Here is a 109,917-nt window from a genome sequence, read left to right as displayed (position 1 = left end):
CTGACTCGAACGGGACGAACAGGGGTACGAGGCCACCGTAACGGCCGCCCACAGGCTCCATGTCGGCGCTGATTTCGAAGGTGTCGATGAGATCGGTCAGAGGGATGGTATCGATGCGGGGCATGATCTGGGGGACGTCGGTAGGTCCGGGCGGTCCTGGCCGATAGTCGAATCCGATCTCGCTGATCGCTGTCAATCGGTTGCGCCGCACGCGCTTCCGATTTCGGGTGATCGACCCGACACCCGCACGACGGCGCGCGTCGGGGGACTGGGCACTGCGGGGGATCACCGACTGAGGCGCACGACGCCCTTCCCAGTTGAAAGAATCACGGCGTCAATGTATCCAGCGCTCGCCCATCCTGCAACGGTGGAGGCTTTCTGTGACGCCGCCCAGACGGACGCTCATCGGCATGAGAGTCCGTCGGGCCGCTAGCATCACGAGCGTGGGCGACCAGGACCGGCCGAGCGAGCGGATTGTCGAGCAGCGACTGCGAAACCGCGCGATAGAGGCACTGGAGACACTCGTCGAGGGGGACGAGGGTGTTCGTACATGGGGGTACGGGGACTACATCAACGAGTTCTTCGACACGATCGACGACGAAAGCGCGTGGCTATGGCGCGAATGGTCGACGTTCACACCGGCAGAGGTGACCGCGCTCGACAGGGTGCAGCGAGCACTCCTTGATGCCTGCGCTGCGACGCCTCGGATTTCGTCCGATGAGGAGTTCGTCGCTTCGGGGTGGCCTAGGCGTATCAAGCCGCTCGCGGCTGCGGCACTCGAACTGATGCAGTCGAGAGGTCGTTTTCGAGAGGATCGCGAGGAAGATGCGCCTTCGCGTACGAGCTGAAACCCACACCACCGATCGCACGGGAATCGGCAGATCAGTATGTCAGTGCGTTCAGAACCGCATGGCCGCGCTGGTCAAGTGGGCAGGCCAGCTCGAGGATGGGCACGTCTTCGAGTAACTGCATGTCGTCGACGTAAACCAGTTCCAGCAGAGCGTCATTCACGCTGCGCCGGAGCCCGGTCAGTTCCGGTGTGGGTAGTACATGTTCGGTCTCAGCAGTGATGGGAACGATCACCAGCAGATCGAGGGAAGCCAGTGCGGTGCGTAGGGCGGTTTCGTCGATCCCGGCTTCCGCGTCGACGCCGATGGCTGCCAGATATGCGAGGAAGTCGAGGGGTGTCCTGTCGTATACCGCAGCGGGTGCGGGATCACCGAGTAGGCGCATCGCGTAGCGCAACTGTGCCCAATAGTCTGCGGCCACGGGCGGATACGCGAATTCGTATCCTTCCTCTTCGAGTAGTATGTACGGTTCCTGGATTGCTGTGTGCCCGCGCTTTAGTCGTGCACAGAGCTCTTCGACCAAACTTGTCTTGCCGGTTCCATGCGGTCCGGAAACCCCGATGCGCAACTCTGCCCCTTCCAATGTCTGTCCACTAGTCTGTGTCCTGCAGGGAATTGTGCGGAAATCAGGTGTGGAGTCCAGGGTGTCAGGATGCCCAGGCTGGAGACCGCTGCCCCCTCCTTCGAGGCGATCGCGCCGAAATTCATGGGAGGAGCCCGAGTAACACGGCCACCGCCTCGTCGTCGGTCAGCGTCAGCGGTGGCGTTCGGTTTCCGGGAGCAAGCCGGTATGCGCCGGAGCGGCCCCGCACCGATCGGACGGGGATGTCCAGTGGCTGGTCAGTTTCTATCAGCACGTGACCGACGTCGAAGCCAACTGGGCTACATTGGATTTCGTCGAAGCCGGGGAGTCGGCGACACCAAATATCGAGGTCGGTCCGCTTATACGACGGGAACCCATGCACGTCCCCATCGCGGACGAACTCATATGTCAACCCGTCCACGCGCCGCACGAACCTCACACCCGACATCGGGCCATTCTCACCAAAGACCTCGACACGAACAACCAGGTCCCCGCTCAGGTTGACGAGAACCAAGGGACACCCCGCCGTACCACCCACGTGCCATGAGCCAGAGTCAGCAGGGGTTGAATTCGAGTACCCACGCGCAGCCGGCAGTGGAGATCAGGCCGTTATTCCCACCTGTTCGCCTGCTGCACAAGCTGTCTGACCCGCGCGCAGGCTATTCGTACAACGGCATCTCATACCTGCTGACAACCGTGACTGATCCACCTTCGAGCCGCTGACCCGGAGCCCCACCGACTGGAGCATCGCCGCGATGGACGAACCCTGCCCGCTCGTAGTAGGCACGCAACTGGTCGTTGGTGGCCACACAGTCCAACCGCAGCAAGCCCCGGCTGTGGTCCCGCGTCGTATCTGCTGCCCACCCGAGGATCTGGCCGCCGATGCCTGCCGCCCACCGCCGGACCGCCATTCGGTGCACATACCCGGCGCAGTCAATGTCCTTGGCCCACAGCGGATCAGACCAGTCGAGAGTCACCGTCGCTGCTAGTTTCTCCTCGACCGTGACCAGCCACGTCTCACCGCGAGAGACCGCGGGCTCCACCCAGGCCGGATCGAATCGCGTCGGCCACTGTCGCACACCACGCGATGCCAGCCACTGTGCCGCCTCATCCAGCACTTCGAGCACGTCACCGATCTGACCAGCCTCCGCCCGCCGGAATTCCACCAGGCCGCACTCCCGCAGTTTCGTCACCCGCCAATACTCTCTGCCGTCTCGATCGCATGCACTGGTGAAACCGAGGTCGGTGCTCCCGCGACCCCGGGTCGTCGCGTGGCCCTGTTTTGAGTTCGCCTGTGATCCCGCGCCCCTCACACCTCGAGGGCGCCGGTGGCGTCGGCTCCGCTGGGTGTGAGCAGCCCTTGACCTGTGGAGCATATGCGCGTGAACGGCAGGCTGTATCGAGCAGGCAGTGAGCTAGCCCCAATACCTGCACCCAACCCAGAGCACGGTCAAATGCCGGTCACCCGAGGGTGTGAGCGCGCGTTCGCCGGCGGCTCGAACCCCGTAGGGTCTGTTTCGATGACGGCATCGACACACGCTCATTGCTTCCACGCTGGCACTGACGGCAGATCACCGCTCGTCCTGCTTCACGGCTCACACGGCAGCGAATCCGACCTCATACCTGTAGCCGACGAAATTGACCCAGAGGCACCAAAACTGAGTATCCGCGGCACAGTCAGCATGGATGAGGGGTATGCCTTCTTCCATCGCTTGGCGGACCGTCGCGTAGACCCGGGCGACATCATCGCCAGGATGCCGATGCTGGCAGGTTTCATCGCAACCGCCTGCGCTGACTACAACCTCACCACATGCCCCGTCGCAATCGGTTTCTCCAACGGCGCCATCATGGGTGCAGCTCTGCTCATGACCTATCCGGAACTGCTGGCCGGAGCGATCCTTTTCCGTCCCCTGGCCCCGTTCGTCCCTGATCTAGCCGACCGCGTCGACAACACTCCAGTTCTGATAGTCGACGGTGCTCACGACAACCGCCGGTCACCCGCGGACGGTCTTCAGCTGGCTGAACAGCTGCGTCGTGCGGGAGCCCGGGTAACCCATCAGGTGCTATCGGTCGGCCATGCGATCACCGCCGAGGACAAAATCGTTGCGCGCGAATGGCTTCTGGCGCAGAGGCGCTGAGTTCAAGGGCGACTCCTGCTCCAAGTTCAGGTTCAGCCTGGCGGTGCGATTGCCAGCTGGCCCAGCTGATCTCGACGATGCTCAGTCATCGGCGTTACCGGACGGTGGGTTCTGGTCGGATGTCGTGGCGGCGGTGAGGCGCTGGCCCAGGGCGCGCACGGCGTCGTTGAGGGCGTCGGGGTGCTCGATGACGAAAGGGTGGTCCAGGGCGGCGAGGACGGGGGGAATCCAGTCGAGGTGTTCGGCGCGGATGAGGACTCGGACCCAGGGGGTGGGATCGGTGGGTGGGGAGTCTATTTCGTGCAGCGTTGCGATGGTCGCGGGGAGTAGTGGGCGGATTTGGGTGGGTGTGCCTTGGACGCGGATCGATACCTCGTGTCGGTAGGGGGCAGTGGCGAGTGCGGACACGAGGTGGGTGGTCGGGTCGAATTCGCTCGGTGGAGTGAAGGTTTCGGGGAGGGTGGTTGTCTCGGTGATGCGGTCCAGTCGGAACTGGCGTAGGTCGTCGCTGTTGTTGTCCATCGCCGTCAGGTACCAGCGGCCGGAGTGGGCGACGAGGCCGTAGGGGTGCACGGTTCGCTGCGAGTGTTGTCCGTTGCGGTCGGTGTAAACGATGGCGATCGGTCGGTGTTCGCGGGTGGCCGCGGCGATGTCGAGGAGGACGGCGGTTTCGACCGGGACTTCGGGGCGGGCGTCGGCGGTGAATTCGGCGGTGTTCATCAGTGCGTCGAGACGAGCACCCAGGCGTGCGGGCAGGACGCGGCGGAGTTTGGCGGTCGCGCTGTCGGCGGCGTGGGCTGATGTCGTCGGATGGCTGGTGAGGAGTCCGAGCAGCACGGCTACCGCCTCGTCATCGGTCAGCATCAGCGGAGGCATCCGGTAGCCGGGAGCGAGTCGGTACCCGCCGTAGCGGCCGCGGACCGAGCGGACCGGGATATCCAGGTCGGTGAGATGGGTGACGTATCGCCTGACGGTGCGTTCGTCCACGCCCAGCCGCCCAGCGAGGTCGCCGACGGTATGGGTACCGCCCGCCTGCAACATCTCGAGCAGGGCCAGTACTCGGGCAGTGGGGCGCGTCATCCGGCAATTCTCCCATCGATACCGGGCGGAAACTGTCCGGTATCGCCTCTACCGTGGGATTCGGCGGTGGAACTTCCGCCCTTCCCGACAGCAGGAGTACGCAATGAACCTCGTCTCGATCCGCCTGATCACCGACGACATCGAACGGCTGGTTGGCTTCTATCAGCGAGTGACCGGTGTCGAAGCCCGGTGGGCTACACCGGATTTCGCCGAGATCGTCACGCCGGCCGGCACACTCGCGATCGGAAGCGTGCGTACGGTGGCATTGTTCGGGGCCGGCAGCGCGCGCCCCGCCGACAATCACACCGCGATCATCGAGTTCATGGTCCGCGACGTCGACGCCGACTACCGCAGGTTGCGCGACTCCGTCGAGGACTTCGTCAACGAGCCGACGACGATGCCGTGGGGCAACCGGTCGCTCCTGCTCCGAGACCCCGACGGCAACCTGATCAACCTGTTCACCCCGGTCGCCGCGCAGGCTGTCGGGTAGGCCCACAGAAATCCAGGATCGGAGCGAAACATGCTGTCGGAGAACATGTCTGATGGGATGAATGCGATGCCGATCGGCGCAATTCTGCCTGTGCCCTTCTTGGATCAGATAGCGGCGCGGATCTCCCAGGCTGATGCACTCTGCCGTTGACCGTTTGCCTAACGACGTTCATAATAACTAACTATGGACGCTATGCCGAGGCGTGATCGGAAAGCGGAACGGCGTGAGGCGACGCGGCAGGAAATTGTCGAGGCCGCGTGGGAGATCGCACGTGAGCGGGGACTGGCGCAGCTGACACTGCGCGAAGTCGGCGAGCGGATCGGAATGCGGGCGCCGTCGCTGTATTCGCACTACGGATCGAAGAACGCGATCTACGATGCGATGTTCGAGCAGGCTTGGAGTGAGTGCGAGCGCGTCTCGCTCGACGCGCTACGCTCGGCACCCGCGGACCCTCGCGGCCTCGTGCGCGTCATGGCACTGGCGTACTTCGATTTCGCGGTTGCCGATCTCGCCCGCTATCAGCTGATGAACCAGCGCACGATCCCGGGATTCGAACCCTCGCCCGATGCGTACGCGTCGGCGGTCCGCGCGCTCGACGAGGTCATCGCGGTGTTCGCCACGATCGGCGTGACCGACCGCGACGACGTGGAGATCTGGATCGCGGTCCTGTCCGGCCTGGTCGATCAGCAGCTCGCCAACGATCCGGGCGGGCACAGTCGGCGCAAGCTGCTGGACCGCGCCGTGGACATGTGGGCCGACAGTGTCGGCCTTCCGCCGACGAAGGAGCCGCAGAAATGACGGCTGTCGAGCAGACGGCGGTGACTGCGCGGCGCGCGACGCTCACCCATGCCGACGCGATGCGGCTCGCCCGCGACGAGTACTTGCGCTTCGCCGACGCGGTCGCCTCGCTCGACGGTGACGACTGGACCACACCAACCGAGTGCGCCGGGTGGACCGTGCACGACCTCGTCGCCCACGTGGTCGGTATGTCCACGATGGCATCCTCCCCATTGGAGAATGTCCGCCAGACCCGGGCTGCCCGCAAGCGGTTGCGGCCCGGCCGACAGCTCGTCGACGCCGTGACCGCGTATCAGGTCGAACGATTCGGACAGCAGACGACGGATCAGCTGGTCCGGTCGATGGCGGCCATCGCACCCAAGGCCGCGGCAGCGCGCGGACGTACCCCGAGGTTGCTGCGCAATCGAACAATCCCCGAGCAGCAACTGGTCAACGGCGCCGCCGAACGGTGGACCATCGGGTACGCCATCGACACGATCCTCACCCGTGACCCGTGGATGCATCGGATCGACCTGGCCCGGGCCACCGGGCACGCTCTCGTGCTGACCGAGGAGCACGACGGGGCGATCGTGGCAGATGTGGTCCAGGAATGGGCCGCCCGTCACGGCATGCCCTACAACCTGCGCCTGACAGGCGCGGCCGGAGGCCGATGGCATTGCGGCACAACGGATGAACGCCTAGACCTCGACGCAGTCGAATTCTGTCGCATCCTCGCCGGCCGCGCCGAAGGCGCCGGACTACTGACCATCCAAGTGCCGTTCTGACACTGCACCGAATCGAGCCGACCATGACCACCACCATCGATGAGATCGCCCCCGACATCTACCGCATCTCGACGTTCGTGCCCGACATCGGCGAACAGGGGCTGACGTTCAACCAGTTCCTGCTCGCCGATGATCAGCCGCTGCTGTTCCACACCGGGCATCGCGCGATGTTCGCCGATGTCGCGGCGGCGATAGCACGGATCACACCGGTGAACCGGCTGCGGTGGATCACCTTCGGGCACGTCGAATCCGACGAATGCGGGTCGATGAACCAGTTCCTCGCCGCTGCCCCCGAATCGCAGGTCGCCCACGGTGCTGTCGGCTGCATGGTGTCGCTGGACCACATGGCCGACCGGCCACCGAGACCGCTTGCCAATGGTGAAACCATCGAACTCGGCCGGATGCGAGTGCGCCACATCGACACCCCACACACCCCGCACGGCTGGGAAGCGCGGGTGTTGTTCGAGGAAACCACGCAGACTCTGCTGTGTGGGGATCTGTTCACCCACCTCGGTGCGGGTGCGGCCCTCACCACAGACGACATCGTCGGCCCCGCCGTTCACACTGAGGACCTGTTCGCCTACTCGTCGCTCGCACCGGCGACCCCGATGATCGTCGACGGACTCGCCGAGCTCGCACCGAAAACGCTGGCGCTGATGCACGGTTCGTCGTTCACCGGCGACGGCGGCGCCGCGCTGCGCGCGTTGGCCGACAGCTACCGCCACCGCATCGGCGACGCCACGGCGTGATGGCTTGCCGCAGGCGATAGATGCCGAGCGGAAGGGGATGTTCTGCTGACCGCTTCGAGCGCGGATCAGCCCGGGGCTTGTGATGCTGCCGCCACGGGTGCGTCCGGGGTGGGCCGTGCGCGCGGCACGGTGAAGGTCGCCAGGACCGAAGCGATCGCGACGGCGAAGCAGGCTGCTGTGTACCAAAGGTTTCCGATGGGGTCGCCGTTGGTTGTTTCGCCGTTGACGGCGGCGAAGAAGTCGGGGAGCGACGCTATCCAGAGAGCGGCGAAGACGACCAGGTAGAGAGTGGCGAATCGTTGGACGAAGGGGTCTTCGTACTGCGGGGGTGTGGCGGTTCCCCGCCGTAGTTCGGTCCATTGGCGGACCATGACGATCCCGGCGACCACCGCGAGGACGGCGAGTTCCAGTGCGTAGACGATGCCGCGCACGGTGGTGCCGCTCATGCCGATGACAGTGGCGGGCAGGGGGAGCAGGAAGGTGCCGACCGAGGCCAGCAGGCCGATGACGATGGTGCGCCAGGTCAATTCGACGCCGGAGAAGTGTCGGCCGTCGTCGACGTGACGGCCGACGAAATACTGCACGCAGAAGGCCAGCGACATCGGCCACAGGGCCGCGAACACGACGACGCTGCCCATCGGGACCGAATCGAACATCGGCTGGTTGATCGGGTTGTCGATCGACCATTCCCACCAGCGCAATTGGGGCCCGAGGTGGTCGAAGATCTCGTAGAAGGCGTGGTGGACGAAGCCGACGCAGGTGGCGCCGATCAGGGTGCCGAAGCGGCGGAAGATGCCGAGCATCCGGACGATACCGAACGCCATCGTCGCCATCAGCGGGTAGATCGCGATGATGTAGATGGGTAGTCGGCCCCAGAGGAAGTCCACGGTGAAGACGTTGTGCGCGAACATCGTGTCGACGTGTTCTTCGATGCCGAACGCCGCCGGGAAGTACAGCGGCGGTTCGATGACGAACAGGTAGGCGGTGGCACCGAACCACAACACGAGATTGGTCGGGTCGCCGTGGCGGCGCAGGCGCACGATCGCATACCAGAGCGCGAGAACCGCGCCGACGACGATGGTGAGCTCGAGGACCGGCAGGGTCCAGTTCTCGAGGGCGAACGGGTTGCGGAACTCGACGAGTCCGCCCGCCTCCTCGCAGGAGAAGCCGAGTTCGTGAGCGAGTTCGGCGAAGGTGGGGGAGCAGTGTTCGGCCATCGGGCTACCTTCTACGAGCTGACGGAATCGGCTGTGTACCAACGGGTTACGTCGTAACCTTCGTCATAGCGGCGGAACCACTCGTCGGCGAGTGCGGGCAGCTTCTCGTGCGCCGGATTGTGCCCGGGCGTCTGACTGCGGATGATGCCGCCCAGCGCGACGAGCTGTTCGCGCAGACCGAGATCGTCGAACGCGCGCGGCATCGTGCCGTTGTCGGCCGGCTGGAGGAACGGCAGCCACCGGCGCAGGGTCTGACCGCGGCGGTAGTTGGCGAACATCGACAGCGCGTCGACCTGCCGATCTTCCAGCGGCACATGCTCGTTGAAGCCCTCGCACGCCACCCGGATCACCTGCAACACGTGCCGGAAGATCGAGGCCGCCACCCGCATCCGGTACAGCTCGCTGTCGACCACCGAATTGAAGATGATCAGCGCCGAACTGCGGTGCTCGACTTCCTCGACGAAATGCCAGATGAACAGCGAGGCGACGCGGTCGTCGCCGGGGGCGAACAGATTCTTGTCGTTGTCGAGCATCAGCTTGAACACCGGCGTGAACGTCGCCTCGAGGTCGGCGGTGTAGGCGAGGCGGTACTTCACCGAGGTCTCGGCGGTGAGCTTGTCGAACTCGCCGATCACCGCGTCGAGGGTCTGCTGCAAGCCGGGATAGCGGCGGATCAGCGCCTTGACATGCTGGCGATGCGCCGTCGAATGCTGCCCTTCCTGGCGCATGAAGGCGTCGGCCTCCGACGCCACCTCGGGGTCGGTGATCTGCGGTTTCGCCTGCGTGATCAGCTGCACGATCATCTTCTCGAAGCCGATAGCCAGGAACGAAACGGCATTGGCCATCGACGAGAACGCCGGGTTCTGTGGATTCCACAGAAACGGCACGTCGTAGTCGGAGAACGCGAAATCCATTTTGCGGACGTGAAGGTCGGTCACGGTGAGTTACCTCGTTGTTCGGCCACGGTTGATAAAGCAATCATACGAATGAGCCTTCGAGTGTATGATCGCTTTCGCGGAATTCGCTCTGACCTGGGGTTGTGCTAGCGTCCACGTGGTGGCGCGTAGACGTGGGTGGGGCGGCAGTCCGCCGGGTGACGATGCGGAGGCGACGCGCCGGATCATCGCTGCCGCGGTCGAACTCATCGGCCGGACCGGTGCGGAGATCAGCATCGCCGACGTGGCGGAGTCCCTCGGTGTCATCCGGCAGACGGTGTACCGGTATTTCCCCAGTGCCGACGCGCTCATGACCGCTTCGGCCATCGCCTCGGTCGACGATTTCCTCGATCGACTCACCCGTCAGGTCAGCGGCCTGGGCGACCCGGTCGAAGCGATGACAGAGGCCGTCGTCTTCACCCTCACCGATGTTCGCCGGACCCCCCACCTGGGAATTCTGCTGTCGAGCTCGTATTCCAACGCCCACCCGGAAGGCATGACCTCCGACGAGGCCCAAGCCTTCGGTATGACCATGATCCGCCGCTTCGATGTCGACTGGGCCGCCCACGGCTACGACGAGCCCGCGCTGCGCGAACTCGTCGAATACGTGCTGCGCACCATGCAGTCGTTCTTCTTGTCGCCGGGCAACCCGGCACGCTCCGACGACGAACTGCGCCGATACCTGCGGCGATGGATGGGATCGGCGATCGGCGCGCAACAGAGGGGCTGAACGGCGAACGCGCCCGCCCGGAATTCCGGGCGGGCACGTGACCGATGTTCAGCGCGCGGCGGCGATCCTGCGTGGCTCGAGCGCGGCGGCGAGCAGATAGCTGCCGCCGCCGGCCAGTGCCAGCGCCCAGTACAGGTACGCGCCGTCGAGAAACAGTGCGGCCGTAGAGCTCACGGCCAGCCAGGCGCCGAGCGTGTATTGCAGGACGTCGCGGTACGCGACACCGCCGGCGAGGTAGAGCAGTCCGACGATCAACCCGGACCCGGTCGGCCAGAGAGTCGCTGCGGTGTCGGGGCTCAGCGTCGAACCGAGCGCGGTGATCAGGAAGAACAGCGCGGCGAAACCGACCAGCCACGATGCGCCGAGCAGGTTGCCCACGACCGCTTCCTGTCCGGTCGCGCCGCGTTGGGCTCGGAGGGAGACGACGGTGGTCACGATCATGGCCGCCAGCAGGCCGACACCCAGCAGCGCGGTCGGCACGAATCCGGGGAGGTCGAGCAAGGGGTTCGGGCCATGGCTGAGGGCGAAGGTGCCGTGGCCGACCAGCCAGGCGAGGCCGAAGCTCAGGTAGATGGGGCGATTGTCGAGGACGGTGCGGACGGGCTGGGAAACGTACATGACTGATCTCCAGGGTGTGGGCGGGTCAGGCGCTGACGAGGACGACTTTGCCGGTGACGGTGCCGGATTCGGCGAGCTCCAGAGCTCGGGCGGCATCGGTGAGAGTGATGCGGGCCGCGACCTGGGCGGTGACGGTGCCGGCGGCGGCGAGTGCGAAGACCTGCGACAGATCTTCGGCGATCCGAGCACGGAAGCGGGTGATGTTGCGCTTGCCTGCCCACAGGTTGTAGAAGTGCGCGTTTCGCTTGTTGGGCAGCATGTTCCACCACAGCAGGCGGGCGAACAGTTTCAGCACGGGCAACCGGGAGTCGCCCTCGTCGTTCTTGGTAGCTGCCGTTCCGTAGGAAACGAGGGTGCCGCCGTCGGCGAGCAGGCCGAACGAATCGCTGATGCCGGGCCCGCCGATATGATCGAACACCGCGTCGACACCGTGCGGTGCGATGGCCCGAACCTGGTGTGGCACATCGGCGCGGTAGTCGATCCAGGTGGCGCCCAGCGCGGTGACCGCGTCGGCATGGCGAGCGGACGCGGTGCCGATCACGTGAATGCCCACGGCACGGGCCAATTGGACCAGGGTCGAGCCGACGCCGCCGTTGGCGCCGTGGACGAGGATCGTCGCGCCCGGCTGAACATCGGCGACGCGGTGCAGCATCTGCCAGGCGGTGATGCCGTTCACGACAAAGGTTTCCGCATCGGCGGCGTCCAGGGTGTCCGGCACGGGGATCAGATCGGCGGCGTCGAGGTCGACGTGGCTGCTCCAGCCGCCGGTCTTGGTCAACGCGGCTACCCGCTTGCCCACCAGCGTCGCGTCGTGGGCCTCGACCACCGTGCCGACCAGGTCGTAGCCGGGCACGAAGGGGAACGGCGGCTGGTCGTAGTACTTGCCGCGGCGCATCTGCTGCTCGGCGAAGGACACCCCGGAGGCATCGACTCGAACCAGTGCGCGACCCGGTGCGGGTGCGGGGAGTTCGCGTCGGGTGACGAGCAGGCCGCTGGGGTCGACGCGACCGGGCAGGACGATTTCGGTGGCGGTGGTGGTGTTCATCAGGGGCTACCTTCCGTGGTGTGTGACTGGTCAATCACTCTTGCTGCAAAAGAAAGCTCCACCCTGAAAAGGCTGGAGCGAAGGGTCAGTGGGCTTTCGGGTGGCGCATTCCGGTGGTGAGAGCGGTGGCCCACGCGCTGTCGTTGCCGTCGAGTCCGAGGGTGGTGACGAGGTGGCAGAGCTGGCCGTAGGCGATGAAGTACTGGATCTGTTCGGGGGTGCCGCCGGAGCGGCGCTGCACGAACGTGGTCACCTTGGCCAGGCCGCGGCGCAACGCGTCGGCGATTTCGGGGATGTCGGTGGCGGACTGGGCGTGCACCTGCAACATGAGCAGGCTCTTGTCGGCGATGAGTTCGGCGTAGGCGCCGCCCATGTCGTGCAGGATGGCGGCCGGGTCGGTCGCGGTGGAATTGGCCGCGCCCGTGGACATCGCGCGTTCGACGAGCTCGAAGCAGTGATCGAGCGCGGCGACGAACAGGGCGACCTTGCCGGGGAAGAGTTTGAAGACGTAGGCGGGGGAGATGTCGGCGCGCGCGGCGACGGTGTTGATCGGGGTGCCGTGGTAGCCGGTCTTGGCGAACTCGATGATCGCCGCGTCGACGACCGCGTCACGCCGGACGTCCGAGGTGGAGAGGGTGGCGCCGCGCTTGGTCATGTGAGTGACTGTACACTCACTCTCTGACGGGCGTCAACGGGTGACCGGAGATTCAGTGCAGATCGGCGAGGGCGGTGTCCACGTCCGGGCCGGTCAGGCTGTGCCGATTACTGCGCATGACCAGGCGCAATGGCCGTGGGCAGTCCTGGACAGCGGAGAAGCGGTCGGTTGCCACGACGCGCGCCGGTGCGCCGAGATGGTCGCGGACCCGGGTCATGAGGTCGTAGCGGCTGAGAGTTTCCGCGCCCGCGAGGTGCACGACGCCCGCCTCGTCGACGAGCTGCCCGAGTGCGGGCGCCAGGCTGGGTAAGTACAGCGGATTGCAGACGATATCGGTGCGCGCGTGGATCTCGGGTGCGGCGAAGCGGGCCAGGAACTTGTTCGACAGTGGACTGCGCCCGTAGACGAGCGGCAGGCGCACGACCAAGTGCCGGTCGCGTTCGAGGACCAGATCCTCGGCGGCCACCTTGGTCTCGCCGTAGACGTTGATCGGTGTGCGCGTTGCGCTTTCGTCGTAGTGCTCGGCGGTGCCGTCGAAGACATTGTCGGTCGACAGGTAGACGAGCTTCGCGCCCGTGTCGCCGATGGCGTCGAGCAGCGGGACCATCGGCGCCACGTTCGCGGCATGGGCCGCGGCGGGATCACGCTGCGCGGCACCGAGATCCACGACACCGGCGGTGTGGACGACGACATCGAAACCTCGTGCGACGAGTGCGCGCACCGCGCCGGTGTCGGCGAGATCCACCGGGGCGAGCCCGTGCCCGCCCCGGCTGGTCCCGACGACCTCATGGTTCGCGGCGAACTGCGCGTGCAGCGCGCTGCCGACGAAACCGGAGGCGCCGAGGATCAGGATCCGCACCGTGTCAGCGCGCCTGCCAGTTCGGCTTGCGCTTCTGCGCGAAAGCCATGGCGCCCTCGCGCATGTCCTCGGTCTGGGCGACCCCCACGATCTCGCGGTTGGTCTGGTCCCAGGCGGCGTCGTCGGCGAGCTTTCCGTCGATCATGCCCAGTGCGACCCGCTTGCTCGCCTGCACCGCCAGCGGCGCGTTCTCGGCGATCCGACCGGCCAGGGCCAGCGCGGCATCGAGGACCCCACCGGCGGGCACGACACGGTTGATCAGGCCCAGCTCCAGCGCGCGGGCCGCGGTGATCGGCTCACCGGTGAGGATCATCTCCATCGCGACCTTGCGGGGGACCTGCTCGGGCAGGCGGAACGCGCCGCCCGCCGCGGCGAACAGGCCGCGGGCGACCTCGGGCAGGCCGAAGGTGGCGGTCTCGGCGGCGACCGCGAGATCGCTGGCCAGGACGAGTTCGGTGCCGCCGCCGAGGGCGAAACCGTTCACCGCGGCGATGGTCGGCTTGCTGATCGGATGCCGGACGTACCCGGCCAGGTTCCAATCCTCATGTCCCGGGGCGAGAATCGACTCACCGCGGCTCAGCGCCTTGAGATCCGCGCCCGCACAGAACGCCCGCTCGCCCGCGCCGGTGAGGACCACCGCGCGGATCTGCGGGTCGGTCTCGGCTCGCTCGAGCGCCTCGCCGACCCCCGTGCTCACTTCGGCGTTGACCGAGTTCATGGCCTCGGGCCGATTCAGCACGATGACGAGCACATGCTCGCGTTGCTCGACGAGAACTGCGCTCACGAGTGACTCCTTCGCTAGGTGGCTGTCAGCATGACAAACCTCTTCGATCTGTATCACGCCGGACGATCTTGAATACCCGAATCGGGGATTCGTGTCCGTCGTCGTCGCGCGCACCCGGCACTCGTCGTAGGCTGCCGAACACTCGCGAAAAGAATTTTCGGCCGGGTGTCGATCCGCAGCGGTGCCCGTTCGACCTAGGGATGAACACAGGGCCCGGCAGGCGGGTCCACACCGATCCGAGGAGACGAAATCATGAAGTTCATGCTGATCATGCGCGCCACCGACGAAGCCTGGGCCGCGGCGGCCGACATCGACTTCAACGAGATGCTCGAGACGATGGGCAAGTTCAACGACGAGTTGATCAGCGCCGGGGTGCTGGTCGCCGCCGAGGGGCTCGACGACGCGGCGCAGGGCGTAGTCGTCGACTACTCGTCGGAGACCCCGGTGGTCACCGACGGGCCCTACGGGGAGACGAAGGAACTGTTCGGCGGGTTCTACATTCTCAACGTGGCCTCCCAAGAGGAGGCGATCGAGTGGGCCAAGCGCATGCCGGTCGTCGTGCCGGGCACCAAGACCGAGATCCGACGGGTGCCGAGTATCGATGAATTCCCGCAGGACAATGTCTGGGTCGCGAGGGAGCGCGCGTGGCGTGAGGCCACCGGCCAGCTCTGAGACACGATGAGCGACCACACCGGCCGCGAGGCCGTCGCCGCCGTGTGGCGGATCGAATCGGCCCGGATCGTCGGCGCCCTCGCGCGCTACACCCGCGACTTCGCGATGGCCGAGGATCTCGCCCAGGAGGCGTTCGCGGAGGCACTGGTGACCTGGCCGCGCGAAGGCGTGCCACGTCAGCCGGCCGGGTGGTTGCTCACCGTCGGCAGACGCCGGGCCATCGACGCGTTCCGTCGCCGGGCCGCCCTCGACGACCGCTACACCGCCCTCGCCGCCGACCTCGGCGAGGGCGACGCGCTCACCGGCGGGGACCCTGTGCGTGCTGGGCACGACGTGCTGTGGGATCCCGATCAGATCGACGACGATGTGCTCGCGCTGATGTTCATCTCGTGTCACCCGGTGCTCTCGCGGGAGGCCCGGCTGGCCTTGACGCTGCGCGTCGTCGGCGGTCTGACCAGCGACGAGATCGCCAAGGCGTGCCTGGTCCCGACCGCGACGGTGCAGGCAAGGATCACCAGGGCGAAGAAGACCCTCGGCGCCGCCGAAGTCCCGTTCGAGGTGCCGCCCGTCGCCGAGCGCCGAGCCCGGCTGGGTTCGGTGCTCGGGGTCATCTATCTGATCTTCACCGAGGGGTCGTCGGCCAGCACCGGCGACGACCTCATCCGCTTCGATCTCGCGGGGGAAGCGCAGCGGCTGGCCCGCGTGCTGTCGCGGCTGATACCCGACGAACCCGAGGTCTACGGACTGCTGGCGCTGCTCGAACTGACCGCGGCGCGATTCCCCGCCCGCACCGGTCCCGACGGTGAGCCGATCCTGCTCGAACAGCAGGACCGCCGCCGCTGGGACCGCTCGGCGATCCGGCGCGGTCGTGCGGCGCTGGTGAAAGCCGGTGCGGTCGGGCGTGGGCTGGGCGCCTACGGGCTGCAGGCCGCGATCGCCGAATGTCACGCCGTCGCACCGTCGGTCGAGCGGACCGACTGGGAGCGGGTGGTGGTGCTGTACGAGGCACTGGGCAGGCTCGCACCGTCGCCGGTGGTGGATCTCAACCGGGCGGTCGCGGTGTCGATGGCTGACGGGCCCGCCGCGGCCCTGCCGATCGTCGACGAGATCACCGCATCCGGCGCCCTGTCCACCTCGCACCTGCTGCCCAGCGTGCGCGGTGAACTACTCACCCGGCTCGGCCGCACCACCGAAGCTCGTGCGGAGCTCGCCGAAGCCCTCCGCCGGTGCGGCAACGAACGTGAGAAGACCGTCCTCGCAAACAAACTCGCCGGACTCGCCTGATCGTCGAGCACCGCGATCCGCGCGGTGTGGTGAACCGCTCGGCCATGGCCGAGCTGCCCTGTTCGCTCGGTGCTCGATCCAGCTCAGTCGGGGCCTCGGCGAACGCGGGTGATCGCCGCCGCCTTCGTGCACAGCATCGGCAGTTCGGCCAACCACCAAGTCGCGCCTGCCTTTTCGTAGGCCGCACGGTCGCGGTCGGTGGAGGCGGCCACCGCGACCGCGAAATCGTTCAGATCGCCGCGGTGTTCGGCGATGATCGCCAGCATGTCGACGAGTTCATCCGGACTCGCCTCGGGGCAGAGCCCGTCGTAGCGTGCCGCCCGCCGCAGCGGGGCCCGGTGGACGGATTGGGCGGCGACCCAGATCGGGATGCGCGGCCGCTGGAGGGGGCGTGGCAGGAATTGCAGCCCGTCCACCCGATAGGCGGGTCCGTCGTGGTGGACGACCTCGCCCGACCACAGTTCGGTGATCACCGTCAGCGCCTCGTCGAGTCGCTGCGCGCGGTCCCGTGGGGCGCTCACCTCGCCGAGCCGGGAGAACTCGCCGGTCGCCTCGGACCCGAGGCCGACGCCGAGGGCGAGCCTGCCGTTGCTGAGCAGATCGAGAGCCACGGTTTCGCGGGCCACGTCCTGGGGGCGCCTGCGTGACAAGGGGGTCACACGTGGACCGAACACCACCCGGCTCGTCGCGGCGGCGATCGCGGCCAGTCCGATCCAGGCGTCGCCGACAGCGAGACCCTCGTCATGGGGACGGGCCACGTGGTCCCAGACGAAGACGCCGTCGAAGCCCGCGGTCTCGGCTTCGACCGCGATCTCGGCCAGCACTCGCGGGTCGGCCAGTTCGCCGAACGGCGGCAGATATACCCCGTGTCGCAGGACCATATTCGCAGTATAGAGGCCATAAATGCCGGTCTTCGCGCGCTCGTAACGTTTGCTCGCAAAGAGGTCGGGTATTCGTGAAAGGCGACGACGAGAGGGTGTTGTGGATGTCAAGGGAATCGAAAACGGTGCTGCACCGGGCAATCGGTGCGTCGGCGATCGGTAATGCGGTCGAATGGTTCGACTATGGTGTCTACGCCTATCTGGCGACGTATATCGCGAGATCGTTGTTCCCCGGTGACGGCGAGTCCGGGATGGTCTACACGCTGCTCGGCTTCGCCGTATCGTTCCTGATCCGGCCGGTCGGCGGCATGATCTGGGGTCCGCTCGGCGACCGTATCGGGCGCAAGCGCGTGCTCGCCACCACGATTATTCTGATGGCCGGATCCACTCTCGCCGTCGGCCTTATCCCGAGCTTCGACATGATCGGCATCGGCGCCCCGATTCTGCTGTACGCGCTGCGCATGATCCAGGGACTTTCCGCCGGTGGTGAATACGGTGGCGCCGCGACATTCATGGCCGAATACGCACCCGATCGCAAGCGCGGATTCTATGGCAGTTTCCTCGAGGTCGGCACGCTCGCCGGCTTCACGCTCGGCAATCTGGTCGCCCTGCTGCTGGTGAATGTCCTCGACGACGCGTCGATGAATTCGTGGGGCTGGCGCATCCCGTTCATGATCGCCGGTCCGCTCGGCCTGATCGGCATGTACCTGCGCAGCCGGGTGGAGGACACCCCGGTGTTCCGCGAGGTCGACAGCAAGGACGAGACCGAGGAAGTCTCCGGCGTCTATCGCGATCTGGTGACGAAGTACCTGCGCCCGGTGCTGACTCTGTTCGGCCTGGTGATCGCGCTGAACGTCGTCAACTACTCGCTGCTCAGCTACACCCCGACCTACCTCGGCTCCACGATCGGCATGGAGGAATCCGATGCCTTGCTCGTGCCGCTGATCGGCCAGGTCGCGATGCTGTGCACCTTGCCGTTCCTCGGTGCTCTCTCGGACCGGATCGGGCGCAAACCGATGTGGATGTTCTCGTGCGCGGCGATGATGATCGCGGTGATCCCGGTGTACCACCTGATCGGTTCCTCGCTCACCGGCGCGATCGCCGGCTTCGCGATCCTGGGCCTGCTCTACGCTCCCCAGCTGGCGACGATCTCGGCCACGTTCCCCGCGATGTTCCCCACGATCGTGCGTTTCGCCGGTGTGGCGATCGGCTACAACGTCGCCACCTCGATGTTCGGTGGCACCGCTCCGGTGGTCAACGAGGCGATCATCAGCGCGACCGGCAACAACATGGTGCCGGCGTATTACATGTTCGGTGCGTGCGCGGTCGGCCTCATCGCGTCCTTCTTCCTCATCGAGACCAAGGGTGTCTCGCTGCGCGGCACCCAGGTGCCGGGCACGCCCGAGGCGATCGAGGAACAGCGTGAACTGGGCGAGCCCGCCGAGGTCGTCGCGGTGAAATAGTTCGTGCACCGAGGGCGCGGCGTCGATGCGGCGCCGCGCCCTCGGTGTGTTCGGGCTAGTTCTTCGCGGCCGCGCGGAACACGGCGAGAGCTTCCTCGCCCAGGTGTGGTCCGCTGACCTCGATCGACACGTTCGAGCTCGCGACGACCTCGGCGCAGGTGAGTCCGAAACTGGTGCTCGGGGGCATGATCGGCCCGAATTCGGCTGCGGCCGCGGCGAAGACGATGCGACCGACCCCGGCCCACACCATCGCGGCGGCGCACATCGGGCACGGTTCGCCGCTGGCGTAGACGGTGGCGCCACGCAGTTTCGCCGCGTGGCCCGCGGCGGTCGCGAGGGTGATCGCGACCAGTTCGGCGTGGGTGGTGACATCGCCGGTGGTGTTCACCGCGTTCACGCCCTCGGCCAGAACCGCGCCGTCGTGGCCGAGGGCGACCGCGCCGAAGGGGCGGTCGCCGAGCGCAGCGGCGTGCCCGGCGAGGTCGATGGCGCGGCGCAGATGGGTGATGTCGATATCGGTCAGCTCGCTCATGAGGTGAGATCCACTTCCGTTCCGATGCCGTTGGCGCGGGCCTTGTCGATGAGCAGGCGGGCCGCGGCCAGATCCTGCAAGCCGATGCCCACCGAATTGAACAGGGTGATGTCGCGGTCGCCGCGACGGCCGACTGCCCGGCCCGCGATCACCTCGCCCAGCTCGGTGCCCACCGCGTCCTGGGTGATCGCGCCTTCGGCGATGGCCATCAGCGTGTCGCCGGACTTGGTGAGCGTGGTGCCGATCGAGTCTACGACGACCCTGGACCGCCGCATGGCCTCGCCGTCCACCTCCCGGTGATCCGCCCTCGGCGGTGCGCCCACAGCGTTGACGTGCAGGCCCTCGCCGAACCAGGCGCCGTGGACGATCGGCTCGCGTGAGGGCGTGAGGGTGCACAGCACGTCGGCGGCACGGGTGACCGCCTCCGGGCTGTCGAGGACACGTACCTCGAGTCCGAGATCGGCTACCGCACTGCGGAATCGGTCGACGGTGGCGGCGGTGCGCGACCAGACCAGCACGGTCTCGAGCTCGCGCACGGTCGCTATCGCGCGGGTGTGCTCGACGGCCAGATTGCCCGCGCCGATCACACCGAGTGCCGAACTCGATTGTCGGGAAAGGTATTTCGTCGCCACCGCGCTGGCGGCGGCGGTGCGGACGGCGGTGACGAGGCGTCCGTCGATCAGGGCCTCGCACGAACCGTCGGCCGCCGAGGTCACCACGATCACCGACCGCTGCACCGGCAGACCGCGCGCGCGATTGGCGGGCAGGTCGGCGAGCAGCTTGACGGCGGCGGCACCGGCGGATTCGGCGGCGGCGACCATGGGCACGAAGGCGGCGCCGCCCAGTGCCATCGCCGGTGGGGCGGGGGCGAACGCGGTGCCCAGTGCCAGATCGGCGTGCGCGCGCTCGACGGCGGCGAGCACCTCGCCGCGATCGAGGACGGCGGTCACATCGGAGTGCGACAGGATCAGAGTCAACGGTGGCTCCTACGAAAGTGGTGGCGGGTCAGGAAGTTCGGGCGAAGGCGACGGTGAGGTCGCGCGGCGAGCGGCTGTTGCCGACCAAGCCGCTGACGGCGACGATCGCGATCAGATAGGGCAGCATCACCAGCAGCGCGAACGGCACATCGACACCGAGGGCGGGCAGTGCGAACTGCAGGGCCTGGGCGAGGCCGAAGAACACCGATGCCCAGATCACCCCGAGCGCACGCCAGCGGCCCGCGATCACCGCGACCACGGCGAGATAGCCGATGCCGCCGGTCATGTTGTCGCTGAACGAATGCACCTCCGACAGCGCCAATTGCGCGCCGCCGAGGCCGGCGGCGAACGCGGCGAGCAGCACACAGCCGTAGCGGACGGCCTTCACGGGCAGACCGGTGCGGTCGGCCGCGACGGCGTCCTCGCCGATCGCGTCGATCACCAGACCCAGCTTGGTGCGGCGGGAGAACATGAACGCCAGGACGGCGACGATCGCGATGCACAGATAGCCGAGGGCGGTCTGCCCGAACAGAGCGGGACCCAGCACCGGGATATGGTGCAGCACAGGTACTGGTAGCGCGTCGAAGCCGGGAACGCTGTGGCCCTTGCCGTCGTCGAGCAGCAGACGCGCACCGTAGGTGGTGGCACCGAGCGCCAGGGCGTTGCTCGCGATGCCGACGACGATCTGATCGGCGCGCAAGCCGATACTCCAGATCGCCTGCAACACACCGAAGATCAGGGCAGCGAGCACCGCGGTGGCCGCGCCGAGTACCGGCGAACCGGTGGTGACGGCGCCGAGCACACCGGCGAACGCGCCGGTCAGCATCATCGCCTCGAGGCTCAGATTGAGCACACCCGCGCGCTCGCTGACCAGCTCACCGCTCGCGGCGACGAGGATGGGCAGGGTGAAACCGATTCCGCTGGTGGCGATATCGGTGACGGTGTCGAGGCTCATCGCGGCGCTCCTGCCAGATCGGCGGTGCCCACCGAGGGAACCGGTTGTGGTGCGGCGGGTTCGGACTTGCGTCTGCGATAGGTCCAGATGGCGGCGCCGGCGATGAACACGATCATCAGCGACTCCACGACCGAGATGGTCGACGCGGGCACATTCGCGGCCAGCTGCAGGTTGATCCCGCCGGAGACGAGGAACCCGAGCAGCAGCGACACCGCGACCACCGCGGCCAGTGAGCCACGTGCCAGTAGACCGACGACCAGACCGGAGAATCCGTATCCGGAGGAGAACCCTTCGGCGAGGACGAACGGCGCTGTCGCCACCAGCAGCCCGCCCGCGACACCGGAGAACGCGCCCGCCGCCGAGAGGCTCAGGAAACGCAGCCGCCGCACCGGCAGCCCGAGCCGCGCCGCCGCGTCGGGATTGAGCCCGACCGCCCGCAATCGGGTACCGAGTGCGGTGCGGCGCACCAGGATCGCGGTGCCGAACGCGGCCACCACGGCGATCCACAGGGCAATGGTCGCGGGGGAGCGTTCGATGCCCAGCAGCGGCAGATGCGCGGCCGCGGTGAGCTGTTCGGACTGCGGCAGCGTCTCCGAGGACGTCACCGGCTGGCGCAGCAGCGCGGGCTCGTGCACGACGAGCAGCACCAGCGCAAGGCCGACGAAGTTGAGCAGCAGCGTGGTGATGATCTCGCTGGTGCCGCGCGCGACCCGCAGGTACGCCGCGATGGCGGCCCACGACCAGCCCGCGGCTGCCGCCCCGATCAGCACGGCGGGCAGGGTGATCGCGGCGGGCGCACCGGTGAGCGTGGTGCCGATCGCGGTGGCGGCGATGCCACCGGCGCAGATCTGGCCCTCGCCACCGACATTGATCAGCCCGGCGCGGTGGGCGATGGTGAAGCCGACAGCCACCAGCATCAGCGTGGCCGCGACATTGAGCGAGGCGCCGATCGCGTAGTCGCTGCCGAACATGCCCTCCCACAGTGCTGTCATCGTGGCGCCGGGTGCGGCGCCGGCGACCGCGGCCAGGATCAGCCCGATCACCCCCGCCGCGAGCATCGCCGCGACGGCGACGACGATCGGGTGGTGTGCCCACTGGCGCAAGCCTGCCGGGTGCTGCTTCGAGGAAGGCTTGCCGAGCCCGCGCAGCACGCCCAGCGACGTTCGCCGAGGTGGGGGCGCGGTGGCCGCGGTCGTGGTCCGACTCGGTGCGCTCATGCCGCGACTCCCATCATCAATTCGCTGATCTGTTGTGCCGCTGCGGGATCGGAGGTCTCGATCGGTCCGGCGAGTGTGCCGCGATACGCGACGAACACCCGGTCGCACAGCGCGAGCAACTCGGGTACCTCGCTCGACACCACCAGCACCCCACAGCCGTCGGCGGCCGCATGGCGCAGCTGGGTCAGCACGAAATCGACTGCGCCGATGTCCAATCCGCGCGTCGGCTGGGCGGCGACCAGGCAGCGCAGGTTCGCGGCGGACAGCTCGCGGGCCAGCACCACCTTCTGCTGATTGCCACCCGAGAGCGAGCCCATCGGCACCCACGGCCCGGCAGCGCGCACGTCGAAGCGGTCGAGTTCGGCCTGGGCGGCGCGGCCCATGGCCTGCTTGTCGAGCAGTCCGAAGCGCCGGAAGCGGCCGAGTCGGCCGAGGAAGAGGTTCTCCGCCAGGGTCATCTCGGCGACCATCGCGTCGCGGTGGCGGTCCTCGGGCACGACGCCGAGTCCGAGCCCGGTCCGGGTGGCGGGGGTGGCGGTAGTGATCTCGGTGTCGGCGAGCGTGACCGTGCCGGCGCTCACCGGGGTAGCCCCGGCGAGAACCGCGACGAGCTCGCTCTGCCCGTTGCCCTCGACGCCCGCGATCCCGACGATCTCGCCGGGCTGCACGACCAGACACGCCTCGTCGAGCGCCGCGCTGCCGTCGGCGCGATGCACAGTCACTCGATCGATGGTGAGAACCGGTGCGGGGGAATCGGATTCGGCAGACGACACGAGACCGGCGCTGGACGGGGTCGATTCGGTGGCAGGGCCGACCGGGAGAGCCGTTGCGGGTGAATCTGCTGTCTTCGCCGAATCGGCGGGATCCAGGCCGATGGTAGCGGCGACGGTCGGGTCGAGGTCGGCAGCGGTGCGGCCCACCATCGCGGTGAGCAGCTGGGCGATGGTGGTGTTCGACATCCGCCCGCCACCGGCGACCGTGCCGCGGCGCAGCACGGTCGCGGCATCGGCGACCCTGGCCACCTCACCGAGTTTGTGCGTCACCAGGACCACCGCTTTGCCGTCGGCGGCGATGGCGCGGCAGGTGTCGATCAACGCGTCGATCTCGGCCGGATCGAGCACTCCCGTCGGTTCGTCGAGCAGGATCAGCGCCGGATCACGCAGCAACGCCTTGACGATCTCGACTTTCTGCCTGGCGCCGACCGGCATGGTCGCGACCTGCTGGTCGAGGTCGACGCGCAGGCGGTAACGCTGCGCGATCTCATCGAGCCGGTCGGTCAGTTCCTTGCGGCGCGACCGGAGTCCGGGCTGGGTGAGCAGCAGGTTCTCCGCGACGGTCATGGTGGTGACCAGACTGAAGTGCTGGTGCACCATGGCGACACCGGAAGCCATTGCGGCGGCGGGGGAGTCGGGCCGGAAGTCCTTGCCGCCCAGCTGCATACGTCCGGTGTCCGGGTGGTAGCCGCCGAAGACGACATTGCACAGCGTGGACTTGCCCGCGCCGTTCTCGCCGAGAATGCAATGGACAGTGCCGGATTCGACGGTGACGTCCACATCGTGCAGCGCCTGCACATCACCGAAGCGCTTGCCGACCCCGTGCAGGGTCAATGCGGGAGTGTTCATCGTGGATCAGTACGGCTTGACCGCGCCGGTGGACAGGGCCGTTTTCGCCTTCGCGAGTGCGTCGGCGACCCCGGAGTCCTTGCTGCACAACACGAAATCGGTGCCGTCGTTGGGCGAGGTCAGCCCGAAGCGCACGTTCTCGGCCTTCCACGAGTTGTCCAGAACGGCCTTCACCGCGAACTCGACCTCGGCGCCGATATCGGTGTGTACGTAGCCTAGGTACGCCGGGTTGGTGCAGTCGCCGGGGATCGGGCCGCCGACCATCGTGGCGTTGGACTGGGTGGCGGCCTGCTCCATGCCCGCCTTGCCCAGGTTGACGATCTGGCCGAGCGTGCCCGCGCCGGCGCCGTAGTCGGCCAGTGCGGCCTGCTTGGCCTTGGCGGGGTCGTTGAAGTCGCCGACGTACTGCGGGGTGAGCACCTTCGCGTCCGGCTTAGCGAACCGGGCGCCGTTGCCGAAGGCGTTGGCGGCGTTGACGATCGCGGGCAGTTCGACGCCGCCGACGAAGGCCACCGTGCCCGACTTCGACCCCGCCGCCGATACCGCGCCGCTGAGGAATTCGGCCTCGGCCTGCTGCGGGTCGTAGTAGGCGAGGTTGGCGAGTGGCTTGGCGTCGGCCGGTCCGCCGATCTCGACGAACTTCACGTTCGGGAACTGCGGCGCCACCTTGCGCACGTCGGCGTCGGTCTGGCCGCCGAGGGAGATCACCAGGTCGTTGGTCGAGGCGAAGCGGACCAGGGCCTGCTGGTAGTCGCTGGCGGCGACCTGTTCGACCTTGCTGAGTTCCACCTTGTCGCCCAGCGCGTCGGCGATGCGCTGGTAGCCGAGATACCCGGACTGCATGAAGCCGGTGTCCGACAGCGAGCCGGGAAAGAACACGCCGACCTTCAGCTTGCCGCCCGACGCCGTGGAGTCGGCGGAACCGCAGGCCGACAGGAGGGCAGCGGCGGCGAGGGCGGCCGAGCCGAAGGCGATCGCGCGCCGAGTGGACTTGTGCACGGGGTACTCCTTGATCGAACGAACCGCTCAATTAGCGGTATACCGTTAAGTGTCAGCCTGGGGCCCGGAGATGACGGGCGGATTACCGAAAAGTAAGAAACGGTCGCATGCCGCGAGCGGACTACCGTGGTGGCGTGCAGGAGCAGAAGGATGGTGCGGTGGCAGACGAACCGGCGAAGAAGTCGCTGCGGGATCAGGCTTACGAGGAATTGCGTGACCGGATCATCGATCTGCGCTTGAGCCCTGGTCAGCGGCTCGTGGAACGCGACCTCGCCACCGAGCTGGCCATCTCGCGGATCCCGCTGCGTGAGGCGCTGCAGATGCTCGAACGAGAAGGTCTGGTCGTCATCGTGCCGCGGCAGGGCGCGATCGTCGCCCCGTTCACGGTGACCGACGTGCGTGACCTCTTCGACGTTCGCGAAAGCCTCGAGGTCCTCGCGGCGCGCCTGGCCGCCGAACGCGCCGGGCCGGCCGACCTCACCGCCCTGCGCGCGCAGCTCACCGCGGCCCGCCAGGCCACCGCCCGTGGCGACCAAGCCGCGATCGCCGCCGCGAACGCGGGCTTTCACGCCGTGATCGTCGAAGTGTCCGGCAACCCGCTGTTGCAGTCGTTGTTGCGCCCCTTGGAATCCCGAGTCCGCTGGTTGTTCCACCTGACCAAGGAACGCGACCCCGGCACCCAATGCGACGAACACGAAGCCCTCTACGCCGCCATCGCCGCGCACGACTGCGACGCGGCCGCCGAAATCGCCTACCGCCACGTCGCTTCCGGCCGTGAGCCCAGCCTGGCCCTGTCCGCCCAATGGTCCATGCCCGACATCGACCCCGTCTCGGCCACCCGCACCCGCCAGCGCGGCTCCCACCGCGAGAAGACCGCGTAGATCGCGGCGTTTCAGGTCTAGTCGGTCAGTAGCTTGAGGACGAGTGGGCGGGACATGGTTCCGGCGACTCGGCGGGCGAGCTGATTCGCCCCGGCCCCGGCGGCGTGGGCGGTGCGCAGGGCGGTTGCGAGTTCCGCGCGGGCGACATCGGCGGCGGCCTGGGCTTCGCGAAGGCGGCGGGCGGCGTCGTCCACCGAACCGGTCAATGCATTGACCGGTTCGGGGAGGGTGGCGTCCGGCTGTGGCGCGACGGGTTGTGGCGTGGCCGCGAGGTTGCGCAGTGCGGACCGGGCGAATTCCTTCACGAACTCGCGGGTGGCGTCGGTGTCGGAGGCGGCGTCGCCGAGTAACAGGCGGGTGGTCTGGGGGACGGCGTGGGTCCAGTTGGCGAGACCGCACAGGGCCAGCAGGAGGCGGCCCGCCTGCTTCTCGTCGACGCCGAATTGTTCTTGGGCACGGTCGAATTTCTGTCCGTAGTGGTCAGCGCGCCAACCGTCGACATCGTGCGCGTCGGCGCCGCGGTGCAAACCCTCCCAGAGCAGCAGGCGCAGCAGCTGCGGATGGTCGCGGTGGTAGTCGAAGAGCTTGCCGACGTAGTCGCCGGGCTCGGTCTCGGCGAGTGGCTGGACGACCTCCATGAATTCGCGCATGGTGTCGACGATGATGACGTCGAACAGCCTGTCCTTGCTGCCGAACAGGCCGTAGATGCGTTCCTTGTTGACACCGGCGGCCTCGGCGATGCGATCGACGCGGGCTCCGGCCAGACCGTACTGCGCGAATTCGGCTCGCGCCGCACGCAAGAGGGCCTGTCTGGTCGCGTCGCTGCGTTTGATGGTGCTCGCCGTCATGGGGCCGACTTTACCAGGTCTTTAAACCAACTATTTGGTTGACTCTGTCTCTGGGCGAGCCTAGTGTCGTCGACATGGCATCACCGACAGTCCAGCTTCCGGTCGGAAGTCCGGCCCCTGCCCGCGTTCGCGACACGTCGCCCCGTACGCACACCGGGCGCACCCTCCCCGTTTTCGTGCTGTCGGCCCTGTTGGCCACCGGCCAGATGTACACGCCGATTCCCCTGTTCGAAGCCATGAAAGCAGAGTGGAGTGTGGGTTCGGGGGCGATGACGTGGGTCATCAGCGCCTTCGCCTTCGGGTACGCGGGCGGCTTCGTGCTGTTCGGCCCGCTGTCGGATCGATACGGCCATCGCCGGGTCCTGGTCACCGGCATGCTCGTGGCCGCGGTGGTTACCCTGTTGACCGGCCTGGCGTTCAGTGCGCCCGTGGCCGTCGCGCTCCGGATCGTGCAGGGCCTCGTCGTCGGCTCCATTCCGCCCGCGATCATGGCCTACGTCGGCACACGCATCGCGCCGGGGCACCGGGCCGTGGTCACCATGTCGGTGGCCACCTCCTTCCTGGCCGCCACCGTCATCGCCCAGATCGTCTCGCAGGCCGTGGTCGCATCGTTCCCGTGGCGCACCGTATTCCTCGGCTCCGCAGTCGTTTTCGCGGCCTTGGCCTTCGCGCTGCGGGCAGTCATGCTCGATGACGCCCCCACCGGCCGTGACCTCCCGCTGCGCTACAGCTACGCCGCCATTCCCGCGGTGCTGCGCATCAAGCCGCTGCTCCCGATGCTCGTGGCGGGCGCCCTGAGCATGGCCGTCATGGTCGGCATCTACACCGGGATCGAGCTCACCGGCCTGGTCACCGGCTCCGGCGAACTGCTGACCCTGCGGGCGGGCGCCCTGCCGGTGATGGTGGCGCTGCCACTGCTCGCCATTCCGCTGGCGCGCCTGTCGCGGCCCACCCAGATGGTGCTCGGCGTGCTGATCGCGGCCACCGCGATGGTCGCGGCGACCTTCGAAGGCTCGCACCTGGCGGTCCTCACTGTGCTGCTGGCGGTCCTGGTCGGTGGCCTCGGCGTCATCGCCCCCGCGGTCTTGCAGAGCGCGGGCGAACTCGGCGGCGCTGCCCGCGCGGCAGCCTCTTCGGTCGCCATGTTCAGCTTCTACGTCGGCGCGACCCTGGGACCGATCGTCGCGGCAGCGACTGCGCCACACGGCTTTTCGACCCTGGCGTGGACCCTGGCGCTGCTCCTGGTCCTTGCCCTCTGCCTGACTCTGCTCGGCGCTCGCCTGCAGCGCTCGGCGCGTCTGGCGGCCGCTACCGAATGAACGTCGCCTGGATCAGGGAACGCCGCGGTGTCACAACCGGCGGATTCCGCGTGCGACCTCGGCAAACGATGACCCGGTCCGGAGTCCTGTCCGCAGTTTCGGATGACACGCGCCGAGGTCGACCATCACGGCGTAGGTCAACCCGTGGTCGCGCCGTTCGGCGATCTGGTCGAGCACCTCTGCCGGTGTGCCGACCTGGAAGACATCTCTGATCAACGACAGCGGTGCGCGTCGACCGTATTCCAGCGCGGTGGCCTCGTCGATGGTCTGCGGGAGGATGTCCTGGGCGCCGGAGAACGTGGGACCCAACGGATGCTCGACACCATGGCGCGCCCAGGCCTGCGCGGACGCGGCGAGCATGTAGGCGCGGATCACCGCCGAGTCGAGGATCTCGTCGACAATCGTCTGCGACTTCGCGGTGATGATCCACTGCCACCCGGCCGCTTGGACCGCAGACGGGTCGCGCCCGGCATTCGAGGCCGCGGTCCTGATCGTGTCGAGCTTGTCGCGGTATTCGGCCGGGCTGCTCGGAAAGGCGGGCAGCCACGCGTCGGCGAATCGACCGGCCACCCTGAGCATGCGCGGTCCGTGCGCTCCCATCCAGAGCTCCGGTCGGGTACCGCGGTGCGGCGGCAGCGCGAAGACCGCGTCGCGCAAAGGGAAGAATTCGGAATCCCGGGAGATCGGCTCACCGTTGGACTCCCACAGTGCCCGAATCGTCGCGACAGCCTCCTCGAAGCGCGCCACCGGGCGTTGCCAATCGACACCGTAGGGCTCGTTGTTCTCGCGTTCTCCCGGACCGATCCCGAGAATCGCTCGCCCGCCGCTGAGCAGATGCAAGGTCGCGGCGGCCTGTGCGGTCACCGCCGGATGCCTGCGACCGGCGTCGGTGACTCCCACCCCGAGCCGAAGCCGACTCCACCGATTCCGCGCCGCCGCGCGCCCGAGCAGGGTCCACGGTTCGTAGTACGCGTCCGCGGCGGGCACGACCCGCGCACCGCCCGCATGGCTCGGCTTCCACACCGACGAGGGAAACAATCCGATCAGATGGTCGACGACCCACAGGGAGTCGGCACCGGTCGTCGCGGCGACGAACTTCGCCGTGCGGTGGGTGAAGTCCGGCGCATAGCGGGAATGAAGACCCGGATCGACTATTCCGGTCCTGACTCGTGCCATGGGCTACTCCCACTACTCGATGTCATTACTGCGGTCTCCGTGTCGACCGGCTCGATTATCCCACCGATCAGCGGTAAGCCGGACGTTCCTATCCCGCGGCGTGCAGGGCGAGCCGGGCGGTGTGGATCGCCGGATGCAGGCCGGTGCCGTTGCGGTATACGAGCTGGGTGTGGCGGCGGATGGGCAGGGGAGTGAGGGTGATTTGTTCCGGAGGTGCGTAGAGGGCGAGGGCGGGGACTATGGCGGTGCCCGCGCCTGCGGCGACGAGGGTCAGGACGGTGTCGAAGTCGTCGGCGTGGTGGCGGATGTGAGGGGTGAATCCTGTTGCCTGGCAGGCTCGGATCGTCAGGGTATGGCACAGGGTGCCGGGGGTGCCCGCGATCCAGGGCGATCGGCGGTGTGCTGCCAGGGAGTCCTCGGTGGGCACCGGGGCCAGCGTGGCCAGGTAGACGGTTTCGGTGTGGAGGGGCTCGCTGTGCAGGGAGGGGTCCGTGTCGGCGGGGACCAGGTCGTAGTCGTGGGTGAGCGCGATATCCAGGGTCCCCGCGCGCAGGGCGTTCGGGATGTCGGCGGGGTCGATTTCGGTGACGGTGAGTTCCAGGCGCGGATGATCGGTACTCAGGGTGACGAGGGCGGGCGACAGCAGGGTGCGCGCCGCGGTCGGAAAGGTGCCGATGCGGAGGGTGCCTGCCAGCTCGTCCCTGGTACAGGACAATTCGGCGTCGGCGTGTTCGAGGGCGGCCAGGATCGTCTCTGTGTGCCCGACGAGGAGTTGCGCGGCGGGGGTGAGAGTGACGCGACGGCCCGAGCGTTCCAGCAGCGGGACGCCCGCTTCGCGTTCGAGAGCGGTGAGCTGCTGGGATACCGCCGAGGGCGTATAGCTGAGCGCCTCGGCGACCGCGGCGATGGTGCCGCGATGGGCGAGTTCGCGGAGCAGGCGAAGTTTGCGGACATCGAGCATCAGTTCAGCTTACGGTCGTCATCATGAATGTGAACTAGACCTGATGGTGGATCTGGCTCGACGATAGAGTCATGACATCGCTACACGGCCTCTTCGTCCCTCTGATCACGCCGTTCACCGCCGACGGGGCCGTCGAGCCCGCGGCACTGGAACGACACGCGCACGCTGTCCTCGACGCGGGCGCGACCGGACTCGTCGCGCTCGGCACCACGGCGGAGCCGTCCGCGCTCACCGCGGCCGAGCGCGCGCGAGTCCTGGATATCTGCGCCGGCGTCTGCGCCGACCGCGGCGCACCGCTGATCGCCTGCGCGGGAGGCAACGCCACCGCGGAATCGGTGCGAGCGATCGCCGAACTCGCGCGGCCCGTCGCGGCCGTGCTGGCGGTGGTGCCCTACTACGTGCGACCGAGCGAAGAAGGGGTGATCGCGCACTTCACGCAGTTGGCGGCGATCAGCCCTGCTCCGCTGCTCGTCTATGACGTGCCGCACCGCACGGGGCGCCCGCTCAGCGGCAGCACATTGATTCGTCTCGCGAATACACCGAACATCGCCGGCTTCAAGCACGCCGTGGGCGGAATCGACGCGGCCAGCGTCGAATTGATGGCCGCTCATACCCCGGCGACCGTGCTCAGCGGCGACGACCGTTTCGCCTCCGCGCTGCTCGCTCTCGGCGCGCACGGCGCGATCCTGGCCGCGGCCAATATCGCACCCCGGGAATACGCCGATCTCATCGAGGCGTGGCACGCCGGTGACGTCGTCCGGGCCCGCGCCATCGGCGACCGCCTCGACGCGCTCGGTGCGGCCCTGTTCGCCGAGCCCAACCCGACGGTCATCAAGGCGGTGCTCGCCGAGCGTGGTCAGATCTCCAGCGCGGCCGTTCGACTGCCGATGCTGCCCGCATCGAGCGTGGCGACGAGGGCGGCGCTCGTGGCGAGCGAGGCGGCCACGGTCACGCGGGTGTGACATCGACCAGATCACGAACAGAAAATTTCACTGGTCATCGGCAGCGAAAGGTGCTTGGGTTAACCGGTGACGAAACCTCCGGATATCGGCGCGGCCGCGCCCGATCGCACTCCTGACAAGCTGGATGCCGCCGTCTTGAAGGTGGCGGGCGTCGTCGTCCTCGGCGCGGTGATGTCAATTCTCGACATCACCGTGGTCACCGTGGCGATCCCGACGTTCATGCAGGACTTCAACGCCTCCGTCGAGGTCGTCGCCTGGACCATGACCGGTTACACCCTGGCGCTGGCCTCGGTCATCCCGATGACCGGCTGGGCCGCCGATCGTTTCGGCACCAAACGCCTCTATATGGCGGCGCTGACCTTCTTCATCATCGGGTCGGTGCTGTGTTCGATGGCGTGGAGTATCGAGTCGCTGGTGGCCTTCCGCGTCGTCCAGGGCATCGGCGGCGGCATGCTCATGCCCCTCGGTATGACGATCATGACCCACGCCGCGGGCCCGCAGCGGATCGGGCGCGTGATGGCGGTACTCGGCGTGCCCATGCTGCTCGGCCCGATCTGTGGCCCCATTCTCGGTGGCTGGCTCATCGACTCCTTCAGCTGGCACTGGATCTTCCTGATCAACCTGCCGCTGGGCATCGTCGCGCTGATCCTGGCCTGGATCGTGTTCGCTCCCGACAAGCCCAAGCCCTCGGAATCGTTCGACTTCCTCGGCATGCTGCTGGCCTCGCCGGGTCTTGCGCTGTTCCTGTTCGGTGTCTCCTCCATTCCGGAGAAGGGCACCGTGATGGCTTCGCGCGTGCTGATTCCGGCGATCATCGGCGCGGCGCTGCTGGTGGCGTTCGTGTTCCACGCGCTGCGCACCGAGCATCCGCTGATCGACCTGCGGCTGTTCTCCAACCCGTCGCTGCGCTACTCCGTGCTCACCATGTCGCTGTTCGCGACGGCGTTCTTCGGCGCAGGCTTCCTGCTGCCGAACTACCTGCAGCAGGTGCGCGGGGAGACGGCGTTCGACTCCGGTCTGCTCATGGCCCCACAGGGTATCGGCGCCATGCTGACGATGCCGATCGCGGGATTCCTGGTCGATAAGATCGGCCCCGGCAAGATCGTCATGTTCGGCATCACCTTCATCACCCTGGGCCTGGCCGGGTTCACCCAGCTGGGCGCCGACACCTCTTACCTGCTGATCGGTGGCGCGCTGTTCGTGATGGGTCTCGGCATGGGCTGCACCATGATGCCGGTGATGACCGCCGCGATCCAGACGCTCTCGCACGCACAGGTCGCGCGCGGTTCGACATTGATGAACATCATCAACCAGACCGCGGCGTCGATCGGCACGGCGACGATGTCGGTCGTGCTGGCCGCCCAGCTCAACGATCACCCGGAGGCGAAGGTCGCGATCGGCGCCAATGCCCGGCCCGATCTCGCCGCGCAGGTTCCCCCGTCGGTCATCGAGCAGGGCCTCGACCTGGCGGCGACAGCGTTCAGCAACACCTACTGGGTCACCGTGGTACTCGCGCTGCTGACCCTGATCCCGGCGTTCTTCCTGCCGCGAACCAAGCCGAAGGCGCCGATCGACGCCGAAGCTGTGGCGCTGGCCTGATCGGTCATACGCAGAAAGCCCGGACGGAACACCCTGTTCCGTCCGGGCTTTCGCGTCGGGGTTCAGCCGTAGAGTTTGACGAACATCTCCAGGGAGCGCTCGATATCGCCGCGCAGGGCTTTCGCGACGGCGGACCCGATCGGCCCGAACAGCGGCGCACCGCCCAGATCGATGTCGACACTCACCTTCGACCCGCTGCCGCTCGGCTCGACGAGCATGCCGAGGCCGAACTTGGTGCCACCGATACCCGTGCCGGTGAGGGCGAGCTTGCGCGGCGGTTCGGCGGTGCGCACGGTCCAGGTGACTTTGTTGCGAAAGCCCTTCACCCGGGCGATGCCGACGAGAACAGTGCCCGGCGTCAGCTCCTCGGGCAGTGTTCCGCGCCATGCCTCGTGAATGGTCAGCCAATCGCCGAGGTGCGGAAGGTCGGACGCGTGCGCCCAGGCCTGGTCCGGCGGGACGGGGACATCGACGGAAAGCTTCAGTTTCGCCACGCCGGGATAATATCCGGTACCCGGGGTTCCGCGAGCATCGGCTCGAGGCATAGCGAACCAGAATAGATCAACTGTCCAGTAGCGTGTCGTGTTTCGAGCGGGAAACATGATGTCGGACAGCAAGATCCGTGTCGCGATTGTTACGTGTGCTGCTAATGTGTGCGGGTCGCTGGAATCGGGGCGTGTGAATCGGGTATCCGAAATCACCCCGCGGTGGACAGCGAATGCCTCGGCGGGCCGGCCGGCGAGGGCCACCGGCAACAGCGCCGTGTGGTCGAGGACGACGAAAGATCTGATGAACTCAGGAATTGCGGTGCTGTTGCTCGTCATCGGTGCGCCGCTGTTACTGCTCGCGGTCGCGGTCAGTGTCATGGCCATGCGGAACGAGCGCCGACAGCGGCAGCGCGCCGACGCCGCCATCCGGGAACGCCTCGCCTGCGAGAACGCCTTGATGCAGCTGGCGCAGGGCACCCTGCCCGCGATCACCGCCGCGGTGCGCCGCCACGAGATCCCCTCGGTCGCGGTGGATCTGCCGGTGGAACTGGGTGATTCGCAGTTCGGCCAGGCGCTGCAGTGGATCGCCACGGGTCATGCCGAAGACCTGCGCGTGGTCGCCGAGGAAACCAGGGTGATGGTCGAGCGCTACGGCGAGCAACGTCGCCTCGGTGAGATCCAGGCCGCCCAGGAACAGACCCGCGGTGAGCTCTCGGCATCCTCGCGGGCGGCCACCAGCGCAGCGGTGCGCTCCTTCGGCACCTCGGTGGTGAGTCTGGGCACCGACCTCGGCCAAGTCGTCAGTGCCGCACTGCGTGAACATCGCGACGACGCCATCTACGAAACGCTCACCCGGATCGACCACACCGTGCAGCAGATGATCCGGCAGGCGCAGTCCTATGTGATCGTCTCCGGCGGTCTGCCCGGTCGCCGGTGGCCACAGCAGTCGCTCACCGATGTGGCGGGCGGGGCCACCGGGCGGGTCAGGGAATTCCTGCGGGTACGGGCGGCGCAATCGGACCGGATCGTGATCAGTCGCGCGGTCGAACCGCTCGTGCACACCATGGCGACCCTGCTCGACAACGCGCTGCGCTACTCACCGCCGTCGTCGTTCGTCGAGATCGGTTTCCAGGAGGGCCATCACGGCGTCACCGTGATCATCGACGACGCGGGCATGCGGATGAGCCCCGAGCAGCTCGAGGACGCGCGACTGGTGCTCAGCGGCGAACGCGCGGTCGACATCCACGATCTCGGTCCCGCGCCGAAGGTCGGCTTCCCCGGCATCGCGGCACTGGCCCGGCGCTACGGATTCTCCGTGCACGTCGACGGGCCCAACATCTTCGGTGGCATGCGGGCCATGGTGTATGTACCGTCGGCGCTGCTGGTGAGCGGCGACGCCCCGCGGCTGCCCGAGCCCGAACTCGCCGCGCCCGCACACATTCCCGTGCCGGTCGCCGAGATCGAATCGCCCGGCGCCGACGTTCACGAGATCACCAGCGGCGGGCTGCCCAAGCGCCGCCGCAGACCGGTTGCCCCGGATTCGGCGGGGGTAACGACCGAGTCGGGGCACGCGCGTCCCGACCTCGCCGCTGCCTGGCGCAGCGGATCCCGCAGCGGTCGTGCCGCTGCGGCCGAGCGAACCACGGAAGGAACAGCCGATGAGCACACCGGTAGCCGATAGCACCAACCGATTGGCGTGGCTGCTCGAGGATCTCGAGATCCCCGGCGTCCGCTTCGCGGTCCTGCTGTCCGAGGACGGGCTGCGCATCGCCCACTCCCGTGGCGTGAGCAAAGACGACGCCGAACGGTTCGCCGCGGCGGCCTCCGGCCTGCGCTCGCTCGGCAAGGCGCTCGGTGAGTTCTGCGGCGGCCCGTCGAACGCGGTGCGCCAGAACATGACCGAGTACGACGAGGGCATGATCATGATCACCGCGGCCGGTGCGGGCGCGCTGCTCGGCGTCGCCACCACCGCCGATGTCGATGTCGCGCTGGTGGCGCATCGGATGAACGAACTGGCCTCGCGCGTGGGTCACGAGATCGGCAGCGCGCCCCGCCTAGGCGGGAGGAATTGAGCCGCGGCAGGCGCGATCCCGACCTGGTGCGGTCCTATGTGCGCACCGGCGGGCGGGTGCGTGCCGCTCATGATCTGGACCTGGTGACCCTGGTCCGTGCCGTCGAGGACGCGCGGCCCGATCACCGCCCCGACGAACGTCGCCTGCTGGCTCTCACCAGCCGCCGCGGCGCGTTGTCGATCGCCGAGCTGTCGGCCTATCTCGACCTGCCCGCCTCCGTCGTGAAGATCATCGTCTCCGATCTGCTCGACAGTGGTCATCTGCACTGCCCCACCCCGGCACAGGTGAAGCCGGAACTCGCACTGATCAAGGAGGTGCTGCATGGTCTCCGCGCCATCGCGGGATGAGGTCGACTACGTCGCGGAAACCGTGACACGGTCGGTGAAGATCCTGGTCGCAGGCAATTTCGGTGTCGGCAAGACCACCTTCGTGTGCGGGGTGTCCGAGATCAGGCCACTGCGCACGGAAGAGACGATCACCGAGGCCAGTATCGGTGTCGACGACATGGCGGGCCTGGGCAGCAAGGTGTCGACCACGGTCGCACTGGATTTCGGCCGCATCACCCTGAATCCCCAACTGGCGCTGTACCTGTTCGGTACGCCGGGCCAGGAACGGTTCGCCCCGCTGTGGGAGGAACTGGCTCGGGGCGCTCTCGGCGCACTGGTGCTCGTCGACACCCGCCGTATCGAGAAGGCCGACGACGTGCTCTCGGCGCTGGAACAGCGCGGCGTGCCGTACGCGGTGGCGGTGAACGAGTTCGAAGGATTCCGGCGCTACCCGCTCGAGGAGGTGCGCGAGGCGCTCGACCTCGCGCCCGGGACCCCGGTGATCGCGCTCGACGCACGTCGCCGTGATCAGGGCTTGCGCGCACTGATCACGTTGGCGGAATACCTCTTTCGCAGACAGGAATCAACAACGTCATGACGGTCGATATCGCCGCCGACGAACGGGTGGCGATGTGGGCACCCGAATTCGCCGCCGACCCACAGGCGGCCTACCAGCGGATGCGGCGCCGGTTCGGCTCGGTGGTGCCGGTGGAGTTGTCGCCGGGCATCCGGGCCACGCTGGTGATCGGCTATCACACCGCCGTGCGCATCCTCAACGATCCGGAGCACTTCCCGGCCGACCCCCGGATGTGGCAGCGCGACATCCCGCTGGACTGCCCGGTGCTGCCGATGCTGCAGTTCCGCCCGGCCGCGCTGCGCACCACCGGCGCCGAGCACACCCGATACCGGCAGGCCAATGTCGCCGGGATCGCCGGGGTGGATCTGTACGCGATGCACAGCACCGTCGAACAGTTCGCCATCCCGCTGATCAACAGCTTCTGCGCGACCGGGACCGCGGACTTGTTGAGCCAGTACGCGTTTCCGCTGGTGTTCCAGGCACTGAACTCGATGCTCGGGTGCACGCCCGAGATCGGGCAGCAGGTCGCCACCGGGATGGCGCAGATCTTCGAAGGCGACGACGCCGAAACGGGCAACAACCTGCTCGCCTCCGCACTGGCCGATCTGGTGGGGTTGCGCCAGCGCGAACCCGGTGACGACGTCGCCACCCGCCTGCTCCAGCACCCGGCGGCGCTGACCGACGAGGAAATGGTGCACCAGCTGCTGGTGCTCTACGGCGCGGGCATCGAGCCGATGCTGAACCTGGTGGTCAACACCTTGCGGCTGATGCTCACCGACGACCGGTTCGCCGGAAATGTGCTCGGCGGCAGCCTGTCCACGCGCGACGCGCTCGACGAAGTGCTGTTCACCGACCCGCCGCTGGCCAACTTCTGCATGACCTACCCGCGTCAGCCGATCCTGGTCGACGACACCTGGCTGCCCGCACACGAACCGGTCGTCATCAGCATGTCGGCCTGCAACAACGATCCGGCCATCGCCGGGCGCGATGTCGTCGACAACCGGGCGCACCTGGCCTGGAGCGCGGGGCCGCACGGGTGTCCGGCCAAGCCGGTGGCGTACCTGATCGTGCAGGACGCGATCGACCAATTGCTCGACGCGCTCCCGGAATTGACCTTGGCGGTGCCTGTCGAGGACCTGGTGTGGCGGCCCGGCCCGTTCCATCGGTCGCTCGCGGCGTTGCCCGTGAGTTTCCCGAAGACACCGCCGCTGCCGATGCCCTGAGATCGGACCGCACGCAGCGCCGGCCGCCACACCCTCCGCGAGATTCAGGCGATCTCGGCGGGCGCTGTCAGTGCGGCCTGCATGGCCACGCCGTCGACGTAGGTGTGCTTCGCCTTGACCGCGCCGTCCTCGACGGTCACCATGTCCGCGATATCCACATCGACGGCGCCACCGGTGACCGAGGTGCCGGACAGCTTCCATCGCACCACCCAGAAGTCGTCGCCGACGCGCAGGTCGACCTGGGTGAAGGTGAGATCGGGGACGAGGGCGAAGGTCTCCGCCGCGGCGGTGCGGATCTCGGTCCGCCCGTGCGCGGGTGCGCCACCCGAGTGGAGGTGGAAGACCGAATCGGGCGTGTGGAGCGCGGCGATTCGGTCGGGGTCGCGCTCGGCCCAGCAGGCGTGATAGCGCTCGAACAGATCCTTGGTGGCATCGGACATAGTCCCCAAGCCCTTCCAATATACAAACAGGATGACTGTATGTTCCCGAATCCGGTGTGGCCGGTCAAGGGGCGAACGGCCTCGGATCTGCCGCGACCCTCGTCCTGCCCTAGACTTCGACGTCGCCATGAATCCTGATCGCCGGACCCAAGCCGAACGCTCGGCCTCGACGCGTGCCGCGGTGATCCGTGCCGGACGAGAGTTGTTCGGGCAGTTCGGGTACGGGGCGGTGAGCACGATCGCGGTGGCCGAGGCGGCCGGGGTCAGTCGCGGCGCGCTCTATCACCAGTTCGGGGAGAAGCGGGATCTGTTCGAGGCGGTGTTCGAGGATCTCGAGCGCAGCCTGGTCGAGGTGATCGCCACCGCCGTGGCCGAGGCGCGTGCCGAGGATCCGATCGCGAGCCTGATCGTGGGCTGCCTGGCGTGGTTGCAGGCCTCGACCGCGACCGAGGTGCGCCGGATCGCGCTGCTCGACGCGCCCGCGGTGCTCGGGTGGGCCCGGTGGCGCGAGATCGAGCTGCGCCACACCATCGGCCTGGTGGAGAACGCGATGGCCGGTGCCATGGCCGCCGGCCGGATCAGGAAGCAGCCGGTGCGGCCGCTGGCGCTGGTGGTGGTCGGTGCGCTGGACGAGGCGGCGCAGTACCTGGCGCATTCGGCGGACGCGGGGGATATCGTCGCTGTCCGCGCGGTGATCGAGCAGCTCATTTCCGGCCTCGCCGTCGACCAGGGCAGGTAGTTCGCAGGAACAGTAGGTTAGGCTTGCCTAATGACGACTGGGACTGTGCATCGACCGGCCATGGTCTACGCGCCGCTGACGGTTCGGCGCGCGGTAAAGCTGACGCCGCGGATGGTGCGGGTCACCCTCGGCTGCCACGACCCGGCTGCCTTCATCGACGCCGGACCCGACCAGTACACGAAACTCTTCTTCCCGCTCCCGGGCAGGCCGCGCCCCGTCGTGCCACCGCCACTGGACGACTCGGGCAGCGTGATGAGCTGGTATCAGCGCTATCTCGCGATGCCCGACGAGATCCGCCCGCCGATGCGGACCTATACGGTCCGCGCGCAGCGGCCCGAACTCGGCGAGCTCGACATCGACTTCGCCCTGCACGCCGAGCACGCGGGTCCCGCCTCGGACTGGGCGTCGACCGCGGCGCCGGGCGACGAGATCGGCTTGCTCTGCCCGCCGCACGCGCTCTACACCCCGCCCGCCGACCCCGGGTGGCAGCTGCTCGTCGGTGACGAGACCGCCGTTCCGGCGATCGGCGCGATCATCGAACGCCTCGACGTGGGTGCGCCGGTGCGGGCGTTCATCGAGGTCGACGGCCCGGCCGACGAACAGGGCTTCGAGACCCGCGGCGATGTGCGGATCGAGTGGGTGCATCGCGGCGATCGCCCGCACGGGAGCGCGGTGGTCGACGCGGTCCGCGCCGCCGAGCTCCCCACGGGCGTGCCCTACGCGTGGATCTCCGGTGAGGCCGAGCTGGTGAGACTCACCCGGCGCAATCTGGTCCGTGACCGTGGTGTCGACAGGCGCGCGATCACCTTCACCGGCTACTGGCGTCAGGGCCGTACCGAGGAGGACAACGGCCGAGAAGGTGCGCCGCGCCGCCGCCGGTGAGCCGCTGGTCGTCGACGAGGACTGACATACGTCGTCCCACCGCCCATCTATTACGCCACTAATAGTTATTGCACTAACTGTTAGTGGCGTAATAGTGTGTGGGCTAAGAAAGGTGGTGGACGATGCAGGAGCTCGACGACCCGTTGCGGCTCGACCGGCAGGTGTGCTTCGCCCTGGCGGTGGCCAATCGATCGGTGCTGGCGGTCTACCGGCCCCTGCTCGAACCGCTCGGCCTGACACATCCACAGTATCTGGTGATGCTGGCCCTCTGGGGTGAGGCGCCGATGTCGGTGAAGGCCGTGGCCGAGGCGATCCAGCTCGACTCCGCGACACTGTCACCGCTGCTCAAGCGACTCGAATCCGCCGGTCTCATCACCCGCCGTCGCGATCCGCACGACGAGCGCACGCTGCACATCGACCTCACCGAGGCGGGCCGTGACCTGCGTGAACAAGCCGAGCAGATCCCGCCCGCCGTCGTGGCACGCCTCGGCGTGAGCCTGGCGGACCTGGAAGAACTGCGCGATGTCCTCGGCCGGGTGAACGCGGCCGCGCGACGCGCATCCGATGTGAGGGAGCAGTAATGAGCAACTCGACCCCGAATCTCTGGCAGCGCGTTCGCTACATCACCGGCGGCACCCTGCCGCCCTCGATGTCGGACTGGGTGCTCGCCGACCTCACCGGCCCCGGCGCGACCCGCCGATACCTGATGCGCTTCCTGCTGCCGGTGCTGCCGGTGCTGTGCCTGTTCTTGCTGGTGCCGGGCCCGCTGTGGATAGGGCTGTCGATGATGGCGCTGCTGTACCTGCCGCTGGTCTACTTCACCGTGGCGTTGGTCTACGTGTACCGGCGGCACCGCCTGGTCAGCCATGGCTTCGATCCCGAGTTGGCGAACGAGGCCGAACGCCGGCGGACCGAAGCCGAGCGCGTTGCCTACGAGAGTCGCCACCACCGCGGCTGAGCTGAGCTGCAACGGATCGAGGACGCGCCGACCGGCTGGGGAGTCAGCCCGCACGCAGGGTGGGCCCGACGAATCGTTCGACCAGGTGACGTTCCGCCGTGGCGTCGGACAGCGGCCAGGTGAGCAGCGACAACACGACGCGCACGACCCAGCCCGCGGCCTCGTCGTCGGGGGCGATCCGGGTCAGCGCGGTCGCGATGTGACCGAGTTCCGGTGCGGCGGCGAGAAATTCGTCGGTGTCGGGGGATCGGTGCTGGATCAGCCACTGGCGCAGCACCGGGTCGGCGCGGATCGCGGCGACGGCGGCCAGGATCGCTTCGACGGGTCGTCGGCCGGGCGGGACCGAGTCGACGGCCGCCTCCACGCGCGCGACGACGGAGCCCGCTGCCCTGACCATCACGGCGCGTATCAGTCGTGGTTTGCCGCCGACGCAGCGATACAGCGTCGCGCGCGAGCACCCCGCGGCCGCGGCGATGTCGTCGGCGGTGACGTTGTCGATGCCACGTTCGAGGAACAGTGCGAGTGCGGCGCGTTCGATGCGGTCGACCGCGAGGGTGCGTCGATCACCGCCGGCCAGCCAGTCGACTTGGTCGCTCACCGGGAACCTCCAACCATGTCTGTCTCAGAGTGAGATGTTCGATGGAATCTGTCTAGCCGAATCTGGCCAGGCTGAGGGTGTTTTCGACGAAGTACGCGGCGGATTTCCGGGCAACGCGGTCACCGGTCTGTCTCATCGCGAGACAGTCGTTGACCGCATGCCTCTCCGCGGTACACGGTGAGCGCCGACAGCCCGACCAGGAAAGGCGGCAGCCGTGACCACGGACCTCGAAGCGATCGACCTGTTCGATGCGGCGGTGCTCGACGACCCCTACCGGATGTATCGCGCCCTGCGCGAACAAGCGCCGGTCTACCGGGTACCCGGCACCGATTTCTTCCTCGTCGCCTCGTGGGCCGAGGTCACCGAGGCGACCGGGCGCCCAGCGGAGTTCTCCTCGCATCTGACCGGCGTGCTCGTCGCCCAGCCGGGGGCGACGCCGATGACCTTCGACCTCGACGCGACCGGCCGAGCGGTCCATGTGCTCGCCACCGCCGACGGTGACGTCCATGCCGCCCACCGCGGCATCGTCGGACCGGCGCTGGCCAAACGGGTTCGCACGCTCGGCCCGTTCGTCACCGCACTGACCGAACGGCTGTGGGCGGAAGAACTCGACGGCGATCGGATCGACTGGGCCACCGGGGTCGCCGATCGGTTGCCGCTGGCGCTGATCGCCGAACTCGTCGGTCTGCCGGGGGCCGATGTCCCGGCACTGCTCTCGCTGGCCTACGACTCCACCGAGATGCTGGGCGGTGTCGTCGCCGAGGGCCGGATGACCGAGCTGATCACCTCCGCGGCCGAGCTCGCCCACTACGCGTACGTGGCGATCGGCAATGCGAAAGACCGAGTGCCCGATCGAGATTCGCCGCGAACTCTGCTCGAGGTGCTCGTCGCCGCGATGGATGCGGGCACGATCGACGAGCAGCAGGCGGTCTTGATCCTGGTGCAGCTGATCGGTGCGGGCGGGGAGTCGACCGCGGGTCTGATCGCCTCGGCGGCGCGACTGCTCGCCGCCGACCTCACACTGCAGACCCGTCTGCGGGAACGCCCCGAGCTCATCCCGGCGTTTCTCGACGAGGCACTGCGCCTCGAGTCACCCTTTCGTGGCCACCACCGCCACGTCACGGTCGATACTCAGCTCGGCGGCGTCGACCTGCCCGCGGGCAGCCACCTGCTGCTGCTGTGGGGTGCCGCCAATCGCGATCCCGCCGTCTACCCGGATCCGGATGTCGTCGATCTGGACCGGCGGCGTGGACGTGCCAATGCGGCGTTCGGTGCGGGTGCACATTTCTGCATCGGGTCCGCCCTGGCCCGGCTGGAAGCGACCGCCGCGATCACCCTGCTGCTCGAACGCACCGAACGGTTCGAGCTGATCGAGGAGGAACCGCCACGCTGGGTGCCCAGCCTGTTCGCCCGTCGCCACGCGACTCTTCCGCTGCGCGTCACCCAGCGCTGAACGCGGTTCGGCGCGGACGAGGCCGGGTCCTCGGCACGGTGTGGCACGGTGTCGGGGTGCGTTCCTGTCTGTTCCTGCCCGCCTGCCTGCTCGCGGCGACAGCGTTGTTCGCCGGCTGCGCGTCCACCACCACGGATGCGCACCCGGCGACGCCGACCGCGACGGCCGCTTCCTCGGAGAGTGCCGTGCCGCCGACTTCACCCGCCGTGAATCACACGGTCGTCCTCGATCCCGGCCACAACGGTGGCAATGCCACCCATCTCGCGCAGATCAACGCGCCGGTGCACGATGGGCGCGGTGGAACGAAGGCCTGCAACACCACCGGGACCTCGGCCGCCAGTGGCTATACCGAGCACGAGTTCACCTGGGACGTCACCCTGCGGGTGCGCGACCTGCTCGCCGCCCACGGTGTTCGGGTGATCCTCACGCGCGCCGACGACACCGGCGTCGGACCGTGTGTCGACGAGCGCGCCTCGATCGCGAACGAGTCGGGCGCCGACGCGGTGGTCTCGATCCATGCCGACGGCAACACCGGCGCGGACGCGCACGGATTTCACATCGCCTACGCCGAACCCGCGCTGAATCCGGTGCAGGCCGAGGCGGGGACGCGACTGGCGAGGGCGCTGCGTGATGCGATGATCGCCGGTGGCGCGGTGCCCTCGACCTATGTGGGGTCGGCGGGACTGGATCCACGGGCGGATCTGGCCGGGCTCAACCTGGCCGAGCGACCGAGCGCGCTGGTCGAATGCGGGAACATGCGCTCGGCGATCGACGCCGCGCTCATCGAGACCCCGGAGGGCCGGGCCCGCTACGCCGAACTCGTCACCGCCGGAATCCTCGCGTTCCTCGGCTGATTCGAGCGCCCGCCCGCCTATTTCGGAGGAGTCGCGCAAAGTTCGCCAGGCTCCCTGCTGTGGGTGCCCGCCCTCGAACAGTAAGACGGCTTGTTGCCGACATTGCTACCTATCTACAACCGATGGCAAATCTGTACACCTCGCACAGCTGCGAGATTAACCAGCTGTTTGCTTCGGGTGGATACCGGTTGGTTCCAAACGTGGATGTTCGCTGTATTCGCACAGCTGGGAAATGATCCGCGAATACCGGTCGGTAGCAGTATTTTTCGCTACCGGGACGGTTGACGGATGATCTTCGTCACCCTAATCTTCGGAATCACAGTTCGATATCGAAGTGTTCAGTGTCATCGCTCGAAATGTTTCCCGGACGGCAAGCCGGCCCCTGCCGTCCTCCGCGTGCGTTTCCAAGGAGTATTGATAGTGAGAAGTCGAATCCTGTTCTTCGCCGGAGCAATGGCATTGGCGCCCATCGTCACCGCGTTGGTGCCCGCCGGGAGCGCCACCGCGCACGGTTGGATCACCGGACCCGCGAGCAGACAGGAGCAATGCGCCCGTGGCCTCGTGCCCTGCGGCGCGGTGAAATACGAACCGCAGAGTGTGGAAGGACCGAAGGGGCTCACCACCTGTAGTGCGAACAAATATCCTGAGCTCGATGACGACAGCCTCGGCTGGGTGCCGCAGAAAGTCTCCGGCAGTGCGCGTTTCACATGGAAGAATACCGCGAATCACCGCACGCTGAATTGGGAATACTTCATCGGCGACACCAGAATTGCTGTGTTCGACGGTCGGAACGAACAGCCGGCCATGGAGGTGACCCATACCGTCGATGTGTCGAATTATTCCGGCCGTCAGAAATTGCGCGCGGTCTGGAATATCGGTGATACCGCAGCGGCCTTCTACAGTTGCGTCGATCTCGAGGTGAGCGGCGGGGGCGGCACACCGCCGACTACGACCACCCCGAAACCCACCACTTCCCAGCCGGCCACCAGCACCCCGGCCCCGACGACCACGAAACCCCCGGCCACGACCACAAAACCCCCGGCCACGACCACCCCCAGGCACGAGCACCCCACAACCACGGCCGCCCCAGGCGGATCGTCCTGGCGTCTGGGCGCCACCTATGCCATCGGCGACAAGGTCACCTATCAGGGTGCCACCTATAACTGCAGGCAAGCGCACACCGTGCACGACCCGAATTGGACGCCACCGAACACTCCCGCGCTCTGGTCGCGGCTGTAGCCGGCGCGACGAGGTCGGCGAAACGGTTCGTGTGTTCTCCCACCATCGGTCCCGCGATGGGGTGAGGATGGGGACCGACTCGCCGGCCTCGCGTTCGGTCGGCCCCGCAGCACAAGGACGTGAGAAATATGAGTGACAGGAAATTCGCCATCACCGTTGCTGCCCTCGGGACGGCGATGCTGGCCGCGACCCTCGGCGCACCCACCGCCTCGGCCGGAGTTTCGCAATTGACGGTGAAACCCAACCTCAGCGTCGGCTCGGCAACCGACTACGGCACCGGATGCACCCATCAATTGCTGGCCAGGCTCAGTGTCGGCATCATTCCTGTCGCCTTCTACGACAACGGCGCGCTGCTGGCCGTGGTCGCTCCGACCGACGGCGTCGCCATGTTCAACTGGGTGCCGTCCTACACCGGCGCCCACACGATGACCGCCGTCCAGGACGGCATCGCCAGCAGCGCGAATGTGACAGTCGGCCGGGGCTTCCGCTTCGGGGAATCCTGCGTGGTCACCGGCGGCTGACCCCACGACAACACTGTGGCCCGGTTCGTACGAACCGGGCCACAGTCGTCGTTTCGCTACTTCGACGCGAGTTTCTTGTCGTCACCCTTCTTGCTCGCGGCCTTCTTGGCGGGTTTCTTCGCCGCCTTCTTCGTCGCGGACGCGGGCGCCGAACCATCGGTGTCGGGCGAACCTGCCGGGTTCACCGCGGTGACGACCAGGGCGTCGTCGGCGGTGTCGACCTTCACCGTGCCGCCGGGGTCGAGACCGCCGTCGAGGAGCAGTCGCGAGACCCGGTTGTCGAGCTCCTTCTGCACGGTGCGACGCAACGGCCGCGCACCGAATTCGGGCTGGAAACCGCGCTCGCCCAACCAGTCCACCGCGGACTGACTGATCTCGAGTTCGATGTCCTGGGCGGCGAGCATGCGCCGGGTGCGATCCAGGATCAGTTCGACGATCTGTTCCAGCTGCTCCTTGTCCAGGCGATGGAACACGATCTGCTCGTCGATCCGGTTGAGGAACTCGGGCCGGAAGTGCTGGCGCAGTAGCTCTTCGAGCTGCGGCACGATCGAGTCGAGGTCGCCGGGTGGTGCCTCGAGGATCACGTGCGACCCGATGTTGGACGTCATGATCACGATCGTGTTCTTGAAATCGACTGTGCGGCCCTTGGAATCGGTGACGCGCCCGTCGTCGAGCAATTGCAGCAGCACATTGAACACATCGGGATGCGCCTTCTCGACCTCGTCGAACAGGATCACCGAATACGGCTGACGCCGCACCTTGTCGGTGAGCTGCGCGGCATCGTCGTAGCCGACGTATCCGGGCGGGGCGCCGACCAGTCGCGAGACCGTGTGCTTCTCCTGGAACTCGCTCATGTCGAACCGGATCAGGCGATCCTCGTCGCCGAAGACCGCTTCCGCGAGGGCCTTGGCGAGCTCGGTCTTGCCGACACCGGTGGGGCCGAGGAACAGGAACGACCCGATCGGCCGGTTCGGGTCCTTGAGTCCGGCCCTCGCTCTGCGCACCGCCTCGGCGATCGCCACGATCGCCTCGTTCTGCCCGATCACCCGCTTGTGCAGGACGTCTTCGAGCTGGAGCAGGCGCTGCTTCTCCTCGGCGGTCAGATCGGCCACCGGAATACCGGTGCGCTTGGAGATCACCTCGGCGATGTCGACGACATCGACGATCGGCTCCGAGGACGTCGCACCGGACTCCTCCAGCTCCTCCTCGGCGGCGGCGATGTCGGCCTTGAGAGCCTTGGCCTTCTCGTAGTCCTCGTTGTCGACCGCGGCGTCCTTCTCCCGGTACAGCCGCGCGATCGCCTCGTCCCTGGCCTTCACCGCCGGGTCGGGGGTGCCCGAACGGAGCCGGACCCGGGCGCCCGCCTGGTCGATCAGATCGATCGCCTTGTCGGGCATGAACCGGTCGGTGATGTAGCGATCCGACAGCTGCGCGGCCGCGACCAGCGACTCGTCGGAGTAGCGCACCTGATGGTGCTCCTCGTACACGTCGGCCAGCCCGCGCAGGATTTCGATGGTGTCCTCCACCGAGGGCTCCGAGACCATCACCGGCTGGAACCGGCGTTCCAGCGCGGCGTCCTTCTCGATGTATTTGCGGTACTCATCGATGGTTGTCGCGCCGACGACGTGCAGATCGCCGCGGGCCAGCGCGGGCTTGAGCAGGTTGCCCGCGTCCATCGAGCCCTCGCCACCGCCGCCGGCCCCGACGATGGTGTGCAGCTCGTCGATGAAGATGATCAGCTCGTCCTTGTGCGCGCGGACCTCGTCGAGGATCTTGGTCAGCCGCTCCTCGAATTCGCCGCGGTACTTGCTCCCGGCCACGAGCGAGCCGACGTCGAGCGCGATGACGCGGCGGTCGGCGAGGGTGACCGGCACGTCCCCGTTGACGATGCGCTGGGCCAGCCCCTCCACGATCGCGGTCTTACCGACACCGGGATCACCGATCAGCACCGGGTTGTTCTTGCGCCGCCGCGACAGGATCTCGATGGTCTGCTCGATCTCCTCCGCGCGGCCGACAACCGGGTCGATCAGGCCCTCGCGGGCCTCGGCGGTGAGATCGCGGCCGTACTCGTCCAGCGTGGGCGTGTCCGATTCCGGTTGCTGCCGCTTCGACGGCGCGGTCGCCTTCGGGGTTCCGGGCGCGGGTACGCCACCGCTCTGGGTGGCCGCGATGCCGGCGACCAGCGCCTGCGCGGCGACGCTGTCGGGGAGCGAGGCGATGCCGAGCAAGATGTGTTCCGGGCCGATGTAGCTGCTGCCGGATTGGGCCGCCTGGCGCTGGGCGGCGCGCAGCGCGACCTTGGTGGCAGGGCTGAGCGTGATGTCGGCGAGGTCGTCCTCGCTGGGCCTGCCGGTGTCGAGGTAGTCCTCCATCTGCTCGGCGACCTGATCGGGATCCAGGCTGAGCTCGGCGACGATGCTGCGCCCGGGTTCTGCTTCGGTGGCCGCGTACAGCAGGTGTTCGGGAGTGATTTCGGGGTTGCCCCATTCCTGGGCCGCCTCGCGCGCGGTACCGACCAGCAACTTCGCGTTGTCGGTCATCAACCTGCCCAGATCGATGCGTTGTACCGGTGGCTTCGAGGACATTCCGGAACCGAAGAACCGCTGGAAGATGTCGTCGAAAGGATCCCGAGAACTCGGCCAATTTGCTGTCATGCCCACACCTCTTCGCTCGTCGCGCCGTGTGTCACGGCGACTCATGCAGATCGGGTCGGTACTGCCAGCAATACTTCGGCATCCTCGAAGGGTGTGCAAGGGATTGGACAGTTTCACATCGGCGATGTCGGCAGGTGTGGCGCACAAACCAAAATCCGGCCGAAACGCTCCCGAACCACCGGTTTTGTCTGATTCTTGATGGCAGGGCGCCGCAGCCGGGTAGCGTGGCGACCCGCGAGGTGGTATCGGCCGCAGCGCCCATTTTTGCCCGCCGACCAGCTGGGTCGAACAGGCCGACGGGAAGTAGAGCACGGAGTTTGGTCAACGACGTCATCGATGTCAGCGCGGATTTCACGATCGCGCGTCAAGCGTTGTGGGATGTACTGCTCGATCCCCAGAGCTACCCACGCATGTTCACCGGGATCGGCAGTTGCGAACCGGTGGAACGCCCCGACGGCGCGGTCCACTGGCAGGTGCGGGTCGGTTCGGCGAGCGGCGGTATCCGCACGCACGAGTTCATTCTCGTGATCGGCCGCTGGTACGAGAGTTTCGAACTGCGCAGCCCGGTCCTCGGCAGTTTCGCCGCGATCCGCTTGCGTGGCGATCAGCAGCGCACGCGCCTCGATATCACCCTGTTCGCGACCGCGCGGATCCATCCCTTGCTCGAGCAGGGCGGCAACTCGCTGGTCACCGACTGGGTGAAGGCGGGGCTACGCCGTACCGCCGACTCGATCGCGGGCACCCGTTCCTCGGTGGTGGTCAACGCCGAACGCTCGATGGTGCGTCGCAATGCGGGGGTGGCGCGCAGCATCGCGGCCACCGGCCTGATGCGGCCCGAGCCGATGTCGATCGTGAGACAGCTTCGCTCCCTGTCGAAGTGGGGCTTCAACCTGGCCGGTGGCTACGCGGCGGGCGCGGCGTACGAACCCGATCGGCTCGCGCTGATCGATGCGGGCGGTCATCGCACCTTCGCCGAGGTCGACGCCAGGTCCACCGCGCTGGCCGCCGCGATGCACTCGATCGGTCTGCGCAAGGGTGACGCCATCGGCCTGCTGGCGCGCAACCACGCGGGGATGGTCGAAACCATGGTGGCCGCGGGCAAACTCGGCGTCGACGTGGCGCTGCTCAACGCGGGATTGTCGGGGCGGCGGATCGAGGAGATCGTGCAGCGCCACCGGCTGAGCGCCGTCTTCGTCGACGGCGCGCTGGAAACGCTGATCCGCTACCTGCACAGCGAGGTACCGCGCTACACCACCGACAATTGTCCGCCCGACCCCGACCGCACCACGATCGACGACCTGATCACGCAGGCGCACACCGACTTCCCGGTGCCGGCCCATCCCGGCAGGCTGATCGTGCTCACCTCCGGCACCAGCGGTTCGCCCAAGGGCGCGCGCCGCCCGCACGCCAAGGGGTTCGGCACCATCGCCGCGCTGCTCTCGCGGATCCCGCTGCGGGTGGAGGAGGTCATGCTCATTCCCGCGCCGCTGTTCCACACCTGGGGTCTGGCCGGGTTGCAGCTGAGCACCGCGTTGCGCGCCACCGTGGTGTTGTCGGACGGTTTCGATGCGATGGACTGCCTGCGCGCGGTCGCCGAACACCGGATCACCACGTTGATCGTGGTTCCGACGATGGTGGAACGTCTGCTCGAGGTGCCCGACGAGGTCCGTGCGGGCTTGGATCTGTCGAGCCTGCGGTTCGTGGTCAGCTGTGGTGCGCCGCTGGCCGGCGCCACCGTGCTGCGATTCTTGGACAGCTACGGTGACGTGCTCTACAACGTGTACGGCTCGACCGAGGTCTCGTGGGCCAGCGTCGCCACCCCCGACGACCTGCGGGTTTCGCCCACGACAGCGGGTCGCCCGCCGCTGGGTACCCGGGTCGCGGTGCTCGGTCCCGACCTGCGGCCGGTGCCGGTCGGCTCCACCGGACACATCTTCGTCGCCAATCACATGCTCTTCGACGGATACGTCAACTCCGCGCCGCCGGAGGAGGCCGACGGCATGCTCGACACCGGCGACCTCGGTTATCTCGACGCCGGGGGACGGCTGTTCGTGGCGGGCCGCGACGACGAGATGATCATCTCCGGTGGCGAGAACGTCTTCCCGCGACCGGTCGAGGAGGCACTCGCCCACCTGCCGCAGATCAGCGAAGTCGCCGTGGTCGGCGTCCCCGACCGGGAGTTCGGTCAGCGGCTGGCCGCGTTCGTGGTGAAACGCGAAGGGGCGGGACTGGATTCGGACATGGTGCGGACCTACATCCGCAACCGGCTGAGTCGATTCTCGGTCCCGCGTGATGTCACGTTCCTGAGCGCGCTGCCACGCGGGGAGACCGGCAAGATCCTCAAGCGGGTGCTCGTACCCGGGTCAGCGCTGAGCGAGTAGCAAGCGCACCGCACGCTCGATCGTGGCCGATGCCTGCTCGCCCGACAGTCCGCGCCGGTCCTGCAGGTGGTGGCGCGTCGGCCAGGCCAGGGCGCCGTCGACCAGATCGAGCAGCTCGTCGTCGAGTTCGCCGTCGGGGCGCGACAGTTCGGGTGCGAACAGCGCGGCCAGCACGGCGCGGATGCGTTCGTCGGTGCGCCGCATCCGTGCGTCGATCGCGTCGATCGATCGAGATTCCTGCAGACCGGGCAGCCGGGGCACGCGCTGCAGGTCGAAGATCGCGGCGCTCTGCGCGACCGCGACCGTGATCCGCTCGGCCAGGGCAGGCGAGGGGTCCGGAACGACCAGGCACCCCTCGACCATCTCGGACTGGCGCTCCGTCGCGGCCACCAGCAACGCTTCCCGGTCGGGAAAGTGCACGAAGACACTGCGTTCGGAGGTGCCCGCTCTGGCGGCGATCTCGCGCGCGGTCGGTGCGAAATCGCCCGCGGTCACCGCGGCGAGCAGTCCGTCGATGATCGCCTCGCGCGTTTTCGCCGGATCGCGCCGCCGCCGCGGCGCGCGCGCCTGCCCCGCGCCCGCCGCGGCGTCCTGCTCCGATCTCATCGACCCATCACAGCACAGTTGTCTGTCGGCCTACTTGCTCGGCTCCGGCGCGGTCCGGTTCATCACCGAGTGCTTGCGCGAATAGGCGAAGTACACGATCAGACCGACGACCAGCCAGCCGAGGAAGCGCACCCAGGTCTCCCACGGCAGCGACCAGATCAGGTAGGCCGAGAAGCCGATCCCGACCAGCGGGATCACCGGCATCAGCGGCAACCGGAACGATCGCGGAGCGTCGGGCCTGGTGCGCCGCAACACGATCACCGAGACGCACACCACGATGAAGGCCATCAGAATGCCGATGTTGGTGAGCTCGGCGACGGTGTTGATCGGCAGCACGCCGGCCAGGATCGCCGCGCCGAAGCCGACGATCCAGGTGACCCTGGTCGGGACCTTGCGGGTGGGGTGGGTCTTGGCGAACCAGATCGGCAGCAGCCCGTCGCGGCTCATCGCGAACCAGACCCGGGTGACGCCGAGCATGAAGGTGAGCACCACGGTGATGATGCCGACGATCGCGCCGACCGCGATGATGTTGGCGACGCCCGGCATCCCGACCGATTCGAACGCGGTGGAGAAACCGCTGGTCGGGCTGATCTCGGTGTACTTCTGCATACCGGTGAGCACGAGTGTGGCCAGCACGTAGAGCACCATCGCGATCGCCAGGGAGTAGATGATCGCCTTGGGCAGGTGCTTGCGACCGTCGATGGATTCCTCGGCGGCGGTACTCATCGCGTCATAGCCGAACACGGCGAAGAACACCGTCGCCGCACCGGTCCACACCGCACCGGTGCCGAACGGGAAGTACGGCTCGTAGTTGGCGCTGTCGATATGGAACACCCCGAGCACCACGATGAGCACGACCAGGGCGACCTTGATGCCGACCGCGACCGTCTCGAACCGGCCCACACTGCCGATGCCGCGCGAGAGCACCCACGCGGTGCCGAGGCAGAACAGCACCGCGAACAGGTCGACCACCCGGCCGTCCCCGGTATCGGGCGCGCCGAGCATCCACTCCGGCAGGGTCAGCCCGATTTGATCGAGCAGGAACCCGAAATAGCCCGACACGCCGATCGCGACCACCGCCGCCACCGCGATGTACTCGAGCAGCAGATCCCAGCCGATGAACCAGCCGGCGAGTTCACCGAGGGAGACGTAGCCGTAGGTGTAGGCCGAGCCCGCTTTCGGGACCATGCCCGCGAATTCGGCGTAGCACAGCGCTGCCGCGGCACTGGCGACACCGGCGATCAGGAACGAGATCAGCACCGCCGGACCGGTGACCGAGTGCGCGACCGAGCCCGCCAGCGTGAAGATGCCCGCGCCGATGATGCCGCCGACGCCGATCGCGGTGAGCTGCCAGAGCCCGAGTGATTTGGCGAGGCGCTCGTCGCTCGGGATCTCGTCCTCGACCTCGATCAATGGTTTGCGGCGCAACATCTGGGTGCGCAGCTCTGCGAAAGACATTCGCGTTTCCTTCCATCGGCGCACACCGCCGCGTCACGGTGGGCTCATCCGAGTACACCGCCACGCGCAACCGCGGGCGTCGAGAGTGAATAATGTTCAGCGGCGATGATCGTTCGGCACAGCCGGTCATCTTCCGCGCGTGCCGACCAGTGCGCGCAGGAAGAACCCGAGGTTGGCAGGCCTTTCGGCCAGCCTGCGCATGAAGTACCCGTACCACTGGTCACCGTAGGGGACATACACGCGCACATGGTTGCCCGCGGCGGCGAGTCGCTGCTGTTCGTCGGCGCGAATGCCGTACAGCATCTGGTACTCGTACTCCTCGGTCTTGCGCTGCGCCGACTGCACGCCCACCCCGGCCGCAGTGATCACGGCCGGGTCGTGCGAGGCGATCATCGGATAGCCCGCGCCCGCGGTGAGGATGCCGAGGCACCGCATATAGGACGCGTCGACCTCGGCCTTGTCGCGGAAGGCGACCGACTCGGGTTCGTCATAGGCGCCCTTGCACAGCCTGATTCGCGAGCCCGGGCCCGCCATCGCGCGGCAATCGTCCTCGGTGCGGCGCAGATACGCCTGCAACACCGTGCCCAGCCAGGGGTAGTCCGCGCGGAGTTCGCGCACGATCGACAGCGTCGAATCAGTGGTGGTGTGGTCTTCGGCATCGACGGTGACCCAGATCCCCGCGGCCTCGGCGGCGGCGCAGATCTGGCGGGCGTGCTCGCGGGCGATGGCGTGACCGTCGCCCGGCACGGCCTGCCCGAGCGCGGACAGTTTCACCGACACCTCCAGTGGCCGAACAGCTCCCGTGGCCACCTCGGCCTGGGGGAGTGCGCCGAGCGCGGCGATCAAGGTCCGGTACTGCGCGACGGTCGCCTCGGCGCCGGCCAGGTCGGTGGTGTCCTCGCCCAGGTAGTCGATGCTGACGAAACGTCCTGAGCGCAACAATGATTCGGTGGCCCGCACCGCCTGCTCGGTGCTGGTGCCCGCCACGAAGCGGGCCACCACCGCCCGGCTGATCGGCAGCCGGGTGATGGTGCGCTCCAGTCGGGGTGACCGCGCGGCGGCGAGCATGGTCGAACGCAGCAGAGCAGACATCAGCCGACCTCCGGTGCCTGGTGGGGGTAGCGGTGCTCGGTGGGCGGAACGAAGGTCTCCTTGATCGTGCGCGCGGAGGTCCAGCGCAGCAGGTTCTGCTGGGAACCGGCCTTGTCGTTGGTGCCGGACGCGCGTCCACCGCCGAAGGGCTGCTGGCCCACGACCGCCCCCGACGGTTTGTCGTTGATGTAGAAGTTGCCCGCGGCGAAGGTGAGCCGGTCGGTGGCCTCGGTGATCGCGGTGCGGTCCTGGGCGATGACCGAGCCGGTGAGCCCGTACGGGCTGCCGCTGTCGACGAGGTCCATCGCGTCGGCGAAGGCGGTCGGGGTGCTGTCGTCGTAGACGTGCACCGCCAGAATCGGGCCGAAGTACTCGGTGCCGAAGACCTCGTCGGTCGGATCGTCACCGACCACGATGGTCGGGTCGACGAACCAGCCGACACTGTCATCGCTGTGTCCGCCGGCCACCACGGTCAGGCCCGGCGTGGCCTTGGCGCGTTCGAGCGCGGCGGTGTTGCGGTCGAAGGCGCGTCGATCGATCAGCGCCCCACCGAAATTGGTGAAATCGGTGACATCGCCATAGCGCAGGTTCGATGTCCGTTCGATCAGGTCCTCCGACATCGTCGCCCACACCGAACGCGGGATGAAGGCTCGCGAAGCGGCCGAGCACTTCTGGCCCTGATAGTCGAACGCGCCGCGTACCAGCGCGGTGGTGAGTACCGCCGGATCGGCCGACGGGTGCGCGAGCACGAAGTCCTTGCCGCCGGTCTCGCCGACCAGCCGCGGATAAGTTCGGTAGCCGTCCAAACGCTGCGCGACTTCGCGCCACAGGTGCTGGAAGGTGGCCGTCGACCCGGTGAAGTGCACGCCGGCCAGTCGTGGGTCGGCCAGCACGACATCGGAGATCACCGGGCCCGGCCCGTTGACCAGGTTGATCACTCCGGGCGGCAGCCCGGCCGCCTCGAGCAATCGCATCGTCAGATAGGCCGCCACGGCCTGGCTCCTGGCCGGCTTCCACACCACCGTGTTGCCCATCAGCGCGGGCGCGGTGGGGAGATTGCCGGCGATCGCGCTGAAGTTGAACGGTGTCACCGCGTAGACGAACCCCTCGAGCGAGCGGTACTGCATCCGATTCCACACCCCCGGCGAGGAGATCGGCTGCCCGGCCAGGATCTCGCGGGCGAACGAGACATTGAACCGCCAGAAGTCGATCAGCTCGCACGGTGCGTCGATCTCGGCCTGGTAGGCGGACTTGGACTGCCCGAGCATCGTCGCGGCCGCGATCTTCTCCCGCCACGGCCCGGAGAGCAGGTCGGCGGCACGCAGGAAGATCGCGGCTCGATCGTCGAACGGCATCGCCTGCCAGGCGGGCGCCGCGGCACAGGCGGCTTCGACCGCGGCGGCGGTTTCGGCGGTGCTCGCGTCGTGCAGGGTGCCGAGGACGGCGGCGTGACGATGCGGTTGGACCACGTCGTGGGACGGGCCGTCGCCGGGCAGATGGCGACCGCCGATCACGTGGCTGATCTCGGTGGGGGAGGCGGACAACTCGGCGAGCGCGGTCTGGAGGCGGTGGCGTTCCGGGGTGCCCGGAGCGAAGGTGCCGACAGGTTCGTTGACCGGTGGCGGGGTGGTCGCGATGGCGTCCATGAGTGCGGCTCCTGCGTCGTGTGGGATAGCGGGATGTGACGTAGTCAACACCGATCGGCAGCAGTCATAATCATCTGATCGGATGAATATCCGAGCTTGTCTTTGTCCGATCGACCAAACCGGAGGTGCCCGATGCCCGACGGGGCCACCACGCTGCGGGGGCTGCTCGCCGCGCTCGACCATGCCGTCGCGACCCTCGTCGACGCCCCCACGGGCGAGGAGGTCGCGGTGCGAACGGTCGCGTTGGCCGAGCCTGCTGACCTGCCCGAACACCTCGACGCCGAGGGCGCCCTGCCCGAGGTGTACTTGCTGGTCGGCGTCGACGTCGACGCGACCGAGCGCTGGTTGCGCGAAGTCGGCGACCGCGACCCCGCGCAGCGGCCACGTGTGCTCATGACCAAGAGCGCCAACGACTCGCCCGCGGTGCGCGCCGCCGCCCACACCGCGGGCGTCGCGCTGGTGCACGTGCACCGGCAGGCGCGCTGGGATCAGGTGTTCTCCCTGATCCGGCGGATGCTGGCCCGTTCACCCGGTCAGCGCGCCGCCTCCGACGAACACGACCTGCTCGCCCCCGACACCGACCTGTTCGGGCTGGCCCAGGTGCTGGCCAGGGAAACCGGCGGCATGGTCTCGATCGAGGACCCCCAATCGCACGTCCTGGCCTACTCGGCCTCGGACGCCTCGGCCGATCAGCTGCGCATCCAGTCCATCCTCGGCCGGGAAGGCCCGAGCGACTACCTGCGGATCCTGCGGGAGTGGGGCGTGTTCGACCGGGTGCGGCGCGGTGACGAGGTCGTCGACGTCCCCGAACATCCCGAGCTCGATATCCGCCGCCGACTCGTCGTCGGCATCCGGCGGGGCGCCGACGGCGCGCAAGCCAGAATGCTCGGGACCATCTGGTTGCAGCAGGGCGCGGGGCCCCTGCGACCCGACGCGGCACAGGTGTTGCGCGGCGCGTCGGCGGTGGCGGCCAGGATCATCGCGCGACGGCTGGACGCGCCGTCGACCGAGGCACTGCTCGTGCGCCGGTTGTTCGGCGCGCACGGTGACGGCGTCGACGTGCCCTCGGTCGCCGCCGCGCTGAACCTGCCGACGACCGGTCCCGCCGCGGTGATCGGTTTCGCACCGATCGGCCCGGCCGCGGGACTGGCCGCGTCGAGTGGCTTGATCCGGTTGCACGCCAGCGCTTTCCGCGACGATTCGGTGACCGAGTCGATCGGCGAGCGGGTCTATGTGCTGTTGCCGGCCTACCATTCCGAGCGCGGCGTCGGCTCGTGGGTGCGCAAGCTGGTTACCCAGCTCGAGCAGACGCGCGAACTGATCGTGCGGGCCGCGATCGCCGCACCGGTCGCCGGGCTCACCGCGGTCGCGGGGGCGCGCGCCGAGGTCGACCGGGTGCTGGACAGCCCGGTCGCCGACCCCACGGGTGGCCGGGTCGCCACGCTGGCCGATGCCAGGACCGCGGTGCTGCTGGCCGAGATCATGGAGCTGATCCGCGAGCGCCCGCGCCTGCACGATCCGCGCCTGGCAGACCTCGACGCCTACGATCGAACGCACGCCGCTGACCTGCGGGTATCGGTTCAGGCCTATCTGCGCGCGCACGGTGAGGTGCGCGCCGCCGCGGTTGCGTTGCGCGTGCATCCGAACACGCTGCGCTACCGGCTACGACGAGTGGAGGCCATCCTCGGCATCGATATGACCGACCCCGAGGACCGGTTGCTGCTCGATATTCAGCTGGCCGCGCTGCCCGGTACGGCGATTGCTCAGAAGTAACACAGGTATTGCAGTTAGTCTGCAATAGTCGTCCGGGTCGGACGGTCGTGGAACGAAGGAGTAACGGTGAGCACTGCACACAGGGGCCGGGGCGAGTTGTCGCGGCGCGGGATGCTGGGTGTCGGAGTCGGCGCGGCTGCGGCGGTGGCGGTCGGCGCGACCGTCACCGGATGTGGTGACCGACCGGCCGGAGTCACCCCGTCGAGCACCCAGACCGAGCCGACCCAGGCCATCCTGGATGCCAACCGCGCGCTGGCCGACACCTTGCCCTTCGGCGATACCGCCGACTTCGCCGACGCCGACCGCGGCTGGATCGCTTCCCTCGAGCCGGGCACGGTGACCGATCCGTCGGGGAAAGTGGTGTGGGACACCGACTCCTACGACTTCCTCGCCGGTTCCTGTCCGCAATCGGTGAACCCGAGCCTGTGGCGGCAGTCCCAGCTCACCGTCAAGCAGGGCCTCTACGAGATCGCGCCGGGCTTCTACCAGATCCGTGGCCTCGACCTGTCGAACATGACGTTGATCGAAGGCGAGACCGGCGTGGTCGTCATCGATCCGCTGGTCTCGGCGGAGACCGCGGCGGCCGGGCTCGCGCTCTATCGCAAGCATCGCGGTGACCGGCCGGTCACCGGCCTGATCTACTCCCACTCCCATGTCGATCACTTCGGTGGCAGCTACGGCGTCATCACCCCGCAGGACGTCGCCGCCGGTCGTTGCCCGGTGATCGCGCCGTCGGGATTCATGGAGCACGCCGTCGCCGAGAACATCTACACCGGTACGGCGATGGCCCGCCGCGCCGCCTACATGTACGGCGCCGCCCTGCCGCGCGGTCCGAAAGGTCAGGTGGGATCCGGTCTCGGACAGACCACTTCGGTCGGCACGATCGGCCTGATCCCGCCCACCGTGCATGTCACCCGCACCGACCAGGAGGAGACCGTCGACGGCGTGCGGATGGTCTTCCAGTTGACGCCGGGCACCGAGGCGCCGTCGGAGATGAACTTCTACTTCCCCGACCGCCGCGTCCTGTGCATGGCCGAGAACGCCACCCACACCATGCACAACATCGTCACCCTGCGCGGTGCGCTGGTGCGCGACCCGCATGTCTGGTCGAAATACCTCACCGATTCGATCAACCGCTACGGCCGCCGGTCCGATCTGGTGTTCTCCTCGCACCACTGGCCGATCTGGGGTACCGATCGGATCGTGGAGTTCCTGTCGCTGCAGCGCGACATGTACGGCTACCTCAACGATCAGACGCTGCGACTGCTGAATCAGGGCTACGTCGGCGCCGAGATCGCCGAAATGCTGCGGATGCCGCCCGCGCTGACCGCGTCGTGGTCCACGCACGGCTACTACGGCTCGGTGAGCCACAACGTCAAGGCCGTGTACCAGCGGTATATGGGCTGGTTCGACGGCAACCCCGCGCACCTGTGGGAACACCCGCCGGTGGAGAACGCGCGCCGCCACGTCGACGCGATGGGCGGCGCCGACGCGGCTCTGCGGACGGCGCAGAAGGCCTACGACGCCGCCGACTACCGCTGGGTCGTCCAAGTCGTGAACTACGTGATCTTCGCCGACCCTACCAACAAGACGGCAAAAGACTTGCAGGCCAGCGCTTTCGAACAGCTCGCCTACGGCGCGGAGAACGCCACCTGGCGCAACTTCTATCTCAGTGGTGCCCACGAACTGCGCAACGGTTCCTTCGGCACGCCGACCACGGCCAACTCCGCGGCGATGGCCGCAGCGCTGAGCGTAGAGCAGGTGTTCGACGCGGTGTCGCTGCGGATCGACGGTCCGAAGGCCTGGGATGTCCGGATGAGCACCGACTGGCGGATCAGCAACGAGGACAACCGCGTTCACCGCGTCGAACTGCGCAACGGCGTGCTGGTGCACTACGACCGATTCCCCGGTGACGCGCTGCCCGCGCCCGACGCGACGATCACTCTCACCCGTCAGACCCTGATCGCCACCCTGGTCGGCGGCGCCGACCTGCGCAAGGGTGTCGCGAGCGGTGACATCGCCCTCGACGGCGATGCCACCGCACTGGCGAAGCTGCCCGGCCTGATCGACAAGCCGGACCCGAACTTCGCCATCGTCACACCGTGACGAGGTCAGGACCCGGTGGGCACCTCGCCGACCGCCTTGGCCGGATCGATCACGCCGAACACCTCGCCCTGGGGCGCTTGCAGAATGCCCATCCGGCCGAACGGGCTGTCGTCGGGGCCCATGATCACCGAAGCTCCCAGTTCGGTGGCCACGGCCAGCGAGCCGTCGGCGTCGTCGACCTGGATCCAGGTGAGCCAGTAGGGCGGGGTACTCAGCGCTGAGGCGTCCATCATGCCGCCGATCTCGTGGCTGTCACCGGGCAGCGCGAAGGTGGAGTAGGTGAAGGTTTCCCCGTCGCCGATCTCGTTGTACTGCCAGCCGAATACCGTGTTGTAGAACTGGTGTGCCTGGTCGTAGGCGGGGGTGTGCAGTTCGTTCCAGCAGTAGGCGCCGTGCTGGTTGAACACGCCGGCGCCGTGGTGGGCCTTGGCTTCCCAGACGCCGAAGACCCCGCCTGCCGGGTCGGCGGCGATGAACATCCGCCCGACGTCGAGGACATCGAACGGCGGTATGAACACCTGTCCGCCCGATTTGCTCACCCGTTCGGCGATCTCGTCGGCGCGTTCGGCCGCGAAGTAGGTGGTCCAGACCGACGGCATTTCGCCCATGCCGACCGGTTTCGGACCGATGCCCGCCGCCGGTCGGCCGTCGAGTGTGGCCATGAGATAACCGCCTGCTTCGGCGGGACCGTCCTGGACCTCCCAACCGAACAGCGTCCGGTAGAAGTCGCGGGCGGCGGTGGTGTCGTCGACCTGACAGTCGATCCAGCAGGGAGTCCCCTGCGGCCAAGCTTCGTCGCGTGTCGGCATTGTCGAACGTCCTCCTCGGCGATGGATGAAGGCCGGTCCCAACCGCACCGGCACGGGTCAGTCAACCACCAGCCACCGACATGAATGCGGAGCCGCAACCGCGCTGAACTGGAACAACGTGTCTTCACTGCGACAGTCCGAGCGGGCCGACGCTCGCCCGGCAAACTCGTTACCCCTGTTACAGTTTCCGCGCCGATCGTGCGGTGGCTTGGTCAACGTCGGAAACGAACCGGTCGGGAGCGATACATGGTGGGTAGAGGTTCGGAACGCGGGTTCGTCCGGATTCTGGTGACGGTCCTCGCGGTGGTCGTCGTGCTCGGCTGCGGCGGTGGTCCCGCCGGTGGACAGCCGCCGGACGCGCCGACCGTGCGGTGGACCGCCCAGCACGACGGCCCTGGCGCCTATCCCGAGGTGCGGGTGGAGCGCGGGGTCCAGATCGCGATGAGCGACGGCGTGGTCCTCAAAGCCGACGTCTACCGCCCGGCCGACGCCGCGGGCGTGATCGAGCAGAAGCCGCTTCCGGTGATCGTCAGCCTGACGCCGTATTCGAAACTCATGACCGGGCTGATCGAATCGGCCGCCGCGATCCCGGGCCTGCAGTCCACCGCCGTCGACATCGTGCGCAGGCTGAACCTGTCCACCACCCCGATCAGCGGTTTCGGCGACCTGATGCAGGCACTGGACGGCGGCATGATCCAGACCATGCTCGGCGTCGACCGCAAACTCGTCAGCGCCGGCTATACCGTGATCGTGGCCGATGTGCGCGGAACCGGTCTGTCGCAGGGCAAATGGGACACCCTCGGTGCGCGCGAACAACTCGACACCCGCGAGGTGATCGACTGGGCGGCCACGCAGCCGTGGTCGAACGGGCGCATCGGGATGAGCGGCGGCTCCTACTCCGGAATCAACCAGCTGCGGGCCGCCGAGAACGCCCCGCCCGCGTTGCAGGCGATCTTCCCGGTCGAGCCCGGCAGTGACCTCATGCGCGACGTGGTCGCTCCCGGTGGCGGCGTCGGCACCACCTTCCTGCCGCTGTGGCTGAACTCGGTCAACCAGCTCAAACTCGTCCCCGACGTGGCCTCGATGGTCGACGGCAGTTTCGACTGGACCTGGTTCAAGGATCGCCTCGCCGACCCGACCACCAACTTCGACCTGCTCGCCCAGTCGCTGCTCACCCCCTCGCTGTCGAACATGCCCCCCGCGCTCGACGGCGCGCTCGACGACACCTCGGCGTTCCGCGAGGCGATCATGGGCCACCCGGAGAACGTCACGGTGCCCACCTTCGTCTACGGCGGCTGGCACGACATCTTCGCCAACAGTGCGACCAAGCTCTACGAACAGATCCCGCTGCCCGCCGGGCGCAAGCAGCTCGTCGTCGGCGACACCTATCACGCCAATCCCGGTGCGGGCACCGGTGTTCCCGGCGCGCCCCCGCGCCTGGACGTTCTGCAGCGGGCCTGGTTCGACAAGTGGCTCAAGGACATCGACAGCGGCATCGAGGGATTCGGGCCGGTCACGGTGAAACAGCAAGGTGGCAGCTGGGTGACGCTGCGCGAGTTCCCGCAGCCCGGCGTCACGCATCGCCGCGTCTATCTCTCCGCCGCCCCCAGCGGCAGCACCGAGGACAGTCTGCACGACGGATCGCTCAGCGCCACCGGGCCTACGGCTACCGAAACACTCACCGTCGCACCGGGTTTGAATCAGGTCTGCTCGCGCGACGCGGCACAGGGATCGGCGGGTATGACAGCCGCGTTCGACACCTGCGCGAAGGATTCCCGCATCGCCGAACGCAACGGGCTCACCTTCACCAGCGCCCCGCTGACCGAACAGACGGTGATCTCGGGCCCGATCAACGTGCGCCTCAACACGATCCACGACGCCACCGACGGGTTCTGGAACGTCACCGTCAACGACGTGGCACCCGACGGGACCTCGACGGTGCTCACCACCGGCCAGCTCACCTCGTCGATGCGGGCCGTCGACGAACGGCGCAGCGCGCGCTCGATCAACGGCGACTTCACCGCGCCCTTCAACCCCCTCACCGTCGACCGGCTGCTGCCGGTGGTCCCCGGCGCACCCACCGATATCGATGTGGCCGTCATCCCGACCCAGGCGGTGCTGGCGCCGGGACACCGGCTGCGCATCGACGTCTTCGCGGGTAACGCGCCCAAGGCATTGCCGTTCCGGCCGATGCTGAACGCCAGCGGCCTCGAGCCCCAGCACATTCGTCTCGACCCCGCGGCGCCGAGCTTCGTCAACCTGCCCACCGACCGTCCCATTCCCTGATCGACGAAGGGGGAGCCGGCGCCCCCGCTACCCTCGGTCGGGCAGGATGCGTGGGCGTGCTGTGGAGACGAGGAGGTCGCTGTGGTCGAACCTGTCATCGTGGTGATGGGCGTGTCGGGGTGTGGGAAGACGACCGTCGGCGCGCTGACCGCCGACCGGCTCGAAGTCCCGTACGCCGAAGGTGACGACTTCCATCCGCTGGCCAATATCGAGAAGATGGCCGCGGGCATCCCGCTCACCGACGAGGACCGGCTGCCCTGGCTCGACACCGTCGCGAACTGGCTCGCCGAGCACCAGGCGACCGGCGGGGTGGCGACCTGCTCGGCGTTGCGGCGGGCCTATCGCGACCGCCTGCGCGAGAAGGCGCCGCAGACCTACTTCGTTCACCTGGCCGCCACCCGCGAGGAACTGCTCCGCCGGATGACCGGCCGACTCGGTCACTTCATGCCGACGATCCTGCTGGACTCCCAGCTCGACACCCTCGAACCGCTGCAACCCGACGAAGCGGGTGTCACCCTCAACGCGCTGCAGCCGCCGAGTGTGCTCGTCACCGAGGCCGTCGACTACTGGATCGCCGATCACCGCTGAAGTAGCGGGTGCAGCTCCTCGACCGGGGCCAGCATCAACATCGCGCCCACGACCAGCGCCGCCAGGCACACAGCGCTGAAGAACAACACCCACAGCACCGCGGGCAGATGCGTCAACCGGGCCAGCTGGTCGGCATCGGAGTCCGTTCGCCCCGGTTGCCTGCGCCGGCTGCGTTGCAGCTCGAAGACGGGCCGCACCCCGGCGGCCAGCAGGAACCACGCCGCGAGATACGCGAACGCGGCCTGCAGCAGATCGCTGCCGAACCACGACACTCCGAACACCAGTGCGCCGAGCACGAACACGGTGAGCAGCCCGTACACATTGCGTACCTTGATCAGCACCGCCGCCAGCATCACCAGCGTCGCCCACAGCATCACCGTGACCCGGCCCGTCCCGAGCAGCGCCGCGTAGCCGAGCCCGAGCAGCGCCGGCGCCGGATATCCGGCGGCCGCGGTGAGAATCATGCCGGGACCACTCGGTTTGCCGCTCGACACGGTCAGCCCCGAGGTGTCGGTGTGCAGGGTGATCGCGTGCAGCCTGCGCCCGGTGAGCAGCGCGACCAACGCGTGCCCGCCCTCGTGCGCCACGGTCACCGCGGCGCGGGTCAGCCGCCACAGCGGTCGGTAGCCGACCAGGATCAACGCCACCGCGGCGGTGGCGAGCACCAACCACCAGGCGGGTGCGGGCTGGGGTGCGAGGAGACGATCGAGCAGCGAGCTGGCAGATCCGGTGTTCACCGCCGCACTTTAACCGCCCGCGGGCTCGTGCGTCGCCGACCGTGGAACCGGACTGCCGCAGAACTGCCTGCGGTGCCGTCCATTCCGCCACCGGGCCCGTGGCGACGCGCATCGTGGTAGCAATTGGGCATGCAGATGCGCCCTCACCGCTGGACTCCGCCACGCCCCACCGCTCGTGCGCGACAGACCCGCAGCGATCCGCCGATGCCGCCGACCCGCCTGTTGCCGCTGCCGGGCAACGGCCCGGAGGATGTCGTGGTGCTGCCCGACGGCCGGATCGTCACCGGGACCGACGACGGCGCGATCTGGCGCGTCGATCCGGCCGGTGGTGAGGTCGAGCGGATCGCCGACGCCGGCGGCAGGCCGCTGGGCATGCACGTCGAGGCCGACGGCGCACTGCTGATCTGCGTCGCGGGTCGGGGCATCCTCCGGCTGGCCGAGGCGGGCGCGGAACTCGAGGTCGTCGTCGCCGAGCTCGACGGTGTCCCGATCGCGTTCCCCAGCAACGTGATTCGCGACGACGATGGCACGATCTATTTCTCGATCTCGTCGCGGCGGTGGCCGTTCGAGGAGTGGATGACCGACATTCTGGAACATTCCGGCAGCGGAGCGCTGGTCCGCCGCGATCCGGACGGACACCTGGAGGTGCTCGTCGACGGTCTCCAGTTCGCCAACGGCGTGGTCCTGGCCCCTGACCGATCCTGTCTGCTGGTCGCCGAGACCGGCGCCTACCGGATCACGCGCTACTGGCTGACCGGTCCGCGCGCGGGCACCACGGACTACGTCGCCGAGAACCTGCCCGGTTCACCCGACAACATGCTGGTGGGCAGCGACGGACTGGTCTGGGTCGGCATCGTCTCCCCACGCAACCCATTGCTGGACAGGCTCTTCCCGCTCCCGGGGATCCTGCGACGACTGGTCGACGCGCTGCCGGATCGCCTGACGCCCGCGCCCGTTCGTTCGGTCTGGGTGCTCGCGTTCGATTTCGACGGCACCCTCGTGCACGACCTGCAGCGAGACGGCGCCGACTACGCGCTGGTCACCGCGGTGGCCGAACACAACGGCACCCTCTACCTCGGTAGCCTGTCCGAGCCGGCGATCGCGGTCACCTCGGTACCGGCGAGCTGACCTCAGCGCCGCACGGTCGACGGCACCGGATGATCCGGCTCGAGTGCGGGCAGCCCGTCGATGCTGGTGGCGTTGTCGCCGGCGATCCGGCGGGCGAAATCGGCGTCGGTACGGCGGGTATGGGCTTCGTCGAGGATCGAGCGTTCCTCGACGAGCTCGAGTTTCGGCACCGACCAGCCACACGAGTCGGCGATCCGGTCGACCGAGATCACCACCACCGAACGGATACCGGTGTGACCGGTGCCGAAATGCTCACGCAGCCTGTTGAATTCGTCGGAGTCGGGGCGCACCACCCGGCCCGCACCGAAGAGTCGCAGGATGCGGGTGGTGCGGGTGAACGAGCAGAACATCACGGTGATCCGTCCGTTGTCGCGCAGATGGGCGATCGTTTCCGAGCCGCTGCCGAACAGATCGAGATAGGCGACGGTGTGGTCGTCGAGCACGGCGAAGGTGTCGCGATAGCCCTTGGGGGAGACATTCACGTGGCCGCCGACGGACGGCGCGGTGCCGATGAAGAACATCGGCTGTTCGGTGATGAATGCCCGCAACTTGTCGTCGATCCGATCGAACACCTTGCCCATGACGCACTCTCTTCGTCCCACCAGTCGGTGGGCTCCCCGCGTCCACTGTATCGACCGGCCGGACCGAGGCAGCCGTTCGGTTCACGGTGAGGGTTACCGCAGACGGCCGCGGCGAGTTGGCCGACGATATCCCTATGACGCAGACCGCACCGAGCCCCGCCCACCCCGTACAGCAGCGTTACGCGGACCCGGCCACCGAGATTCCGGCCCAGTGGAATCCGGTGCTCGAGGTGCTGCACGCGCACAAGTCGGTGCGCCGCTATCTCCCGGATCCCGTATCGCCGGACACGATTCGGCTGCTGGTCTCGGCCGCGCAGTCGGCGGCGACGTCGTCGAACCTGCAGGTGTGGAGCGTCATCGAGGTCCGTGATCCGGCGCGCCGGTCCAGGTTGGCCGCGATCGCGGGCGGTCAAGCGCATATCGAGCAGGCGCCCGTGCTGTTGGTCTGGACTGCCGACTTCGCCCGGTTGCGTCAGCTCGCCGACGATCACGACGCACCGCTGGAGGGCGCCGACTATCTCGAATCCAGCTACGTCGGCTTCGTCGACGCCGCGCTCGCCGCACAGAACGCGGTGGTCGCCGCCGAATCCCTCGGTTTGGGCACCGTCTACATCGGGGCGCTGCGCAACGACCCGGAAGCGGTTGCCGCCGAGCTGAATCTGCCCGACCACGTCTTCGCGGTCTTCGGCCTGGTTGTCGGCCACCCGGACCCGGCGGAGGGCACCAGGGTCAAGCCACGCCTACCGCAGACGGCGGTGCTGCATCACGAGACCTATGACCTTCCTGCCCAGCGTGAGCCGGTCGCCGAGTACGAACAGCGGATCGGCGAGATCTACACCGACCAGGGCCTGCCGTTCTCGTGGACCGAACGCACCCTCGCCCGGCTGGCCTCGGCGGCCTCCCTCAACGGTCGCCACCGGTTGCGGGAGTCCTTGGCCGCCAGGGGATTCCGGCTGCGCTGAGTGAGGCAACCGCTCAGCCGTCGATCGCCTTCTTGGTCAGGTCGAGCGAGCGGATGCGGGCGTCGAGGTCGTAGACGAGGATGTTGAGCATGAGCTCGTCGGGGGAGGTGGCGTCGAGCAGTTGTGCGGCTTGGGCGCGGACCGTCTCCGGCGAGCCCTGCAACTGCGCGGCCCGGCGCTGCGCCGCGAAGTGGCGTTCGGCGTCGGTGCCGGGGAAGCCCGCGGCCTGCTCCGGGGTGGCCAGTGCCTGCGGACGGCCCGAGCGCAGATTGGCGAAGGCGAGATCGCGGGGTGCGGCGAGGCGGTCTGCCTCGGCATCGGTGTCGGCGCAGATCGCGGACGCGGCCACGATCGTGTACGGCTCGCTCAGGGTCTGCGACGGCCGGAAGTTGTCGCGGTAGAGCGTCAGCGCGGCGACGGTGTTGTCGGGGGCGATGTGATGGGCGAACGCGAACGGCAGACCCAGCACCGCGGCGACCTGGGCGCTGTAGCCGCTCGAGCCGAGCAGCCATACCTGCGGTTCCGCGCCGAGGCCGGGGCTTGCCACGATCCCGTTCGGATCGGCGCCACGGAAGAAGCCGATCAGCGCGGTGAGTTCCTGGGGAAACGCGTCACCACCGAGTCCTTCGGCGCTGCGGCGCAGTGCGCGCGCGGTGACCGGATCGGTGCCGGGTGCGCGGCCGATCCCGAGATCGATCCGTCCGGGATGCAGCGACTCGAGTGTGCCGAACTGTTCGGCGACCACCAGCGGTGGATGATTCGGCAACATCACCCCGCCCGAACCGACCCTGATCCGCGAGGTGGACGCGGCCAGATGCGCCAGCACCACCGCCGGCGCCGCACTGGCGATGCCGGGCATGTTGTGGTGCTCGGCCACCCAGAATCGGCGAAAGCCCTGCTCCTCGGCGTGCTGTGCGAAGCGGGTCGTCGCGTGCAACGCGTCACCGGCTGTCGCATCCGATTGCACCGGTGCCAGATCCAGAACCGACAGCGTGACGGCGCTCATGAGCCTCCTCGAGTTGTGTATTACCCCTATGGAGGCCAACCCGCGACGGACTGCCGGTATTTCCGCGCACCGGTGGTGGTGACACCGGCCACGGTTGCGGGGCGGTAGCGTGCACGACTGATCGACGCGACGGAAGGACTGCTCCATGTCAGCCGATGGCTCCGGCCTATCCACCGACGCCCCCGTGGCGTCCGCCCCTGCGGCCGAATCGGAGGGGTACGAACGCGGCCTGAACCCGCGCACCATCCAGATGATCGCCATCGGCGGTGCGATCGGCACCGGCCTGTTCTACGGCTCCGGCGCGGCGATCGAACAGGCGGGTCCGTCGCTGATCCTGGCCTATCTCGCCGCCGGGCTGGCGATCTTCGTCATCATGCGCGCGCTCGGCGAGCTGCTGACCTACCGCCCGGTCTCGGGCAGTTTCGCCGAATACGCGCACGAGTTCCTCGGCCGGTTCGCCGGGTTCGCGACCGGCTGGTCGTACTGGGCGGTGTGGGTGTCGACCTGTATGGCCGAGATCACCGTGGCCGGCCACTACGTCCAGTACTGGTTCGATATCCCGCAGTGGGTGACCGCGCTGGTCGTGCTCGCGGTGCTGTTCACCGCGAATCTGATCTCGGTGCGATTCTTCGGTGAGGGCGAGTTCTGGTTCTCGGCGATCAAGGTGACCGCGATCCTGGCGATGATCTTGATCGGTATCGGCGTGCTGGTGTTCGGCTTCGGCCACGCCGCCGATCCCACGGTGACCAACCTGTGGGCCGACGGTGGCATGTTCCCGCACGGGTTCGGTCAGACCCTGCTGGTGCTGCAGATCGTCGTGTTCGCCTACGTCGGTGTCGAACTGGTCGGCGTGACAGCGGGAGAAGCCCGCGACCCCAAGACCACGCTGCGCAAGGCGATCAACACCCTGCCGTTCCGGATCGGTCTGTTCTACGTCGGTGCGCTCGTGGTGATCATGTCGGTGGCGAGCTGGCGCAGCTTCCACGCCGGGCGCAGCCCGTTCGTCGAGGTCTTCGAGCAGATCGGCATCCCCGCCGCAGCGGGCATCATCAACTTCGTGCTGCTCACCGCCGCACTCTCATCGTGCAATTCGGGCATCTACTCCACCGGCCGGATGCTGCGCAGCCTCGCGTTGCGTGACGAAGCGCCCGCGAAGTTCGCGATCTTGAGCAAGCAGGCGGTGCCGTTCACCGGCATCTGCGCCTCGGCGGGCGCGATGGTCATCGGGGTGGTCGTCAACGCGATCTCGCCGGACAAGGCCTTCACCTACATCACCTCGGTGAGTACCGTCGGCATCATCGTCGTGTGGAGCGTGATCCTGGTGTGCCACATCAAGTATCGCGCCAAGGTTCGGGCCGGCGAGCTGCCCGGCAGCGACTACCGGCTGCCCGGCGCTCCCGTCACCACATGGGCCGCACTGGGTTTCCTCGGGTTGGTCGTGGTGCTGTTGCTGTGGACCGATGGCGGGCGCACCGCGCTGGTCGTCGGTGCGGTCTGGGCGGCGCTGGTCTGCGCGGGCTACTACGCCTTCGGCCGTCGCGACGCGGTGCACACCGGATAGCTCCGTTTGCTGGAAAGCCGCTGGCAGAGAGCCGTTTTCTGTCGTACCCCCCCGGTATCGTCGAAGTGTCACACAACCAGCCCGGACGCGAGTGTGGCCGGGCGGTGCGAGAACGGGGGCACACGAGATGAGTGACGAGAACCGCGGCGATCTGCGGCCGCCACGCCAGCACGGAACCACCTGGCGGGAATCGGAATACCGGATACTGGCCGACGATCTGCGCGCGGGCGCCGATCTGGCCCGCACGGCGATCACGGTCGGGCGTACCGAATCGGCGGTGCGCGCCGCGCTGCGCAACTTCGTGCCGCCGGAGGAACGGGTACCGACCGCCGAACGGGAGCGCTGGATCCGCACACGCCTTGTCGCCGAACCGGAATGGGACTGGTGGGCGGTGGTGATCGACCATCACCGCCGCTCCCGCAGCGGCCTGTGGTTCACCCGCCACGAGCACTGCGCCCGCATCGGCTGGCGCAGGCGCACCCCCATGCCCGCGCTGGCCCAGGAACTGGCCACCTCGGAACTGTCGGTCGCCGAACTGCTGCGTGCGCTGGGGCTGGTCGAGAGCATCGAGGAGGCCGCCGACCGACTCGGCGCCACGCCGGGCCTCGCCCTGGCCAAACGGGTCACCGCCCGCCGCGACGAAGCCGTCGGCGCCCGCTGGATCCTGGTCGTCGACGGCGCCGCGGGCACCACCCGGCCCCGCAACGCTCCGGTCCGGCGCCAGCTGTCCCTGCACGAGACTCGCGCCGACGCGGAAGCCGAACGCGACCGGATCCTGTCCTGGCACACCCGAATCGGCCCGGAAGATCCCGACTCACCCGTCTGGTGGACCATCGCCGAACGTGGCCTCGGCGCAACAGTCGGCCACACCCGTTGCGGCACGCACGATCCCACCGCGACCGGTGGCCGAATCCGCGCCGAAGCTCTGACAGTCGGCGACATCATCCGCGTCCCGGTCCCCGACGGCGGCTTCCTCCAGGACCGCATCACCGCGATCACCCAACCCGCCGCGGGCGCGTCGATCGTCGTGGACTTGGCGCCGGTCGCCAACTCTCGAGTCCGTCGCGTCGTCGAATTCGCCTCCGATGAAATCGTCGACCTGGTGCGCAGATCGGAGGAACGCTCGGCATAGCGGGCGCGGACAGCCGAGTCCGGTCATGGCGGCGGCGAACCTCGGCACGGTGAAACCCGCGGTCCGGCGCGGGTTCATTCGTGTCCGTGATCGGCGCTCACCGGGGTGGATTCGGGCCCAGGACCGTGCGGATCACCTCGGTGCGCAGCGGGAAATCGAACTCGCCGTCGGCGGTCTCCGGTGTCGCACGCAGGTAGTCGAGGATCCGGCCGAGCACTTCGGCTCGTTCTTGCGCGGAGATGACCACGGTGTGTGAATTGGTGCCGATGGACACGGTCAGCGATTCGGCGGTCCGTCGCTGGCTGTGCGCGAACTCGGCGTACTCGAACGGCGCGAACAGCGGATGCGCGGGCAGCGCGTCATCGGACGACGACGGCGGAAACGAAGCGGACGAGCGCGAGACGTCCCGCAGCCCCGCGACCCAGTCGACCTTGTTGTCGTCGTTGTTCCAGATCGCGGCGAACACCCCCTCCGCACGCAGCACCCGCGCGATCTCGGGAAAGGCCAGCGCCTGATCGAACCAGTGGAACGCCTGCCCGGCGAGCACCGCGTCCACCGACCCGTCGGCCAGCGGAATCGCCTCCGCCGTACCGGACAGCGCCGTCACGCCGGGATAGAGCCGAACGAGTTCAGCTCTCATCGCCTCATCGGGTTCCACCGCGATCACCTCGACCCCCGCAGCGAGTAAGCCTCCGGTGAGCTTGCCCGTCCCCGCCCCCAAATCCAGAACGACAACCCCATCCCGTTCCGCGACCGCATCCAGCGCCCACCGAATCCCCGCCTCCGGATAGTCCGGTCGATGCTCGGCGTAGACGGCTGCCTGCGCGCCGAACGAGCCCGCTCGTCGCTTCCGGCGCTGGACTTCGTCCGCGGTCCTGTCCTCGGAATTGCCGATTCCCACCATGGTAGGAAGCTACCTACCGCCGTGGCGCCGCGGAATGGTCGCGCGGGTGGTGAATTTTATTGGGGTGCAGAGAGAATGGCCACCATGGATTGGACCAATGTGGCGGTTGCCTCGATCACGGTTGTCGGCACGCTCGGGGGCGGCATCGTGACCCAGGCTTTCGCGATTCGGAGCAAGCGAATCGATGCGAAGGTGCAGCGCGACAATCGGGCGGAGGAACTGCGGGAACTCACCCGAAAAGAGGCCACCGACGAGAAGCGGACGGTCTACGCGGGCCTCAACACCACGGCGCATTCCTGCCGAGCGGCTATCCGGCACTATCTCGACGAGAAGTGCGGCGGGCGCACTCCTGATCTCGCCAAGTTCGAGGCAGCGCGGGAGGCGCTGCGCGACAGCTATTCCCGTGCGCAGATGGTGGTGTCGGACCGAGCGCTCGACTTCGCGTCCGAGGTGAATCGGTGCCTCGACGTCGGCCATCGCGCATCGCTCGAGCTCGACGAGAACGACGCCGTGGCGGTGGCGGCCCTCTATCGCTTCGTGGACGACTCGCTGGGCTTCGGTGTTCGCCTGTTGCGTCGAGCGATCCGGGAGGATCTCGGGATCGAACCCGGCGTCGATGCCGATCTCGACGGCCACCTCGTCACGCTCAGGAGCAGGCGCCACGAGTTCGTCGGGAGGACACCTCCGACGTGACCGCTCAACAGCTCGACCTCCCCGGTTGAGGTGGATGGCTTCGAATGTCCGCTGTGTCCAGCGCGCTCGTGTCACTCCGTGGCATCGCCTCGACGGTCGAGCGGAAGCAGGATCGGGCTGAGTAGGTATTCCGAACGATCCGGGGTGGCCGGGTTGGCGAGGTGGGGGGTGATGGCGGCGCGCATGCCGGTGATCAGTCGGTCGAGTTCGTCGGGGTCGAGCCACAGCGAGTGCTGGCGGTAGCCGACGAGATCGTCCACCGGGTCGGCGCGGTCGTCGGTGATGTAGGCGTCGAATTCGGCGAGCAGGGTGGCCATCGCGGCGACGAAGATCTGGCGATGGTCCGCCGGTGTCACGGTGGTGCTGTCGATGCTCGCGCGTTCGCGGCGTAGTCGGTAGCGCCGCTCGACCGCCCCGCGGACGCGTCGTTCGTCGACGACCTCGAGCACGCCACCAGACGCCAGCAGATCGACGTGGCGGTACACCGTCGCCTTCGAGGACTCGGGTACCAGTGCGCACAGCTGCGCGGTCGTGTGCGTCCGGCCGCCCGACATCGCGTGCACGATGCGCAAGCGCACCGGGTGTGTCAGTAGCTCCAACGAGTCCATGCGTCGATGTTCTCATATGTGCTACCTTTCGCAAAGATGAGAACGATGAATGGGAGGGCACCCATGGGTGGCAACGAAGCGGCGCAAGCGGGTATCGAGACGTGGCAGATCCCGGACTATGTGAATCCGGCGGCCTTCGCTGATCGCGAGGTCACCGTCGGCTCCGATGAGCTCGCCGTCGCAGGTGTCCTGAGCGTGCCGCTGGCCCCTGGACCGCACCCGGCGGTCGTCATCCTGGCCGGTGGCGGCGCGTTCGACCGGGACGGAACCGTCGGCCCGAACCGGATCTACCGAGATATCGCGTGGGGACTGGTTTCTCGTGGTATCGCGGTCCTGCGCTTCGACAAGGTCACCCTCACCCACGCCGACGCGGTCGCTACCGCCGCGGCGTTCACCGTCCGCGACGAGTACCTGCCCCATGCCCTCGCGGCCATCGAAATCCTCAGGGCGACAGAGGGTGTCGACGCGAGGAGAATCCATGTGGTCGGCCACAGTATGGGCGGGAGGATGGCTCCGTGCGTGGCCGATGCCGCTCCCGAGGTTGCCGGGATCATCACCTTGGCGGGTGACACTTCGCCGATGTGGTGGGCTGTGGTGCGCGTTCTGCGCCACCTCGCCGAGGTTGATCCGCTCGCGATCACGGCCCTGCCACCTCTCGAGACGGTGATCGAGCAGGCGAAACGGGTGGACAGTCCCGAGCTGTCACTCGAGACGCCGGCCGAGGATCTCCCGTTCGGCCAGTCCGCCGCCTATTGGCTGGACCTGCGCGCGTACGACCCGGTCGCGGTCGCGGCCACCCTCGACATCCCGATGCTGATCCTGCAGGGCGAGCGCGACTACCAGGTCACCGTCGAGGACGATCTCGCGCAGTGGCGAGCGGGCCTCGCCGGCCGAGCGGATGTCGACATTCGCACCTACCCCGACGACGACCACCTGTTCTTTCCCGGCGACGCACCCTCGATGCCCGCGGATTACGCGCGGGCGCAGCACGTCGACGGTGCGGTCGTGGCCGACATCGCGCAGTGGATCACGGCACACTGACCGCCACTGCGCCGTGGCCGCGGCCCGGCATGGTCGCTGCGGCGATGAGCATGACGACAGCCATGGCGAGCATCGCGACGAAGACCAGGTGGATGCCGTGGGCGAGTTCGCCGGGTGTGGGGCGGTCGGGGTTGTGGATGCCGGCGTTGACGATGGCGCCGAACAGCGCGACGCCCAGCGCGCTGCCGAGGGAGCGGGCGAACATGTTGGCGGAGGTGACCACGCCGCGTTCGTGCCATTCGGCGCTGGCCTGGGCGGCGATGAGGGTGGGGGAGGCGACCAGGCCCATGCCGCAGCCGATCAGGAAGCACGAGGCCGCGATCTGCCATGCGCTCGACTGCGGGCCGACGAGCAGCGTGGTCGCGCAGCCGAGCGCGGCGATCGTGCTGCCCACGACGCCGCTGATGCGGAATCCCCAGCGCAGGTACAGCCTGCCGGACAGGGTCGCGGCGAGCGGCCAGCCGAGCGTGAGCCCGCCCACGGTGAGCCCGGCCACCAGCGCGGTGGTCCCGAGCACGCCCTGGGCGAAAGTCGGCACGTACGAGGTCAATCCGAGGATGACGGCACCGACCAGCAGGGAGACCGTGCTGCTCGCGATCACCACGCGCCGGGTGAAGATCCACAGCGGCAGAATCGGATTCGCCGTCCGCAGCTCGACGACCGCGAACAGCGCCAGCACCGCCATGCTGCCCACGAACAGGGTGAGCGAGACCGGCGAGGTCCACTCCCAGGCCTGACCGCCCTCGAGCAGGGCGAGGATCAAGGCGCCCGCACCGACGGTGAGCAGGATCGCGCCGAGGTAGTCGATGCGCTGGGTGCGGCGCACCGCCGATTCGGTGAAGTGGCGCAACAACATCCAGGCCGCGACCGCGCACAGCGGAAGGTTGATCAGGAAGATCCACCGCCAGCTGAGATGGTCGGCGAACAAACCGCCCAGCAGCGGGCCGAGCACGGCCGAACTCGCCCACACCCCAGCCAGGTATCCCTGGACCTTGGCGCGTTCGGCCAGCGTGTACAGGTCACCGGCGATCACCATCGTCATCGGCTGGATCGCGCCCGCTCCGATGCCCTGGATCGCCCGGAAGGCGATGAGCGCCACCATGCTCGTGGCCAGCCCGCACAGCAGTGACCCCACCGCGAACGCCGCGATCCCGAACAGGATCACCGGCTTGCGCCCGACCATGTCGGCGAGCTTGCCGTAGATCGGCACCGTCACGGCCTGCGCGAGAAGGTAGATGGAGAACAGCCACGGGAACATCGCGAACCCGCCGAGAGTGTCGGTGATGGTGAGCACCGCTGTGGCGATGATGGTCGAGTCGAGGGCCACCAGCCCGGTGGAGAGCATGAGCGAGGCCAGGATCGGACCTCGTTCGGATCGCAGACCGACAGCCGGGCTCACGGTATCGGTAGCCACCGAGGTCCTTTCGTTGCATCGACTAACCACTCGGGTTCACGGTATCGGGGGCGCGACGGTTTCCGCGCGGCATTTTCCGAGGGTGTGACGCGATCGGTGTCGGGGGAAGTCGTCAGTCGGCAGCGAATCGCGCCGCGATATCGGCCGCGGTGACCTTGGCCAGTTCCACGAAGAACGGCACCCGCTCGTCGATCATCAGCGTCGCGGGTCCGCGCATGCCGAGGGCGAAGCGGCAGCGCCCCTGTGGATCCAGGATCGGCAGGCCGATGGTGCGAAATCCTGGATCCAGTTCGCGATCGTTGAACGCGTAGCCGCGCTCGCGCGTGGTGATCAGTTCCGCGCGCAGTTCCTCGGGGCTCGACACCGAACGTTCGGTGCCCTCTTCGTAAGGCAGCGAACGCAATTCGTCATCGCTGGCATCCGACCAGGCCAGCAACGCTTTGCCGAGTGCGCTGGCGTGCAACGGCAGTCGCACGCCCTGGAGCTTGTGTCCGTCGCTCTCGCGCCACCGGCTGGTCCCGAGCAGCACGGCGTGGATGCCGTGGCGGGTGGCCACCGACCCGGTCGCTCCGGTGGTGGCGGCCAGTTGCTCGAGGTAGGGCTCGGCAAGGTAGATCCGGTGTTGGCGATAGGCGATCTGACCGTATTCGGCCAGCGCGCCACCCATGCGGTAGCGACTGGACTCGGCGTCCTTCTCCAGGAACCCGGCCTGCACGAGCGCACCGAGCAGACGGTGGGTGGTGCTGACCGCCAAGCCCTGGGCGCGGGCGACTTCCGAGACTCCACGCTCCTCGCCGCCGCGGAAGCAGTCGAGTACCGAGAGGGCCCTGGTCACGGTCTGCACGCTGGAGGTCTCCACAGAGCCGACGGTAACACAGGTGTTCGAGCGCTCGACCTCCCAAATTTCCGCTATGTGGAAAACAAGCGCCCGTGAACCTCGATCACTTGCCATAGAACGACAAGTCCACCGCTGTCAAGCTTTCCGATCCGTGGAAAGGCATACCTCGTTCGAGACCACTCCCGCTCCTACGCTGCGAAGGCATCAACCCCCAGCCCCGAACAGGAGCCCCGATGTCCCGCAGGCTGCCGGCCTTCTCGCGGATCGCCCTCGCGATCGTCCCCGTCGTAGCCCTCGTCGCGGCGTGTGGCTCCGACTCCACGCCGGAACAGGGAGCGCAAGCCTCGTTCGTTCTCAAGGTCACCGATCCGGGCAACAGCGGCCCGCTCGCGGTCGGCAAGCGCGACGGCACCTTCGACGCCGCACTCGCCCCGCTGGGTGCCAAGATCGAATGGGTCAGCACCACACCGGGTTTCAGTTCCATGCTGAAGCTGTTCAACACCAGCGAACTCGATGTCTCCGGCGCCGCGTTCAGCCCTGTCGTCGGCGCGCTGTCCAAGGACGTCGGCGTGAAGATCGTCGCCGTGGCCGACCCGGCGGGTCAGGATCAGAGCGGCATCGTGGTGACCCCGGAGTCGGGCGTGACCACCGTGGCGGGCCTGGTGGGCAAGCGGATCGCGGTGAATCCCGCGGGCAAGGGCGAGTACATCACGCTCAAAGCGCTCGCCCAGGCGGGCATTCCGGCCGACAAAGTGACCCGGGTGCCGCTGCAGCAGAAGGACGCCGCTTCGGCCTTCGCGACCGGCAAGGTCGACGCGTGGGCCTCGTTCCTGGTGCCCTACCAGGAGGCCAAGGCTGCGGGCGCCAAGGAGATCGCCACCGAGAAGTCCGTCGGCTCCAAGGACAACACCGTGGTGGTGTTCCGCACCGAGGTCCTCGACAAGCGCCCCGATATCGCCGCGAAGTACCTGGAAGTACTGCAGGGACTCACCGCGAAGCAGAAGGCGGCGCCCGCCGACTTCGAGAACGTCTTCGAGAAGTCCGGCCCGCGTGCGCTGACCGGCGACCGGCTCGCCGACGCGGTCCGGGTCGGCGGTGAGGTCACCGTGCCCCGCCTGCCCGCCGAATCCGATGCCGTCGACCTGGCCGACGTGGTGAACACCTTCGCCGACAACGGCGTCATCTCCCGCCGGATCACCGCCGCCGACATCTTCTACGACCTGAAATCCAAGCTCACCCCGGACCAGCTCGCCGCGCTGAAGGGCAAGTGAGATGAGCACCCTCGCTTTGGCCCCGCCCCGGGCGCGCGTCGCCCGGCAGCGGCCGCGATGGTTGTCACTCGGCCTGCGCGCCGTTCTGCCCGCCGCTATCGTGCTGGTCTGGTGGGTCGGGTCGGCGAGCGGCGCGATCTCGCCGCGGGTGATCGCGGGACCCGGCGCGGTCTGGTCGGCGTTCGTCGAACTGTTCGACAGCGGCCGGCTGGTGGATTTCGCGCTCGCCTCGTTCGGGCGCGCGGCGGCCGGTGTCGCGATCGGCGTCGCGGTCGGGCTGGTGCTCGGCCTGCTGTCGGGATTGTCCAGCCTCGGGGAGGAACTGGTCGATTCGACCATGCAGATCGTGCGGGCGGTGCCGTTCCTGGCGCTGGTTCCGCTGTTCATCGCCTGGTTCGGGATCGACGAGCTGTACAAGATCCTGCTCATCGCGGTGGCGACGACGGCGCCGATGTACGCCTACACCTATCTCGGCGTGCGCAATGTCGACCGCAAGATGGTCGAGGCGGCACGCAGTTTCGGGCTCACCGGCACCCGGCTGGTGGTCGAGGTGATCGTGCCCGCCGCGCTGCCCGGGATTCTGATGGCGCTGCGGGTGTGCCTGTCGATCAGCATCACCGCGCTCATCGCCGCCGAGCAGGTTGGTACCCAGCAGGGCGTCGGCTACCTGGTGACCCTCGCTCAGGAATACAACCGCACCGACTACATGGTGCTGTGCGTCGTGCTCTACGCGCTGCTCGGTCTGGTGTTCGACGCACTCGTGCGGCTCGCGGAACGCTACGCGATGCCATGGCGGAAGCAGGTGGCGATCCGATGACGACGACAACAGCCGCGCCGGTCCCAGTCGAGACCGAAGCCCCGGCCCCGGTTGCGGTATCGATCACCGGTCTGCGTAAGGCGTTCGGCGAGAAGACAGTTCTCGACGGAGTCGACCTGACCATCCGCCGCGGCGAGTTCGTGGTGCTGCTCGGCCCGAGCGGCACCGGCAAGACCACTCTGCTGCGTCTGCTCACCGGGCTCGAAACCCCCGATGCCGGTGAGGTATTGGTGCCTGCCCGACGCACGACGGTCTATCAGGAGCCCCGCCTGATCCCGTCGAAGCGGGTACTGGCCAACGTCATCGTCGGCCTGCGGCGCGGTAAGCCGCAACGCGAAGCCGGTCTGCGCGCACTGAACGAAGTCCACCTCGACGGCAAAGCGGGCCAGTGGCCCGCCACCCTGTCCGGCGGCGAAGCCCAGCGCGCCGCACTGGCCAGGGCGCTGGTGCGCGAACCGGAACTGCTGCTGCTCGACGAACCGTTCGCGGCACTGGACGCCCTCACCCGGCTCCAGATGCAGGACCTGGTCGGCGATCTCGTCGCCCGGCACCGGCCCGCCGTCCTCATGGTCACCCACGACGTCGACGAGGCGATCCGCCTCGCTGATCGGGTGATCATCCTCGACCGCGGCCGTTTCGCCGTCGACGAGGTCATCGATCTACCCCACCCGCGCGATCACGCGGCACCCGAAACCCTCGGTTACCGCACGCAATTCCTCGCCCAGCTCGGCGTCGGACCACACACCAGGAGCCTGTCATGACCGAAACCCTGTGGTACACCCGCTGCCCCGTGCCGACCGCGAGCGGTCTCGCGCACAGCCTCGGCTGGCTCGGCGAGACCGCCGCGAGCGCCGGCCTCGAGTTCGGCGTTCTCCAGGACGCGGGCCCCGAGCTCGCCGGCCACCACTTCTCCCACGACCTGTCCGGTCTGATCCGGGAAGGTGGCAATGTGCCCGCCCTGGCCGCTCGCGCGCAGGGTTCACCCACCCGCCTGATCGGGCTCACCTGGATCGACGAGTCCCAGGCGATCCTGGTCGGCCCCGATTCGCCGGTCACCGACGCGGCGGGCCTGGCCGGTCTGCGCATCGGCGTCCCCGCATGGGCCCAGGACCAGGCACGCAGCTTCCCGCGCGCGATGGCACTGCACGGCTTCGCCAACGCGCTGCGCCCCGCCGGGCTGACCCTGGCCGATGTCCGGGTCGTCGAGCTCGACGTCGAGCGGGATCCGCAGGTGCGCACCGCGATCCAGAGCGCACGGCGCTCGACGACGTGGGGTGTGGAGGAACTCCTCGACGGCAAGGTCGACGCCATCTACGTCAAGGGCGCCCGCGCCCAGGAAGTCGCCGAGGAGAACGGGCTGCGCGTCGCGGTCGATCTCGACGCCTCGGCCACCAAGCACCTGCGGGTCAACAACGGCACTCCGCGCCCGATCACCGTGCACGCGGACCTGCTGGAATCCCGGCCCGAGGTCGTCGTCGGCTTCCTCGCGCAGAGCCTGCGCGCCGCCGACTGGGCCGCCGGTGATCTCGACGGAGTCCGCGCGGTGCTGCAGCGCGAAACGCTGTCCGGTCCCGACGGTGTCGCCGCGGCCTACGGTGACGAGTTCCATCGCGGCCTGCATCCCTCGCTCACCACCGAACGCGTCGAACTACTCGGCGTGCAGAAACAGTTCCTCTACACCCACGGGTTCCTGGCCGCCGATTTCGATCTCGAATCCTGGGTGGCCCCTGAGCCGTTGGCTCGCGCGCGGGAACTCGTCGCCGCCGAGCGGGTGCCCGCATGACCGAGTTCGTGTGGCGGCTGCCCAGCCGCGGCGACGGTCGGCGCGCCGACCCGGCTCTGCGCGGTCGCGGCGGCTTCGGCCTGCCGACACCTCGCCTCGAGACCACCGACGTGCGTCCGGGCCGTTTCGGTCCGTTCGACGATCTCGCCCAGATCGTCGATGCCGCCGAACTGAACGGGTTCGACGATGTGCTCGCGCCCTACGATCCGCTCGGCGAGGAGTCCTGGATCGTGGCGGCCGCCGCCCTGCGCGCCACCCGCTATACCCGGGTGACGGTCGAATTCCAGCCCGCCTTCGGCACACCGGTGTACGCGGCCAAGGTGTCGGCGACCCTGCAGCGGCACTCGGCGGGCCGATTGAACTGGCGGTTGGCTGTCGACACCGACGCCGCCGAGGCCCGCTCGCGCGGCGATCGCGTCACCGGCGACGAGCGCTACGACCGCGCCGCGGAATTCCTCACCGTCGCGCGCGGTGTCTGGAACGAGAACGAGATCAGCGCCGCGGGATTCGCGGGCACCGGTTTCGACTACGCGGGCCGGTACTACGACGTCATCGACGGGGGATTTCGCGGCATCCTGTCCGGTCTGCCGTTCCCGACCGTCCACCTGAGCGGTACGTCGCCCGCCGCGCTGGCATTGTCGGCCGCGCACGGCGACGTGCACCTCTTCGCCGAGCAGGCCGACGGAACAGCGTCCGCCGTCACCGAACTGGGAGAGCGGGCCGCTGCGGCGGGGCGCCGGGTCCGGGTCGGTCTCGAGTTGCCGATCATCGCCAGGGAGACCGAGGACGAAGCCTGGGCCAGGGTCCACCGCCAGTGGGCCGAATTGGACCGTCCCGACGCCGTGACCGAACACGCGCTCGGCGACGGCCGGTGGGCGGGCTTCGACGCCCTCGGCTACGACCAGCGCATCGGCTTGGTCGGCAGTTACGAGCAGGTGGCACAGCAACTCTCGGCCTACGAGGCAGCAGGGGTGCAGACCTTCGTGCTGTCGGGCCACCCCAACATCGAGGAAATCCACCGCGCGGGCGAACACCTGCTGTTCCTCGCCGACCCGGCAGGCCGCACCCTCCCCACCGCGCAGGAGCTCACCGCATGACCATCGACGTCTACTGGCGCATCGGCATGGAAGGCGACCACGCCTCCCTGCGCACCCCGCGCCGCTACAACCGCGGCAACGCGGGCGGCTACGGGCCCGGAAATATCGCACCGGCCATCCGCGACGGCGCACTCGATCAGTACAGCTATCTCGACCATGTCGCCGCGGTCGCCAAGGCCTCGGAATCGGCGGGCTTCCTCGGCGGGCTGCTGCCCTCGTTCCCGGTGACCGACGACCCGTGGGCCGTGGCCGCCGCGCTCGCCGCCGAGACCACCACCTACCGCTTCATGGTGGCCTTCCAGCCCGGCTTCCTCCATCCCGTGCAGGCGGCCAGGATGTCGGCGAGTCTGCAACGCGCCACCGGCGGGCGGCTCGTCTACAACATCATCAGCGGTGGCGGCGGACCGGCCCAATTGTGGTGGGGAGACAAGGTTTCCCATGACGACCGCTACGCGCGGACGAGCGAATTCCTCGACGTGCTGCGTGGGGTCTGGGACGGCGAACCCTTCGACCACGACGGCCGCTTCTTCGGCACCGAAGGCGCCGCACTGCCACCGGGTCTGGCCGGACAGCCTTTCCCCGAGGTCTACTTCTCCGGCTCCTCGGGTGCCGCCGTCGCCGCGGCGGGCCGCCACGCCGACTACTACCTGTCCTGGCTCGAGCCCTACGCGGACCTGCGCGCCAAGTTCGACGGTGTCCGCCGCCACGCCGAAACCAGCGGCCGCACACCCAAGTTCGCGGTCCGCATCGACATCGTCGCCCGCCACACCGAGGAAGCGGCCTGGGCCGAAATCGAGAAGGGTTGGGCGTTCGTCGACCGCGAGGCCGCCAACCGTGCCGCCCAGGGCGACTCCGTCGGGGCGGCCCGGATCAAGGGCTGGGTGCCCGAAACCATCACCGGTTACCGCGATCTGGAAGTCCAGCCCAACGTCTGGTGCGGATTCAGCCTGATCCGCGGCGGCCCGGCCTTCGGCCTGGTCGGCAGCTACGAGCAGGTTGCCCAGCGGCTCGACGAACTGATCGACCTCGGCGTCGACGCCTTCATCCTCGCGGGCAACCCGCACCTGGAAGAGGCCTACCGGGTCGGCGAGGAAGTACTGCCACTGCTGGGCCGTTCCCGGCTCACCACCCCGTCCACCGAGACCGTCCTCGCGACGGCCCGATAACGCAGGAGCCCACTTTGACTACCACCGAAACCCGTCTGCCGGAGGCCGTCACCGCCTTCGTCGATGCGGTCACCCGTGACGCGGACACCGCGTTCCGGGTATTCCGGGAGACCGGAACCGTCACCGGTAACGGCACCGTCAACTTCGTCGAGCGCGTGCCCGGCGAGGAGATCGCCGTCGCCCTGAACGAGCCGGGCCCGTGGGCCGACGACCGGACCGTCGAGCCGGTTGTCGCCACCTTCGACGGAGAAGTGCTGTCCGGCAAGGGATCTGCCGGATTCGTCACCGGATACGCCAAGGTGTTCCGCGCTCACCCCGAGATCACCTCCGTCGTCCACATCCACACTCCGTGGCTGGGCGGCTGGGCCCAGACCCACCGCACCCTGCCGATCCGCTACGCCGCCTCGCAGCGACTCACCCTCTCGCGCGAGATCCCGCCACACATCGACCGCACGATCGGCGCGGGCGATTTCATCCTCGGCCGCCTGGAGGTCGACCCGCACCTGGTCGCGATCTTCGAGGCCAACGGTGGCGCGAACGTGATCGGTCGCGCCGGTCTGCTGGAACTGGCGAAGTTCGTCGTGCTGCTCGAGGAGGGCGCGCAGTATCAGGCGATCGCCGAAACCCTCGGCGGCTCGGTCGAATTCGATCCGTCGAATCTCGCCGTGCAGTGGCAGCGCAGCGGTCTGGCCGACGAGGCCCGTCGTCTCGGCTTGATCGGAGACGCGCGATGAGTGGTATCAGGGTCGGCTACTTCCCGCACAACAATTCGCTGTTCGTCCTGCGTCATCGCGCGATCCTGGAGCGGTCGCTGCCCGAGGTCGAATGGGTCGACCTGCGTGCGCTGCCGCAGCCCGAGCGAGTCGATCCCACAACCGCGCTGCCGAGCGAACATTCGGACTGGTTGTTCACCGAGGGCGGCTACGACATCATCGGCACCGGGTTCACCCCGCCGATCACCGCGCTCGCCAACCAGCGCGACATCGTCTATCTCGGCATCTCGGGCCCGCGCGTGGAGAACGGCAGGCTGGTCGCGACCGCGGCGAGCGGCATCACCTCCGCCGCGGATCTGCAAGGCAAGCGGGTCGGCATCGCGCACGGCTCGTGGCAGACCACCCTGTTGCTGTTCGCCCTCGACCAGGCCGGTCTCAGCTGGGCCGACGTCGAACCGGTCGATGTCGACGTGCGCGGGGGCGGCGCGGCGCTGCTGGCCGGTGAACTCGACGCCTGGGTCGGTACCTACCCCGGTCTTCAGGACGTGGAGGCGGCCACCGAGCTCGCCACGCTGGTCGACACCGCCTCGGTCTTCAGCCACCCGTCGCTGTGGTTCACCCGTCGCGACCTGGCCGAAAGCAACCGCGCCGCAGTGGAAGCGGTGCTGGCCGCGCTGCAGGAGTCCGACGCCTGGATCGCCGCCAACCCCCGCGAGGCGGCCCAGTACTTCGTCGACGACGCACAGGCACGCGGCATCCCCGCCGATCTGGATGCCTGGGAAGCGGCACTGCGTGGCCGTCCGTTCGGCGTGCACCCGGTGAGCGAGGACTTCCTCGACGAACAGCAACGCGCCGCCGACCTCCTCGCGGCCAACGGGCTGCTCCCGCGCACGATCGACGTGCGGTCCGCGGTGCTGCCGTGGATCGGTGAGGTGATCAGCGAACAGTCCGCGGCCACCGTCTGAGCCCGGAATGCTCGGGGTGATCGAACCGATCATCCCGAGCATCGCGTTCAGTCGCGCCGTGACCCGGTGACCCACACCGGCCCGGTGAGCAGCCAGATCACGGTGATCACCCCGAGGCTGCCGAACACCCCCATCAACTGCTCGCGTTGCGCGGCGTCGGCGACGGTGTAGCTCAACGCCAGGGTGAGCGCGCCGGCGATAGCCGCCGCACCGAGCCAGCGGGAGAAATCGGCCCATTCCTTGCGGGTGCGTTCCGGCCCGTACTTCGGGACCTTCACCGGGACCGGTCCACCGGCGAAGCGGTGGGCGAATCGCTCGTCGGCCCACCGGATCATCCGGCCACCGAACATCACCGTGCAGCCGAGATAGATTCCGGCGACACGATGGGCGAAGGTCACCTCGCCCCCACGGTGCAGGTCGATCGCTACCGCCACCACCAGCACCACATCCAGGACCGGCACCAGAGCCAGCGTCACGGTGCTCGCACGCGGCACCCGGATCACATAGCGCAGCAGCAAGCCGCCGACCACCAGCACCCAGAAACCGACTTCGCACGCGGCGATCGTCAGCAGTACGGGGTTGCTCAGTTCGTTCATTCCCCCACTGTGCCGGGCACGTCGGTCCACCGTCGTCCCGCTTGTGGTCCGCCGCCGGTCCGCCTTTCGGGGGACCCGGCCCGTGCAGGCGATGTGCTGAAATGGGGCATGCCCACGTCCCGCACGCTCCTGAGCCGGCTCGCGGACGTTTTCGACAGCTCGACCGCGGCTGCCGTCGGGCTGTTCCTGGTGGGCTTGCTGTTGTGGGCGGCGGGTGGCTGGGCGGTCGTGGTCGACCACGACCTGTATCCACCACCGGCGAAAGCGGCGCTGCTGTGCGCGGCGTTCGCGATCCAGCTGACCGCGCAGCGCAGACCCGCGCTCGCCTTCGGCCTGATGGTCGCGCTGCTGGCCGGTGACTTCGTGTTGGGTCCGTCGCTGCCACTGTGGATCGCGCTGACCGACGTGATCTTCTTGGCGGTCAGCACCGGATCGGATCGGCTGGGCGCCGTGGTCGGCTGGTTCTCGGTGACGGTGACCCTGGGCGGGTCGCTGCTGGCGCTCACCGTGTTCGGCGTCAGAGCGGCCTTCTACACCGGCTTGATCGGTGTCGCGCTCACGTGGTCGCCGCTCGGCTACGCCCGCTCGGTGCGGGCCTCGCGCCGCACGGTCGAGGCCGAACGGGCCGCGGCCCGCGCCGAACTCGCCGCCCGCGACGCCGAACGGTCCGCGGCGATCGGCGAGGAGCGCCGGCGATTGGCCCGTGACCTGCACGACGCGGTGGCAGGCCACGTTTCCGCCGTCGCGATCCTCGCCGAAGTCGCCCTCAAGGACCCCGCCAACACCGCGGTGCTGTCGACGATCCGCTCGAGCAGTCTGGCGGCGGTCGAGGAGATGCGCACGACCATCGACCTGCTCACCGCGCCCGACGACACCGCGGTGACCACGCGACTGGCCTCCCTGGACGGCCTGATCGACGCGGCCGAGGCGGCCGGCGGCTCGGTGAGATTGCGCCGACCCGCCGACCTCGAACTGTCCACCGCGGTCGAGGCCGTGCTCACCCGGATCCTGAGCGAGACTCTCGCCAACGCGACCAAACACGCCCCCGGCGCACCCCTCGATATCGAATTGCACCGCGATGCGACACGATTGGTGGTGACGGCGATGAATCCGATCCCGCCCGGCGCTCCGGTTGGGCAGGGAAACGGACTGCGCAACATGATGTTTCGCGCGGAATCAGTCGACGGCACCATCACCGCGGGCGCACAGGACGGCACCTGGCGGGTGTGCGCGCGAATTCCCCTGGGAGACAAGTGACAGTCACAGTGCTGGTGGCCGACGACCACGCCACCATCCGCGCGGGTCTGCGGATGCTGCTCGAAGTGTCCGGTGAGGTGCGGGTGATCGGCGAAGCGGCCGACGGCGCCGCCGCGGTCCGCCAAGCCAGGGCCCTGAGCCCCGATGTGGTGCTGATGGACGTGCGGATGCCGCGCGTCGACGGGCTGGAGGCGACCGCCGCCGTGGTCGCGCAGACCAGCGCGAAAGTGCTGGTCCTCACCACCTTCGCCATCGACGAATACGTCCTCGGCGCGCTCTCGGCCGGTGCGAGCGGATTCCTGCTCAAGTCCGTCGGTGGCGACGACCTGGTCAGCGCTGTGCTGGCGGTGGCCGAAGGAGACGCGGTCCTCGACCCGAAGGTGACGCGCGCGGTGATCGCGGCGCTGCCTCGCGCGGCCGATGTCGCGCCACCGCCCGATCTGTCCGCGCTCACCGACCGTGAACGACAGGTGCTCGCCGGTCTGGGCGCCGGTCTGTCCAACATCCAGATCGGTACCCGCCTGCGCATCGGCGAGGCCACGGTGAAAACGCACGTTTCCCGGGTGCTGAGCAAGCTCGGTGTGCAGTCGCGCGTGCAGGCGGCCGTGATCGCATCGCAGTCCGGTCTCGATCTGCCCTGATCGCGATCGGGTGCGAAACCGGCGATGTCCCGGTACCGCGTCGGGTACCGGGACATCGGGTCGGAACAGGGCTCAGCGTGCAGGTTGCGGGTCGGACTGTTCCGGACGGATCCGGCGTGATTCAAACCAATAGGTCAGGGAAACGGTGGTGTAGGAAGCCAGGACCACTGCTGCGGTTACCAGAAGAAACGCGACGAACAAGGGAATCAGGAAAGCCATGGTGCCCTCCTCGCGGTACGGTAGTCGTGCGATGAAGGTGGTGGTCAGCGCCTCGTCGCGCCGAATCTGAACGAGCCCCGCACGTTCGATACTAGGGGCACGGCGCGACGCGGGCACGGATCCGCGGCTGTGACTGCGGTCATGGTTTAGGCGGAGTGTCGCCCACGTCACCGAACCGCCCATGAGGTTGAATGTTCAACATATCTGGGTTCTACCGCGTCACGAGTTCTCGACATCGGCTTCACCACGAACAACCGACGAAGGAGCACCGATCGTGAGCATGATCCTGGCCGCAGTGCATGACACCTATAACGTCGTTGTCGCCCAGGTGGGCAATCCCACGCCGGAAGCGCCGCCGATGGCCGACAAGGTGATGCAGTTGGGCCGGTATTTCACCTGGATGATCCTGTTGTCCGGCGTCACCGCCATCACCTATGGCGGCGGCCGCTTCGCCTGGGAGAAGTGGAACGGCGGCGGCCTGCAATCGCCGAAGATGATCGCCAGCGCCATGGCGGGCGGCGCGGTCGCCACCAGCGCCGGCACGATCATGAACGCGGTCATCGGGGCCTGATCGCCGGCCCCGCTAGTGTCGGGGTCGTGCGTATCTTTCTCGCGGGCGCCACGGGCGTCATCGGATCACGGTTGCTGCCACTGCTGGTCGGCGCCGGTCACGAAGTGGCCGGCCTGACCCGTTCCCCGGGTAAAGCGGCGGCGGTCCGTGCCAGCGGAGCCACCGCGGTGGTCCGCGACGTCTATGACGCCGACGGCCTCACCACCGCGGTGCTCGACTTCGCGCCCGACCTCGTCATGCACCAGCTCACCGACCTGCCCGACGATGTGGCGCGACTGGCCGGCTCCGGCGAGGCGAACTCCCGTATCCGCACCGAGGGCACCGCCAATCTGCTCGCGGCGGCCGCGGCCGCCGGAGCGAAACGCTTTCTCGCCCAGAGCATCGCCTGGACGCCGCCGGCGGGCCGCGGTGACGCGATCGCGACCCACGAATCCGCCGTCCTCGCCGCGGGTGGCGTCGTCCTGCGCTACGGCCAGTTCTACGGTCCCGGAACGTACTATGAGTCCACCCCGCCGGCGCACCCACGCATCCACGTCGACACCGCCGCCGCGCGCACGCTCGAGCTGCTCGAAGCGCCGACCGGCATCGTGGTCGTGGTCGATCCGGAGTAGAGGCGCCGCCCCGGATAGGGAACAGTGAGGGGATGGCTGTTGACATAGACACCCTGCACGGCGACGACGACCTGCACGCCGCGGGCGCGCTGTTCCGGGCGGCGATGGTGGGATTGCCGCCGCTGCCACCACATCGCGACCACCTGTCCGAACCGGGCCGCACACTCGGCGCTCGCATCGATGGCCGGCTGGTCGGCACCGCGGAGTCCTACACCAGCTGGCTGGTCGTTCCCGGTGGCGCGCGCGTCTCACACGCCGCGGTCACCCATGTCGGTGTGCTACCCACCCACACCCGGCGCGGAGTGCTCACCGCCCTGCTGCGCCGACAGCTCGACGACATCGCCGAGCGAGGGGAAGTGGTGGCGACCCTGCGCGCGTCCGAGGGTTCGATCTACGAGCGTTTCGGGTACGGCGTGGCGAGTTCGTTCGCACGCCTGGACCTGCACCGAGGTCGAGCCCGCCTGCGTGACACGGCCCCGCCGTCCGGTCCGGTGCGTTTCGTCGAACCCGCCGACGCGTGGAAGCTGTTCCCGCAGATCTACGCGACCGCCGCGATCGCCTGGACCGGGGCGATCGATCGGCCCGGCTACTGGTGGAAGCTGAAGGAGCGCACCGCGGCCGAACCGGTGTACACCGTGACGCACGGCCCGGTCGGCGCCGAGGACGGGTTCGCGCGCTACCACCCGGTCGACACCGCGAACTGGTTCACCAGCCGCGAACGCACGATCGTCGTCGACGATCTCGTCGCGACCACCCCGCAGGCCTACCTCGGCCTGATCCGGCACCTGCTCTCGGTCGATCTCGTCGACAAGGTGAGTTTCGCGTTCGCGCCGGTGGACGCGCCGCTGCGGCATCTGTTCACCGACGAACGCGCGGTCGGCGTCGCGGGGGTACACGACGAAACCTGGCTTCGTCTGGTCGATGTCCCCACCGCACTGGCCCGCCGGACCTATCGCGACGCGCCGCCGGTGATCGTCGAGGTCGAGGACACGATCCGCACCGCCAACACCGGCCGGTACCGGATCTCCGCCGAGCAGGTGGTCGGGGTCGACGACCCCGCCGATGTCACCGTCGACGTCGCCACCCTCGGCGCGATCTACCTCGGCGGGTCGACATGGCGCCAGCTCGCCCTCGCCGGTCGTGTCGTCGAGCACCGCGCGGGTGCCGTCGACGCCGCCGACGACCTTTTCGCCACTCCCACACTGCCTTTCAGCGGCACCTTCTTCTGATCGACGTCACTCGCCGGGTCAGGGGCGGAACAGCCGCGCGGCGGGCGGCAGTGGGCGCAGGGTGTCGGAGATCTGGGCGACCAGCTGCCACGGGCGATCGAGGTCGGTGCTCGCTTTGCCGTTGGTGAGAACCGCACCGGACAGGCCACGATCGGGGTCGGCCCAGCCGTACTGGGTGGTGAGACCGCTGCGGCCGAAGTGCGACCCGGTGCCGCGGCCGAACTTGGACCGGCGGGCGCCGAGCTCGAATCCGGCGCGGCTGACGCGACCGGCCAGTCCGAGCATGCGATCGGCGGGGGCGATCGCGTCGCGCAGGGTACCGGTCCCGATGATCCTCGTTCCGTCCAGTTCGCCACCGCGCGCGAGGATTTCGTAGAAGCGGGAGAGTTCGTAGGCGGTGGTGACCAGGTTGCCGGAGGGGAGCTCGGCGGCCAGGAAAGCATCGTTGGTGGCCTTCGACGCCTTGTCCAGATGCCCGCCCAGGGCCTTGTTCGCCAGGAATCGGGCGAGCCGGGGTTGGGGTGGGCCGGTCTTGACGCTCGGCACGACCTTGCCGACATCGGCGGGATCGACGCCGAAGTTGTTCCAGCGGAAGCCGAGTGGGGTCAGCACCTGCTCGGCGAGGTGCTCGCGCATCCGCTTGCCGGTGGCGCGCTGGACGAGCAGGCGCTGGATCAATCCGCTGGTCAGCGCGTGGTAGACGCGAAAGCGGCCGGGCGCCCAGCTCGGCACCAGGTCGGTGAGAGCGGCGACGGCCAGGTCCTCGTCGAGGACCGCCGCGGTTCCGCTGTGTGGTGCGGTGATGAACGGAATGCCCGCCGAATGCGACAGCACATCGCCGACGGTGATCACGCCCTTGCGGTGGGCCGCGAACTCGGGAACATAGTCGGCCACCCGGTCTTCCAGCGCGAAGGCGCCCTGCTCGATGAGCATGAACATCAGCGTGGCGGCGACACCCTTCGCGGTGGAGAATCCGCAGAACAGGGTCTCCGGCGTCGCCAGGATCTTCTCGGCATCCGGTCCGTCGCTGGGTGCGTTGCCCCAACCGTGACCGATCGTCCGGTTCAGCACGATCCCGCCGTTGCGGCGCAGACACACCTGGATGGCGGGTGTCGTGCCCATCGCGTACCACGCGCGCACCGACGCCCAGATCGCTTCGACGTCGGCCCGCGAGGACCCGACGTCGGCCGGATCGTCCTCGTGGCCGATCGTCGTCACCGCGTCCAGGTTGTCGGTGACCCTCACCAGGGTGGCAGGAAGTGCGCTCATCGGGCCAGCCTACCGACGGTGAGCTGTGATAATCCTGAGCGCGCTGCCCGGTGAACGGTGGCACAGCGACGTCGACCGGTCCACGAAACCCGGAGTGCGACGACCGGGATCCTCGGTCTCGGCCGCCCGGTCGCCGAGGTATTCCTCGGTGTTCGGCCGCTGTGTGCCGGAGCCGCCGCCAGCTGCCCACAGCGGCGACGATCGTGCCGCGTTCGCGCTGCGGCACCGCCCCGGCGAGTTGCTGATCACGCCCTGGCCTCGGTCAGTTCCGCGTCGGCGCGAACAGCGTCGACCGGGGTGCGACCCGCGGCGGTCACCGCGCGCCGGGCGTAGGCGCGGACGTCGGCGTCGGGATCGGTGATCGCCGACTCGAGCGCGTCGAGGGCGGTGGCACTACCCGGCCAGGTGGACAGGGCCAGTACCGCCGCCTTGCGCACATCGAGGTGACGGTCGGTGAGCGCCTCGCTCAACGGCGCCACGCCCGCCTCCGGGGTCGAGCCCGCCAGCCCGCGCGCCGCACCGACACGCACCTGCCAGGCGGAATGTCGCAGTGCCGCGCTGAGTTCGGCGACATCTTCCTCCGTGGTACCCAGCGCGGCGAAGGCGGTGAGGGCGGCAGCGCGGACCAGCGGATCGAGATCGCCTGCCAGCACGCGGATCACCTCCACGCCGCCGCTCCCGATCGAAGCGAGTCCGTGTGCGACCGCGATGCGGACCTCACGGTTGACATCGCCCGCGATCGTGGACACCGCCCCGGCGTCGTCGAGCGAGACCAGTGCGCGCACCGCCTCGATCCTGACGCGATGATCGGTATCGCCCAGTGCCGCACGGTAATCCGAGGCAGACCCGGCCCGCAAAGCCCGCAGCAGATCGACGACGGTCGCGCGGACGAGGGGATCGGGGGAGCCGAGATACTCGCTCAGCGCACCGGCCCCCGCCAGCACCTCTACCAGTTCCCGCAGACTCTCGGTGGCCGCCCGGCGGACCGAGGCGGCCTCGTCGCCCAGTGCCCGGATCAGCTCATCGGCGAATCCGTCCGGGGTGTTCTCGGTGAGCACCGACAGTGCGGCCACCCGCACCACCGGATCGGGGTCGGTGAGGTAGCTCGAAAGATCCTCGACCGCAGGCGAATCCAGCGCGAGCAGAGTGACCAGTCGAGGCGAGGACGGCGACACCGGCGCCGCCTCGCTCCGGACCGGGGCTTCGCGCTGCGGCGCTCGCGTTCCCACCAGCTCGGGCTGGGCGATCACCTCGACGATCGGCTCGGCCGACGGCACATCATCGAGACCGGGCACCGGCACCAGATACGGCGCCACCGACCGCTTGACGAATTCCATCTCGCCGCCGACGGTCTTGCGCAGGTTCAAATGGAAGTTCCACGACTCGTCGTCGCGATCGGGCAGATCCGCGCGGTCGTGATAGAGGCCCCAGCGCGACTCGGTTCGTGTGAGCGAACTGCGCGAGGCCATCTCGGCGCAATCGCGAATGAACTGCACCTCCACGGCACGCATGAGTTCGTGGGGCGTCTGCGCGCCGATCCCGTCGACTTCGGCGCGCATCCGCTCGAAGGTCTCGACGGCGATCGACAGCTTGGCGGCCGTTTTCGGCGGCGCCACATAGTCGTTCACGAACCGGCGCAGCTTGTACTCGACCTGCGGCTGCGGCGGGCCTTCGGGCTGACGCAACGGCCGGTAGATCAGTTCGTGTGCTTCGGCGAGCTGATCCTCGGGCAGTTCGGCAGGGGTATCGAGTGCGGCCAGGGTGGAGGCCGCGTGCGCGCCGGCCAGATCGCCGTAGACGAACGCACCGATCATGTAGTTGTGTGGCACGCATGCCAGATCGCCCGCCGCGTACAGGCCCGGCACGGTGGTTCGCGCGTTCTCGTCCACCCACACGCCCGACGCGGAATGTCCACCGCACAAACCGATCTCGGAGATGTGCATCTCGATATCGTGGGTGCGGTAGTCGTGGCCCCGGTTGGCGTGGAAAGTCCCGCGAGTCGGCCGCTCGGTCGTGTGCAGAATCGATTCGAGGGTCGACAGCGTCTCGTCCGGCAGATGCGAGACCTTGAGATAGATGGGTCCGCGCGCGGATTCGATCTCCTGCTTCACCTCGGCCATCATCTGCCCCGACCAGTAGTCGGAGTCGACGAAGCGTTCACCCTCGGCGTTGACCTGGTACCCGCCGAACGGGTTGGCCACGTACGCGCAGGCGGGTCCGTTGTAGTCCTTGATGAGCGGGTTGATCTGGAAGCACTCGATACCCGAGAGCTCCGCACCGGCGTGGTAGGCCATCGAATAGCCGTCACCGGCGTTGGTGGGGTTCTCGTAGGTGCCGTAGAGATAGCCCGACGCGGGCAGACCGAGCCGACCGCAGGGGCCCGTCGCCAGAATCACCGCCTTCGCGGCCACCTCGACGAATTCGCCGGTGCGCGTGTTCAACGCGGCCGCGCCTACCGCGCGTCCCTCGGCGGTGAGCACCCGCACCGGCATCAGCCGGTTCTCGATGCGGATCTTCTCCCGCATCTTGCGTTGGCGCAGTACGCGATAGAGCGCCTTCTTCACGTCCTTGCCCTCGGGCATCGGCAGCACATACGACCCCGACCGATGCACTCGGCGCACCGCGTACTCGCCGTACTCGTCCTTCTCGAACTTCACCCCGTACCGCTCGAGACGCTGCACCATCGCGAAACCCCGTGTCGCCGTTTGATACACGGTGCGCTGGTCGACGATGCCGTCGTTGGCGCGGGTGATCTCGGCGACGTAGTCCTCCGGCTCGGCCTTGCCGGGGATGACAGCGTTGTTCACACCGTCCATGCCCATGGCGAGTGCACCGGAATGGCGCACATGCGCCTTCTCGAGCAGCAGCACGTTCGCGCCGGACTCGGCGGCGGTGAGCGCGGCCATGGTGCCCGCGGTGCCGCCGCCGATGACGAGCACGTCGCAGTCGAGGCGAACGCGGTCGGACAGTTCGGGAATGTTCACAGAGTCTCCAGGATTCGGGCCCGCAGGGCGCTCCGGTCCACCGGTTCGCGCGGGTCGGGTACCTCGACGACCGCGCGCAGCGAACCCGCGCCGAGCACGGCGATCCGGTCGCCGAGCAGCAGGGCTTCGTCGAGGTCGTGGGTGACGAAAACGATCGTGGTCGGGTGCGCGCGCCAGGTGTCGACCAGCAGGCGCTGCATCTCCGCACGGGTCTGGCTGTCGAGCGCGCCGAACGGCTCGTCCATGAGCACCGCGCGCGGCGAGCCCGCCAGGCTACGGGCGAGCTGAACCCGTTGGCGCATCCCGCCGGACAGATCGCGCGGCAGATAGTCGGCGTAGCCGCTGAGCCCGACCTCGTCGAGCCAGCGCTGCGACCGTGCCGCGCGGTCGCTGCGTGACACGCCCCGAAGACGTAGCGCCAGGTCGATATTCGCGCGCGCGGTGCGCCACGGCAGCAGCGCGTCGTCCTGGAACACCAGTGCGCGATCTGCCGAGGGGCCGGCGACCGCGTCCTCGTCGGCACGGATCACCCCGGCGGTGGGTTTACGCAGCCCGGCGATCGCACGCAACAACGTCGACTTGCCACAGCCGGATTTGCCGACCAGGACCAGGATCTCACCCGCCGGGACCGTCAGATCGACGTCGCGCACCACGGTTTTGGGTCCGTAGCTGATGCGGACGGCCTCGAGGCTCAAACGCATGCCGACGGAGACGGTCGGCGTGGCGGTGGTCGTGGTCATCGGGAAAGCTCCAAGGAAACCCGCGGATCTATCTGTGGGGAGGAATGGGAGTGCCTTTCAAGCGTCCTTTTGGTTCTCGACATAGCGTTTCACTGCCTCCAGGGTTGCGCCGCCGACAGAGGCGACAAAGTACGAATTGGTCCAAAGGGTGGGCAGGCGGGACTCGGCCGAAGAGCGGGCCAGGTCGGTGAGCATGAGGGCGGGGAACTCGGCGCGCAGCACTCGGGAGGATCGGCCCTTGATCTGCTTGACCAGCCGGTGAATCCCGAACTGCGGATCGCACGAGACGAGCAGATGCACATGGTCGGGCATGGTTTCCAGCTCGATGATGGGGCGTCTCGTTCGGTGCAGACTTCTACAGCTGTATAACTTTTGGTGTGGATGAAGTCGTGCGCTATACCTACCGTCTGCGTCCCGGCGCGCGCGCTCGAATCCGAATGGCATCGCTGCCGATTCCTGTGGAACGAAGCCGTCCATCAGCGGCGCGAGGGCGGTAAACCCAACTTCTCGCGCCTGTCGAAGATGCTCACCGAAGCGCGTGCCCGCACCGCATGGTTGCGTGAGGGATCGCAGGTCGCCCAACAGCAGACGCTGCGCACCTACTCTCAAGCGCTGGACCAGTCGTTCAAGGTGAAGGGGCGCGGCCAGCCGGTCGTCAAGTCCCGCAAGAACTCTCTGCCGTCGCTGGAGTACACGACGCGCGGGTTCGGTATCAGCGGTGGTCGTCTGACCCTGCCGAAAGGCGTCAGCATTCCCGTGGTGTGGTCGCGGGAACTGCCCTGCGCACCAACCTCGGTCCGCGTCTACCGAGACAGCCTCGGCCACTGGTACGCCTCGTTCGTCGTACGCCGATCGGTCGACGCGCTTCCTGTCGCGACCGGCAGTATCGGGATCGACTGGGGTATAACTACGACCGCGACCACAACCGACCCCGACCATGATCTGCCGTATCTCGGGCATCGGAAGCGGTGCGCTGCTGAACTCGCGCGTGCTCAGCGGAAGATGGCCCGCCGTCGACGGCCGAAGGGGCAGGCACAGAGCAACGGCTACCGGCAGGCTCGGCGTGAAGCCGCCCGCTTGCACAAGAAAGCGGCCAGGCAGAACACCCACACCGCGCGGGTATGGGCTCGCCGCGTCGTCGCCGACCATCACACCATCGCGGTTGAGGATTTCAAGCCGAAGTTCCTCGCCCGCTCCACGATGGCGCGGAAAGCGGCGGACGCTGCGATCGGTGCCGCGAAACGAGAGTTGATCGAACGTGCTACGCGGGCGGGGCGAAGGGTGGTGCTGGTTCCGCCCGCTTACACAACCATGACCTGCGCGAGCTGTGGAGCGAGAGCCAAGCAGCGGCTTGCGTTGGATGTACGGATCTTCTGTTGCGGGGACTGTGGGCACACCGCAGACCGCGACCGGAACGCCGCCGCTGTAATCCTGGCGGCCACGGTGGAACTCGACCGTGGCAGTGCTGAAGACATCAGACATTGTTGGCCTCCCTTCGGGGCGGTTGATGGTGCGGTCCGAGCTGGAAATCCCCCGGATTTATCCGTGGGGAAGGGTTAAGAGGCAACCTCTCGCGGCAGCCAGCGGGTCACCCGACGGCCTGCCAGTTCGACGATTCCGGAGGTGAGGAAACCGAGGACACCGATGGTGATCATCCCGACGAACACGGCCGGGTAGTCGACGATGGTGTAGGACTGCCAGGTGCGGTAGCCGATGCCGAGCCGCCCGGAGATCATCTCCGCCGAGATCAGGCAGATCCAGGCCACGCCCATTCCCACCGACAACCCGCTGAACACCCCGGGCAGGATGCCGGGCACGACGACCCTGGTCAGCACCTCGCGCCGCGACGCGCCCAGCGTGCGGATCGCGTCCTCCCAGATGGTCGGCAGCGCCCGTGTCGCATGCCTGGTGCTCACCAGCACCGGGAACAGCGACGCGGTGAACGTGATGAACACGATGCCGGACTCGTCGCTGGGGAACAGTAGGATCGCCACCGGCACCAGCGCGATCGCCGGAATCGGCCGGATCAGCTCGGCCAGCGACCCGAACACATCGGCGAGCAGCCGTGACCGGCCGAGCCCGATGCCCGCCAGTACTCCGACGACCGCGGCCAGCCCGAATCCGGTGACGATCCGGATCAGCGACTGCGCCACATCGAGGTAGTACTGGCCGGTTCCGAGATGCTCGCCGAACTCGGCGACGATCTCGGTCACCGTCGGCAGGGTGTCGAACCGCAGCCCCGCACGCACATTGCCCACGGTGAGCAGTTGCCACAGGCCGATGGCGGCGGCCACCGAGGCCACCCGGATCGCCCGCGACACCCACACCGATCGGGTGGGTGCGCTCTCGGCATCGAGAGCCGTGGGATCTGCGCTGTCGGGGTCGATCCCGATCGGGGTGGACAGCCCGGAAACTGTGCTCATCCGCGGACTTCCGTCACGGCTTGCTCATAGGAGACCGGCGCGGCGGCGGGGTGGGTGCCGCGGTAGCGGTCGGCCGCTGCCTGCGTGGTGAACGGCAGGTATCGCGCGCCCTCGCGCAGCCAGATGGCCTTGTCGGCGAACCAGCGAGTCCCCAGTTCGACATCGGGGACATACACCGCGCGAATCGTCTTGCCTTGCGCCTTCGCTGCCTGCACCGCCCGCAGCAAGCAGCCGGGGTTCGCGGCGGGTTGGGGCTTGTCGGCGCCGTCGACCCAGACCTCACCGGCCAGCGCCGGATCACTCACCGCCACCGCGCAGATCGGATCGGTACCGGTCACCTTGCTCGGGTTGACCCCCGACGCCAGCTCCGCGTCGTAGTTCCCACGGCCGGTCTCGGCGAAGGCTTGCCGCAGTGGGCCGTCCTCGACGAAGGCGTCGATGTCGAGCTCGGCGAAATCGCCGATCGACTTCAGGTAGTTCACGTCGTCCTTGAACGCCGCGATCAGGTTCGCCTTGAGCGTGGTGTCGAAACTGGTGCCGCCGGGACCGTTGTAGAGATACACGACCTCCTGCGGCAGGCCGGAGCCCTTGGCGACGAGATCGGCTGCCTCGAAAGGCTTCTCGTTGAGGAACGCGGTCGCGTCCAGCTGCGCCGCGAGGAACGCCTGCAACACCTCCGGATGATCGGCCGCGTACGTCCGGCGCGCCACTACGCCGTGGAAGGTCGGCACATTCAGCTCGGCGCCGTCGTAGAGCAGTTTCGCCTTGTTCTGCTGCACCAGCAGACCCGGCCACGCCACGAACTGCGACAGGGCGCTCACCTGGTGTGATTCCAGCGCGGTCGCCCCGACCTGGGGCTGCTGGTTGAGTACTTCCACGCCCCTGGCCGGGTCGATCCCGGCCCGGCTCAGCGCCTGCACCAAGGTGCCGTGGCCCGCCGAACCCACACTGGCCGAGATCTTCTGCCCGGCCAGATCGGTCAGCGAACGAGCGGGTGAGTCGTTGGGCACCACCACCATGTTCAGCGCGCCCTTGGGGTTGTAGCCGGTGATCGACACCAGCTCGGTCCGTGCGCGTTCGTTGGCCTGCGTACGAGAGCCGTTGATCAGCAACGGGTAGTCGCCCATCGAGCCGATATCGATCTTCTCCGCCACCATCTGGGCGGTGATCGGTGCTCCGGTGTCGTAGTCCTGCCACTCCACCTGGTACTTCGCGCCACCACCATCGGTGATCTTCTGTAGCCGCTGCTCCAGGTAACCCTGCGCTTTCAGCAGCGTGCCCGCGGTGACGGTGTTGATGGTCTTGGACTGGTAGCCGATGACGACCTTGACGGTGCCCGCCGGTGCGGCGTCGGAACTTTCGAGCGAGCAGCCGGCCGCGGTGAGCGCGAGAGCCAGAGCGACAGGGGCGAATCGAGTGATCTTCATGCGTGGGATTCCCGGTTTCAGCGGAGCAGATAGGGCATGTTGACGGTGACGGCGCCGGTGGGGCAGCGGGCCGCGCACGGCCCGCAATACCAGCACTCGTCGACGTGCATGTAGGCCTTGCCCGAATCATCGTGGATGGCAAGGGAATCGAGCGGACACATGTCCACGCAGAGGGTGCAGCCGGTGATGCACAGTGATTCGTCGATCGTCACCGGGACGTCGGCGCGCTGGGGGACCAGTGCCATTACAGGACCTTCCATTCGGGGGTGCTGCGGGTGAGGCTGCCGCGCATCGTGATGCGGTCACCGCGCATGCGGATGTATTCGAGGTCGACGGGGCGGCCGTCATCGAGGTGGGTGAGGCGTTCGAGCATCAGCAAGGGCGCACCGGCCGGGGTATCCAGGGTGGTCGCGGTGTGCGGGTCGGCCGCGACGGCTTCCAGCGCGAGCTCGGCGGCGCCCAGCGACCGGCCGGTGACCTGTTCGAGGAGCACGAACACGTCGGTGGTCTCCAGATCGTGGGCGAGCACTTCAGCGCCGACATCGGGCGCGAGATAGGTGAGGTCGAGGCTCAGGGGCAGATCGGCGAGAAACCGCAGGCGTTCGATGTAGACGACCTTGTCGCCCGGCGCCAGCTCGAGCCGGCGCGCGACGGCCGGGGGAGCGGTGATGGTGGTAGCGGCCCTGACCTCGTTGCGGACGGTGCCGTGCCCTTTGAGCGTCTCCTGCAGTCCGAGCAGGGCATCGAGGCCGTGGTCGAACTTGCGGGCGGCGACCCGGGTGCCGAGCTTCGGGGCGCGATCGATGAGTCCCTCGTCGCGTAGCAGCGCCAGCGCTTCGCGCACGGTATTGCGGGAGGTGCCGTGCTCGGCGGCGAGCTCCTGCTCGCCGGGCACCGTGCCCGCCACCGCGCCCGCCAGGATCTGGTGGCGCAGGATATCGGCGACCCGGCGCGCCCGATCGGCGCGCTGACCGCGGATCGGGGTGGGCTCCGTAGTCCCTGTTTTCTCGCTGACCTGCATGAACAGCGACGATAGCGGCGATTACGCGGCACTCCGCGCGCCGCGATCGCGGGGAGAATTCAGCGGATGTTTCTACGCCGGGTGGCGGCTCACACGACCTGCGGGTATCCGCGGACAAACCGCTATTGCGCCACCTCGGACCGTACGGCCGACATTGCGATCACGTCGATCGCAATGTCGGCGCGCGGTCACGGCTGGCCGGGATTGAGCACGATGAACAGACCCTTGGCCTCGGCGCACAACCGTTCGCCGTCGTGCAGCGTCGCCCGCAGGTACACCTTGCGGCCCTCGACGCGTTCGGTCCACGCGCGCACCGTCAGCTCGCGATTGAGGGGCGTGATCGAGCGGTAGTCCAGGGTCAGTGAGGCCGTGCGGGTCACCGACCTGGTGGACAGCGCGGCGGTCATGCCGATGATGTCGTCGAAGGCGAGTGCGATGTGCCCACCGTGTGCGGCGTTGTTGCCACCCAGGTGGAAGGTGCGGAAGGTGACCTTCGCGGTGACGCCGTCGCGGTCACCGCTGACCACCGTGTACGGCGGCAGCGTGATGTTGCCCCGCGCCGGCAGGTCGGTGCGGGTCCAGCTGGGCGAGGACCACTCGTCCACCACGGCCTCGTCGAGGCGGGCGTTGAGCTGTTCGAGAGTGGCGATGGCCTCTTTGGCGAGCTCGTCGGAGGGGTTGACCAGCCGCGCCCGGTCCATCAGCGCGCGGACCTGATCGATCAGCTCGCCGTAGTGCGGTCCTCCCACCGTGTTGTCGGTGCCGCGGTCCTTGCGTGCCTGGATCAGCTCGGCAACCGGCCGGAATCCGCCTTCGTGATGCTTCTCGTCCGGGAGCGAGCTGCCGACCTGTGTATCGTCCATATGCAACACGTTATCGCTGCCGAGCTGGATGTTCGCGCCGGGGATCGGTGTCGGGTCAACTAGGCTGGGTCCCGATCACCGAGTAGGTCCTACGTACCGGAGCGTCGGCGCACCAACCGGTGGTGCCCCTCCGGGTGAGCGGCGAAAGGCTGAACGCATGGGTATCGCGGCGGTTGTGTTCGATATGGACGGCGTGCTGATCGATTCCGAGCCGATCTGGGAACAGGTCAGGCACGAGTACGTGGTCCTCAAAGGTGGCCGGTGGCAACCGGATTCGCAGAAGAAGATGATGGGGATGAACACCGTCGAGTGGTCGTCGTACCTGGCCGACGAGCTGGGTGTGGCCGAACCGGCCGACGAGGTGGCTGCCGCCGTCATCGACCTGATGGCCGACAAGTACGCCCACCACGTCCCGCTGCTGCCCGGCGCGGTCGACGCGGTGCGGCGGTGCGCGGGTTCCTGGAAACTCGGCCTGGCCAGCTCGTCACCGGCCACCTTGATCGATCTGGTGCTCGCGAAGTCCGGATTGCTCGACTATTTCACCGTGGTGCTGTCCACCGAGGAGGTCGGGCGCGGCAAGCCCGCACCCGACGTCTACCTCACCGTCGCACAGCGACTCGGCGTGGAGCCGAACGACTGTACGGCCGTGGAGGATTCGACCAATGGTCTGCGCTCCGCCCACAATGCCGGGATGCGCCTGATCGCGGCGCCGCGCCCGGAGTTCCCGCCACTGCCCGACGCCCTCGCCCTGGCCGACACCGTCATCGGCGATCTCGACCAGCTCACCCCCGGCGTCGTGACCGGCGACGCCTGACTCAGAAGCTGCCGGTGACGCCGTCGATCCGCTCGCGCAGCAGGTCGGCGTGGCCGTTGTGGCGGGCGTATTCCTCGATCATGTGCAGGTACACCCAGCGCAACGTGTACTCGTCGCTGCGCCACGGCACGTGGAACACGTGGTCGAGGGAGAGCTCGGCGACGGCGGCGTCACAGGCGGCGACCTCGGCGTGGAAGGCCGCGAACACCGCCTCGGCGGGTAGCGAGGCGAGGTCGTCGAAATCGGCGTCGGGCTCGGCCTCGGAGCTGTAGACCGGTTCGACCTCCTCGCCCGCGGCGGAGGTCCGGAACCAGCCTCGCTCCACCTCGGTGAGATGCCGGACGAGGCCGAGCAGCGACAGCGAGGACGGCTCCACCGAGCGCGCGGCGAGCTGTTCGCCGTCGAGTCCACCACACTTGCCGAGCAGGGTCTGGCGATGAAAGTCCAACCAGGACTGCAACATCGGCCGCTCGTCCGCGCCGACCAGGGTTCTGGTCGGCTCGAGTTCGGGAGCTGTCCACGTCATCGGTGCGAGGCTACCCGCCGTCATGGTGTGGCGCAGCTCGATTGTCAGCGGCTGGTGAATCGCGCCGCCGACTCGCCATCGAGACGGCCCGGGGGGAGTTTTCGCCCGCACAGCACGAGCAGCAGATCCTGCGCACGTCCGGACAGCACCTCGCCTTCGCCGTAGCTGAAGTCGAGATCGTCTGCGCGCAAGGCGATTCCCGCGAGATCGACGCCGAAATACTTGGCCGAGCGTGGGTTCAGCGCTTCCAGCACCATGCGCATACGGTCGAGGGGAACCGGATCGGTGTGGCCGAGCGCGACGGTGATGTCGAGGCCGTGGATCACATCGTGGCTCAGCGCGCCCGCGAAGCCGCCGCCCGGTGGCTTCCACGGGTGCTCGGTGTTGTCGCCGATGGCGGCGACCAATTCGGCGGTGCTCAGCCGTGCGGCGTCCTCGCAGGCCGCGCGGTCGGCCAGGCGATCGAAGTTGCCGCGCGCGGTGATCATGCCGAGGACGAAACGCGGTAGCGAGGTCCGGTACGGCATGCTCAGGTGCGCGGCGACCTCACGCACCCGCCAGCCGGCGCACAGTGTCGGCGCGTCCCAGGCGGACTCGTCCAAGCCCGCCAAGAACTCCGCCGTCTCGGCACGCTGCCGTGCGGTCTCGGCCCTGACTTCGTTTTCGCGCACTGGTGGAGCCTCTCTGTCGACAGAAAACCTGCTGTCGATGTAGACGCTGTACGCGTCACCGATTCATCGGTCCGGCTGTTCACGATGTTCGCCGATCCGGCACACTGGCCCGATGGGTGCCCAGCGCGACGACCAGCCCGAAGTCGTAGTCCACGTCGGTGACGGCTCGGCGCAGCCACACCCCGTCGACCCTGCCCGACCCGGCGCCTCCGCCACCGATCCGGCGCCCGAGCACCCCTTCCTCCTCCTCACCCGCACCCCGACCGACTCCATCCAGGCGCGCTACCTCGACGACGGCACCTACGAACTCGAGCACACCACCGGCGCCGAACACCGCCAGCTGTTCACCACCGACGCCCTGCTGGTCCGCGACATCGTCTGGTCCTGGATCCAACGCGACACCTGGTGGTCCGACACCGTCGCCTGGACCACCGTCGACCCCGCCATCGCCGAACTCCACGCCCTGCACTCCGAACTGTCCGGGATGCTCGACGGCATGTCTGTGCTGGACACCGTCACCGACGAACTGGACCGAGCTCTCTCCCGAGCCGACGAACTCCTCGACAACTTCGACGCCGATTTCGAAGCCTCGGATGACGCACCCTGACCTCCTCGCGGCGCGAAACCTCATCGCCTCGCTGGGACTGGACATGTCGGCCACGGTTCCCGAGACGCAGAACGCGGAATACGGAGCATCCGTGGCCGAGGCCGGTTGTGGCTCGGTGAGATTCCGGGTGGGCAAGCGGACTCCGGCGAAGCCGGGTCTGTTCGTAACCGTGTGGCAGCGTGCCCAGGACGGCTCGACCGAGCCGTTCGCCGTGGAGGACGGTGTGGACCTGCTGGTGATCACCGTTCGCGAGGAATCGCGTGCCGGGCAGTTCGTCTTCCCGCGAAGCGCCCTCGTCGAACACGGAATCGTTTCCGTAGCCGGTCGTGGCGGCAAACGCGGGTTCCGCCTGTACCCGCCGTGGTCCGCGACCCGGAACAAGCAAGTGCAGAAGTCTCAGCGGTGGCAGTCCGCCTACTTTCTCGATCTCGAAAACATCGACCGGCAGCGCGCTCGCCACCTCTACGAACCGATCCTTCCCCCCTTTGTCCCATCACACAACGGCGATGCCCGCTGACGTGAATTACAGTGGCGCCGTGGGGTTCACCGACTACGGACCGGGCGACGTCGTGTATTTCCCGGCGGGCCCGTTCAGCGGCATCTGCGGGGTTGTCCGGGAGGTCGACGCACGACGCGCGGAGCTGAGGATCGAGTTCGGGGAGGGAACCGTCCATCGTGAGGGAAATGTCCTGCGCGAGCGCCGACACAAACTGACCGTCGGATTCGACGAGGTCGAGCTGGTCTAGCTCCCTCCGACGCCGTTTTGCGCGGTGGCTCGCGGCGCGTGAAGTGTTGGCCGGGTGGGCTCCGGTGTTCAGCGGGCGCGGGCGCTCCAGCGGCCGTCGTAGCGGACTTCGATCGGGTGGGCGAAGGCGGTGGAGACGTGGTCGGTGGTGATGACGTCGGTGGCGGGGCCCGCGGCGACGGTGTGGCCGTTGGCGATGAGGAGGGCGTGGGTGGTGGTGCTCGGGAGTTCCTCGAGGTGATGGGTGACCAGGATCGAAGCGACCTCGGGGTGGGTGCGATCGAGGGTGTCGATGGTGGTGAGGAGTTGCTCACGGGCGGCCAGGTCGAGGCCGGTGGACGGTTCGTCCAGGAGCAGGACATCGGGGTCGCTGATCAGGGCGCGGGCGATGAGGGTGCGGCCGCGTTCGCCCTGGGACAGGGTGGGCCAGATGTCGTCGGCCTTGCCGGACAGGCCGAGGGTGTCGATGATCGCGTCGGTACGGGCGAGGTCGTCGGAGGTCGGCGACCAGCGCATCGGGGTGTCGATGGTGCCGGTGACACCGGTGAGGACGACCTCGCGCACGGTGAGGGCATAGCGCAGCGGATGGCGCGGGTTGACGTGGCCGATCGAGCGTCGCAGCCGGGCCAGCTCCACCCGGCCGAACTGTTCGCCGAGCACCCGCACCGCGCCCGTGGTGGGGAAGGTGACCGCGCCGCAGAAGCCGAGCAGCGTGCTCTTGCCCGCACCGTTGGGGCCCAGCAGAGCCCAGTGCTCACCGGCCCGGACGGTCAGTGAGATGCCGTTGATGATCTTCTTGCCGTCGCGCCGGAAGGTCACGTCGTCGAGTTCGATCACGGGGGCGCCGATCATGTGAAGGCCTCCTTCAGGGCGGACAGGTGGGTGCGGCTGAATTCCGCTGCGGCAGTGGGAGTTCGGTCGGCGATCGCCTGGGCGAGTTGTTCGTGCGCGCAGTGGTCGGCCTCCTCGGAGCGGACCGGGCGCAACTCGAGCATGTCGATCATGGCCAGGCGCAGCCGCGGCAGGAAGCTGTCGAACAGCTGGGTGAGCACATCGTTGTGCGCGGCCACGATGACCGCGCGATGAAAGGCCATATCGGCATCGACGTGCGCGGCGACGGTCTGGCCCTCGGCCCGACGACCGGCCAGTGCGCGCCGGATGGCCCGCAGATCGGCAGGCGTGCGCCGCTGTGCCGCGAGCGCGGCGGCCTCGGCCTCGATCGCGATGCGCGCCTCGATCACCGCGGCGATGGTGGCGCCACGCAGCACGACATCCCAGTCCTCGGACACGTCGAGCGCGGTGACGAAGACCCCGGCGCCCTGCCTGCTGTCGAGCACGCCTTTGCCCGCGAGCTCTCTGATCGCCTCGCGCAGCGTCGATCGGCCCACACCCAGCTGGGTGGCGAGCAGCGTCTCACCCGGTAGCCGATGACCCAGTGGCCACTCGCCCGCACGGATCCGAGTGAGCAGTAGTTCGGCCGCTTGCGCGGCCAGCGGCTGACGTCTTACCTGCGATACCACCGGCATACCTCTCTACTTGTCTGAGGAGTTGTGGTAGAAGTGTACCCATCATGACCTACACCGCGCTTCTTCTCGGCCGCCACGGCGGGGCCTGACCGACCGGCCGCCCCGCCGTGGGGCTCCGTCATGGCCGGTCGCCGTCGTCTCGTGGCCCGATGTGGGCCGGGAAGCAGAGCAAGTCATGACCGAATTCCCCACCCTGACCACCCCCTCGGGCGCTGTCGCCGACGGCGCGCCCGCGTGGAATCGGCAGCGCCACTCGGCAATGCCCTCGTCTCGATACCGTGATGTCCATCGGCGCGTGGATGTTCCTGTCGGACACCGCGACTGGCCGAACGCGCGGCTGACCGCCGCGCCGCTGTGGGTCCCCGTCGACCTGCGTGACGGCAATCAGGCGCTGGCCGAACCGATGGACCCGGCGCGCAAACGCCGGTTCTTCGAGCTCCTGATCGCCATGGGCTACAAGGAGATCGAGGTCGGCTACCCGTCCGCCTCACAGACCGACTTCGATTTCGTGCGCCTGCTGGCCGACACCTCGATCGCCCCGCCGGACGTAACCGTCGTCGTGTTCACCCCGGCGCGACGCGACCTGATCGAACGGACCGTCGAGTCGGTGCGCGGTATCACCAACGAGGTGGTGATCCACCTGTACACCGCCACCGCGCCGGTCTGGCGGGAGGTGGTCCTCGGCAAGGATCGTGCGCAACTGCGCGAGTTGATCGTCGCCGGTGCCCGCGATGTGCTGGAACTGGCGGGCGAGCTGCCCCACGCGCGCTTCCAGTTCTCGCCGGAGGTGTTCAACCTGACCGAACCGGATTTCGCCCTCGAGATCTGCGACGCGGTCACCGAACTGTGGCAGGCGAGCGCGCAGCGTCCGGTGACGCTGAATCTGCCTGCGACAGTGGAGGTCGCGACCCCGAACATCTACGCCGACCAGATCGAATACATGCACCGCAACCTGGCTCGCCGCGACGGCGTGATCCTGTCGGTGCACCCGCACAACGATCGGGGGACCGGTATCGCCTGCGCCGAGCTGGCCGTGCTCGCGGGCGCGCAACGCGTGGAAGGCTGTGTCTTCGGCAACGGTGAACGCACCGGCAACGTCGACATCGCCACGCTGGCCCTGAATCTGCACGCCCAGGGTGTCGACCCGATGGTCGACTTCTCCGACATCGACGAGATCCGGCGCACCGTCGAACACTGCACCCGCCTGCCCGTGCACGAGAGGCATCCGTACGTCGGCGATCTCGTCCACACCGCCTTCTCCGGCACCCATCAGGACGCGATCCGCAAGGGCATGGCCGAACATCGCGAGCGGGCAGCGGCCGAGGGCATCGCCGAGCGCGAATCACCGTGGCGGGTACCGTATCTGCCGATCGACCCCGCCGACCTCGGCCGCTCCTACGACGCCGTGATCCGGGTCAACTCCCAGTCGGGCAAGGGCGGTATCGCCTACCTGCTGCACACCGAATACGGCCTGGACCTGCCACGTCGTCTGCAGATCGATCTCGCGAAGCGGGTGCAGGAACACACCGACGACACCGGCGCGGAGATCACCGCCAAGGATCTGTTCACGCTGTTCGAGCAGACCTACACCGTCTCCGATCGGCGAATCACACTGGTGGGGTGGCAGATCGCCGACGGCGCCACCGGGATCGTCCTCGACGCACACGGCACCGAACGGCATTCGGTGCACCGCGAGGTGGGCCCGATCGAGGCACTGACCGCCGCACTCGACGAGGCGGGCTGTCGCATCGAGATCCTCGGCCTGACCCAGCATTCGGTGGACGAGGGCGCCGCAGGCACCGCCGTGAGCTACGTCGAGTACCGGGTGGCAGACCGCACCGGATGGGCATTCGGCCGCGACAACTCGGTTGTCGCGGCCTCGCTGGAAGCGGTGATGAACGCCGTCAACGCGGCGGGATAGGTCGATCGGGGCGGTCGCCAGGTCGGCCGCCCCCGCAGTACCGGGCGAGTCAGTCCGCGTCGCCCTCGCACCAGTCGTCGAACGCGTCGAACTCCGGCTCGTACTGGGGTGGGATCGAATCCTCGATGGCATTCTCGATCGGATCCCACCTCGCGTTGCACCATTCGGGGGCGGGTGGCCACGACTCGATGTACTCGACCAACGGCGACGAGGGCGGCTCGGCGTCCTCGGCCGCCGCGACACCTGCGGTGACCAGGGTCAACGCCGCGGCGGCACCCGCGGTGGCGACGATCCGGCAAACGCTGTTCATGGCATCCTCCTGTCCGCGCCGACATGCGATGTCCCGCAATCCTAGCTCCGCGACGCGGGCCCGATCAGGCCCGCGCGCACGTCGGTGGGCCGTTGCTGTCAGCACCAGCCGGTCACGTACATGAGTCCGAGGCTGGTGGTGCCGAGGATCAGGCCGAGGGTGCCACCGAGGATCAGGGGGCGGATGCCCGCGGTGCGCAGGCGGGCGATGCTCAGCGAGGTGCCGATGGCGGCGAGGACGGCGGCGATCAGCCAACCGCTGAGTGTGGCGAGCGGTGCGGTGAGCTCGGTGGGAACGATGCCGAGGCCCGCGATGACGGAGGCGGCCAGGAACAAGATCACGAACAGGGGGACGGCCCGGCGCAGGGAGGCATGGGGGAGATCGGTGTCCTCGGCGATGTGGCGGCGGCCGACGTACAGGCCGACGCAGAGCGGGATGATGGCGAGGCTGCGAACCATCTTCACGATCACGGCGAACTGTGCCGCGCCCGCGCCGAAGATGACGCCGGCGGCCAAGACGGACGACGTGTCGTTGATCGCGGTGCCCGCCCAGAGCCCGAACGCCTCCTGCGACAGGCCGAGCGCGCGGCCCAGCGGCGGATACACCAGCACGGCCGTGACATTGAAGATGAAGATGGTGCACAGGGCGTAGGCGACCCGTTGTTTGTCGGGCCGCAGGACCGCGGTGGCGGCGGCGATCGCGGACGCGCCACAGATCGTGGTGCCCACGGCGATGAGGGTCGCCGACTCCTTGTCCACCGCGAGCATCCGTCCCACGAAGAACGCCGCCACACCGCCGACGAGCAGCGTCCCGATCAGCACCACCGCCGTCTCGCGCCCAACGCTCATCACCGACCCGAGCGGCAGGCCGAGCCCCAGCAGAACGATCGCCAGCCCGAGCAAGCGCTGCCGGGCGACGTCGAGCCCCGGGCCGAACGTCTCGCCCGTCACATCCTTGCGCCGCAGCACGATCCCGGCGACGGCGCCCGCACCGAGCGCGAGCACCGGCGTGCCGATCATCGGCAGCGCCTTGCCGAACGGCGTGGCCACGGTGGCCAGGAGCGCGGCGAGGATCAGGCCGGGAGCGAGAGCGGGTACGCGGTTCACTCCTTCACCCTCGCGGTACGCAGGAGCCCGAGGTAGAGAGCGAATTCGCAGGTGGTCATAATTTCGGCTTATGGCCCTGCCGGCGGGGTGTGTGGTTTGCTGGAGACGTGCGGAAACGAACCCGGCTGACGATCGCCACCGGTGTCGGATTGATGCTGTGGGGCGAATGGGCGAATCGACGGGCCTCCCGTCGGGGCGTCGGAGCCCCACGCTCCGGGTCGGAGGCCGTCGTGGTCCTCGGGTATCGCAACACCGGTTCGCGCGCCAACGGCATGAACCGCTGGCGAGTGCGCGCCGGTCTACGATCCATCGATCCGCACGCGTCCGAGACTCGCCTCGTGCTGTGTGGAGGTGCCTGCGCGGGACCGGAGACCGAAGCGGCGCTGATGGGCCGCTACGCCGTGGAAACCCGCGGTTACGAGGGCGAACTCGTTCTGGAGGAGTCGAGCCGGTCCACCTGGGAGAACATCGCCTTCGCGATCCCGTACCTGAAGGACGTCGACCGGATCAAGATCGTCTCGCTGCCGACGCATGCCGAGACCGCCCGTGCCTATCTCGCCGAACAGAGCCCGGAACTGGCCGTTCGCCTGGTCCCCGGCCGGGAATATCGGTTCGGCGAATGGATGCCACTGAAACCGGTGTTCGCCCTCTACGGGGTGGCCAAGAAGCTGCGAGGCCGATTCGGTCCCGATCACGGCGGCTACGGTGCCTGATGTGGTGTCGCGCCGCCCGTCACCCATAATCGGGCCATGACCCTGCCACCCGGAACCCCCGACCTGGAGGTCCTCGATCTCCTGGTGTCGGTGGCGGAGCTGGGCAGTCTCGGCGCCGCCGCCCGCAGGCACGGGATCAGCCAGCCGGCCGCGAGTATGCGGATCAGCGCACTGGAACGCCGCCTGCACGTGAAGCTGCTCGACCGCGCGCCGACCGGCTCCGAACTCACCGACGCCGGTCGCGCCGTCGTCGCCCACGCGCGTACGGTCCTGGCCGCCGTCGCAGACCTCGTCGACGACGTCGCCCGCCTGCGCGCCGCGCAAGCTCCGCGCCTGCGCATCGCCGCCTCCAAAACCATTGCCGACCACCGCATTCCGCACTGGCTGGCCGCACTGCGCGCCGATCACCCCGAGGTCGTGATCTCCCTCGAGGTCGAGAACTCGACCCAGGTCGCGGGCCTCGTGCGGGACGGCACCGCCGATCTGGGCTTCGTGGAAGGCCCGCACCCACCGGCCGGACTCGGCAGCCGCGTGCTGGGCGCCGACGACCTCGTCGTAGTCGTGGCGCCGAATCATCCATGGGCACAACGGAAGACCCCGGTCACGCTGACGGAGCTGGCAGGCACCGCCCTGCTGTGGCGCGAACCGGGTTCGGGTACCCGCGATACCGTGTGGGACCTGCTCGCCACCGCGGCCCCACCCATGGGCCCGGCGGCCGAACTCGGGTCTACCGCCGCGATCGTGGCCGCCGCCCGAACCGGGATGGCACCCGCTGTCCTGAGTCGATTGATCGCCGCACCCGACCTCGTCACCGGCACCCTGGTGGAAGTCCCCTCGGCCGAGGCCGCCCGGCTGACCCGCAAATTCCGGGCCATCTGGCGCCGCAACACCCCGCCGACCGGGCCGGGTGAACTGCTCGTGGAGCGCGCCGCGCTGCTCGAGAACGCGCGCGGTTGAGCGTCACCGGTCCTGTCCGAGCGCCTCGAGCACGGCAACGGCCTTCGCCGCGCCGCCGTATTCGCTGATGCTGACGGCCAACTGTTCGGCGGACGAGGCGAAGCTGCGCTCGCCGAGGATCTGTGCGGCGGTCTGTGCGATCACCTCGCTGCTCGCGTCGGGCATCAGCATCAGGCCCGCACCGAGGGTTCGGACCTGCTCTGCGTTGAAGAACTGATCGCGGCCCATCGGGGTGCACAGCAGCGGCACGCCACGACCGAGCGCGGCCATCGTCGTTCCGAGCCCGGCGTGGGTGATCACCAGTGATGCCGAAGGGAGGATGTCGGCGTGCGGCGCGTACCGCACGACCTGGGTATCCACCCCCGCACGCACGGTCACCGGGTCGATCGCCGCTCCGGTCGTGACAATGGCGCGCACCGGCATCCGCGCGACCGCATCGACACAGCGCTGCAACAGATCGGCCTGACCTTGCTCGCTTGTGCTCAGCGCCACCAGAACCAGTGGCTTCGTACCGTCACCGACATCGACCTCGTCGATCTCGCGCGACAACGCGGGCGCGTCGAGCACCGGTCCGACGCGGACCACGTTGGCTGCGTCCGCGACGTCGGGCTCGAACTCCTCGGGCACTGCGACGAGCGCCCGCGCGCACGCGTCGTGGATCTCGGCGAGACTCTCGATCGCGGGCAGGCCCAGCTCCGCGCGTGCCGCGTTCGCGATCGCGATACCCGGCGTGAACATCTCGACCAGTGGTCCGCCCCGAAAGATGCTGTACGCCGTGTGGAACAGGGTCGCGGTCGGAGTGCCCGAGGCCAGCGCGACGTCGATAGCGGTGAAGAGCAGACAATCGACGATCACCACATCAGCGGGCTCGCGGTCCAGCTCCTGTGCGAGGTCCCGCGCGATCGCGGAACTGAAGCACAGCTCCTCGATCATGAGCTTCACTTCGGCCTCGAAGTCGTCCGGGGTGTCCATCGCGTCCCAGCCCTCGCTCTGGGTCAAGGTGACGAAGCGGGCGCCGACATCGGCGCATCGTCGAGTGACCGTCTCGTGTCCGAGTATTCGGACGTCGTGGCCGCGATCGACCAGCGCGCGTGCGATGCCGAGCGTCGGGACGAGGTTTCCCGCACCGTCCCAGGTGGTGATCAGGTAGCGAGCCATGACGTTCCTCCTCGAGGATTGCTTGACAGCTTGTAAAGTACGGTAAGGTTGACAGCGTGTCAAGTGGCGGACGGCCCCAAACCCGGACTCAGATCCTCGAGTCGGCGCGCGCGATGTTCGAGGAACACGGCTATCACGGCGCCGGCCTCGGAGCTGTCGCGAAAGAGGCAGGGGTCTCACGTCAG

The 109,917-nt window shown here is 68.2% G+C and carries 114 protein-coding genes and 1 pseudogene (2 of these 115 cut by a window edge); 60 read left to right on the top strand and 55 right to left on the bottom strand.

Annotated elements, in window-relative coordinates:
- Positions 1-124, bottom strand: the 5' portion of a protein-coding gene (locus ACWF99_RS04790) for a hypothetical protein (RefSeq protein ID WP_452534718.1). 344 nt of this gene lie to the left of the window's left edge; 124 of the gene's 468 nt are visible here — the first part of the coding sequence; the start codon lies at positions 122-124; its stop codon lies off the left edge, out of view.
- A 319-nt stretch (positions 125-443) separates the two neighbouring features.
- On the opposite strand from ACWF99_RS04790, the gene ACWF99_RS04785 reads away from it, so the two are divergent.
- A complete protein-coding gene (locus tag ACWF99_RS04785) occupies positions 444-848 on the top strand; it encodes a hypothetical protein (RefSeq protein WP_452534716.1) in 405 nt (134 codons plus the stop codon).
- A 34-nt stretch (positions 849-882) separates the two neighbouring features.
- Here the strand turns inward: ACWF99_RS04785 and ACWF99_RS04780 are convergent, their stop codons facing one another.
- Together ACWF99_RS04780 and ACWF99_RS04775 are read right to left on the bottom strand one after the other, a co-directional pair.
- Positions 883-1,416 carry an AAA family ATPase gene (locus ACWF99_RS04780; RefSeq protein ID WP_452534714.1) on the bottom strand — a complete coding sequence of 178 codons (534 nt, stop codon included), beginning with the start codon at positions 1,414-1,416 and terminating at the stop codon, positions 883-885.
- A gap of 674 nt (positions 1,417-2,090) precedes the next feature.
- Positions 2,091-2,624, bottom strand: a complete 534-nt coding sequence (locus ACWF99_RS04775) for a GNAT family N-acetyltransferase (protein ID WP_452534712.1) — start codon at positions 2,622-2,624, stop codon at positions 2,091-2,093.
- 327 nt (positions 2,625-2,951) lie between these two features.
- On the opposite strand from ACWF99_RS04775, the gene ACWF99_RS04770 reads away from it, so the two are divergent.
- Positions 2,952-3,569 carry an alpha/beta hydrolase gene (locus ACWF99_RS04770; protein ID WP_452534710.1) on the top strand — a complete coding sequence of 206 codons (618 nt, stop codon included), beginning with the start codon at positions 2,952-2,954 and terminating at the stop codon, positions 3,567-3,569.
- 81 nt (positions 3,570-3,650) lie between these two features.
- Here ACWF99_RS04770 and ACWF99_RS04765 read toward each other — a convergent pair whose 3' ends face one another.
- Positions 3,651-4,649 carry a helix-turn-helix transcriptional regulator gene (locus ACWF99_RS04765; RefSeq protein WP_452534709.1) on the bottom strand — a complete coding sequence of 333 codons (999 nt, stop codon included), beginning with the start codon at positions 4,647-4,649 and terminating at the stop codon, positions 3,651-3,653.
- Between the two features lie 103 nt (positions 4,650-4,752).
- On the opposite strand from ACWF99_RS04765, the gene ACWF99_RS04760 reads away from it, so the two are divergent.
- The 4 genes from ACWF99_RS04760 to ACWF99_RS04745 all read left to right on the top strand — a co-directional run bounded on the left by ACWF99_RS04760 (position 4,753) and on the right by ACWF99_RS04745 (position 7,450).
- On the top strand, positions 4,753-5,139 hold the full coding sequence (locus ACWF99_RS04760) for a VOC family protein (RefSeq protein ID WP_452534707.1): 387 nt from the start codon (positions 4,753-4,755) through the stop codon (positions 5,137-5,139).
- A gap of 192 nt (positions 5,140-5,331) precedes the next feature.
- Positions 5,332-5,937, top strand: coding sequence for a TetR/AcrR family transcriptional regulator (locus ACWF99_RS04755; protein ID WP_378630989.1), 606 nt, complete (start codon positions 5,332-5,334; stop codon positions 5,935-5,937).
- Positions 5,934-6,701, top strand: coding sequence for a maleylpyruvate isomerase family mycothiol-dependent enzyme (locus ACWF99_RS04750; protein WP_452534705.1), 768 nt, complete (start codon positions 5,934-5,936; stop codon positions 6,699-6,701). The genes ACWF99_RS04755 and ACWF99_RS04750 overlap by 4 nt, the downstream gene beginning before the upstream one ends.
- Positions 6,702-6,724: 23 nt before the next feature.
- Entirely contained in the window at positions 6,725-7,450 is a 726-nt protein-coding gene (locus ACWF99_RS04745; RefSeq protein WP_452534703.1) for an MBL fold metallo-hydrolase, read from the top strand.
- 65 nt (positions 7,451-7,515) lie between these two features.
- Here ACWF99_RS04745 and ACWF99_RS04740 read toward each other — a convergent pair whose 3' ends face one another.
- Positions 7,516-8,667, bottom strand: a complete 1,152-nt coding sequence (locus ACWF99_RS04740; protein ID WP_452534702.1) for a hypothetical protein — start codon at positions 8,665-8,667, stop codon at positions 7,516-7,518.
- Positions 8,668-8,678: 11 nt separating this feature from the next.
- Complete coding sequence (locus ACWF99_RS04735; protein WP_378630996.1) at positions 8,679-9,605, bottom strand: metal-dependent hydrolase; 927 nt, start codon at positions 9,603-9,605, stop codon at positions 8,679-8,681.
- A 118-nt stretch (positions 9,606-9,723) separates the two neighbouring features.
- On the opposite strand from ACWF99_RS04735, the gene ACWF99_RS04730 reads away from it, so the two are divergent.
- Positions 9,724-10,332 (top strand): TetR/AcrR family transcriptional regulator, encoded by a 609-nt coding sequence (locus tag ACWF99_RS04730; protein ID WP_378662172.1) that lies wholly within the window; start codon positions 9,724-9,726, stop codon positions 10,330-10,332.
- Positions 10,333-10,380: 48 nt separating this feature from the next.
- On the opposite strand, the gene ACWF99_RS04725 is transcribed toward ACWF99_RS04730, so the two are convergent.
- The 5 genes from ACWF99_RS04725 to ACWF99_RS04705 all read right to left on the bottom strand — a co-directional run bounded on the left by ACWF99_RS04725 (position 10,381) and on the right by ACWF99_RS04705 (position 14,293).
- On the bottom strand, positions 10,381-10,950 hold the full coding sequence (locus tag ACWF99_RS04725) for an ABC transporter permease (RefSeq protein ID WP_378630999.1): 570 nt from the start codon (positions 10,948-10,950) through the stop codon (positions 10,381-10,383).
- 25 nt (positions 10,951-10,975) lie between these two features.
- Positions 10,976-11,995 (bottom strand): medium chain dehydrogenase/reductase family protein, encoded by a 1,020-nt coding sequence (locus ACWF99_RS04720; protein ID WP_452534699.1) that lies wholly within the window; start codon positions 11,993-11,995, stop codon positions 10,976-10,978.
- An 85-nt stretch (positions 11,996-12,080) separates the two neighbouring features.
- Positions 12,081-12,650 (bottom strand): TetR/AcrR family transcriptional regulator, encoded by a 570-nt coding sequence (locus tag ACWF99_RS04715; protein WP_378631002.1) that lies wholly within the window; start codon positions 12,648-12,650, stop codon positions 12,081-12,083.
- 52 nt (positions 12,651-12,702) lie between these two features.
- Complete coding sequence (locus ACWF99_RS04710) at positions 12,703-13,509, bottom strand: SDR family oxidoreductase (protein WP_452534698.1); 807 nt, start codon at positions 13,507-13,509, stop codon at positions 12,703-12,705.
- A 4-nt stretch (positions 13,510-13,513) separates the two neighbouring features.
- Positions 13,514-14,293, bottom strand: a complete 780-nt coding sequence (locus ACWF99_RS04705; protein WP_452534697.1) for a crotonase/enoyl-CoA hydratase family protein — start codon at positions 14,291-14,293, stop codon at positions 13,514-13,516.
- Positions 14,294-14,545: 252 nt separating this feature from the next.
- On the opposite strand from ACWF99_RS04705, the gene ACWF99_RS04700 reads away from it, so the two are divergent.
- Positions 14,546-14,965 (top strand): YciI family protein, encoded by a 420-nt coding sequence (locus tag ACWF99_RS04700; RefSeq protein WP_452534696.1) that lies wholly within the window; start codon positions 14,546-14,548, stop codon positions 14,963-14,965.
- 6 nt (positions 14,966-14,971) lie between these two features.
- On the top strand, positions 14,972-16,249 hold the full coding sequence (locus ACWF99_RS04695) for an RNA polymerase sigma factor (RefSeq protein WP_452534694.1): 1,278 nt from the start codon (positions 14,972-14,974) through the stop codon (positions 16,247-16,249).
- An 83-nt stretch (positions 16,250-16,332) separates the two neighbouring features.
- Here ACWF99_RS04695 and ACWF99_RS04690 read toward each other — a convergent pair whose 3' ends face one another.
- Complete coding sequence (locus ACWF99_RS04690) at positions 16,333-17,130, bottom strand: LLM class flavin-dependent oxidoreductase (RefSeq protein ID WP_378662189.1); 798 nt, start codon at positions 17,128-17,130, stop codon at positions 16,333-16,335.
- Positions 17,131-17,234: 104 nt separating this feature from the next.
- Here ACWF99_RS04690 and ACWF99_RS04685 point away from each other — a divergent pair, with 104 nt between their 5' ends.
- Positions 17,235-18,593, top strand: a complete 1,359-nt coding sequence (locus ACWF99_RS04685; RefSeq protein WP_378631010.1) for an MFS transporter — start codon at positions 17,235-17,237, stop codon at positions 18,591-18,593.
- A 55-nt stretch (positions 18,594-18,648) separates the two neighbouring features.
- Here ACWF99_RS04685 and ACWF99_RS04680 read toward each other — a convergent pair whose 3' ends face one another.
- From ACWF99_RS04680 to ACWF99_RS04655, 6 genes are all read right to left on the bottom strand, one after another.
- The gene (locus tag ACWF99_RS04680) at positions 18,649-19,125 is read right to left on the bottom strand and encodes a nucleoside deaminase (protein WP_378631012.1); all 477 of its coding nucleotides are present in this window, start codon (positions 19,123-19,125) and stop codon (positions 18,649-18,651) included.
- Positions 19,122-20,102 carry an ornithine cyclodeaminase family protein gene (locus ACWF99_RS04675; protein ID WP_452534691.1) on the bottom strand — a complete coding sequence of 327 codons (981 nt, stop codon included), beginning with the start codon at positions 20,100-20,102 and terminating at the stop codon, positions 19,122-19,124. The genes ACWF99_RS04680 and ACWF99_RS04675 overlap by 4 nt, the downstream gene beginning before the upstream one ends.
- 28 nt (positions 20,103-20,130) lie before the next feature.
- Complete coding sequence (locus tag ACWF99_RS04670; RefSeq protein ID WP_452534689.1) at positions 20,131-21,057, bottom strand: ABC transporter permease; 927 nt, start codon at positions 21,055-21,057, stop codon at positions 20,131-20,133.
- Complete coding sequence (locus tag ACWF99_RS04665; RefSeq protein ID WP_452535315.1) at positions 21,054-22,115, bottom strand: ABC transporter permease; 1,062 nt, start codon at positions 22,113-22,115, stop codon at positions 21,054-21,056. The genes ACWF99_RS04670 and ACWF99_RS04665 overlap by 4 nt, the downstream gene beginning before the upstream one ends.
- Before the next feature lie 155 nt (positions 22,116-22,270).
- Positions 22,271-23,896 carry an ABC transporter ATP-binding protein gene (locus tag ACWF99_RS04660; protein WP_452534687.1) on the bottom strand — a complete coding sequence of 542 codons (1,626 nt, stop codon included), beginning with the start codon at positions 23,894-23,896 and terminating at the stop codon, positions 22,271-22,273.
- Between the two features lie 6 nt (positions 23,897-23,902).
- The gene (locus ACWF99_RS04655; RefSeq protein WP_452534685.1) at positions 23,903-24,895 is read right to left on the bottom strand and encodes a BMP family protein; all 993 of its coding nucleotides are present in this window, start codon (positions 24,893-24,895) and stop codon (positions 23,903-23,905) included.
- A gap of 107 nt (positions 24,896-25,002) precedes the next feature.
- Between ACWF99_RS04655 and ACWF99_RS04650 the strand changes: the two genes are divergently transcribed.
- Positions 25,003-25,776: a GntR family transcriptional regulator gene (locus ACWF99_RS04650; RefSeq protein WP_452534684.1), complete on the top strand. Its 774-nt coding sequence runs from the start codon at positions 25,003-25,005 to the stop codon at positions 25,774-25,776.
- 17 nt (positions 25,777-25,793) lie between these two features.
- On the opposite strand, the gene ACWF99_RS04645 is transcribed toward ACWF99_RS04650, so the two are convergent.
- Entirely contained in the window at positions 25,794-26,624 is an 831-nt protein-coding gene (locus ACWF99_RS04645; protein ID WP_452534683.1) for a TetR/AcrR family transcriptional regulator, read from the bottom strand.
- A 74-nt stretch (positions 26,625-26,698) separates the two neighbouring features.
- Between ACWF99_RS04645 and ACWF99_RS04640 the strand changes: the two genes are divergently transcribed.
- Positions 26,699-27,943 (top strand): MFS transporter, encoded by a 1,245-nt coding sequence (locus ACWF99_RS04640; protein ID WP_452534681.1) that lies wholly within the window; start codon positions 26,699-26,701, stop codon positions 27,941-27,943.
- A gap of 30 nt (positions 27,944-27,973) precedes the next feature.
- On the opposite strand, the gene ACWF99_RS04635 is transcribed toward ACWF99_RS04640, so the two are convergent.
- On the bottom strand, positions 27,974-29,119 hold the full coding sequence (locus ACWF99_RS04635) for an LLM class flavin-dependent oxidoreductase (protein ID WP_378631022.1): 1,146 nt from the start codon (positions 29,117-29,119) through the stop codon (positions 27,974-27,976).
- Between the two features lie 88 nt (positions 29,120-29,207).
- Positions 29,208-30,080 carry a LysR family transcriptional regulator gene (locus ACWF99_RS04630; protein ID WP_452534679.1) on the bottom strand — a complete coding sequence of 291 codons (873 nt, stop codon included), beginning with the start codon at positions 30,078-30,080 and terminating at the stop codon, positions 29,208-29,210.
- Positions 30,081-30,151: 71 nt separating this feature from the next.
- Here ACWF99_RS04630 and dapA point away from each other — a divergent pair, with 71 nt between their 5' ends.
- Positions 30,152-31,042: a 4-hydroxy-tetrahydrodipicolinate synthase gene (gene dapA / locus ACWF99_RS04625; RefSeq protein ID WP_452534677.1), complete on the top strand. Its 891-nt coding sequence runs from the start codon at positions 30,152-30,154 to the stop codon at positions 31,040-31,042.
- A 66-nt stretch (positions 31,043-31,108) separates the two neighbouring features.
- A complete protein-coding gene (locus ACWF99_RS04620; RefSeq protein WP_452534675.1) occupies positions 31,109-32,641 on the top strand; it encodes a DHA2 family efflux MFS transporter permease subunit in 1,533 nt (510 codons plus the stop codon).
- A 62-nt stretch (positions 32,642-32,703) separates the two neighbouring features.
- Here the strand turns inward: ACWF99_RS04620 and ACWF99_RS04615 are convergent, their stop codons facing one another.
- On the bottom strand, positions 32,704-33,135 hold the full coding sequence (locus tag ACWF99_RS04615; protein WP_378662221.1) for a type II toxin-antitoxin system Rv0910 family toxin: 432 nt from the start codon (positions 33,133-33,135) through the stop codon (positions 32,704-32,706).
- A 295-nt stretch (positions 33,136-33,430) separates the two neighbouring features.
- Here ACWF99_RS04615 and ACWF99_RS04610 point away from each other — a divergent pair, with 295 nt between their 5' ends.
- The 5 genes from ACWF99_RS04610 to ACWF99_RS04590 are packed head-to-tail and all read left to right on the top strand — an operon-like array spanning position 33,431 to position 37,327.
- Positions 33,431-34,810: a sensor histidine kinase gene (locus ACWF99_RS04610; RefSeq protein ID WP_378631029.1), complete on the top strand. Its 1,380-nt coding sequence runs from the start codon at positions 33,431-33,433 to the stop codon at positions 34,808-34,810.
- Entirely contained in the window at positions 34,788-35,201 is a 414-nt protein-coding gene (locus ACWF99_RS04605) for a roadblock/LC7 domain-containing protein (RefSeq protein WP_378631030.1), read from the top strand. Before ACWF99_RS04610 ends, ACWF99_RS04605 begins: the two co-directional genes overlap by 23 nt.
- A complete protein-coding gene (locus ACWF99_RS04600; RefSeq protein ID WP_056817094.1) occupies positions 35,198-35,548 on the top strand; it encodes a DUF742 domain-containing protein in 351 nt (116 codons plus the stop codon). The genes ACWF99_RS04605 and ACWF99_RS04600 overlap by 4 nt, the downstream gene beginning before the upstream one ends.
- Positions 35,523-36,125 carry a GTP-binding protein gene (locus tag ACWF99_RS04595; RefSeq protein WP_452534672.1) on the top strand — a complete coding sequence of 201 codons (603 nt, stop codon included), beginning with the start codon at positions 35,523-35,525 and terminating at the stop codon, positions 36,123-36,125. Before ACWF99_RS04600 ends, ACWF99_RS04595 begins: the two co-directional genes overlap by 26 nt.
- A complete protein-coding gene (locus tag ACWF99_RS04590) occupies positions 36,122-37,327 on the top strand; it encodes a cytochrome P450 (RefSeq protein WP_452534671.1) in 1,206 nt (401 codons plus the stop codon). The genes ACWF99_RS04595 and ACWF99_RS04590 overlap by 4 nt, the downstream gene beginning before the upstream one ends.
- Positions 37,328-37,371: 44 nt before the next feature.
- Here the strand turns inward: ACWF99_RS04590 and ACWF99_RS04585 are convergent, their stop codons facing one another.
- Entirely contained in the window at positions 37,372-37,767 is a 396-nt protein-coding gene (locus ACWF99_RS04585) for a nuclear transport factor 2 family protein (protein WP_452535314.1), read from the bottom strand.
- Positions 37,768-37,894: 127 nt separating this feature from the next.
- On the opposite strand from ACWF99_RS04585, the gene ACWF99_RS04580 reads away from it, so the two are divergent.
- From ACWF99_RS04580 to ACWF99_RS04565, 4 genes are all read left to right on the top strand, one after another.
- A complete protein-coding gene (locus tag ACWF99_RS04580; protein WP_378631037.1) occupies positions 37,895-38,506 on the top strand; it encodes a TetR/AcrR family transcriptional regulator in 612 nt (203 codons plus the stop codon).
- A 30-nt stretch (positions 38,507-38,536) separates the two neighbouring features.
- The gene (locus ACWF99_RS04575; protein WP_452534669.1) at positions 38,537-39,388 is read left to right on the top strand and encodes a siderophore-interacting protein; all 852 of its coding nucleotides are present in this window, start codon (positions 38,537-38,539) and stop codon (positions 39,386-39,388) included.
- A 122-nt stretch (positions 39,389-39,510) separates the two neighbouring features.
- Complete coding sequence (locus ACWF99_RS04570) at positions 39,511-39,969, top strand: MarR family winged helix-turn-helix transcriptional regulator (RefSeq protein WP_378631040.1); 459 nt, start codon at positions 39,511-39,513, stop codon at positions 39,967-39,969.
- Entirely contained in the window at positions 39,969-40,346 is a 378-nt protein-coding gene (locus ACWF99_RS04565) for a DUF5313 family protein (RefSeq protein ID WP_378631042.1), read from the top strand. The genes ACWF99_RS04570 and ACWF99_RS04565 overlap by 1 nt, the downstream gene beginning before the upstream one ends.
- 43 nt (positions 40,347-40,389) lie before the next feature.
- Here ACWF99_RS04565 and ACWF99_RS04560 read toward each other — a convergent pair whose 3' ends face one another.
- Complete coding sequence (locus ACWF99_RS04560) at positions 40,390-40,944, bottom strand: TetR/AcrR family transcriptional regulator (RefSeq protein WP_452534666.1); 555 nt, start codon at positions 40,942-40,944, stop codon at positions 40,390-40,392.
- 214 nt (positions 40,945-41,158) lie between these two features.
- Between ACWF99_RS04560 and ACWF99_RS04555 the strand changes: the two genes are divergently transcribed.
- The 4 genes from ACWF99_RS04555 to ACWF99_RS04540 all read left to right on the top strand — a co-directional run bounded on the left by ACWF99_RS04555 (position 41,159) and on the right by ACWF99_RS04540 (position 45,011).
- Entirely contained in the window at positions 41,159-42,397 is a 1,239-nt protein-coding gene (locus ACWF99_RS04555) for a cytochrome P450 (RefSeq protein ID WP_452534665.1), read from the top strand.
- Between the two features lie 56 nt (positions 42,398-42,453).
- The gene (locus tag ACWF99_RS04550; protein ID WP_452534663.1) at positions 42,454-43,251 is read left to right on the top strand and encodes an N-acetylmuramoyl-L-alanine amidase; all 798 of its coding nucleotides are present in this window, start codon (positions 42,454-42,456) and stop codon (positions 43,249-43,251) included.
- A 288-nt stretch (positions 43,252-43,539) separates the two neighbouring features.
- Positions 43,540-44,490 (top strand): carbohydrate-binding protein, encoded by a 951-nt coding sequence (locus ACWF99_RS04545; RefSeq protein ID WP_452534661.1) that lies wholly within the window; start codon positions 43,540-43,542, stop codon positions 44,488-44,490.
- A 128-nt stretch (positions 44,491-44,618) separates the two neighbouring features.
- Positions 44,619-45,011 carry a hypothetical protein gene (locus ACWF99_RS04540; RefSeq protein ID WP_378631050.1) on the top strand — a complete coding sequence of 131 codons (393 nt, stop codon included), beginning with the start codon at positions 44,619-44,621 and terminating at the stop codon, positions 45,009-45,011.
- A 56-nt stretch (positions 45,012-45,067) separates the two neighbouring features.
- On the opposite strand, the gene ACWF99_RS04535 is transcribed toward ACWF99_RS04540, so the two are convergent.
- Positions 45,068-47,665, bottom strand: a complete 2,598-nt coding sequence (locus ACWF99_RS04535) for an ATP-dependent Clp protease ATP-binding subunit (protein ID WP_452534660.1) — start codon at positions 47,663-47,665, stop codon at positions 45,068-45,070.
- 317 nt (positions 47,666-47,982) lie between these two features.
- Between ACWF99_RS04535 and ACWF99_RS04530 the strand changes: the two genes are divergently transcribed.
- A complete protein-coding gene (locus ACWF99_RS04530; protein WP_452534658.1) occupies positions 47,983-50,046 on the top strand; it encodes an AMP-binding protein in 2,064 nt (687 codons plus the stop codon).
- On the opposite strand, the gene ACWF99_RS04525 is transcribed toward ACWF99_RS04530, so the two are convergent.
- From ACWF99_RS04525 to pruA, 4 genes are all read right to left on the bottom strand, one after another.
- Positions 50,029-50,652, bottom strand: a complete 624-nt coding sequence (locus ACWF99_RS04525; RefSeq protein ID WP_378631054.1) for a TetR/AcrR family transcriptional regulator — start codon at positions 50,650-50,652, stop codon at positions 50,029-50,031. The genes ACWF99_RS04530 and ACWF99_RS04525 overlap by 18 nt on opposite strands.
- Positions 50,653-50,682: 30 nt before the next feature.
- Entirely contained in the window at positions 50,683-52,110 is a 1,428-nt protein-coding gene (locus ACWF99_RS04520; protein WP_378631056.1) for an amino acid permease, read from the bottom strand.
- A 126-nt stretch (positions 52,111-52,236) separates the two neighbouring features.
- A complete protein-coding gene (locus tag ACWF99_RS04515; RefSeq protein WP_452534656.1) occupies positions 52,237-53,202 on the bottom strand; it encodes a proline dehydrogenase family protein in 966 nt (321 codons plus the stop codon).
- The gene (gene pruA / locus ACWF99_RS04510) at positions 53,202-54,848 is read right to left on the bottom strand and encodes an L-glutamate gamma-semialdehyde dehydrogenase (RefSeq protein WP_452534654.1); all 1,647 of its coding nucleotides are present in this window, start codon (positions 54,846-54,848) and stop codon (positions 53,202-53,204) included. The genes ACWF99_RS04515 and pruA overlap by 1 nt, the downstream gene beginning before the upstream one ends.
- 132 nt (positions 54,849-54,980) lie before the next feature.
- Here pruA and ACWF99_RS04505 point away from each other — a divergent pair, with 132 nt between their 5' ends.
- Together ACWF99_RS04505 and ACWF99_RS04500 are read left to right on the top strand one after the other, a co-directional pair.
- On the top strand, positions 54,981-56,621 hold the full coding sequence (locus ACWF99_RS04505) for a PucR family transcriptional regulator (protein WP_452534653.1): 1,641 nt from the start codon (positions 54,981-54,983) through the stop codon (positions 56,619-56,621).
- A gap of 111 nt (positions 56,622-56,732) precedes the next feature.
- The gene (locus tag ACWF99_RS04500) at positions 56,733-58,727 is read left to right on the top strand and encodes an alkyl/aryl-sulfatase (protein WP_452535312.1); all 1,995 of its coding nucleotides are present in this window, start codon (positions 56,733-56,735) and stop codon (positions 58,725-58,727) included.
- Between the two features lie 5 nt (positions 58,728-58,732).
- Here the strand turns inward: ACWF99_RS04500 and ACWF99_RS04495 are convergent, their stop codons facing one another.
- On the bottom strand, positions 58,733-59,536 hold the full coding sequence (locus tag ACWF99_RS04495; RefSeq protein ID WP_452534651.1) for a VOC family protein: 804 nt from the start codon (positions 59,534-59,536) through the stop codon (positions 58,733-58,735).
- A 246-nt stretch (positions 59,537-59,782) separates the two neighbouring features.
- Here ACWF99_RS04495 and ACWF99_RS04490 point away from each other — a divergent pair, with 246 nt between their 5' ends.
- Both ACWF99_RS04490 and ACWF99_RS04485 read left to right on the top strand, forming a co-directional pair.
- Positions 59,783-61,822, top strand: a complete 2,040-nt coding sequence (locus ACWF99_RS04490) for a CocE/NonD family hydrolase (protein WP_452534649.1) — start codon at positions 59,783-59,785, stop codon at positions 61,820-61,822.
- 105 nt (positions 61,823-61,927) lie between these two features.
- Positions 61,928-62,410 carry a gluconokinase gene (locus ACWF99_RS04485; RefSeq protein ID WP_452535311.1) on the top strand — a complete coding sequence of 161 codons (483 nt, stop codon included), beginning with the start codon at positions 61,928-61,930 and terminating at the stop codon, positions 62,408-62,410.
- On the opposite strand, the gene ACWF99_RS04480 is transcribed toward ACWF99_RS04485, so the two are convergent.
- Positions 62,401-63,147 carry a M50 family metallopeptidase gene (locus ACWF99_RS04480; RefSeq protein WP_378631064.1) on the bottom strand — a complete coding sequence of 249 codons (747 nt, stop codon included), beginning with the start codon at positions 63,145-63,147 and terminating at the stop codon, positions 62,401-62,403. The two genes, ACWF99_RS04485 and ACWF99_RS04480, sit on opposite strands and share 10 nt — an antisense overlap.
- Before the next feature lie 129 nt (positions 63,148-63,276).
- On the opposite strand from ACWF99_RS04480, the gene ACWF99_RS04475 reads away from it, so the two are divergent.
- Entirely contained in the window at positions 63,277-64,275 is a 999-nt protein-coding gene (locus ACWF99_RS04475) for an SMP-30/gluconolactonase/LRE family protein (protein WP_452534647.1), read from the top strand.
- 2 nt (positions 64,276-64,277) lie between these two features.
- Here ACWF99_RS04475 and ACWF99_RS04470 read toward each other — a convergent pair whose 3' ends face one another.
- Positions 64,278-64,856, bottom strand: coding sequence for a pyridoxamine 5'-phosphate oxidase family protein (locus tag ACWF99_RS04470; protein ID WP_452534645.1), 579 nt, complete (start codon positions 64,854-64,856; stop codon positions 64,278-64,280).
- Positions 64,857-64,990: 134 nt separating this feature from the next.
- On the opposite strand from ACWF99_RS04470, the gene ACWF99_RS04465 reads away from it, so the two are divergent.
- Positions 64,991-65,818 carry an NADPH-dependent oxidoreductase gene (locus ACWF99_RS04465; protein WP_378631068.1) on the top strand — a complete coding sequence of 276 codons (828 nt, stop codon included), beginning with the start codon at positions 64,991-64,993 and terminating at the stop codon, positions 65,816-65,818.
- Positions 65,819-65,831: 13 nt separating this feature from the next.
- Here the strand turns inward: ACWF99_RS04465 and ACWF99_RS04460 are convergent, their stop codons facing one another.
- The gene (locus tag ACWF99_RS04460) at positions 65,832-66,824 is read right to left on the bottom strand and encodes an LLM class flavin-dependent oxidoreductase (protein WP_378631070.1); all 993 of its coding nucleotides are present in this window, start codon (positions 66,822-66,824) and stop codon (positions 65,832-65,834) included.
- A 145-nt stretch (positions 66,825-66,969) separates the two neighbouring features.
- Here ACWF99_RS04460 and ACWF99_RS04455 point away from each other — a divergent pair, with 145 nt between their 5' ends.
- Both ACWF99_RS04455 and ACWF99_RS04450 read left to right on the top strand, forming a co-directional pair.
- On the top strand, positions 66,970-68,385 hold the full coding sequence (locus ACWF99_RS04455; protein ID WP_378631071.1) for an amino acid permease: 1,416 nt from the start codon (positions 66,970-66,972) through the stop codon (positions 68,383-68,385).
- A 127-nt stretch (positions 68,386-68,512) separates the two neighbouring features.
- Positions 68,513-69,517 carry a hypothetical protein gene (locus ACWF99_RS04450; RefSeq protein ID WP_378631072.1) on the top strand — a complete coding sequence of 335 codons (1,005 nt, stop codon included), beginning with the start codon at positions 68,513-68,515 and terminating at the stop codon, positions 69,515-69,517.
- 97 nt (positions 69,518-69,614) lie between these two features.
- Here ACWF99_RS04450 and ACWF99_RS04445 read toward each other — a convergent pair whose 3' ends face one another.
- Entirely contained in the window at positions 69,615-70,421 is an 807-nt protein-coding gene (locus ACWF99_RS04445; RefSeq protein ID WP_452534641.1) for a class I SAM-dependent methyltransferase, read from the bottom strand.
- 21 nt (positions 70,422-70,442) lie between these two features.
- On the opposite strand from ACWF99_RS04445, the gene ACWF99_RS04440 reads away from it, so the two are divergent.
- On the top strand, positions 70,443-71,114 hold the full coding sequence (locus ACWF99_RS04440; RefSeq protein WP_452534639.1) for a hypothetical protein: 672 nt from the start codon (positions 70,443-70,445) through the stop codon (positions 71,112-71,114).
- 71 nt (positions 71,115-71,185) lie between these two features.
- Here ACWF99_RS04440 and ACWF99_RS04435 read toward each other — a convergent pair whose 3' ends face one another.
- Complete coding sequence (locus ACWF99_RS04435) at positions 71,186-71,722, bottom strand: helix-turn-helix domain-containing protein (RefSeq protein WP_452534637.1); 537 nt, start codon at positions 71,720-71,722, stop codon at positions 71,186-71,188.
- Positions 71,723-71,785: 63 nt separating this feature from the next.
- Here ACWF99_RS04435 and ACWF99_RS04430 point away from each other — a divergent pair, with 63 nt between their 5' ends.
- Entirely contained in the window at positions 71,786-72,763 is a 978-nt protein-coding gene (locus ACWF99_RS04430) for an alpha/beta hydrolase family protein (RefSeq protein ID WP_452534636.1), read from the top strand.
- Here ACWF99_RS04430 and ACWF99_RS04425 read toward each other — a convergent pair.
- Entirely contained in the window at positions 72,750-74,177 is a 1,428-nt protein-coding gene (locus ACWF99_RS04425; protein WP_452534634.1) for an MDR family MFS transporter, read from the bottom strand. The genes ACWF99_RS04430 and ACWF99_RS04425 overlap by 14 nt on opposite strands.
- 112 nt (positions 74,178-74,289) lie before the next feature.
- Positions 74,290-75,036, bottom strand: coding sequence for an IclR family transcriptional regulator (locus tag ACWF99_RS04420; protein ID WP_452534632.1), 747 nt, complete (start codon positions 75,034-75,036; stop codon positions 74,290-74,292).
- Positions 75,037-75,248: 212 nt separating this feature from the next.
- Between ACWF99_RS04420 and ACWF99_RS04415 the strand changes: the two genes are divergently transcribed.
- Genes ACWF99_RS04415 through ACWF99_RS04380 form a run of 8 tightly spaced genes read left to right on the top strand, consistent with a single transcriptional unit; the run spans position 75,249 to position 82,827 of the window.
- Positions 75,249-76,286, top strand: coding sequence for an NrtA/SsuA/CpmA family ABC transporter substrate-binding protein (locus ACWF99_RS04415; RefSeq protein ID WP_378657601.1), 1,038 nt, complete (start codon positions 75,249-75,251; stop codon positions 76,284-76,286).
- 1 nt (position 76,287) lies between these two features.
- The gene (locus ACWF99_RS04410; RefSeq protein ID WP_378631083.1) at positions 76,288-77,103 is read left to right on the top strand and encodes an ABC transporter permease; all 816 of its coding nucleotides are present in this window, start codon (positions 76,288-76,290) and stop codon (positions 77,101-77,103) included.
- Positions 77,100-77,864, top strand: coding sequence for an ABC transporter ATP-binding protein (locus ACWF99_RS04405; protein ID WP_452534630.1), 765 nt, complete (start codon positions 77,100-77,102; stop codon positions 77,862-77,864). The genes ACWF99_RS04410 and ACWF99_RS04405 overlap by 4 nt, the downstream gene beginning before the upstream one ends.
- On the top strand, positions 77,861-78,886 hold the full coding sequence (locus tag ACWF99_RS04400) for an ABC transporter substrate-binding protein (protein WP_378631086.1): 1,026 nt from the start codon (positions 77,861-77,863) through the stop codon (positions 78,884-78,886). Before ACWF99_RS04405 ends, ACWF99_RS04400 begins: the two co-directional genes overlap by 4 nt.
- A complete protein-coding gene (locus ACWF99_RS04395; protein WP_452534629.1) occupies positions 78,883-79,983 on the top strand; it encodes an LLM class flavin-dependent oxidoreductase in 1,101 nt (366 codons plus the stop codon). The genes ACWF99_RS04400 and ACWF99_RS04395 overlap by 4 nt, the downstream gene beginning before the upstream one ends.
- The gene (locus ACWF99_RS04390) at positions 79,980-81,149 is read left to right on the top strand and encodes an LLM class flavin-dependent oxidoreductase (RefSeq protein ID WP_452534627.1); all 1,170 of its coding nucleotides are present in this window, start codon (positions 79,980-79,982) and stop codon (positions 81,147-81,149) included. The genes ACWF99_RS04395 and ACWF99_RS04390 overlap by 4 nt, the downstream gene beginning before the upstream one ends.
- 14 nt (positions 81,150-81,163) lie before the next feature.
- Positions 81,164-81,883 (top strand): class II aldolase/adducin family protein, encoded by a 720-nt coding sequence (locus ACWF99_RS04385; protein WP_378631090.1) that lies wholly within the window; start codon positions 81,164-81,166, stop codon positions 81,881-81,883.
- On the top strand, positions 81,880-82,827 hold the full coding sequence (locus ACWF99_RS04380; protein WP_452534625.1) for an ABC transporter substrate-binding protein: 948 nt from the start codon (positions 81,880-81,882) through the stop codon (positions 82,825-82,827). The genes ACWF99_RS04385 and ACWF99_RS04380 overlap by 4 nt, the downstream gene beginning before the upstream one ends.
- Before the next feature lie 47 nt (positions 82,828-82,874).
- On the opposite strand, the gene ACWF99_RS04375 is transcribed toward ACWF99_RS04380, so the two are convergent.
- Positions 82,875-83,423 (bottom strand): hypothetical protein, encoded by a 549-nt coding sequence (locus ACWF99_RS04375; protein ID WP_378631093.1) that lies wholly within the window; start codon positions 83,421-83,423, stop codon positions 82,875-82,877.
- 108 nt (positions 83,424-83,531) lie between these two features.
- Here ACWF99_RS04375 and ACWF99_RS04370 point away from each other — a divergent pair, with 108 nt between their 5' ends.
- Together ACWF99_RS04370 and ACWF99_RS04365 are read left to right on the top strand one after the other, a co-directional pair.
- The gene (locus ACWF99_RS04370) at positions 83,532-84,680 is read left to right on the top strand and encodes a sensor histidine kinase (protein ID WP_452534623.1); all 1,149 of its coding nucleotides are present in this window, start codon (positions 83,532-83,534) and stop codon (positions 84,678-84,680) included.
- Positions 84,677-85,321: a response regulator gene (locus ACWF99_RS04365; protein WP_378631096.1), complete on the top strand. Its 645-nt coding sequence runs from the start codon at positions 84,677-84,679 to the stop codon at positions 85,319-85,321. The genes ACWF99_RS04370 and ACWF99_RS04365 overlap by 4 nt, the downstream gene beginning before the upstream one ends.
- A 72-nt stretch (positions 85,322-85,393) precedes the next feature.
- On the opposite strand, the gene ACWF99_RS04360 is transcribed toward ACWF99_RS04365, so the two are convergent.
- Positions 85,394-85,540 (bottom strand): hypothetical protein, encoded by a 147-nt coding sequence (locus ACWF99_RS04360; RefSeq protein WP_452534622.1) that lies wholly within the window; start codon positions 85,538-85,540, stop codon positions 85,394-85,396.
- Positions 85,541-85,820: 280 nt separating this feature from the next.
- On the opposite strand from ACWF99_RS04360, the gene ACWF99_RS04355 reads away from it, so the two are divergent.
- Genes ACWF99_RS04355 through ACWF99_RS04345 form a run of 3 tightly spaced genes read left to right on the top strand, consistent with a single transcriptional unit; the run spans position 85,821 to position 87,951 of the window.
- Positions 85,821-86,111, top strand: coding sequence for a hypothetical protein (locus ACWF99_RS04355; protein ID WP_211300305.1), 291 nt, complete (start codon positions 85,821-85,823; stop codon positions 86,109-86,111).
- Between the two features lie 26 nt (positions 86,112-86,137).
- Positions 86,138-86,722, top strand: a complete 585-nt coding sequence (locus ACWF99_RS04350) for an NAD-dependent epimerase/dehydratase family protein (RefSeq protein WP_452534620.1) — start codon at positions 86,138-86,140, stop codon at positions 86,720-86,722.
- Positions 86,723-86,754: 32 nt separating this feature from the next.
- On the top strand, positions 86,755-87,951 hold the full coding sequence (locus tag ACWF99_RS04345; protein ID WP_452534618.1) for a GNAT family N-acetyltransferase: 1,197 nt from the start codon (positions 86,755-86,757) through the stop codon (positions 87,949-87,951).
- An 18-nt stretch (positions 87,952-87,969) separates the two neighbouring features.
- Here the strand turns inward: ACWF99_RS04345 and ACWF99_RS04340 are convergent, their stop codons facing one another.
- From ACWF99_RS04340 to tnpA, 4 genes and pseudogenes are all read right to left on the bottom strand, one after another.
- On the bottom strand, positions 87,970-89,220 hold the full coding sequence (locus ACWF99_RS04340; RefSeq protein ID WP_452534617.1) for a serine hydrolase domain-containing protein: 1,251 nt from the start codon (positions 89,218-89,220) through the stop codon (positions 87,970-87,972).
- 245 nt (positions 89,221-89,465) lie between these two features.
- Complete coding sequence (locus ACWF99_RS04335) at positions 89,466-92,204, bottom strand: fumarate reductase/succinate dehydrogenase flavoprotein subunit (RefSeq protein WP_452534615.1); 2,739 nt, start codon at positions 92,202-92,204, stop codon at positions 89,466-89,468.
- The gene (locus tag ACWF99_RS04330) at positions 92,201-92,944 is read right to left on the bottom strand and encodes an ABC transporter ATP-binding protein (protein WP_378631105.1); all 744 of its coding nucleotides are present in this window, start codon (positions 92,942-92,944) and stop codon (positions 92,201-92,203) included. Before ACWF99_RS04330 ends, ACWF99_RS04335 begins: the two co-directional genes overlap by 4 nt.
- Before the next feature lie 57 nt (positions 92,945-93,001).
- Positions 93,002-93,274 (bottom strand): annotated as a pseudogene (gene tnpA, locus ACWF99_RS04325) (IS200/IS605 family transposase); the annotation flags it as partial.
- A 51-nt stretch (positions 93,275-93,325) separates the two neighbouring features.
- Here tnpA and ACWF99_RS04320 point away from each other — a divergent pair.
- On the top strand, positions 93,326-94,504 hold the full coding sequence (locus ACWF99_RS04320; protein ID WP_452534612.1) for an RNA-guided endonuclease InsQ/TnpB family protein: 1,179 nt from the start codon (positions 93,326-93,328) through the stop codon (positions 94,502-94,504).
- Here ACWF99_RS04320 and ACWF99_RS04315 read toward each other — a convergent pair.
- The 5 genes from ACWF99_RS04315 to ACWF99_RS04295 form a co-directional block, all read right to left on the bottom strand.
- Positions 94,501-95,367 (bottom strand): ABC transporter permease, encoded by an 867-nt coding sequence (locus tag ACWF99_RS04315; protein ID WP_378631109.1) that lies wholly within the window; start codon positions 95,365-95,367, stop codon positions 94,501-94,503. The genes ACWF99_RS04320 and ACWF99_RS04315 overlap by 4 nt on opposite strands.
- Positions 95,364-96,794, bottom strand: coding sequence for an ABC transporter substrate-binding protein (locus tag ACWF99_RS04310; protein WP_452534610.1), 1,431 nt, complete (start codon positions 96,792-96,794; stop codon positions 95,364-95,366). The genes ACWF99_RS04315 and ACWF99_RS04310 overlap by 4 nt, the downstream gene beginning before the upstream one ends.
- A gap of 17 nt (positions 96,795-96,811) precedes the next feature.
- Positions 96,812-97,039 (bottom strand): 4Fe-4S dicluster domain-containing protein, encoded by a 228-nt coding sequence (locus ACWF99_RS04305; protein WP_056816936.1) that lies wholly within the window; start codon positions 97,037-97,039, stop codon positions 96,812-96,814.
- Positions 97,039-97,815, bottom strand: a complete 777-nt coding sequence (locus tag ACWF99_RS04300; RefSeq protein WP_452534608.1) for a GntR family transcriptional regulator — start codon at positions 97,813-97,815, stop codon at positions 97,039-97,041. Before ACWF99_RS04300 ends, ACWF99_RS04305 begins: the two co-directional genes overlap by 1 nt.
- A 188-nt stretch (positions 97,816-98,003) precedes the next feature.
- Positions 98,004-98,678 (bottom strand): PaaI family thioesterase, encoded by a 675-nt coding sequence (locus tag ACWF99_RS04295; RefSeq protein WP_378631114.1) that lies wholly within the window; start codon positions 98,676-98,678, stop codon positions 98,004-98,006.
- A 157-nt stretch (positions 98,679-98,835) separates the two neighbouring features.
- Here ACWF99_RS04295 and ACWF99_RS04290 point away from each other — a divergent pair, with 157 nt between their 5' ends.
- A complete protein-coding gene (locus tag ACWF99_RS04290) occupies positions 98,836-99,492 on the top strand; it encodes an HAD family hydrolase (protein WP_378631116.1) in 657 nt (218 codons plus the stop codon).
- A 1-nt stretch (position 99,493) separates the two neighbouring features.
- On the opposite strand, the gene ACWF99_RS04285 is transcribed toward ACWF99_RS04290, so the two are convergent.
- Together ACWF99_RS04285 and ACWF99_RS04280 are read right to left on the bottom strand one after the other, a co-directional pair.
- Positions 99,494-100,018, bottom strand: a complete 525-nt coding sequence (locus tag ACWF99_RS04285; protein ID WP_378631117.1) for a DinB family protein — start codon at positions 100,016-100,018, stop codon at positions 99,494-99,496.
- Between the two features lie 44 nt (positions 100,019-100,062).
- Positions 100,063-100,689, bottom strand: coding sequence for a maleylpyruvate isomerase family mycothiol-dependent enzyme (locus ACWF99_RS04280; protein WP_452534605.1), 627 nt, complete (start codon positions 100,687-100,689; stop codon positions 100,063-100,065).
- 112 nt (positions 100,690-100,801) lie between these two features.
- On the opposite strand from ACWF99_RS04280, the gene ACWF99_RS04275 reads away from it, so the two are divergent.
- From ACWF99_RS04275 to ACWF99_RS04265, 3 genes are read left to right on the top strand one after another with little or no spacing between them, the layout of a single operon-like run.
- Positions 100,802-101,296, top strand: a complete 495-nt coding sequence (locus ACWF99_RS04275; protein WP_378631120.1) for a hypothetical protein — start codon at positions 100,802-100,804, stop codon at positions 101,294-101,296.
- On the top strand, positions 101,283-101,813 hold the full coding sequence (locus ACWF99_RS04270; protein WP_452534604.1) for a MepB family protein: 531 nt from the start codon (positions 101,283-101,285) through the stop codon (positions 101,811-101,813). The genes ACWF99_RS04275 and ACWF99_RS04270 overlap by 14 nt, the downstream gene beginning before the upstream one ends.
- Positions 101,814-101,832: 19 nt before the next feature.
- Positions 101,833-102,042 carry a hypothetical protein gene (locus ACWF99_RS04265; RefSeq protein WP_266289138.1) on the top strand — a complete coding sequence of 70 codons (210 nt, stop codon included), beginning with the start codon at positions 101,833-101,835 and terminating at the stop codon, positions 102,040-102,042.
- A 68-nt stretch (positions 102,043-102,110) separates the two neighbouring features.
- Here the strand turns inward: ACWF99_RS04265 and ACWF99_RS04260 are convergent, their stop codons facing one another.
- Complete coding sequence (locus ACWF99_RS04260; protein WP_452534602.1) at positions 102,111-102,893, bottom strand: ABC transporter ATP-binding protein; 783 nt, start codon at positions 102,891-102,893, stop codon at positions 102,111-102,113.
- Positions 102,890-103,561, bottom strand: coding sequence for a FadR/GntR family transcriptional regulator (locus tag ACWF99_RS04255; RefSeq protein WP_452535309.1), 672 nt, complete (start codon positions 103,559-103,561; stop codon positions 102,890-102,892). Before ACWF99_RS04255 ends, ACWF99_RS04260 begins: the two co-directional genes overlap by 4 nt.
- Before the next feature lie 181 nt (positions 103,562-103,742).
- On the opposite strand from ACWF99_RS04255, the gene ACWF99_RS04250 reads away from it, so the two are divergent.
- Positions 103,743-105,488 carry a 2-isopropylmalate synthase gene (locus ACWF99_RS04250; protein WP_452534600.1) on the top strand — a complete coding sequence of 582 codons (1,746 nt, stop codon included), beginning with the start codon at positions 103,743-103,745 and terminating at the stop codon, positions 105,486-105,488.
- A 49-nt stretch (positions 105,489-105,537) separates the two neighbouring features.
- Here ACWF99_RS04250 and ACWF99_RS04245 read toward each other — a convergent pair whose 3' ends face one another.
- Together ACWF99_RS04245 and ACWF99_RS04240 are read right to left on the bottom strand one after the other, a co-directional pair.
- Positions 105,538-105,798 carry a hypothetical protein gene (locus ACWF99_RS04245; RefSeq protein WP_378631129.1) on the bottom strand — a complete coding sequence of 87 codons (261 nt, stop codon included), beginning with the start codon at positions 105,796-105,798 and terminating at the stop codon, positions 105,538-105,540.
- 98 nt (positions 105,799-105,896) lie between these two features.
- Positions 105,897-106,904 carry a YeiH family protein gene (locus ACWF99_RS04240; RefSeq protein WP_452534598.1) on the bottom strand — a complete coding sequence of 336 codons (1,008 nt, stop codon included), beginning with the start codon at positions 106,902-106,904 and terminating at the stop codon, positions 105,897-105,899.
- 107 nt (positions 106,905-107,011) lie between these two features.
- On the opposite strand from ACWF99_RS04240, the gene ACWF99_RS04235 reads away from it, so the two are divergent.
- Positions 107,012-107,617 carry a YdcF family protein gene (locus ACWF99_RS04235; RefSeq protein ID WP_378631132.1) on the top strand — a complete coding sequence of 202 codons (606 nt, stop codon included), beginning with the start codon at positions 107,012-107,014 and terminating at the stop codon, positions 107,615-107,617.
- A gap of 36 nt (positions 107,618-107,653) precedes the next feature.
- Positions 107,654-108,574 (top strand): LysR substrate-binding domain-containing protein, encoded by a 921-nt coding sequence (locus ACWF99_RS04230; protein ID WP_378631134.1) that lies wholly within the window; start codon positions 107,654-107,656, stop codon positions 108,572-108,574.
- A 3-nt stretch (positions 108,575-108,577) separates the two neighbouring features.
- Here the strand turns inward: ACWF99_RS04230 and ACWF99_RS04225 are convergent, their stop codons facing one another.
- The gene (locus tag ACWF99_RS04225) at positions 108,578-109,732 is read right to left on the bottom strand and encodes a glycosyltransferase (protein ID WP_452534596.1); all 1,155 of its coding nucleotides are present in this window, start codon (positions 109,730-109,732) and stop codon (positions 108,578-108,580) included.
- Positions 109,733-109,788: 56 nt separating this feature from the next.
- On the opposite strand from ACWF99_RS04225, the gene ACWF99_RS04220 reads away from it, so the two are divergent.
- On the top strand, positions 109,789-109,917 hold the beginning of the coding sequence (locus ACWF99_RS04220; protein ID WP_452534594.1) for a TetR/AcrR family transcriptional regulator. It continues 465 nt past the right edge of the window; only the first 129 of its 594 coding nucleotides appear in the window; its start codon is at positions 109,789-109,791; the stop codon falls past the right edge of the window.

The organism is Nocardia sp. NPDC055002, from assembly GCF_053608825.1.
This window is presented reverse-complemented; position numbering and strand designations above follow the sequence as displayed.

What these genes read in the sequence shown, in the direction of transcription:
- ACWF99_RS04375 (WP_378631093.1), bottom strand. Translation starts at nt 83,423, where the DNA reads ATGAACGAACTGAGCAACCCCGTACTGCTGACGATCGCCGCGTGCGAA.
- ACWF99_RS04750 (WP_452534705.1), top strand. Translation starts at nt 5,934, where the DNA reads ATGACGGCTGTCGAGCAGACGGCGGTGACTGCGCGGCGCGCGACGCTC.
- ACWF99_RS04230 (WP_378631134.1), top strand. Translation starts at nt 107,654, where the DNA reads ATGACCCTGCCACCCGGAACCCCCGACCTGGAGGTCCTCGATCTCCTG.
- ACWF99_RS04515 (WP_452534656.1), bottom strand. Translation starts at nt 53,202, where the DNA reads ATGTCTGCTCTGCTGCGTTCGACCATGCTCGCCGCCGCGCGGTCACCC.
- ACWF99_RS04520 (WP_378631056.1), bottom strand. Translation starts at nt 52,110, where the DNA reads ATGTCTTTCGCAGAGCTGCGCACCCAGATGTTGCGCCGCAAACCATTG.
- ACWF99_RS04340 (WP_452534617.1), bottom strand. Translation starts at nt 89,220, where the DNA reads ATGAGCGCACTTCCTGCCACCCTGGTGAGGGTCACCGACAACCTGGAC.
- ACWF99_RS04355 (WP_211300305.1), top strand. Translation starts at nt 85,821, where the DNA reads ATGATCCTGGCCGCAGTGCATGACACCTATAACGTCGTTGTCGCCCAG.
- ACWF99_RS04680 (WP_378631012.1), bottom strand. Translation starts at nt 19,125, where the DNA reads ATGAGCGAGCTGACCGATATCGACATCACCCATCTGCGCCGCGCCATC.
- ACWF99_RS04475 (WP_452534647.1), top strand. Translation starts at nt 63,277, where the DNA reads ATGCAGATGCGCCCTCACCGCTGGACTCCGCCACGCCCCACCGCTCGT.
- ACWF99_RS04565 (WP_378631042.1), top strand. Translation starts at nt 39,969, where the DNA reads ATGAGCAACTCGACCCCGAATCTCTGGCAGCGCGTTCGCTACATCACC.
- ACWF99_RS04455 (WP_378631071.1), top strand. Translation starts at nt 66,970, where the DNA reads ATGTCAGCCGATGGCTCCGGCCTATCCACCGACGCCCCCGTGGCGTCC.
- ACWF99_RS04485 (WP_452535311.1), top strand. Translation starts at nt 61,928, where the DNA reads ATGGGCGTGTCGGGGTGTGGGAAGACGACCGTCGGCGCGCTGACCGCC.
- ACWF99_RS04525 (WP_378631054.1), bottom strand. Translation starts at nt 50,652, where the DNA reads ATGAGATCGGAGCAGGACGCCGCGGCGGGCGCGGGGCAGGCGCGCGCG.
- ACWF99_RS04570 (WP_378631040.1), top strand. Translation starts at nt 39,511, where the DNA reads ATGCAGGAGCTCGACGACCCGTTGCGGCTCGACCGGCAGGTGTGCTTC.
- ACWF99_RS04445 (WP_452534641.1), bottom strand. Translation starts at nt 70,421, where the DNA reads ATGGTGGGAATCGGCAATTCCGAGGACAGGACCGCGGACGAAGTCCAG.
- ACWF99_RS04495 (WP_452534651.1), bottom strand. Translation starts at nt 59,536, where the DNA reads ATGCCGACACGCGACGAAGCTTGGCCGCAGGGGACTCCCTGCTGGATC.
- ACWF99_RS04245 (WP_378631129.1), bottom strand. Translation starts at nt 105,798, where the DNA reads ATGAACAGCGTTTGCCGGATCGTCGCCACCGCGGGTGCCGCCGCGGCG.
- ACWF99_RS04465 (WP_378631068.1), top strand. Translation starts at nt 64,991, where the DNA reads ATGACGCAGACCGCACCGAGCCCCGCCCACCCCGTACAGCAGCGTTAC.
- ACWF99_RS04770 (WP_452534710.1), top strand. Translation starts at nt 2,952, where the DNA reads ATGACGGCATCGACACACGCTCATTGCTTCCACGCTGGCACTGACGGC.
- ACWF99_RS04765 (WP_452534709.1), bottom strand. Translation starts at nt 4,649, where the DNA reads ATGACGCGCCCCACTGCCCGAGTACTGGCCCTGCTCGAGATGTTGCAG.
- ACWF99_RS04430 (WP_452534636.1), top strand. Translation starts at nt 71,786, where the DNA reads ATGGGTGGCAACGAAGCGGCGCAAGCGGGTATCGAGACGTGGCAGATC.
- ACWF99_RS04640 (WP_452534681.1), top strand. Translation starts at nt 26,699, where the DNA reads ATGGCATCACCGACAGTCCAGCTTCCGGTCGGAAGTCCGGCCCCTGCC.
- ACWF99_RS04490 (WP_452534649.1), top strand. Translation starts at nt 59,783, where the DNA reads ATGGTGGGTAGAGGTTCGGAACGCGGGTTCGTCCGGATTCTGGTGACG.
- ACWF99_RS04460 (WP_378631070.1), bottom strand. Translation starts at nt 66,824, where the DNA reads ATGAGCGCCGTCACGCTGTCGGTTCTGGATCTGGCACCGGTGCAATCG.
- ACWF99_RS04645 (WP_452534683.1), bottom strand. Translation starts at nt 26,624, where the DNA reads ATGACGGCGAGCACCATCAAACGCAGCGACGCGACCAGACAGGCCCTC.
- ACWF99_RS04250 (WP_452534600.1), top strand. Translation starts at nt 103,743, where the DNA reads ATGACCGAATTCCCCACCCTGACCACCCCCTCGGGCGCTGTCGCCGAC.
- ACWF99_RS04715 (WP_378631002.1), bottom strand. Translation starts at nt 12,650, where the DNA reads ATGACCAAGCGCGGCGCCACCCTCTCCACCTCGGACGTCCGGCGTGAC.
- ACWF99_RS04315 (WP_378631109.1), bottom strand. Translation starts at nt 95,367, where the DNA reads ATGAGCACAGTTTCCGGGCTGTCCACCCCGATCGGGATCGACCCCGAC.
- ACWF99_RS04595 (WP_452534672.1), top strand. Translation starts at nt 35,523, where the DNA reads ATGGTCTCCGCGCCATCGCGGGATGAGGTCGACTACGTCGCGGAAACC.
- ACWF99_RS04395 (WP_452534629.1), top strand. Translation starts at nt 78,883, where the DNA reads ATGACCGAGTTCGTGTGGCGGCTGCCCAGCCGCGGCGACGGTCGGCGC.
- ACWF99_RS04635 (WP_378631022.1), bottom strand. Translation starts at nt 29,119, where the DNA reads ATGGCACGAGTCAGGACCGGAATAGTCGATCCGGGTCTTCATTCCCGC.
- ACWF99_RS04610 (WP_378631029.1), top strand. Translation starts at nt 33,431, where the DNA reads ATGAACTCAGGAATTGCGGTGCTGTTGCTCGTCATCGGTGCGCCGCTG.
- ACWF99_RS04380 (WP_452534625.1), top strand. Translation starts at nt 81,880, where the DNA reads ATGAGTGGTATCAGGGTCGGCTACTTCCCGCACAACAATTCGCTGTTC.
- ACWF99_RS04690 (WP_378662189.1), bottom strand. Translation starts at nt 17,130, where the DNA reads ATGGTCCTGCGACACGGGGTATATCTGCCGCCGTTCGGCGAACTGGCC.
- ACWF99_RS04670 (WP_452534689.1), bottom strand. Translation starts at nt 21,057, where the DNA reads ATGAGCCTCGACACCGTCACCGATATCGCCACCAGCGGAATCGGTTTC.
- ACWF99_RS04695 (WP_452534694.1), top strand. Translation starts at nt 14,972, where the DNA reads ATGAGCGACCACACCGGCCGCGAGGCCGTCGCCGCCGTGTGGCGGATC.
- ACWF99_RS04585 (WP_452535314.1), bottom strand. Translation starts at nt 37,767, where the DNA reads ATGTCCGATGCCACCAAGGATCTGTTCGAGCGCTATCACGCCTGCTGG.
- ACWF99_RS04320 (WP_452534612.1), top strand. Translation starts at nt 93,326, where the DNA reads ATGAAGTCGTGCGCTATACCTACCGTCTGCGTCCCGGCGCGCGCGCTC.
- dapA (WP_452534677.1), top strand. Translation starts at nt 30,152, where the DNA reads ATGACATCGCTACACGGCCTCTTCGTCCCTCTGATCACGCCGTTCACC.
- ACWF99_RS04345 (WP_452534618.1), top strand. Translation starts at nt 86,755, where the DNA reads ATGGCTGTTGACATAGACACCCTGCACGGCGACGACGACCTGCACGCC.
- ACWF99_RS04330 (WP_378631105.1), bottom strand. Translation starts at nt 92,944, where the DNA reads ATGACCACGACCACCGCCACGCCGACCGTCTCCGTCGGCATGCGTTTG.
- ACWF99_RS04305 (WP_056816936.1), bottom strand. Translation starts at nt 97,039, where the DNA reads ATGGCACTGGTCCCCCAGCGCGCCGACGTCCCGGTGACGATCGACGAA.
- pruA (WP_452534654.1), bottom strand. Translation starts at nt 54,848, where the DNA reads ATGGACGCCATCGCGACCACCCCGCCACCGGTCAACGAACCTGTCGGC.
- ACWF99_RS04760 (WP_452534707.1), top strand. Translation starts at nt 4,753, where the DNA reads ATGAACCTCGTCTCGATCCGCCTGATCACCGACGACATCGAACGGCTG.
- ACWF99_RS04370 (WP_452534623.1), top strand. Translation starts at nt 83,532, where the DNA reads ATGCCCACGTCCCGCACGCTCCTGAGCCGGCTCGCGGACGTTTTCGAC.
- ACWF99_RS04415 (WP_378657601.1), top strand. Translation starts at nt 75,249, where the DNA reads ATGTCCCGCAGGCTGCCGGCCTTCTCGCGGATCGCCCTCGCGATCGTC.
- ACWF99_RS04285 (WP_378631117.1), bottom strand. Translation starts at nt 100,018, where the DNA reads ATGACGTGGACAGCTCCCGAACTCGAGCCGACCAGAACCCTGGTCGGC.
- ACWF99_RS04545 (WP_452534661.1), top strand. Translation starts at nt 43,540, where the DNA reads ATGATCTTCGTCACCCTAATCTTCGGAATCACAGTTCGATATCGAAGT.
- ACWF99_RS04310 (WP_452534610.1), bottom strand. Translation starts at nt 96,794, where the DNA reads ATGAAGATCACTCGATTCGCCCCTGTCGCTCTGGCTCTCGCGCTCACC.
- ACWF99_RS04505 (WP_452534653.1), top strand. Translation starts at nt 54,981, where the DNA reads ATGCCCGACGGGGCCACCACGCTGCGGGGGCTGCTCGCCGCGCTCGAC.
- ACWF99_RS04360 (WP_452534622.1), bottom strand. Translation starts at nt 85,540, where the DNA reads ATGGCTTTCCTGATTCCCTTGTTCGTCGCGTTTCTTCTGGTAACCGCA.
- ACWF99_RS04275 (WP_378631120.1), top strand. Translation starts at nt 100,802, where the DNA reads ATGGGTGCCCAGCGCGACGACCAGCCCGAAGTCGTAGTCCACGTCGGT.
- ACWF99_RS04740 (WP_452534702.1), bottom strand. Translation starts at nt 8,667, where the DNA reads ATGGCCGAACACTGCTCCCCCACCTTCGCCGAACTCGCTCACGAACTC.
- ACWF99_RS04390 (WP_452534627.1), top strand. Translation starts at nt 79,980, where the DNA reads ATGACCATCGACGTCTACTGGCGCATCGGCATGGAAGGCGACCACGCC.
- ACWF99_RS04300 (WP_452534608.1), bottom strand. Translation starts at nt 97,815, where the DNA reads ATGCAGGTCAGCGAGAAAACAGGGACTACGGAGCCCACCCCGATCCGC.
- ACWF99_RS04225 (WP_452534596.1), bottom strand. Translation starts at nt 109,732, where the DNA reads ATGGCTCGCTACCTGATCACCACCTGGGACGGTGCGGGAAACCTCGTC.
- ACWF99_RS04470 (WP_452534645.1), bottom strand. Translation starts at nt 64,856, where the DNA reads ATGGGCAAGGTGTTCGATCGGATCGACGACAAGTTGCGGGCATTCATC.
- ACWF99_RS04450 (WP_378631072.1), top strand. Translation starts at nt 68,513, where the DNA reads ATGAGTGACGAGAACCGCGGCGATCTGCGGCCGCCACGCCAGCACGGA.
- ACWF99_RS04725 (WP_378630999.1), bottom strand. Translation starts at nt 10,950, where the DNA reads ATGTACGTTTCCCAGCCCGTCCGCACCGTCCTCGACAATCGCCCCATC.
- ACWF99_RS04290 (WP_378631116.1), top strand. Translation starts at nt 98,836, where the DNA reads ATGGGTATCGCGGCGGTTGTGTTCGATATGGACGGCGTGCTGATCGAT.
- ACWF99_RS04660 (WP_452534687.1), bottom strand. Translation starts at nt 23,896, where the DNA reads ATGAACACTCCCGCATTGACCCTGCACGGGGTCGGCAAGCGCTTCGGT.
- ACWF99_RS04605 (WP_378631030.1), top strand. Translation starts at nt 34,788, where the DNA reads ATGAGCACACCGGTAGCCGATAGCACCAACCGATTGGCGTGGCTGCTC.
- ACWF99_RS04755 (WP_378630989.1), top strand. Translation starts at nt 5,332, where the DNA reads ATGCCGAGGCGTGATCGGAAAGCGGAACGGCGTGAGGCGACGCGGCAG.
- ACWF99_RS04700 (WP_452534696.1), top strand. Translation starts at nt 14,546, where the DNA reads ATGAAGTTCATGCTGATCATGCGCGCCACCGACGAAGCCTGGGCCGCG.
- ACWF99_RS04410 (WP_378631083.1), top strand. Translation starts at nt 76,288, where the DNA reads ATGAGCACCCTCGCTTTGGCCCCGCCCCGGGCGCGCGTCGCCCGGCAG.
- ACWF99_RS04535 (WP_452534660.1), bottom strand. Translation starts at nt 47,665, where the DNA reads ATGACAGCAAATTGGCCGAGTTCTCGGGATCCTTTCGACGACATCTTC.
- ACWF99_RS04745 (WP_452534703.1), top strand. Translation starts at nt 6,725, where the DNA reads ATGACCACCACCATCGATGAGATCGCCCCCGACATCTACCGCATCTCG.
- ACWF99_RS04295 (WP_378631114.1), bottom strand. Translation starts at nt 98,678, where the DNA reads ATGGACGATACACAGGTCGGCAGCTCGCTCCCGGACGAGAAGCATCAC.
- ACWF99_RS04270 (WP_452534604.1), top strand. Translation starts at nt 101,283, where the DNA reads ATGACGCACCCTGACCTCCTCGCGGCGCGAAACCTCATCGCCTCGCTG.
- ACWF99_RS04650 (WP_452534684.1), top strand. Translation starts at nt 25,003, where the DNA reads ATGCCGCGAGCGGACTACCGTGGTGGCGTGCAGGAGCAGAAGGATGGT.
- ACWF99_RS04400 (WP_378631086.1), top strand. Translation starts at nt 77,861, where the DNA reads ATGACCGAAACCCTGTGGTACACCCGCTGCCCCGTGCCGACCGCGAGC.
- ACWF99_RS04590 (WP_452534671.1), top strand. Translation starts at nt 36,122, where the DNA reads ATGACGGTCGATATCGCCGCCGACGAACGGGTGGCGATGTGGGCACCC.
- ACWF99_RS04575 (WP_452534669.1), top strand. Translation starts at nt 38,537, where the DNA reads ATGACGACTGGGACTGTGCATCGACCGGCCATGGTCTACGCGCCGCTG.
- ACWF99_RS04540 (WP_378631050.1), top strand. Translation starts at nt 44,619, where the DNA reads ATGAGTGACAGGAAATTCGCCATCACCGTTGCTGCCCTCGGGACGGCG.
- ACWF99_RS04500 (WP_452535312.1), top strand. Translation starts at nt 56,733, where the DNA reads ATGCTGGGTGTCGGAGTCGGCGCGGCTGCGGCGGTGGCGGTCGGCGCG.
- ACWF99_RS04720 (WP_452534699.1), bottom strand. Translation starts at nt 11,995, where the DNA reads ATGAACACCACCACCGCCACCGAAATCGTCCTGCCCGGTCGCGTCGAC.
- ACWF99_RS04685 (WP_378631010.1), top strand. Translation starts at nt 17,235, where the DNA reads ATGTCAAGGGAATCGAAAACGGTGCTGCACCGGGCAATCGGTGCGTCG.
- ACWF99_RS04435 (WP_452534637.1), bottom strand. Translation starts at nt 71,722, where the DNA reads ATGGACTCGTTGGAGCTACTGACACACCCGGTGCGCTTGCGCATCGTG.
- ACWF99_RS04580 (WP_378631037.1), top strand. Translation starts at nt 37,895, where the DNA reads ATGAATCCTGATCGCCGGACCCAAGCCGAACGCTCGGCCTCGACGCGT.
- ACWF99_RS04630 (WP_452534679.1), bottom strand. Translation starts at nt 30,080, where the DNA reads ATGCTCGATGTCCGCAAACTTCGCCTGCTCCGCGAACTCGCCCATCGC.
- ACWF99_RS04260 (WP_452534602.1), bottom strand. Translation starts at nt 102,893, where the DNA reads ATGATCGGCGCCCCCGTGATCGAACTCGACGACGTGACCTTCCGGCGC.
- ACWF99_RS04405 (WP_452534630.1), top strand. Translation starts at nt 77,100, where the DNA reads ATGACGACGACAACAGCCGCGCCGGTCCCAGTCGAGACCGAAGCCCCG.
- ACWF99_RS04665 (WP_452535315.1), bottom strand. Translation starts at nt 22,115, where the DNA reads ATGCTCGCGGCGGGGGTGATCGGGCTGATCCTGGCCGCGGTCGCCGGC.